The organism is Arthrobacter sp. 001422645, from assembly GCF_059816125.1.
Window position 1 is genome coordinate 53758 of the sequence record NZ_JCBANT010000010.1, and the last position, 92066, is coordinate 145823.

General features: G+C 68.0%; 82 protein-coding genes, 1 tRNA gene and 2 riboswitches (1 of these 85 running past the window's edge). Of the genes, 39 read left to right on the top strand and 44 right to left on the bottom strand.

Annotated features, from left to right (window positions below):
• Nucleotides 1-565: the 5' portion of an APC family permease gene (locus tag AC6EUH_RS11760; protein WP_499738742.1), read on the bottom strand. Its footprint begins 905 nt before the window's first position; the window shows 565 of its 1470 coding nt (coding positions 1-565); its start codon is at nt 563-565; its stop codon lies beyond the left edge, outside the window.
• A 289-nt stretch (nt 566-854) separates the two neighbouring features.
• On the opposite strand from AC6EUH_RS11760, the gene AC6EUH_RS11765 reads away from it, so the two are divergent.
• Nucleotides 855-2264, top strand: a complete 1410-nt coding sequence (locus AC6EUH_RS11765; protein ID WP_499738743.1) for an aldehyde dehydrogenase family protein — start codon at nt 855-857, stop codon at nt 2262-2264.
• A gap of 161 nt (nt 2265-2425) precedes the next feature.
• On the opposite strand, the gene AC6EUH_RS11770 is transcribed toward AC6EUH_RS11765, so the two are convergent.
• A complete protein-coding gene (locus tag AC6EUH_RS11770) occupies nt 2426-4354 on the bottom strand; it encodes an FAD-binding monooxygenase (protein ID WP_499738744.1) in 1929 nt (642 codons plus the stop codon).
• A 223-nt stretch (nt 4355-4577) separates the two neighbouring features.
• Between AC6EUH_RS11770 and AC6EUH_RS11775 the strand changes: the two genes are divergently transcribed.
• From AC6EUH_RS11775 to AC6EUH_RS11805, 7 genes are all read left to right on the top strand, one after another.
• Nucleotides 4578-6074 (top strand): fumarylacetoacetate hydrolase family protein, encoded by a 1497-nt coding sequence (locus AC6EUH_RS11775; protein ID WP_499738745.1) that lies wholly within the window; start codon nt 4578-4580, stop codon nt 6072-6074.
• Entirely contained in the window at nt 6067-6747 is a 681-nt protein-coding gene (locus AC6EUH_RS11780; protein ID WP_056430764.1) for a GntR family transcriptional regulator, read from the top strand. Before AC6EUH_RS11775 ends, AC6EUH_RS11780 begins: the two co-directional genes overlap by 8 nt.
• Nucleotides 6748-6757: 10 nt before the next feature.
• Complete coding sequence (gene hpaE, locus AC6EUH_RS11785; RefSeq protein ID WP_499738746.1) at nt 6758-8272, top strand: 5-carboxymethyl-2-hydroxymuconate semialdehyde dehydrogenase; 1515 nt, start codon at nt 6758-6760, stop codon at nt 8270-8272.
• 38 nt (nt 8273-8310) lie between these two features.
• On the top strand, nt 8311-9417 hold the full coding sequence (gene hpaD, locus AC6EUH_RS11790; RefSeq protein ID WP_056430770.1) for a 3,4-dihydroxyphenylacetate 2,3-dioxygenase: 1107 nt from the start codon (nt 8311-8313) through the stop codon (nt 9415-9417).
• A 2-nt stretch (nt 9418-9419) separates the two neighbouring features.
• A complete protein-coding gene (gene hpaH, locus AC6EUH_RS11795) occupies nt 9420-10205 on the top strand; it encodes a 2-oxo-hept-4-ene-1,7-dioate hydratase (RefSeq protein ID WP_499738747.1) in 786 nt (261 codons plus the stop codon).
• Nucleotides 10190-11011 carry an HpcH/HpaI aldolase family protein gene (locus AC6EUH_RS11800; protein ID WP_499738748.1) on the top strand — a complete coding sequence of 274 codons (822 nt, stop codon included), beginning with the start codon at nt 10190-10192 and terminating at the stop codon, nt 11009-11011. Before hpaH ends, AC6EUH_RS11800 begins: the two co-directional genes overlap by 16 nt.
• Before the next feature lie 216 nt (nt 11012-11227).
• Entirely contained in the window at nt 11228-12781 is a 1554-nt protein-coding gene (locus tag AC6EUH_RS11805; protein WP_499738749.1) for an FG-GAP repeat domain-containing protein, read from the top strand.
• A gap of 54 nt (nt 12782-12835) precedes the next feature.
• Here the strand turns inward: AC6EUH_RS11805 and AC6EUH_RS11810 are convergent, their stop codons facing one another.
• The gene (locus AC6EUH_RS11810; RefSeq protein ID WP_056430779.1) at nt 12836-13234 is read right to left on the bottom strand and encodes a hypothetical protein; all 399 of its coding nucleotides are present in this window, start codon (nt 13232-13234) and stop codon (nt 12836-12838) included.
• 540 nt (nt 13235-13774) lie between these two features.
• On the opposite strand from AC6EUH_RS11810, the gene AC6EUH_RS11815 reads away from it, so the two are divergent.
• The 4 genes from AC6EUH_RS11815 (at nt 13775) to AC6EUH_RS11830 (ending at nt 16953) form a co-directional block, all read left to right on the top strand.
• Complete coding sequence (locus tag AC6EUH_RS11815) at nt 13775-14227, top strand: hypothetical protein (RefSeq protein ID WP_056430782.1); 453 nt, start codon at nt 13775-13777, stop codon at nt 14225-14227.
• A 122-nt stretch (nt 14228-14349) separates the two neighbouring features.
• A complete protein-coding gene (locus tag AC6EUH_RS11820; RefSeq protein WP_056430785.1) occupies nt 14350-15183 on the top strand; it encodes a COG1470 family protein in 834 nt (277 codons plus the stop codon).
• A gap of 1 nt (nt 15184) precedes the next feature.
• Nucleotides 15185-15694 carry a hypothetical protein gene (locus AC6EUH_RS11825; RefSeq protein WP_056430788.1) on the top strand — a complete coding sequence of 170 codons (510 nt, stop codon included), beginning with the start codon at nt 15185-15187 and terminating at the stop codon, nt 15692-15694.
• Nucleotides 15691-16953, top strand: a complete 1263-nt coding sequence (locus tag AC6EUH_RS11830; RefSeq protein WP_499738750.1) for a hypothetical protein — start codon at nt 15691-15693, stop codon at nt 16951-16953. Before AC6EUH_RS11825 ends, AC6EUH_RS11830 begins: the two co-directional genes overlap by 4 nt.
• 46 nt (nt 16954-16999) lie before the next feature.
• Here AC6EUH_RS11830 and AC6EUH_RS11835 read toward each other — a convergent pair whose 3' ends face one another.
• From AC6EUH_RS11835 to AC6EUH_RS11860, 6 genes are all read right to left on the bottom strand, one after another.
• Entirely contained in the window at nt 17000-17422 is a 423-nt protein-coding gene (locus AC6EUH_RS11835; protein WP_056430792.1) for a heat shock protein transcriptional repressor HspR, read from the bottom strand.
• 15 nt (nt 17423-17437) lie between these two features.
• Nucleotides 17438-18424, bottom strand: a complete 987-nt coding sequence (locus AC6EUH_RS11840) for a DnaJ C-terminal domain-containing protein (RefSeq protein ID WP_499738751.1) — start codon at nt 18422-18424, stop codon at nt 17438-17440.
• Between the two features lie 94 nt (nt 18425-18518).
• Nucleotides 18519-19190: a nucleotide exchange factor GrpE gene (locus tag AC6EUH_RS11845; RefSeq protein WP_056430801.1), complete on the bottom strand. Its 672-nt coding sequence runs from the start codon at nt 19188-19190 to the stop codon at nt 18519-18521.
• A 2-nt stretch (nt 19191-19192) separates the two neighbouring features.
• Nucleotides 19193-21055 (bottom strand): molecular chaperone DnaK, encoded by a 1863-nt coding sequence (gene dnaK / locus AC6EUH_RS11850; RefSeq protein WP_499738752.1) that lies wholly within the window; start codon nt 21053-21055, stop codon nt 19193-19195.
• Between the two features lie 256 nt (nt 21056-21311).
• A complete protein-coding gene (locus AC6EUH_RS11855; protein WP_499738753.1) occupies nt 21312-21635 on the bottom strand; it encodes a hypothetical protein in 324 nt (107 codons plus the stop codon).
• Between the two features lie 144 nt (nt 21636-21779).
• A complete protein-coding gene (locus AC6EUH_RS11860) occupies nt 21780-22541 on the bottom strand; it encodes a TetR/AcrR family transcriptional regulator (protein WP_499738754.1) in 762 nt (253 codons plus the stop codon).
• Nucleotides 22542-22771: 230 nt separating this feature from the next.
• Between AC6EUH_RS11860 and AC6EUH_RS11865 the strand changes: the two genes are divergently transcribed.
• Nucleotides 22772-23695 (top strand): NAD-dependent epimerase/dehydratase family protein, encoded by a 924-nt coding sequence (locus AC6EUH_RS11865; protein WP_499738785.1) that lies wholly within the window; start codon nt 22772-22774, stop codon nt 23693-23695.
• A 39-nt stretch (nt 23696-23734) separates the two neighbouring features.
• On the opposite strand, the gene AC6EUH_RS11870 is transcribed toward AC6EUH_RS11865, so the two are convergent.
• Entirely contained in the window at nt 23735-25951 is a 2217-nt protein-coding gene (locus AC6EUH_RS11870) for an MMPL family transporter (protein WP_499738755.1), read from the bottom strand.
• A gap of 249 nt (nt 25952-26200) precedes the next feature.
• Between AC6EUH_RS11870 and AC6EUH_RS11875 the strand changes: the two genes are divergently transcribed.
• The gene (locus AC6EUH_RS11875; RefSeq protein ID WP_056430814.1) at nt 26201-26716 is read left to right on the top strand and encodes a MarR family winged helix-turn-helix transcriptional regulator; all 516 of its coding nucleotides are present in this window, start codon (nt 26201-26203) and stop codon (nt 26714-26716) included.
• Here AC6EUH_RS11875 and AC6EUH_RS11880 read toward each other — a convergent pair.
• Entirely contained in the window at nt 26658-28040 is a 1383-nt protein-coding gene (locus AC6EUH_RS11880) for an APC family permease (RefSeq protein ID WP_499738756.1), read from the bottom strand. The two genes, AC6EUH_RS11875 and AC6EUH_RS11880, sit on opposite strands and share 59 nt — an antisense overlap.
• A 135-nt stretch (nt 28041-28175) precedes the next feature.
• Between AC6EUH_RS11880 and AC6EUH_RS11885 the strand changes: the two genes are divergently transcribed.
• From AC6EUH_RS11885 to pabB, 4 genes are all read left to right on the top strand, one after another.
• Nucleotides 28176-28991 carry a methyltransferase domain-containing protein gene (locus tag AC6EUH_RS11885; RefSeq protein ID WP_499738757.1) on the top strand — a complete coding sequence of 272 codons (816 nt, stop codon included), beginning with the start codon at nt 28176-28178 and terminating at the stop codon, nt 28989-28991.
• A 95-nt stretch (nt 28992-29086) separates the two neighbouring features.
• On the top strand, nt 29087-29710 hold the full coding sequence (locus AC6EUH_RS11890) for a LysE family transporter (protein WP_056430820.1): 624 nt from the start codon (nt 29087-29089) through the stop codon (nt 29708-29710).
• A 112-nt stretch (nt 29711-29822) separates the two neighbouring features.
• Nucleotides 29823-30422, top strand: coding sequence for a low molecular weight protein-tyrosine-phosphatase (locus tag AC6EUH_RS11895; protein ID WP_056430821.1), 600 nt, complete (start codon nt 29823-29825; stop codon nt 30420-30422).
• Nucleotides 30419-32461: an aminodeoxychorismate synthase component I gene (gene pabB, locus AC6EUH_RS11900; RefSeq protein WP_499738758.1), complete on the top strand. Its 2043-nt coding sequence runs from the start codon at nt 30419-30421 to the stop codon at nt 32459-32461. Before AC6EUH_RS11895 ends, pabB begins: the two co-directional genes overlap by 4 nt.
• Before the next feature lie 37 nt (nt 32462-32498).
• Here the strand turns inward: pabB and cls are convergent, their stop codons facing one another.
• A complete protein-coding gene (gene cls, locus AC6EUH_RS11905; protein WP_200913055.1) occupies nt 32499-33926 on the bottom strand; it encodes a cardiolipin synthase in 1428 nt (475 codons plus the stop codon).
• Between the two features lie 141 nt (nt 33927-34067).
• On the opposite strand from cls, the gene AC6EUH_RS11910 reads away from it, so the two are divergent.
• On the top strand, nt 34068-35024 hold the full coding sequence (locus AC6EUH_RS11910; RefSeq protein ID WP_056430826.1) for an aminodeoxychorismate lyase: 957 nt from the start codon (nt 34068-34070) through the stop codon (nt 35022-35024).
• 81 nt (nt 35025-35105) lie between these two features.
• Here AC6EUH_RS11910 and AC6EUH_RS11915 read toward each other — a convergent pair whose 3' ends face one another.
• The 8 genes from AC6EUH_RS11915 to AC6EUH_RS11950 all read right to left on the bottom strand — a co-directional run bounded on the left by AC6EUH_RS11915 (nt 35106) and on the right by AC6EUH_RS11950 (nt 44553).
• Nucleotides 35106-35846, bottom strand: a complete 741-nt coding sequence (locus AC6EUH_RS11915) for a hypothetical protein (RefSeq protein WP_499738759.1) — start codon at nt 35844-35846, stop codon at nt 35106-35108.
• 126 nt (nt 35847-35972) lie between these two features.
• Nucleotides 35973-37058: a hypothetical protein gene (locus AC6EUH_RS11920; RefSeq protein WP_499738760.1), complete on the bottom strand. Its 1086-nt coding sequence runs from the start codon at nt 37056-37058 to the stop codon at nt 35973-35975.
• Nucleotides 37055-38350: a glycosyltransferase family 2 protein gene (locus AC6EUH_RS11925; RefSeq protein WP_499738761.1), complete on the bottom strand. Its 1296-nt coding sequence runs from the start codon at nt 38348-38350 to the stop codon at nt 37055-37057. Before AC6EUH_RS11925 ends, AC6EUH_RS11920 begins: the two co-directional genes overlap by 4 nt.
• Nucleotides 38337-39281 carry an ATP-grasp domain-containing protein gene (locus AC6EUH_RS11930; protein WP_499738762.1) on the bottom strand — a complete coding sequence of 315 codons (945 nt, stop codon included), beginning with the start codon at nt 39279-39281 and terminating at the stop codon, nt 38337-38339. Before AC6EUH_RS11930 ends, AC6EUH_RS11925 begins: the two co-directional genes overlap by 14 nt.
• On the bottom strand, nt 39278-40183 hold the full coding sequence (locus AC6EUH_RS11935) for a PIG-L deacetylase family protein (RefSeq protein ID WP_162238827.1): 906 nt from the start codon (nt 40181-40183) through the stop codon (nt 39278-39280). Before AC6EUH_RS11935 ends, AC6EUH_RS11930 begins: the two co-directional genes overlap by 4 nt.
• Nucleotides 40184-40624: 441 nt before the next feature.
• The gene (locus tag AC6EUH_RS11940; protein WP_499738763.1) at nt 40625-41647 is read right to left on the bottom strand and encodes a PLP-dependent cysteine synthase family protein; all 1023 of its coding nucleotides are present in this window, start codon (nt 41645-41647) and stop codon (nt 40625-40627) included.
• On the bottom strand, nt 41607-43256 hold the full coding sequence (locus tag AC6EUH_RS11945) for an aromatic amino acid ammonia-lyase (protein ID WP_056430843.1): 1650 nt from the start codon (nt 43254-43256) through the stop codon (nt 41607-41609). Before AC6EUH_RS11945 ends, AC6EUH_RS11940 begins: the two co-directional genes overlap by 41 nt.
• 4 nt (nt 43257-43260) lie before the next feature.
• Nucleotides 43261-44553 carry an NtaA/DmoA family FMN-dependent monooxygenase gene (locus AC6EUH_RS11950; protein ID WP_499738764.1) on the bottom strand — a complete coding sequence of 431 codons (1293 nt, stop codon included), beginning with the start codon at nt 44551-44553 and terminating at the stop codon, nt 43261-43263.
• Nucleotides 44554-44740: 187 nt separating this feature from the next.
• A riboswitch (SAM riboswitch) is annotated at nt 44741-44855 on the top strand.
• A 94-nt stretch (nt 44856-44949) separates the two neighbouring features.
• Here AC6EUH_RS11950 and AC6EUH_RS11955 point away from each other — a divergent pair.
• From AC6EUH_RS11955 to AC6EUH_RS11965, 3 genes are read left to right on the top strand one after another with little or no spacing between them, the layout of a single operon-like run.
• Nucleotides 44950-45177, top strand: coding sequence for a DUF1737 domain-containing protein (locus tag AC6EUH_RS11955; RefSeq protein WP_499738786.1), 228 nt, complete (start codon nt 44950-44952; stop codon nt 45175-45177).
• On the top strand, nt 45174-45593 hold the full coding sequence (locus tag AC6EUH_RS11960; protein ID WP_499738765.1) for a rhodanese-like domain-containing protein: 420 nt from the start codon (nt 45174-45176) through the stop codon (nt 45591-45593). Before AC6EUH_RS11955 ends, AC6EUH_RS11960 begins: the two co-directional genes overlap by 4 nt.
• The gene (locus AC6EUH_RS11965; RefSeq protein WP_056430849.1) at nt 45594-46802 is read left to right on the top strand and encodes an O-succinylhomoserine sulfhydrylase; all 1209 of its coding nucleotides are present in this window, start codon (nt 45594-45596) and stop codon (nt 46800-46802) included.
• Here AC6EUH_RS11965 and AC6EUH_RS11970 read toward each other — a convergent pair.
• From AC6EUH_RS11970 to AC6EUH_RS11990, 5 genes are all read right to left on the bottom strand, one after another.
• Nucleotides 46799-47983, bottom strand: a complete 1185-nt coding sequence (locus AC6EUH_RS11970; RefSeq protein ID WP_056430850.1) for a glutamate--cysteine ligase — start codon at nt 47981-47983, stop codon at nt 46799-46801. The two genes, AC6EUH_RS11965 and AC6EUH_RS11970, sit on opposite strands and share 4 nt — an antisense overlap.
• Before the next feature lie 99 nt (nt 47984-48082).
• Complete coding sequence (locus AC6EUH_RS11975) at nt 48083-49606, bottom strand: UDP-N-acetylglucosamine 1-carboxyvinyltransferase (protein ID WP_056430853.1); 1524 nt, start codon at nt 49604-49606, stop codon at nt 48083-48085.
• 96 nt (nt 49607-49702) lie between these two features.
• Entirely contained in the window at nt 49703-50506 is an 804-nt protein-coding gene (locus tag AC6EUH_RS11980; protein WP_056430856.1) for an energy-coupling factor transporter transmembrane component T family protein, read from the bottom strand.
• Nucleotides 50503-52134, bottom strand: coding sequence for an ABC transporter ATP-binding protein (locus AC6EUH_RS11985; protein ID WP_499738766.1), 1632 nt, complete (start codon nt 52132-52134; stop codon nt 50503-50505). Before AC6EUH_RS11985 ends, AC6EUH_RS11980 begins: the two co-directional genes overlap by 4 nt.
• A complete protein-coding gene (locus AC6EUH_RS11990; RefSeq protein ID WP_499738767.1) occupies nt 52134-52778 on the bottom strand; it encodes an ECF transporter S component in 645 nt (214 codons plus the stop codon). Before AC6EUH_RS11990 ends, AC6EUH_RS11985 begins: the two co-directional genes overlap by 1 nt.
• A gap of 65 nt (nt 52779-52843) precedes the next feature.
• A riboswitch (TPP riboswitch) is annotated at nt 52844-52987 on the bottom strand.
• 196 nt (nt 52988-53183) lie between these two features.
• Here AC6EUH_RS11990 and AC6EUH_RS11995 point away from each other — a divergent pair.
• Nucleotides 53184-53750 (top strand): heme-degrading domain-containing protein, encoded by a 567-nt coding sequence (locus AC6EUH_RS11995; RefSeq protein ID WP_056430865.1) that lies wholly within the window; start codon nt 53184-53186, stop codon nt 53748-53750.
• Nucleotides 53751-53791: 41 nt separating this feature from the next.
• Nucleotides 53792-54055 carry a DUF4235 domain-containing protein gene (locus AC6EUH_RS12000; protein ID WP_056430868.1) on the top strand — a complete coding sequence of 88 codons (264 nt, stop codon included), beginning with the start codon at nt 53792-53794 and terminating at the stop codon, nt 54053-54055.
• A gap of 70 nt (nt 54056-54125) precedes the next feature.
• On the opposite strand, the gene mnhG is transcribed toward AC6EUH_RS12000, so the two are convergent.
• The 6 genes from mnhG to AC6EUH_RS12030 are packed head-to-tail and all read right to left on the bottom strand — an operon-like array spanning nt 54126 to nt 60584.
• Entirely contained in the window at nt 54126-54542 is a 417-nt protein-coding gene (mnhG, locus tag AC6EUH_RS12005; protein ID WP_082492721.1) for a monovalent cation/H(+) antiporter subunit G, read from the bottom strand.
• A complete protein-coding gene (locus tag AC6EUH_RS12010; protein WP_056430870.1) occupies nt 54532-54810 on the bottom strand; it encodes an MrpF/PhaF family protein in 279 nt (92 codons plus the stop codon). Before AC6EUH_RS12010 ends, mnhG begins: the two co-directional genes overlap by 11 nt.
• Entirely contained in the window at nt 54807-55352 is a 546-nt protein-coding gene (locus AC6EUH_RS12015; protein ID WP_499738768.1) for a Na+/H+ antiporter subunit E, read from the bottom strand. Before AC6EUH_RS12015 ends, AC6EUH_RS12010 begins: the two co-directional genes overlap by 4 nt.
• The gene (locus AC6EUH_RS12020; RefSeq protein WP_056430876.1) at nt 55349-56995 is read right to left on the bottom strand and encodes a Na+/H+ antiporter subunit D; all 1647 of its coding nucleotides are present in this window, start codon (nt 56993-56995) and stop codon (nt 55349-55351) included. Before AC6EUH_RS12020 ends, AC6EUH_RS12015 begins: the two co-directional genes overlap by 4 nt.
• A complete protein-coding gene (locus tag AC6EUH_RS12025; RefSeq protein ID WP_056430879.1) occupies nt 56992-57570 on the bottom strand; it encodes a Na(+)/H(+) antiporter subunit C in 579 nt (192 codons plus the stop codon). Before AC6EUH_RS12025 ends, AC6EUH_RS12020 begins: the two co-directional genes overlap by 4 nt.
• Complete coding sequence (locus tag AC6EUH_RS12030) at nt 57567-60584, bottom strand: Na+/H+ antiporter subunit A (protein ID WP_499738769.1); 3018 nt, start codon at nt 60582-60584, stop codon at nt 57567-57569. Before AC6EUH_RS12030 ends, AC6EUH_RS12025 begins: the two co-directional genes overlap by 4 nt.
• A gap of 167 nt (nt 60585-60751) precedes the next feature.
• Between AC6EUH_RS12030 and AC6EUH_RS12035 the strand changes: the two genes are divergently transcribed.
• The 3 genes from AC6EUH_RS12035 to AC6EUH_RS12045 are packed head-to-tail and all read left to right on the top strand — an operon-like array spanning nt 60752 to nt 63878.
• The gene (locus AC6EUH_RS12035) at nt 60752-62155 is read left to right on the top strand and encodes an MFS transporter (protein WP_499738770.1); all 1404 of its coding nucleotides are present in this window, start codon (nt 60752-60754) and stop codon (nt 62153-62155) included.
• 39 nt (nt 62156-62194) lie between these two features.
• Nucleotides 62195-62677, top strand: a complete 483-nt coding sequence (locus AC6EUH_RS12040; RefSeq protein WP_056430888.1) for a cation:proton antiporter regulatory subunit — start codon at nt 62195-62197, stop codon at nt 62675-62677.
• Between the two features lie 4 nt (nt 62678-62681).
• Nucleotides 62682-63878, top strand: coding sequence for a cation:proton antiporter (locus AC6EUH_RS12045; protein WP_056430891.1), 1197 nt, complete (start codon nt 62682-62684; stop codon nt 63876-63878).
• 43 nt (nt 63879-63921) lie between these two features.
• Here AC6EUH_RS12045 and dcd read toward each other — a convergent pair whose 3' ends face one another.
• From dcd to AC6EUH_RS12065, 4 genes are all read right to left on the bottom strand, one after another.
• A complete protein-coding gene (gene dcd / locus AC6EUH_RS12050) occupies nt 63922-64497 on the bottom strand; it encodes a dCTP deaminase (protein WP_056430894.1) in 576 nt (191 codons plus the stop codon).
• Nucleotides 64498-64547: 50 nt separating this feature from the next.
• Nucleotides 64548-64991 carry an SRPBCC family protein gene (locus AC6EUH_RS12055; RefSeq protein ID WP_056430897.1) on the bottom strand — a complete coding sequence of 148 codons (444 nt, stop codon included), beginning with the start codon at nt 64989-64991 and terminating at the stop codon, nt 64548-64550.
• A 173-nt stretch (nt 64992-65164) separates the two neighbouring features.
• Entirely contained in the window at nt 65165-66475 is a 1311-nt protein-coding gene (locus tag AC6EUH_RS12060; protein WP_499738771.1) for an MFS transporter, read from the bottom strand.
• A gap of 138 nt (nt 66476-66613) precedes the next feature.
• Nucleotides 66614-68362, bottom strand: a complete 1749-nt coding sequence (locus tag AC6EUH_RS12065) for a thiamine pyrophosphate-binding protein (RefSeq protein ID WP_499738772.1) — start codon at nt 68360-68362, stop codon at nt 66614-66616.
• A gap of 106 nt (nt 68363-68468) precedes the next feature.
• On the opposite strand from AC6EUH_RS12065, the gene AC6EUH_RS12070 reads away from it, so the two are divergent.
• Nucleotides 68469-68918 carry an acyl-CoA thioesterase gene (locus AC6EUH_RS12070; RefSeq protein WP_499738773.1) on the top strand — a complete coding sequence of 150 codons (450 nt, stop codon included), beginning with the start codon at nt 68469-68471 and terminating at the stop codon, nt 68916-68918.
• A gap of 75 nt (nt 68919-68993) precedes the next feature.
• Here the strand turns inward: AC6EUH_RS12070 and AC6EUH_RS12075 are convergent, their stop codons facing one another.
• The 5 genes from AC6EUH_RS12075 to AC6EUH_RS12095 all read right to left on the bottom strand — a co-directional run bounded on the left by AC6EUH_RS12075 (nt 68994) and on the right by AC6EUH_RS12095 (nt 75347).
• Nucleotides 68994-71375: a bifunctional salicylyl-CoA 5-hydroxylase/oxidoreductase gene (locus AC6EUH_RS12075; RefSeq protein ID WP_499738774.1), complete on the bottom strand. Its 2382-nt coding sequence runs from the start codon at nt 71373-71375 to the stop codon at nt 68994-68996.
• Nucleotides 71376-71385: 10 nt separating this feature from the next.
• A complete protein-coding gene (locus AC6EUH_RS12080; RefSeq protein ID WP_499738775.1) occupies nt 71386-73035 on the bottom strand; it encodes an AMP-binding protein in 1650 nt (549 codons plus the stop codon).
• A gap of 86 nt (nt 73036-73121) precedes the next feature.
• On the bottom strand, nt 73122-73994 hold the full coding sequence (locus tag AC6EUH_RS12085; RefSeq protein WP_499738776.1) for an acyl-CoA thioesterase: 873 nt from the start codon (nt 73992-73994) through the stop codon (nt 73122-73124).
• Entirely contained in the window at nt 73991-74428 is a 438-nt protein-coding gene (locus AC6EUH_RS12090) for a cupin domain-containing protein (protein WP_056430914.1), read from the bottom strand. Before AC6EUH_RS12090 ends, AC6EUH_RS12085 begins: the two co-directional genes overlap by 4 nt.
• 46 nt (nt 74429-74474) lie before the next feature.
• Complete coding sequence (locus tag AC6EUH_RS12095; RefSeq protein ID WP_499738777.1) at nt 74475-75347, bottom strand: fumarylacetoacetate hydrolase family protein; 873 nt, start codon at nt 75345-75347, stop codon at nt 74475-74477.
• Nucleotides 75348-75576: 229 nt separating this feature from the next.
• On the opposite strand from AC6EUH_RS12095, the gene AC6EUH_RS12100 reads away from it, so the two are divergent.
• Complete coding sequence (locus AC6EUH_RS12100) at nt 75577-75978, top strand: RidA family protein (protein WP_144671750.1); 402 nt, start codon at nt 75577-75579, stop codon at nt 75976-75978.
• A gap of 15 nt (nt 75979-75993) precedes the next feature.
• Here AC6EUH_RS12100 and AC6EUH_RS12105 read toward each other — a convergent pair whose 3' ends face one another.
• Nucleotides 75994-76950, bottom strand: coding sequence for a PaaX family transcriptional regulator (locus AC6EUH_RS12105; protein WP_499738778.1), 957 nt, complete (start codon nt 76948-76950; stop codon nt 75994-75996).
• A gap of 326 nt (nt 76951-77276) precedes the next feature.
• Between AC6EUH_RS12105 and AC6EUH_RS12110 the strand changes: the two genes are divergently transcribed.
• The 3 genes from AC6EUH_RS12110 to AC6EUH_RS12120 all read left to right on the top strand — a co-directional run bounded on the left by AC6EUH_RS12110 (nt 77277) and on the right by AC6EUH_RS12120 (nt 78790).
• Nucleotides 77277-77350: transfer RNA gene (locus AC6EUH_RS12110), tRNA-Gly, on the top strand.
• A gap of 133 nt (nt 77351-77483) precedes the next feature.
• Nucleotides 77484-77633, top strand: a complete 150-nt coding sequence (locus AC6EUH_RS12115) for a hypothetical protein (protein ID WP_200913051.1) — start codon at nt 77484-77486, stop codon at nt 77631-77633.
• 8 nt (nt 77634-77641) lie between these two features.
• Nucleotides 77642-78790, top strand: coding sequence for a N(5)-(carboxyethyl)ornithine synthase (locus AC6EUH_RS12120; protein ID WP_499738779.1), 1149 nt, complete (start codon nt 77642-77644; stop codon nt 78788-78790).
• Between the two features lie 126 nt (nt 78791-78916).
• On the opposite strand, the gene AC6EUH_RS12125 is transcribed toward AC6EUH_RS12120, so the two are convergent.
• Nucleotides 78917-80290 carry an MFS transporter gene (locus AC6EUH_RS12125; protein WP_499738780.1) on the bottom strand — a complete coding sequence of 458 codons (1374 nt, stop codon included), beginning with the start codon at nt 80288-80290 and terminating at the stop codon, nt 78917-78919.
• A 139-nt stretch (nt 80291-80429) separates the two neighbouring features.
• Here AC6EUH_RS12125 and AC6EUH_RS12130 point away from each other — a divergent pair, with 139 nt between their 5' ends.
• Both AC6EUH_RS12130 and AC6EUH_RS12135 read left to right on the top strand, forming a co-directional pair.
• Nucleotides 80430-81284 (top strand): LysR substrate-binding domain-containing protein, encoded by an 855-nt coding sequence (locus tag AC6EUH_RS12130; RefSeq protein WP_499738781.1) that lies wholly within the window; start codon nt 80430-80432, stop codon nt 81282-81284.
• Nucleotides 81285-81581: 297 nt separating this feature from the next.
• Nucleotides 81582-81878, top strand: a complete 297-nt coding sequence (locus tag AC6EUH_RS12135; RefSeq protein ID WP_082492723.1) for a hypothetical protein — start codon at nt 81582-81584, stop codon at nt 81876-81878.
• Between the two features lie 127 nt (nt 81879-82005).
• Here the strand turns inward: AC6EUH_RS12135 and AC6EUH_RS12140 are convergent, their stop codons facing one another.
• Nucleotides 82006-85521: a bifunctional proline dehydrogenase/L-glutamate gamma-semialdehyde dehydrogenase gene (locus AC6EUH_RS12140; RefSeq protein WP_499738782.1), complete on the bottom strand. Its 3516-nt coding sequence runs from the start codon at nt 85519-85521 to the stop codon at nt 82006-82008.
• Between the two features lie 225 nt (nt 85522-85746).
• A complete protein-coding gene (locus AC6EUH_RS12145; RefSeq protein ID WP_056430941.1) occupies nt 85747-87210 on the bottom strand; it encodes an amino acid permease in 1464 nt (487 codons plus the stop codon).
• 144 nt (nt 87211-87354) lie between these two features.
• Between AC6EUH_RS12145 and AC6EUH_RS12150 the strand changes: the two genes are divergently transcribed.
• The 5 genes from AC6EUH_RS12150 (at nt 87355) to AC6EUH_RS12170 (ending at nt 92058) form a co-directional block, all read left to right on the top strand.
• Nucleotides 87355-88263 carry a LysR family transcriptional regulator gene (locus AC6EUH_RS12150; RefSeq protein ID WP_056430944.1) on the top strand — a complete coding sequence of 303 codons (909 nt, stop codon included), beginning with the start codon at nt 87355-87357 and terminating at the stop codon, nt 88261-88263.
• Between the two features lie 60 nt (nt 88264-88323).
• Nucleotides 88324-88752: an aspartate 1-decarboxylase gene (gene panD, locus AC6EUH_RS12155; RefSeq protein ID WP_186329117.1), complete on the top strand. Its 429-nt coding sequence runs from the start codon at nt 88324-88326 to the stop codon at nt 88750-88752.
• A gap of 167 nt (nt 88753-88919) precedes the next feature.
• Nucleotides 88920-89846: an AEC family transporter gene (locus tag AC6EUH_RS12160; protein WP_056430947.1), complete on the top strand. Its 927-nt coding sequence runs from the start codon at nt 88920-88922 to the stop codon at nt 89844-89846.
• Between the two features lie 54 nt (nt 89847-89900).
• Entirely contained in the window at nt 89901-91034 is a 1134-nt protein-coding gene (locus AC6EUH_RS12165) for an FAD-dependent oxidoreductase (RefSeq protein WP_499738783.1), read from the top strand.
• A gap of 115 nt (nt 91035-91149) precedes the next feature.
• A complete protein-coding gene (locus tag AC6EUH_RS12170) occupies nt 91150-92058 on the top strand; it encodes an HNH endonuclease family protein (RefSeq protein ID WP_499738784.1) in 909 nt (302 codons plus the stop codon).
• The last annotated feature ends 8 nt before the right edge of the window (nt 92059-92066 follow it).

Here is a 92066-nt window from a genome sequence, read left to right on the forward strand (position 1 = left end):
TCAACCCAAACATGAGCAGAATCGCGACCTCCAGGCCCACGAGCAACGCCAGGACCCGCGCCCCGAGCTCGATGTTAAGGGATCCCAGCACCTGCACGCCCGCCATGGTGACCACGGCCAGCAGCCACCAGGGAACCGTGATCCCGGCTGATCCGAGGAGCCCCGAGAATGCCGCGCCGTACAGCCCGTACATCGCCGCCTGGACCGTGCTGTACGCGAGGAGCGCGAGCCACGCCGCTCCGGCCCCGATCTTCCGCCCGAAGGCGGCCGTCACGTAGGCGTAAAAGGCGCCGTTGGCCTGGACCTTCCGGCTCATCGCGACGAACCCGACGGCGAAGATCACGATGACAATGCCCACCACCAGGTACGCCCCGGGCGCTCCGGGCCCGTTGCCGAGGGCCGCGGCCAGCGGTGATGCGCCCACGATTCCGGTCAACGGCGCCTGGGCAGACAAGACAAAGAAGAGAATGCCCATGACGCCGACGCTGCCGGCGCGCAGCGCGGTGGAGTGCTCCGTGCGGGGACTGGACTCTGCGGTCCGGGAATCGGAATTTGAAATACTCATCGGATCCTTCTTTAACTGTCATGAGTGCTGGGGAATGTAAAGAGCTTGGGAAAGGTGCCCGGGTGATGGTGCACCGATATATCCAGCATTGCAGGTGATGCCCGTCACTTTTTTGTCGATCAGTGATCGGTTGTTGTTCCCCAGCGCATCGGCCTCCAAGGCCCTGGCAATCATTCGCACCGGGTCAACTCCAGTTCGCGCAAAGACAAGACGGCACGTCCGGCACCGGAGGACACTCGGACATGAGTCCCAACGACTCAGAGCCTCAACTACTCGATGTGGAGTACCCATGGAAACCTACGACGCCCTTCTCGCCGCGATCACCCCGGACGCCGGCGAAACCCGGACCATCCTTGACCCCGCCACCGGAACGGTCGTCGGCGAAGCGCCCGTCCACACCGTCCAGGACCTCGAGCAGGCAATTGCCGCCGCCGAAGCCGCCCAGCCGGCCTGGGCGGCGCTGGGCCACGACGCCCGGAGCGCCGCCCTGCTGAGGGCCGCCGACGCCGTCGAACGCTCCGCCGAGGAACTGGCCCGGCTGCTCTCACGCGAGCAGGGCAAGCCGCTCAACGGCCCGAACGCCCGGTTCGAAGTCGGCGCCTGCGCCGCCTGGCTGCGCGCCGCCGCCGGCATCCCGCTGGAGCCGGAAACCGTCGTGGACGACGGCGAAACCCGCGCCGAACTGCACTACCGGCCCATCGGCGTCGTCGGTGCGATCGGGCCGTGGAACTGGCCCATGATGATCACCGTCTGGCAGCTCGCCCCCGCCCTGCGGATGGGCAACGCCGTAGTGGTCAAACCGTCCGAATACACCCCGCTGTCCGTCCTGGCCCTGGCGAAGGTCATCAACGAGGAACTCCCCGACGGGCTGCTGAGCGTCGTCTCCGGCGGCCGCGACGTCGGCGAGGCCTTGGCCGGGCACCCGGCGATCGGCAAGATCATGTTCACCGGTTCCACCACCACCGGCAAGGCCATCATCAAATCCTCCGCGGACACGGTCAAACGCCTCACCCTGGAACTCGGCGGCAACGACGCCGGCATCGTCCTGCCCGACGCCGACCCCAAGACCATCGCCGAAGGCCTGTTCTGGGGCGCGTTCATCAACACCGGCCAGACCTGCGCGGCGCTCAAGCGACTCTACGTCCACACCGATATCTACGACGCCGTCTGCGAAGAGGTCACCGCCGTGGCCGCCACGATGCCCATGGGTGTCGGCCTGGACGAGAACAACGTCCTCGGCCCGTTGCAGAACAAGCAGCAGTACGACATCGTGGCCCGGCTGGTGGAAGCGGCACGCGATTCGGGGGCCAGGATCCTCCTGGGTGGCAACCCGGACGCCGAGCAGCCCGGGCACTTCTACCCCGCCACCCTGGTCGCCGACATCAACAACACCAACCCGCTGGTCGCGGAGGAGCAGTTCGGACCCGCCCTCCCGATCGTCCGGTACAGCACCGTGGACGAGGCCGTCACGATGGCGAACGCGCTCGACGTCGGGCTCGGCGCCTCCGTCTGGTCCTCCGACGCCGCGGCAGCCCGCAACGTCGCTGCCCGGCTCGAGGCTGGCACTGTCTGGATCAACAAACACGGCGCCGTGGACCCGCGCATCCCCTTCGGCGGTGCCAAGCAGTCCGGCTACGGACTCGAGTTCGGCGTCGAAGGCCTCAAAGCCCTGGGCGTTCCGCAGGTGATCAACGGCTGACCGGACCTGGAACCACCCGCCGTCGAACACCTCGTTCGACACGGGCACCGGGCTCGTGACACAGCAACGGCCCAGCGCTGCGGTGTTCCCGCAGCGCTGGGCCGTTGCCGTGCTACGGGACGCGACGCTCCCGCCCTCGGCGGGGGTGCCTGTGCCGGAGCTCAGCCCGCGTGATCCTGCAATTCGGGGGCACGGTGGCCGCCCTGCAGCAGGGGCGAGAAGAACGCGGCCAGCTCCGCCGTCGCCGTCAGCGGCAGGATGTTCGCCACGTACTGGTCCGGCCGCACTACCACCACCGCGCCGCCCCGGTCGATGCCGCGCAGCTCGAAGATGTCCGCCGCCGGATCGGTGCCGTAGACCTTCTCAAGGTAGGTGAGCTTGAACGGCCCCACCTCCGGCTTGAACACCGCAGGCACGGCGCCGATGTCGATGCCCGTGTGGTCCTGCTGGTAGACCACCTTCACGTCGAACCAGGCGTCGCTGTGGGCACCTTCGGGGGTGGCCGCGAGCGGTGAGTCCGGTGCGGTGGCCAGCCATGCGGCGAGATCGGTGGTCGGCGACGGGGCCGCCGCCGACTGACCTGGCGCTGCCGCGTCCGCGAAGACATAGATGCGCCAGCGGCCGTCCGCCGCGGCCTGGTGGCCGAGCTGGACCGGGTTGGTGTCGCACACCCGCACCACCGGCGCGGATTTGAAGCGCTTGCCGACAGGGAAGCCGGTGGCCAGGTTCTGATGCGTCGCCTCGGCGACGATCATCGACGGCGAGTACTCGGTCATAAAGCCCGCGGGGAACTCGGCGGTGCGCACGTAGAAGTCCTCGAGCTCGGAGGGGTTCTCGAATTCCTCGGGCTTCTTCGCCATGAGCGTCGACCACACCTTGTCGAAGTCGATGAGGTTCTTCGCGACGACCTGCCGCTCGGCCGAGTAGGTGGAGAGCAGGCTCTCCGGGCTGCGGCCTTCCAGCACGTGGCCTAGCTTCCAGCCGATGTTAAAGCCGTCCTGCATGGAGACGTTCATGCCCTGCCCGGCTTTGGCGCTGTGCGTGTGGCAGGCGTCGCCGGTGATAAAAACGCGCGGCGTGCGGGTGCCGAGGTCCTCCGGGATGACGTCGTCGAACCGGTCGGTGAGGCGGTGGCCCACCTCGTACACGCTGTGCCAGGCCACGTTGCGCACGTCGAGCGTGTAGGGGTGGATGATCGCATTGGCCTTGGCGATGATCTGCTCGATGGTGGTCTTGCGGACGGCCCCGTTATCGTCTGCGGGCACTTCGCCGAGGTCGACGTACATGCGGAAGAGATGCCCGCCCTCGCGCGGGATCAGCAGGATGCTGCCGCCGTCGTGGGACTGGATGGCGCACTTGAGGCGGATGTCGGGGAAATCCGTGTTCGCGAGCACGTCCATAACGCCCCACGCGTGGTTGGCCTGGTCGCCGGCCATGGTGCAGCCGATCGAAGCGCGGACCTTGCTGCGCGCGCCGTCCGCACCGACGACGTACTTGGCCCGCACGATGCGCGTCTGGCCCTCGTCGGGGCCTGCGGTGTGGAGGAGGGTCACGGCGACGGGGTACTCGCCCTCGCCGACCTCGAGCCCAACGAACTCGTAGCCGTAGTCGGGCGCCATGCGGGAGGGCGAGTTGGCCATGAATTCGCCGAAGTAGTCCAGCACGCGGGCCTGGTTGACGATGAGGTGCGGGAATTCGCTGATCCCACCCGGGTCGTCGAGGGTGCGGGCGCTGCGGACGATCTTCGAGGGGTTCCGGGGGTCCGGCTTCCAGAATGCCATCTCGGTGATGCGGTAGGCCTCGGCGATGATCCGCTCGGCGAAGCCGAAGGCCTGGAAGGTCTCGACGCTCCGGGCCTGGATGCCGTCGGCTTGGCCGATGGCGAGCCGCCCTGCGCGGCGCTCCACAATGCGGGTGGTGACGCCCGGGAACTGGGACAGCTGGGCGGCCGCGAGCATACCTGCGGGGCCGGTGCCCACAATGAGCACGTCCACCTCGTCAGGAAGCTGGGCGGAGCGGTCGATGCCGATGCCGGCAGCCGGCTGGACGCGCGGGTCACCGGATACGTATCCGTGATGGTGGAAATGCACGGGCTTTCCTCACTTCGTTGTGTGGCGGCCTGTCGCCGTCTTTCGTGTTCGATAATTGAACTTCGTGTTCTATTATCGAAATTTAGTCTGTGATCCAGAACTGTACGGCAGATATGACGTGGGTTACAAGTGCCTCGAAAACCTCCCGAATTAGGGGTTGACGATCCGCCATCCCTGGGTCATAGTCATCGTATACGATTTCGTACTCGATGAGGAGATATTCTTGGAACAGGTCACCGACCACATCCTGGCCGCGGCCCGCAAGGTCATCGCGGTGCATATCAACTACCCCAGCCGTGCCGCCCAGCGCGGGCGGACGCCGGAACAGCCGTCCTACTTCCTGAAGCCATCGTCCTCCCTGGCACTCGGTTCGGCAGCAGCCCCTTCGACGGTGGAGCGCCCGGCCGGCTGCGAACTCCTCGGCTACGAGGGCGAAATCGCTTTGATCATCGGCAAGCCCGCCCGGCGCGTGGGCCTCGAGGACGCCTGGAGCCACGTCGAGTGGGTCACGGCCAGCAACGACCTCGGCGTGTACGACCTCCGCTATGCGGACAAAGGCTCCAACCTCCGCTCCAAGGGCGGCGACGGCTTCACACCCGTGGGCCCGGGCCTGATCGCGGCCGACGCCGTGGACCCCGCCGCGCTGCGGATCCGCACCTGGCACAACGGCGACCTCGTCCAGGACGACACCACCAACGACCTGCTCTTCCCCTTCGCCCGGCTCGTGGCCGATCTCTCCCAACTGCTCACCCTCGAAGAAGGGGACATCATCCTCACCGGCACCCCGGCCGGGGCCTCGGTCGCCACGCCGGGCGACGTCGTCGAGGTGGAGGTCAGCAGCGCTGACCTGACCACCGGCCGGTTGGTCACCCGGGTGGAGGAAGGTACGACGCCGTTCGCGGACTTCGGCGCCCGGCCGAAGACGGACGACCTGCAGCGGGAGGAAGCCTACGGTTCCCGCGAAGCGGCGGGGCTTGCCGCTCTGGCACCGGAGGCGCCGGCTCCCGTCCTGTCCCCGGAGCTGAAGGCGAAGCTGGAAAGCGTCTGCACCGCCACCCTGTCCTCCCAGCTGCGCAAGCGCGGACTGAACAACGTCAGCATCGACGGCCTCACCTCCACCCGCCCCGACAAGCGCATTGTGGGCCTGGCCCGGACCCTGCGCTACGTGCCCAACCGCGAGGACCTTTTCAAGGCCCACGGCGGCGGTTTCAACGCCCAGAAGAAGGCGATCGACTCCGTCAACGAGGGTGAAATCCTCGTCATGGAGGCCCGCGGCGAAAAGGGCACCGGCACCATCGGCGACATCCTGGCCCTCCGCGCCCAGGTCCGCGGAGCCGCCGCCATCATCACCGACGGCGGCGTCCGCGACTTCTCCGCCGTCGCCGCCATGGACATGCCCACCTACTACGCCAACCCGCACCCCGCGGTCCTGGGCCGCCGGCATATCCCGTGGGACACGGACATCACCATCGCCTGCGGCGGCACCACCGTGCAGCCCGGGGACATCATCGTGGCGGATTCCGACGGCATCCTGGTGATCCCGCCGGCCCTCGCCGAAGAGCTCGCGGACGATTCCATCGCACAGGAGCGTGAGGAAACGTTCATCGCCGAGATGGTGCAGCAGGGCCACAGCGTGGACGGCCTTTACCCGCTGAACGCCGCATGGCGCATCAAGTATCACGAATGGGAAGCGATGGGAGGCGGTAAAACCAATGGCTGACACAGTGACAGCCGCTGCCACAAGCACAAACGCTGCCAGCAAATCCGAGCGGGCCTACGCCTCCGTCAAGACCCGCATCGTCGACGGCACCTACTCCCCCGGCTACCGGCTGGTGCTCGCCAAGATCGCCGAGGACCTGGGCGTCAGCGTGGTGCCGGTGCGGGAGGCCATCCGCCGGCTCGAGGCGGAAGGCCTGGTGAAGTTCGAGCGGAACGTCGGCGCCACCGTGGCCGGTATTGACCCCACCGAATACCTGTACACGATGCAGACGCTGAGCATCATCGAGGGCGCCGCGACGGCCCTTTCGGCTCCGCTCATCGGGCCTGCGGACGTGGCACGCGCCCGGTCCGTGAACGCCGAGATGCGCGACTGCCTGACGCACTTCGACCCGGTCCGGTTCACGCAGCTGAACCAGGACTTCCACAGCGTCCTGTTCGAGCACTGCCCCAACCCGCACATCCTGGACTTGGTCCACCGGGGCTGGAACAGGCTCGCGTCGCTGCGGTCCTCCACATTCCGGTTCGTCCCCGGCCGCGCCCACGAGTCCGTGGACGAACACGAGGAGCTCCTGCAGCTTATCGAGTCCGGTGCCGGCGCGGATGAGATCGAACGGGCCGCCCGCCTGCACCGCTCCGCCACCCTGGACGCGTACCTCGCCCAAAGCAACAGTTAGGAAGACAACAATGACGTTCACTGCTCCTGTTACCACCACCCACTACATTCCGCAGGACCTGCCCACCCACATCCAGCACTACATCAACGGAGAATTCGTTGACTCCGTGGGCGGCAAGACCTTCGACGTCCTGGATCCGGTGTCCAACACCAACTACGCCACCGCGGCCGCCGGGCAGAAGGAAGACATCGACCTCGCCGTCGCCGCCGCCCGCGACGCGTTCACCAACGGCCCGTGGCCGAAGATGAAGCCCCGCGAACGCGCCCGCGTCCTGAACCGGATCGCCGACGCCGTCGAAGCCCAGGAGGCCCGGCTCGCTGAGCTGGAGACCTTCGACACCGGCCTGCCCATCACTCAGGCCAAGGGCCAGGCGCTCCGCGCGGCCGAGAACTTCCGCTTCTTCGCGGACCTGATCGTGGCCCAGTTCGACGACGCCATGAAGGTTCCCGGCGCCCAGATCAACTACGTCAACCGCAAGCCGATCGGCGTCGCCGGCCTCATCACGCCATGGAACACCCCGTTCATGCTGGAGTCCTGGAAGCTCGCCCCCGCACTGGCCACCGGCAACACCGTGGTGCTCAAGCCGGCCGAGTTCACCCCGCTCTCGGCCTCGCTGTGGGCGCAGATCTTCAAGGATGCCGGGCTTCCCGACGGCGTGTTCAACCTTGTCAATGGCCTGGGCGAGGAAGCCGGCGACGCGCTGGTCAAGCACCCGGACGTTCCGCTGATCTCCTTCACCGGCGAGACCACCACGGGGCAGACGATTTTCCGCAACGCCGCGGCCAACCTCAAGGGCCTGTCCATGGAGCTCGGCGGCAAGTCCCCGTGCGTTGTGTTCGCCGACGCCGACCTCGACGCCGCGATCGATTCCGCTCTCTTCGGGGTCTTCTCGCTCAACGGCGAACGCTGCACCGCGGGCTCCCGGATCCTGGTGGAGCGCGCCGTGTACGAGGAATTCTGCGACAAGTACGCCGCCCGTGCAAAGAACATCGTGGTCGGGGACCCGCACGACCCAAAGACCGAGGTCGGGGCCCTGGTCCACCCGGAGCACTACGCCAAGGTGGCCTCCTACGTGGAGATCGGCAAGTCCGAAGGCCGGCTCCTGGCCGGCGGCGGCCGCCCGCACCACCTTCCCGAGGGCAACTACATCGCCCCGACGGTGTTCGCCGACGTCGCCCCGGACGCGCGGATCTTCCAGGAGGAAATCTTCGGCCCCGTCGTTGCCATCACCCCCTTCGACTCGGACGAGGAAGCCCTCGCCCTGGCGAACAACACCCGTTACGGCCTCGCCGCCTACATCTGGACCCAGAACCTCACCCGCGCCCACAACTTCTCGCAGAACGTCGAGGCCGGCATGGTCTGGCTCAACAGCCACAACGTCCGCGACCTCCGCACACCGTTCGGCGGCGTCAAAGCCTCCGGCCTGGGCCACGAAGGCGGCTACCGCTCCATCGACTTCTACACCGACCAGCAGGCCGTGCACATCACCCTCGGCACCGTCCACACCCCCAAGTTCGGCGCCTAGCAGCGCTCACCGGCCACCCTCAACGAAGAGAGAATCCCATGACCAGCCAAGCTTCACAGCACAACTTCGTCCCCACCCCCACCGTCCCCGCGCCGGACATCGTCCGCTGCGCCTACATGGAGATTGTGGTCACCGACCTCGCCAAGTCCCGCGAGTTCTACGTGGGCCTCCTGGGCCTGCACGTCACCGAAGAGGACGAAAACGCCATCTACCTGCGCTCCTTCGAGGAGTTCATCCACCACAACCTGGTGCTCCGCAAAGGCCCCATCGCCGCCGTCGCGGCCTTCGCGTACCGGGTGAAGTCCCCCGCCGAAGTGGACGCCGCCGAGGCGTACTACAAGGAGCTGGGCTGCCGCACCGAACGCCGCAAGGACGGCTTCACCAAGGGAGTCGGCGACTCCGTCCGGGTAGAGGACCCGCTGGGCTTCCCCTACGAGTTCTTCTACGAGGTGGAGCACGTGGAACGCCTCACCCAGCGCTACGACCTCTACTCCGCCGGCGAGCTGGTCCGGCTGGACCACTTCAACCAGGTGACCCCGGACGTTCCCCGCGGCCGAAAGTACCTGGAGGACCTGGGCTTCCGTGTCTCCGAGGACATCCAGGACTCCGACGGCGTCACCTACGCCGCCTGGATGCACCGCAAGCAGACCGTGCACGACACCGCCCTGACCGGCGGCAACGGCCCGCGCATGCACCACGTCGCGTTCGCCACCCACGAGAAGCACAACATCATCCAGATCTGCGACAAGATGGGCGCCCTGCGCATCAGCGACCGGATCGAACGCGGGCCCGGCCGGCACGGCGTCTCCAACGCCTTCTACCTGTACATCCTGGACCCGGACGGGCACCGCGTGGAGATCTACACGCAGGACTACTACACCGGCGACCCGGACAACCCCACCATCACCTGGGACGTCCACGACAACCAGCGCCGCGACTGGTGGGGCAACCCCGTGGTCCCGTCCTGGTACACCGAGGCTTCCCTGGTGCTGGACCTCGACGGCAACCCGCAGCCCGTCGTCGTCCGTGAGGAAAAGAGCGAAATGGCCGTAACCGTGGGTGCCGACGGCTTCTCCTACACCCGCAAGGAAGAGGACGGCCACGCCGGGGAAAAGACCGGCTTCAAGCTCGGCGCGCAGCTGTAGCCATGCTGGATGCCAAGACGATCGAGGCCATCGCCGACGAACTGCTGGAAGCGGGCCGCAGCCGGACACCGGTCCCCCGCCTGACTGCCCGCTACCCGGACATGACAGTGGAGGACTCCTACGCCGTGCAACAGCTGTGGCGCCGGCGCAACGAGGACGCCGGGCGGAAGCTGGTGGGCCGGAAGATCGGCCTCACCTCCAAGGCCATGCAGGCGGCCACCGGCATCACCGAACCGGACTACGGCGCCATCTTCGATGACATGGTGCTTGAGACCGGCTGCGCGGTCCGGTGGGACCGGTATACCCACCCCCGCGTGGAAGTGGAGCTGGCGTTTGTGCTGAAGAAGGACCTGTCCGGACCCGGCTGCACCATCTTCGACGTCCTGAACGCCACCGACTACGTGGTGCCGGCCCTCGAGATCCTGGATTCCAGGATCGAGATGGAGGGCCGGACCATCGTGGACACCATCGCGGACAACGCGGCGATGGGCGCCATGGTGGTGGGCGGCAACCCCGTCCGTCCCGACGCCGTGGACCTGCGCTGGGTCTCCGCCATCCTCTACAAGAACCAGACCGTGGAGGAAACCGGCGTGGCGGCAGGGGTCCTGGACCATCCCGCCGCCGGGGTCCACTGGCTGGCGAACAAGATCGCCGCCCACGGTGACGCCATGAAAGCCGGGGACATCATCCTGGCCGGCTCGTTCACCCGGCCGCTCTGGGTGTACCAGGGCGATACCGTCCACGCCGACTACGGACCCCTGGGGAGCATCACATGCCGCTTCGAGTAGAACCCGATCCCACCTTCCGGGATGCCCTGCGCAACCAAACGGGCGCTTCCGGCCGTCCTTTGGCCGGAATGTGGGTGTGCTCTGGCAGCCCCCTGGTGGCGGAGATCTGCGCAGGTTCCGGACTGGACTGGCTCCTGATCGACGCCGAACACAGCCCCAACGGCCTCGAGTCCATCCTTGCCCAGCTCCAAGCCGTGAACGGCTATCCGGTCCAGGTGATGGTCCGGCCGCCGGTCAACGACACCGTGCTGATCAAGCAGTACCTCGACCTGGGCGCCCAGAACCTGCTGATCCCCATGGTGAACTCGGCGGCCGAGGCGGAAGCCGCCGTCGCCGCCACCCGGTACCCGCCGCACGGCGTGCGCGGCGTGGGCTCCGCACTGGCCCGCGCATCCCGCTGGAACCGGGTCCCCGATTATCTGGCCGGGGCCTCCGGCACTGTCAGCGTCACCGTCCAGATTGAATCTGCCGCGGCCGTCGAGGCCGTCGAGGAGATCCTGGCGGTCGACGGCGTGGACGCCATTTTCCTGGGGCCCTCGGACCTCGCCGCGTCCATGGGCGTGCTGGGGCAGCAGGAACACCCGGACGTGCGTGCCGCCGTCGAACACTGCCTTGCTGCTGCCGCGGCGGCCGGCAAACCCGCCGGCGTGAACGCGTTCAATCCGGGCACCGCGCACCAGTATCTGGCCGCCGGCGCAGCCTTTATTCTGGTGGGCGCCGATGTGGCGCTGCTGGCCCGGGGCAGCGAAGCCCTCGCTGCGGGATTCGTGACACCGGCCTCCGGCGCCACCCCCACCAGTTACTGACCCCAAGGACCTATGCCGAGTTCCTGCGCCGGTTCGCCGAGGAAACCGACCCTGGCCTGCCCTCCGTTCGGCCCTACCGGTCCCGCCCGGACGGGTGTCCAATGGTCCGTAACGGTAGGAGCGCGGGCGAAGGAGCTGGCCATGGCTGCGCGGATCGGGTTCAGGGGCGCTTCGGGGCGCCGGCGGCGGCGGTTTTCAGCAAGGCTGGGGTCGGTCTTGTCCGTCTTGGCGCTCCTGGCCGGGCTGCTGCCCGCGGCCGCTCCGCCGGCCCAGGCGGCCACCCTCTACGGCCACGATATTTCCTGGCCCCAATGTCCGACGGCGGTCGGCGGGCTGGGGCTCCCGCTGCCGCCGGCGACGACGCAGTTCGTCGTGGTCGGGCTGACCCGGGGGCTTCCCTTCACCGAGAATCCCTGCCTGGCCAGCCAGGTGGGCTGGGTAGGCAGCAATAACAAACGGGCCCACGCCTACACTATGGCCGCCTTCCCCACTGCGGCCCAGCTGACCACGTACCGCGCGCAGGGACCCTGGTCCGTGGCGACCCGGGCCGGGCAGCTTTCGAATGTCGGTTACGCCGAGGCCCGGTACGCCGTCGCGAGCCTGCAGCGCGCCGGGTTCCGGCCCCCGGTCGTCTGGATCGATGTGGAGCCGCGGCCGGCCCAGCCCTGGCCGACCGCCACCGCCGTGCAGCAGCGGGAGAACCGGTACATCGTCGAGGGCCTCATGCGGGGCCTGCGGGACGCCGGCTTTTCCTACGGCCTGTACTCCTTCGCCTCTGGCTGGCAGTCCATCACCGGCTCCTGGCGGCTGCCGGGCGTCCCGGTCTGGGCCACCGCAGGGCGCCTGGACTACCCGGCCGAGGCGCTCGACCGGTGCCGGCAGCCGAGCTTCTCCGGCGGACGCGTCTACCTCGCGCAGTGGTACGACGACATCCGCGACTATGACCTCACCTGCGACCCGTACGCGTTCACACCGCTGCCCATGCCGGCTTCCGCGCTCTCCGGGGCCACGGCGGACTTCAACGGCGACTGGAACAATGACGTGCTGGCCCGGGTGGCGGCCACCGGGGAGATGCGGCTGTACGCAGGGACCGGGCGGGGCGGGCTTTCCCCGGGCCTCAAGATCGGCACCGGCTGGGCCGGCTTCAACGCCCTCGAAACCCCCGGGGATTTCAGCGGTGACGGGGCGCTGGACGTGCTCGCCCGGGAGTCGTCCACCGGCCGGCTGTGGCTCTACCGGGGTACCGGCTTTGGCGGTTGGCTGCCCCGCATCCTGATAGGCAGCGGCTGGCAAGCGATGAGTGCCATCGTCGGGCCGGGAGACTTCAACGGCGACCAACGCGTCGACGTGCTGGCCCGCGAGGCGGCAACCGGCATCATGTGGCTCTATCCCGGCACCGGCACCGGCGGCTGGCAGCCCCGAGTGCGGGTGGGCAGCGGCTGGAACGCCTTCAACGCCTTGGTCGCCCCGGGGGATTTTGACGGCGACGGAGCGGCCGACGTGCTGGCACGGGAAACGGCCAACGGCCGGCTGTGGCTGTACCGCGGAACTGGCACCGGCAGCTGGCGGCCCCGCGTGCTGCTCGGCACCGGCTGGAATGCCCTGACCGCGGTGATGAGCCCCGGCGACCTGAACGGCGACCGAACCCCGGACGTCCTGGCCCGCGACAGCGCCGGGGTGCTGTGGCTCTATCCGGGCAACGGAGCCGGCAAGTGGTTGCCCAGGGTCCGTGCCGGGACCGGCTGGAACATCATGAACGCGATCTTCTAGACGGCGCCGCCAGGAGCGGGTCCAGCCGGAGCGGGAGTCTTCGGGAACGGCGGCTCAGGCAGCCGCCGGAGCGGCCGCGGTCCGGGTGGCCGTCTGGTGACGGAACCAGGCGGCGAGCTTTTTGCCCTTGCCCTTCCACCAGCTGTCCTCGTCGCCTCCATGGCGCCACCGGAAGATCACCATGACCATCACGAAGACTCCGCCGGCGACGTTCTGCCACGTTCCGCTGGCGGCGTCGATCAGCACACTCACCGCACTGATGAGGATGGACGGCCAGGCCAGGGTTGTGAAGACGGTGTTAGCCACGTAGCGGCGGTGGGACCGCGGCACCGACAGTGCACGGACCATGTCGAAGCAGACACACACCACCACCACCGTCTGGCCAATGGACAGCAGGATTGAGCCCGGCAGGGTCCCGGCGAAGAGGGCCAGGGAACTGAGCCCGGAGTTCATGGCCTGCCCGCGATCAGTGCGGGTCCAGGCGCCGACTTACCCGGCCACATGGGATCAAACGTGCGGTGCTTCAACATGCGGTGCCCCCCGGCATCTACCACTGTTCGACTCGCCAGCTCGACTGGCCGGCAACCCCAATTGAACAGCGTGGTCGGCTGCCGGGTCCCGCGAGGAAGGTACTCGACTTTCGCCTGCACGGCTACGTGGCTCACCCGAAGGTGTACTCATTTTCGTGCGCCCGAACACTTGGTGGTCGAGCCCAGGGGCCACGTCTCAGCCCGGGACGCCGTTTACTGCGGCGGCCCGGGCCGGGATTCCGGGTACGCTTTTCGCGACCATCCGGTGTCCTGAATTCGTTGGATGATGCGTGGGGGCAGGTAGTCGGAGCCACAAAGACAGGTACCACTACCTGTTGTGAAGCCCGGATTTCGCGGCAACGATGAGGCCATTCGATTCAGCGATGGCAACCGCAGGATTGGGGGATGCGGCTCTTGCCTGTTGACTCCTCTGTCCGGGTGCCCCACAGAAGGAGTCTCACAAATGCGCAAGCTCACCAAGAAGAGCAAGGTCATCGCCGTTGCAGCCTCGGTTGCCCTCGTGGCCGTCGGCGGCGGCACGGCCTACGCCTACTGGACCACCACCGGCAGCGGCACCGGTACCGCCGCCAACTCCGCCGGCGGCGGCACTGTGACCCTGCATGCCAGCTTCGACGCCGGCCTGGCCCCGGGGAACTCCGTGCCCGTCGTGTACACGGCAGACAACAGCACCAACACCGGCACCGTCGTCGGCGCCCTCACCGCAAGCGTGACCACGAGCGTGGCGGAGTGCCTGCCGGCATGGTTCACGGTCAGCGCCAATACCTCGAACTCCCCCGTCGCAGCCAACAGCACCGGCACCCAGGTGGGGTCGGGAACACTGGCATTCCTCAATGACGCCGCCAACCAGGATGCCTGCAAGTCGGCCATCGTCACTGTCACAGTCGGCAGCCTGTAGCTGGTGACCCGGCGGGGCCGGACACCCGGCCCCGCCGGGGCCCTCGGGCCTCCGCCCAGCAACCATCAGCCACCGCCGACACCCACAATCCGCGCAACGCGCCGGTCGAAGGAGGATAGGTAATGCAGCATCCAGTGCGGTTCTTCCGGCTCGCGGGGGATCATGCGGGCCTCGCTGGCCGTGCCCTCATGATTGGCTTGCTGGCCATCTTCCTGCCCGCGGGCGCACTCTACGCCGCAGGGCAGCAATTGGCCCCGCCAAAGCCCGGAATCCAGCTGCAGGTCACGCCGGCCAGCCGGAACGTGGACCAGGGACAGGCCACAAGCTATTCCGCAAGCGTCAGCTCCACGGGAGGATTTGCCGGCACAGTTTCGCTGGCTGTCACCGGCCTCCCCGCTGGGGCAACGGCCACTTTCTCGCCGTCGTCCGTCAAACTGACGGCCGGGAGCACGGCCCAGCTCAGCATCAACGTATCCACGGCACCCTCCACAGCGGCCGGAGACTACGATCTGGCGCTGACGGGCCGGAGCGGCTCCGTCCAGTCGGCTGCCGTCAAGACCCAATTGCGTGTCAAGGCGCCCTTGCGCGTCTTCGGCCTCACCGGCGATGTGTCGGGCCTCCTCGCACCCGGGACCAGCCGGTCCCTGGATCTTGGAGTCAACAGCCCGAATAAGAGCATCGACGTCGGGAATCTGACCGTCTCGATCTCGGGTGTCGTCCGCACGGCGAAGGCAGTCGCGGCCAACCTGCCCTGCACGGCACAGGACTATGCCGTGGCGCAGTACAGCGGGCGCTATCCCCTGACGGTCCCGTCCGGCAGCAGCTCGCTCTCACAGCTTGGCATTCCACCGGCCCAATGGCCCCGGATCGCCATGCTCGACACTCCACGTCTCCAGGACGGCTGCAAAGGTGCAGTCCTCCAACTGGCGTACTCGGGATCAGGGCAGGGAAACTGACATGCGATCCACACGATCCTTGGTGCGCGGCACCAGACTCGCCGGAACCGCCTCGGCCAGTGCCGTCGCGCTCTGCCTGCTGGCCGGCGGGGGCACGGCCTACGCTTACTGGGCCAGCACGGGTGCGGGAACCGGGGCCGCAGCGGCCGCCACGATGCAGAAGGTCACCGTCGACGCGATGGTGGCAGGCGACTCGAGCAGCACCAGCCTGGTGCCGGGCGGCACGGCGGACGTCATCCTCCGGACCAGCAACCCCAACGGCTTCGCGGTCCAGCTGTACTCGGTCGCCGCCAGCGGGGCGGTCACGGCCGACGCCGCCCATGCCGGATGCGCCACCACGGGAGTTTCCTTCACGGCCCCGGCCGCCCCGCTCGCACCTGCCGTCACCATCCCGGCGAACTCTTCCCGGCTGGTCACCCTGCCCGGTGCGGCGAGCATGTCCGCGCTGTCACAGTCCGCCTGTCAGGGCGCGACCTTCAAAATTCCCGTCACCGTGGAGGCACGACGATGAGCCGTCACAACAGGCGCGAGGCCCGCCCGCGCGCCCGGGGCCGCGTTGCCGTCATCCTTGCCGGCGCGGCCCTCCTCTCGTGGGCCGGTCCAGGAGCCAACGCCTTCTGGACAACCGTTTCAAACGGAGGTTCCGCCTCCACCACCGCAGACGCGGTGGGCGCTGGCGCAACGCCGACGGCCTCCGTGTCTGCCGGAAATGTCACGCTGGCATGGACAGCCACCGCCACCCGCGCCGGGCGCCCGGTCAGCGGATACACGGTGGCCCGCTATGCCTCGGCATCGGGCGGCACCAAGGTACCCGCCGGCGGCAGTTGCGTAGGAACGGTCACCGCCGGACTCGGCTGCACCGACCAGGGTGTCCCCACCGGCGCCTGGTACTACACCGTGACCCCGGTGCTCGCGCAGTGGCAGGGAGCCGAGAGCGTCCGTAGCAGCGGTGCCGCCGTGGATACCACGCCTCCAGCCGCCCCTGCGGTGGCTGCCCCCGCTTATGTCAACATCGACAACGTCTCCTCCGTGCCGGTCAGCGGCACCACCGAGCCCGGGGCATCGATTGCCCTGGCCGTCACGGACGCCGGCGCGGCGCACACCGTGAACGCCACCGTCACCGCGAACGGCTCCGGGGCCTGGAGCGCCACGGTCAACCTGACGTCGCTTAACGCCGGAACCGTCAACTACCGCGCGGTCGCCACCGACACCGCGGGCAACCAAGGCAATCCCGCGACGCCGGGCACAGCGACCTCGGTCAAGGACGTCACCGCGCCGACAGTCACAGGAGTTCTACTGGCAGACGGCGGGGGCAGGAACGGCAAGCTCGATTCGAATGACAAGGCCACCATCACATTCTCCGAACGCCTGGACGCGTCCACGATCTGCAGTGGCTGGGCTGCCGATCCCAGCGAAACGCTGACACTGACCCCGGACCAAGCCACGGTTACCATCAGCTCCGGCTCCAGCAATACCCTCAGCGTCGCCGTGGATCCCTCGGTCTGCGCGACGTCGAGAATCGGCACCGTGGCATTGGGGGCCAACTACTATGGCTCGGGAACGCTCAGCTACAAGGGAATCATCAGCTGGGATCCGGCCACGAAGACGATCACCATCACCCTGGGGGCCCTGATCACGGGCGGCGCGGGTAACGGAACGGAACAGGCCGCTGTACCGTCCTATACGCCGGTATCCGGGATGCGGGACCTCGCAGGCAACACCTTCGCCACCACGTCCCCGGTCTCCGGCAGCACCAAGTCCCGGTTCTAACGACAACAGCGCCCGGGCCCCTAAGGTCCCGGGCACTGTTTTGTCTTCACTCGGGGTTGCGTGGCCGCCACACGACCAACGCCTGGGAGCGGGCCCGGGGGCGCTTGCCGCGGGCCAGGCTGACGACGTCGCCCGCGGCTCCAGCCGCGAAGATGCGGGAGTCGAGGGCGCGCGGGCGCCGTTCGAGTTCCTCGCTCAGTTCGGTGACGCGCCGCTGCAGGGCCGCCACCTGGTTTTCCAGCTGCAGGATCCGTTTGATGCCTTCAAGCGAAACGCCCTCCTGGGAGAGCCGCTGCACCTCGCGGAGCATGGTGATGTCCCGCTGCGAGTACCGCCGGGACTTGCCGGGGGCGCGGCTGGGCGAGACGATGCCCAGCCGGTCGTACTGCCGCAGCGTCTGCGGGTGCATGTCGGCCAGCTCCGCGGCGACGGAGATGACGAAAATCGGCTGCTCGTAGTCGAAGGCCATGGCGAGCGCCCGTTCCTAGAGCCGGGCCTTGGCTGCCAGTTCGGCGCGGACGTCCTCGCCGGCGGTGGCCTCGGAGAAAGCCTTGACGGCTGCTTCGGCGTCCTTGTTCAGCTTCCGCGGGACGGCGACGTCGATGGTCACCAGCAGGTCCCCGGTGGCCTTGGCGTGCTTGACGCCGCGTCCCTTGACCCGCAGGGTACGGCCCGACGGCGTGCCGGCCGGGACCCGTACTTTGACCTTGTCGCCGTCGATGGTGGGAACCTCGATGTCGGCGCCCAGGGCCGCCTCCGGGAAGGTCACCGGCACGTGGATGCGGAGGTTGTCGCCGTCGCGGACGTAGAAGTCATGCGGCTTCACCGAGACCGTGACCATCAGGTCCCCGTTGCCGGCCGGACCGTACTGGCCCTTGCCGCGCACCCGGACCTTCTGGCCGTCCTTGATGCCGGCCGGGATGCGCACGTCGATGACTTCGCCGTCCGGTTCACGCAGGCCGATGGTGGTGCCGCGGATGGAGCCGGCGAAGGAAATGGAGGTGGACGCGGTCCGGTCCGCGCCCTTCTGCGGGGCCCGCTGGAACGACTGACCGCCGCCGAAGCCGCCGGCGCCTCCGCCAAAGAGGTCCGCGAACTCCGGCGGAATGCCGCCGGCCGTGCTGTAGCCACCGGAGTGGCGCCCGCTGCCGCCGGTGAACAGGCCGCCAAAGAGGTCTTCGAAGCCAGCCCCGCCGCTGGCGCCGCCGCCGCCTCCGCCGGGGGCGAACCGTGCGCCGCCCATGGCCCGGATGGCGTCGTACTGCTGGCGCTCGTCGGGATCGGAGAGCACGGAGTAGGCCTCGGAGATGTCCTTGAACTTCTTCTCCGAAGCGGCGTTCCCCGCGTTGGTGTCCGGGTGGTGCTGCCGCGCGAGCTTCCGGTAGGCCTTCTTGATGTCGGCGTCGGAAGCGTCCTTGGCGACTCCAAGGATCTTGTAAAAGTCCTTGTCCACCCAGTCCTGGCTAGCCAATGGCGTTTCCTTTCAAATCTGTGTGCCGAAGTGACAGTTCGCGCCGATGTTTTGTCGAAACACCGGCGCGAACTGTCACCTCGATGGGGTACTGCTACGCCGGCACAGCCACGATGACCTGTGCTGCGCGGAGCACGCGGTCTCCGGACTTGTAGCCCGAGCGCAGGACCTGGCTGACGGTGTCGATCTCGACGTCCGGGCCGGGCTGCTGGATGAGGGCCTCGTGGATCGTGGGGTCGAACTCCACGCCGGTCTCATCGATGCGCACCAGGCCGTACGTCTTCAGCGCGTTCTCCAGCTTCGCGGCGATCGCGGCGAACGGTCCGTCCGTGAGGTCACCATGCTGGCGGGCGGCGTCGACGTCGTCCAGGACCGGGAGCAGGGAGTTCAGGACGCCGATGACGGCCATCTCCCCTGCCACGGCGCGGTCGCGTTCGACGCGCTTGCGGTAGTTGACGTACTCGGCCTGCAGGCGGCGGAGATCATTCCTGAGCTCTTCCGCCTCCGCGCCGTCGACACCCTGGGCCACGGATTCCGCGGCCGGCACCTCAACACTGTTGAGGATGTCCTCCGCCTGGGACAGTGCGTCCCTGGAATCCGCTTCCCCGGCAGCGCGCTCCTGGTCGGGGTGGCGGGCCTGGCCGGTCTTCGGGTCAACCTTGCGGTTGTCGTGGATGATCGGCTTCTGCGGCTCGCCTTCCTGATTGGCGGCGTCGCGACGGCTCTCGGAAGAACCGTGCTCTTCTTCGTTACCGTGGTGCGGCATGATTACTTCTTCTCGTCTTCGTCAACGATCTCGGCGTCGACGATGTCCTCGTCGGTGCCGGCCGCCGGCTCACCGGCGGGTGCACCCTGGGCGCCGGTGGCGCCGTCCGGGGAACCTGCCTGGGCGTAGATGGCCTCGCCGAGCTTGGTCTGGGAAGCCTGGAGCTTCTCAAACGCGGTCTTCACAGCGGCGTCGTCGGTGCCCTCGAGGGCGGCCTTGAGCGCGTCGACGTCGGCCTGGACCTCGGTCTTGACCTCTTCCGGCAGCTTGTCGGCGTTGTCGGCGATCAGCTTGTCCACCGAGTAGGCCAGCTGCTCAGCGGTGTTGCGCGTGTCGGCGGCCTCGCGGCGGGCCTTGTCCTCTGCTGCGTGCTCCTCGGCGTCCTTGACCATGCGGTCAATGTCTTCCTTGGAGAGGCTGGACCCGCCCGTGATGGTCATGGACTGTTCCTTGCCGGTGCCCTTGTCCTTCGCGGAGACGTGGACGATGCCGTTGGCGTCGATGTCGAAGGTGACCTCGACCTGCGGCACGCCGCGCGGGGCCGGAGCGATGCCGGTCAGCTCGAAGGTGCCCAGCGGCTTGTTGTCGCGGGTGAACTCGCGTTCGCCCTGGAAGACCTGGATGGCCACGGACGGCTGGTTGTCGTCCGCCGTGGTGAAGGTCTCGGACCGCTTCGTCGGAATGGCCGTGTTGCGCTCGATCAGGTGCGTCATGATGCCGCCCTTGGTTTCGATGCCGAGGGACAGCGGCGTGACGTCGATCAGGAGGACGTCCTTGCGCTCACCCTTCAGGACACCGGCCTGCAGGGCGGCGCCGACGGCGACGACCTCATCCGGGTTAACGCCCTTGTTCGGTTCCTTGCCGCCTGCGAGTTCCTTGACCAGGTCGTAGACGGCCGGCATACGGGTGGACCCGCCGACGAGCACGATGTGGTCGATCTGGGAAAGCTGGATGCCGGCTTCCTTGATGACGTCGTGGAACGGCTTCTTGGTGCGCTCGAGCAGGTCCTTGGTGAGGTCCTGGAACTTGGCGCGGGTCAGCTGCTCGTCCAGGTGCACCGGGCCGTCAGGGGTGACGGAGAGGTACTGGAGGGAGACGTTGGTGCTGGTGGAGGAGGAGAGTTCCTTCTTCGCCTGCTCGGCTGCCTCGCGGAGGCGCTGCAGGGCGATCTTGTCCTTGGAGAGGTCGATGCCCTTGACCTTGAGCTGGTTCAGCAGGTAGTCGACAACGCGCTGGTCCCAGTCGTCGCCGCCGAGGCGGTTGTCGCCTGCGGTGGAGCGGACCTGGATGGTGGAGAAATCGTCCTCGTCCTTGCCCACCTCGAGGAGGGAGACGTCGAAGGTTCCGCCGCCGAGGTCGAAGACGAGGATGAGTTCGTCTTCCTTGCCCTTGTCCAGGCCGTAGGCCAAGGCAGCCGCGGTGGGCTCGTTGACGATGCGCAGGACCTTGAGGCCCGCGATTTCGCCGGCTTCCTTGGTGGCCTGGCGCTCGGCGTCGTTGAAGTACGCGGGGACGGTGATCACGGCGTCCGTGACCTTTTCACCCAGGTAGGACTCGGCGTCGTTCTTGAGCTTCATGAGGATACGGGCGGAGATTTCCTGCGCCGTGTACTTCTTGTCGTCGACGGCGACGCTCCAGTCGGTGCCCATGTGGCGCTTGACGGAAGCGATGGTGCGGTCGATGTTGTTGACGGCCTGGCGCTTTGCGATCTCGCCGACCAGCACTTCGCCGGACTTGGAGAAGGCAACAACCGACGGCGTGGTGCGGCCACCCTCGGCGTTGGCAATGACGGTGGGCTCGCCGCCTTCGAGAACGGAGACGACGGAGTTGGTGGTTCCGAGGTCGATACCTACTGCACGAGACATGTGTTGCTTCCTTCTTTCCTTGGAAACTTGCTGAGATGGCTGCGGACCGCGGGAGGTCCGGCCGATATTGAGTGATCTGCACTCAACTTTACTCAGGGCCGTTTCAAAGTCAATTCAAAGTTGAGCGAAGTGGACTCAACTTTGAATTTCGGGCTCCACGGAGCGCTCTCGCAGAGCTATTCTTGCCCGGATTTCCGGGCATGCGAGGGCGGCAACGCCTGGGACGCCGCCCTGTTCGCTGTGCGCGAAGCCGCCGCTAGCGGTCGGTTCCGGCGGCCCCGGCAGTTCCGTAGTCGCCTTCGGGGTACTCCCCTTCTTCTGCGGCAGCCGGCGGTGCGCCGGTGCCGCCCGCCGCGCCGTAGTCACCCTCGGGGTAGTCGCCCTCTTCTGCGCCGACGGCGGTTGTGCCGGCGGTGCCCGCCGCGCCATAGTCGCCGGTGGGGTATTCGCCTTCCACGGCTTCTGCCGGATTCTCCCCGGCCGTGCCCGCCGTGCCGTAGTCTCCCTCGACATACTGGCCCTCGGCGGCGTCGACGTCGGCATCCGCCGCCTTGCGATCAAACTCGTTGTTTTCGGACATGTTTGGATCCTTCCTGGAAGCCTCGGCGCGCCCAGGCAGGCGCAGTGGCAGTCTATCGAGCACCGGCGGGAGGCAACAGGGGGTGAGGAAAGCCCACCCTGGGCCACTTGGGGGCGGCTATTCCGGGGCGGCTATTCCGTGCGGCTATTCCGTGCGGCCTCCGGCCGGGTCCGCCGAGGGGCCAAGGCCTGCGAGGTCCGCCAGCGCGGCCAGATGGTGCGCGAAGAGCTCATCCGGAGCGGCGAAGGTGTCTGCGCCGTACTGACCGAACACCTCAAAGCTGATGGCACCGAACAGGGAAGTCCACACGAGTGCGCCGCGCGCCAGCAGAATGTCGGGCACGGCCAGTCGCATATCGCGGCGGATGCGCCCCAGGTCAGCGGCGAGCGGCGGCACGACGGCGGCCTGCCCGCCGCGCGCAGCCAGCCGGCCCGCGCGGTAGGCGCCGTCGAGGAGCGCCATCAATGCGTAAATGACCCGCGTGCCCGGTCCGGTGGTCCGCTCGGCCGGCGCACGGTATCCGGGCACAGGGCTGCCGAAGAGGAGTCCGTAGCGGGCCGGTTCGCGCAGCGCCCAGCGCCTCACTGCAGAGCCGAGTGCGCTGAACCGGCCGGAAAAATCAGCCTCGGGAAGGGCTGCCACCGCGGCGTCCACTTCGTCGCCCAGCTCGTTGTAGGCATCAATGAGCAGCAGGGTCAGCAACTCTTCCCGGTTTTCCACGTAGCGGTAAACCGCCGAAGAGACGACGCCGAGGTCCCTGGCCACAGCCCGGAGCGACAGCGCGGCAGCCCCGTGCAGGGCCAGATGCTCCCGGCCGAGGCGGACAATGTCCTCGATGGTCCGGGCCCGGGCCCGTTCGCGGGGCGTGGGCGGCTTCGGGGACGGGGCGCTGGGGTTCTGTGGCACTGACCCAGCCTTTCACAAAACAGAGCAGTGTCAACAAATGTGAGCACTGCTCTTGACTTTCGCCAGCGGCGGTCGCATCCTGTAATCAGAGAGCACTGCTCTCAAGTCGCCCGAGGGCATCCGGGGAGGGCGAAGTCTGCCCGGACAGCCACTGCCGACGCCCCCAGCTGACCAGCGAAAGAGAGAACCCCGTGTCCCAGTTCGAATCCCCGGAAGCCCGGCCCTTGGGCCTGTTTGTTGTCACCGGAGCGGGGCCGGTGGGCTGGACGGTTGCCGAACAGCTCGCTGCGGCGGGCCGCCGGGTGCGGGTACTGACACGATCCGGCAAGGGGCCCGATCACCCGCTGATCGAGAAGCAGGCCGTGGACGTGTCGGACCCGGCACGGCTTGGCGGGCTATTCCGCGGCGCCACGGCCGTTTTCCACTGCATCCATGGCTCGCAGTACAGCGCGAAGGTGTGGGCGGCGGAACTGCCCGGCGCCGAGCAGGCCGTCCTGGCCGCGGCCGGCGAGGCGGGCGCCGTCGTCGTCTTCCCGGAGAGCCTGTATTCGTACAGCGAGCCCGACCGGCCGATGACCGAAGAGGGTCCGCGCGAGGCACGGGGAGGAAAGCGCGGTGTCCGCACCGCACTCTTGAAGGCCCGGGCGGCGTCCGCAACGGACACTGTGAGCGTGGCCGCAGGCGATTTCTTCGGCCCCAGGGTCCGCAATGCGCATGCCGGCGAGCGCATGGTGAAACCGGTGCTGGCGGGCAAGTCCCTGATGGTGATCGGCAATGCGGGACTGCCGCACTCCTTCACGTACGTGCCGGATCTGGCCGCCGCCATGATCGTGGCCGCGCAGGACCGCACCCTGTGGAACACGGTGTGGCACGCGCCGACCGGCCCCGCGCTGAGCCAGCGGGAGATCGCCGCGGCGTTCGCTGCCGCTGCCGGCGCCCGGGCGCCGCGTGTGTCCGCCGTCCCGGGCTGGGCGCTGCGTGCGATGGGCATGTTCTCCCCCGCAACGCGGGAACTGGCGGAGACCCTTTACCAGTTCGAGCGCCCGTTTGTGATGGATTCGCGGGCGAGCGAAGCCGCCCTGGGGTTGCAGCCCACCCCGCTCACGGAGGCAGCCGCCGCCACGGTTGCCTGGTGGGGGGACCAGGAACAATGACGGCGGCTGCGGACTGAGTTCCGGCGAGCGGCGTTCCGGCTAGCGGATGCCTGCCTCCGCGGTTTCCGGCGCGGCAGGCAGGGTGCGGGCGGCAGCATCCGCCTCGGGGCGTCCCAGCTTGCTGGGCCACCAGATCCGGGGGCCGATGTCGTAGGCCAGGGCCGGGACCAGCAGGGACCGGACCACAATGGTGTCCAGCAGGACCCCGAAGGCCACGATGAAGGCCAGCTGCACCAGGAACATGATGGGGATGACGCCCAGGGCCGCGAAGGTGGCCGCGAGCACCACACCGGCGGACGTGATCACCCCGCCCGTGACGCCCAGGCCGCGCAGGATGCCGGGCCTGGTGCCGTGCTTCAGGGATTCCTCCCGGACCCGGCTCATCAGGAAGATGTTGTAGTCCACCCCCAGCGCGACCAGGAAGACGAACCCGAAGAGGGGCACGGTGGCATCGGCGCCCGGGAACCCGAAAACGTTGTTGAACACGTAGGCGGAAACCCCCAGTGCGGCGCCGTAGGACAGGACCACCGAGGCGACCAGCAGGACCGGTGCCAGCAAGGAACGCAGCAGGATCATAAGGATCACGAGGATGACCGCGAGGACCACCGGGATGATGGTGACGAGGTCACGCTGGGCGGTGGTGTTCGTGTCCAGGGCAGTGGCGGTCACGCCGCCCACCAGCGCGCCGTCGTCGATCTTCTTGAGGCCCTCGCGGAGGGCCACCACGACGTTTTCCGCCTCGTTGGAGTCCGCGGCGAAGTTCAGCGTGGCGTTGATCAGGACCTTGCCGTCCCGCACCGCCGGTTCCGTGGGGGCCGCGGGAGCGCCGGGAGCAGCCGGCGCGCCGGTGATCGGCACGCCGCCGTCGGCCAGCAGGTAGGCGTCCCCGACGCCGTCGGTCGCCTTGGTCTGTTCCAGCACTTCCTGCGCCTTCGCTTCGTCGGCTACGATCACGGCGGGGCTGCCGGTGCCGGCGTCGAAGTGCCGGGCCAGGGCGTCCTGGCCGTCGACGGCGTTGGAGGCGGTGAGGATGACATCGGTCTGCGGGACGCCGTTGGCCTTGAGCTGCAGGACGCCGGCCGAGGCCACGAGGAGCAGCAGCACGGAGGCGATCCAGACGGTCCGGGGCCGGCGGGACACGAGGGAGCCGGTGGCGCGCCACAGGCCCTTCTGCCCCTCAAGGCCGGTGACAATTGCAGGCTCGCGTTCAGTCTCCGGGAGCAGTCTGGGGAGGAAGGGCCAGAACGCGGCGCGGCCCAAAAGTGCCAGCAGCGCCGGCAGCAGGGTGAGGGCGGCGAAGAGCGAGCAGAGGATGCCCGCGGCGGCTACCGGGCCGAGGGCCTTGTTGGAGTTGAGATCGGAGAACAGCAGGCAGAGGAGCGCGATGATGACCGTCGCGCCGGAAGCAACGATGGGTTCCCACGAATTTTTCCACGCCGTCAGTGCGGCGGCCGTGCGGTTGGTGCTGTGCGTCAGCGCCTCACGGAACCGGGACACGTAGAGCAGCGCGTAGTCCGTGGCGGCACCGATCACCAGGATGGACAGGATGCCCTGGCTCTGGCCGTTGAGCTGGATCCAGCCCAGTTTCGCCATGCCGAAGACGAGCAGGATGGCGGCGCACAGGGCGAAGACCGAGGTGAAGAGGACGACAATCGGCAGCAGCAACGAGCGGTAGACAATCAGCAGGATCACGAACACCGCACTGAGGGCCGCGAGCAACAGGATGCCGTCAATGCCGGCGAAGGCGCTGACGAGGTCCGCGGTCAGCCCGGCCGGGCCGGTCACGAAGGTCTGCATGCCCTCCGGGGCGGACGCCTGCACCTCGTCGCGGAGTTCCGCGACAACTTCCTTCACTTCGCCGGCCGCATCGATCGGGACGACGAACTGCACGGCTTTGCCGTCCTCGGACGGGATGGGGCCGATGACAGTGCTGCCGGCATCCAACGCCTCAAGATTTCCCTTGAGGGCTGCCACCTCACCGAGCTGGGCCGGGGTGAAAGCGGCGTCGCTCTCGATGACAATGACGGCGGGGATCTCGTTGGTGTCCCGGAACTTGGCCTGCCAGTCCTGGGCCGCCGTGGCTTCGGCCCCTGCCGGGAGGAAGGACGCCTGGTCGTTTGAGGAGACCTCTTCCAGCCGGCCGAAGGTGGGTCCGCCGATCCCGGCGATCGCAAGCCAGGTGATGACGAGCAGGACGGGAACCAGCCAGCGCAGCCAGAAGGGGACGCGGGCACCGGATCGTGGGGTCGTGTTCATGGTTCCTTCTGGTGATTGCCTGGGAGGAGTAGAATTGAGTCCATCATAGACTATCTCCACAATGGAGAGATATAGAGGCGGCGATATAGATGCCGTGGTAAAGACGTGGAGGTAATCCTGCGTATCCGATCTCTAGATCATCCCGGGACGCCTCGGGGCCGACGCCGGGCGCCCCTGAAGTAAACTCCGGATGGCGCCGCCAACCGCGGAGCAAGGCGACACAGGCGACAGGATAGAGGGAGGTGCACCGTGACAGTTGATTCCTCGGGCCGCCCCGACGCGTCCGGGCCGCCTCCGCTGGTCCGGCTGCTGCAGGAGTTCAGCCTCGAAGCCAACCGCTACGTGGACTCCGCCGGCGGCCGCAACGACATGCACCGCACGGACCTCAACGCCCTGGCCGTGATCATGCAGCACACCGCGCGGAACCAGATCGTCACACCCGGGGTGCTCCGCAAGGAACTCCACCTCAGCTCCCCCGCCACGACGGCGCTGATCGACCGGCTGTATAAGTCCGGACACGTGGTCCGGGAACGGCTTGGCACGGACCGCCGCCAGGTCCAGCTACGGATGACCCCCAAGGCCTACCGCGACGGCGGCGCCATGTTCCTGCCGCTGGCCCGCCACATGGACGCCGCGATGGCCGAATTCACCCCGGAGGAGCTGGAGATTGCCACCCGGTTCATGGCGTCGATGATCGAGGCGACGGTCAGGGCCGGGCAGGAGGCGGCGCAGCAGACGGCACCGTCTCCAGCTGACCTGCCGTAACTGCCGTCTTCGGGTGCCCCGCCCGCATTCCTCTCCGGCCCGCCCAGACCGCCGGCAGCCCCCTCAGGCCCGCCCAACCCGCCGGCCGGCCCACCCAGACAGCGGCCGCGGCCAGGCCCAGGGGGACCACGAGCGCCCAGCCGCTGAAGAGCAGCACGGCCAGCATCACAACGGAGGCCACAATAACGCCGTACCAGGCCGGCGTCCGGGCGGGCAGCAAACGGATCCCGGCCACCAGGCCAAACGCCGTCACGGCGGTGAAGCAGGCCGATGCCGCCCCGATCTGAAACTGCATGTTGCTCAGCCCGGCCGCGGCCGCCCCGAAGGACAGGAACGTCATCGCGGCCAGCAGCCCCAGGCTGGCTGCGGGCACCCGGCCCGGGCCAGTGCCCCGCGCGAGGGACCGCGGCAGCACGCCGTCGGACGCCAGGCTCGCCCCCAGCCGGCTGGCGCCGGCGACGAAGGTGTTGATCGGGCCGAAGGTCAGCACCGCGGCGGCGACGGCGGTCAGCGGGGCGGCGAGTCCGCCGAGTCCCTTTTCGAGCAGTTGCGCGATGGGCACGTCGCTGCCGGGGAGGGCCGGGCCCAGTACGGCGACCGAGGCTGCGACGACGCCGATGTACACCACGCCGACCACAACCAGAGTGAGCCAGGTGGCCCGTTTGAGGTCCCGTTCCGGATTGCGAAATTCCCCGGCAAGGTGTGTGACCGCCTCCCAGCCGGCGAAGCAGAAGAAGAGCAGGCTGGCCACCCCGCCCACGGCCCAATAGCCGTGCGGCGCGAACGGCGTGAAGTTCTCGGCCCTGGCGAACGGCGCGGCGAGGGCGACCGCCAGCGCCAGCAGCCCGACCAGCAGCACCATCAGCACCAGTTGGATGCCGCTGGACATCCGGATCCCGACAGCGTTGCATCCGAACGCGGCGGCCAGCAGCAGCGCCGCGGCCAGCAACGCCGTCCCGCGCCCGCCGCCCAGGGCGTGGGCGATGTAGTTGCCGCCGATGACGGCTGTCGCGGGAGCGCCGAACGGAATGGCGAAGTAGAAAAGGTAGCCGGCCACGGCCGAGGCGCGGCGCCCGTAGGCACGGGTCACAAAGTGGGCGATTCCGCCGGCGTCGGGCTGCTGGCGGCTCATCTCCGCGAAGCTGAAGGCCACGGGGGTGCAGAACACGAGCAGCAGGGTCCAGGCCAGGAGCGACGCCGGGCCGGCTTCCTTGGCGGCGATCGCCGGGAGGACCAGGATGCCGGAGCCCAGGATCGCCCCGACGTAGATACCGGTCGCCCGGAACAGGCCGAGCCCTGCCTGCTTGCTGCTGTTGATGTTCACTCCTCTAATCATCCGCACCACGGCCGCGGGCAGAAGCGGCAAAACAGACGGGCACGCATAAAATCCTGCCGTCTTCCGCCCGGCCGCTTCCCCCGCTTCCGCTGATTTGCCGGCGCGTGGCGGTAGCGTTTCATTATGAGTGCGCAGCAGCCTGAAGATGTGTACAGCCACGGCCACCACGAGTCGGTGGTCCGCGCCCACGCCTCGCGGACGGCGGAGAACTCCGCGGCCTTCGTGATCCCGCACCTCACGCCCGGAGTCTCGGTGCTCGACGTCGGCTGTGGGCCGGGCAGCATCACGTGCGACTTCGCCGGACTCGTCTCCCCCGGGAAAGTCACCGGGCTGGACCGCTCGCCCGAGGTGATCAGCCACGCTGCCGCCCTCGCAGCCGAGCGCGGCGTGCAGAACGTCGAGTTTGTCGCCGGCAACATCTACGACCTCGATTTCGACGACGAAACGTTCGACGTCGTGCACGCCCACCAGGTGCTGCAGCACCTCACGGACCCGGTCGCCGCCCTCCGGGAAATGCGCCGCGTCGCCAAACCCGGCGGGATCGTGGCGGTGCGCGACGCCGATTTCCACGGCATGAGCTGGTACCCGGCCGTCCCCGAGCTGGATGAATGGATGGAGCTCTACCAGCGGATTGCCCGCCGCAACGGGGCCGAGCCCGACGCCGGCCGCCGCCTGGTTTCCTGGGCGCAGTCCGCCGGGTTCACCGACGTCGCACCCTCCAGCAGCAACTGGCTGTACGCCACCGGCCAGCAGCGCCGCTGGCAGGCCCGGGTGTGGGGCGAACGGGTGCTGCACTCGGCCTTCGCGGACCAGGCGCTCGAGTACGGCTTCGCCAACGCCGCCGACCTGGCCCGGATTTCGGCCGGCTGGCACCGCTGGGGCTCCACGGACGACGGCTGGTTCCTGATCCCCAACGGCGAAGTCATCGCCCGGGCCTGAACTGCACCCCCACCAAGCCGGTGCCGCGCGGAATGTGACACGACTATGTCCCTCCTGCCGGAACCTCCTCCCGCCCGCGGCCGTAAACTGGCTCCGTGCAACCCTCCCTTTGGCTGGCCCTGGCGGGCGCCGGCGTCTTGATCAGCTTCACGCCCGGCGCGGGCGCCATCAACACCATGAGCAACTCGCTGAACTCCGGTTTCCGGCGCGCCATCTGGGGAATCCTGGGGCAGCAGGCGGCACTGATCGTGCACGTTGTGATCGTGGCCCTGGGTGTCGGCGTCCTGGTGGCCAGCTCGCCGGTCGCCTTCAACGCGATCCGCTACGCGGGCGCGGCCTACCTTGTCTACCTGGGCATCCAGCAGTTCCGGCACAAACCCGATCTGGACCAGGAGAAGGCGGCCGCGCTGCGCAATGAGCCAGGCCTCTCCATGTTCCGCCGCGGTCTGTGGGTCAACCTGCTGAACCCCAAGGCGATCGTGTTCTTCCTGGCCTTTATGCCCCAGTTCATCCGCCCGGAGGATCCGCTGCTGCCGCAGTACCTGGTCCTGTCAGCCACCGTGGTGGTCATCGACATCCTGGTGATGTGGTTCTTCTTCGCGGCCGCGGCCAAGTCCTTCCAGCGCTTCACGCACGATGCCCGCGGACAGCGGATCCTCAACAGGACATTCGGCGTGCTGTTTATGGCCGTCGGTGTGATGCTGGCCCTGATCCACTGACGCCCCGGCCACAGCCCCCGCGTGACAGGTGCAGAATACAAGTGTGACAAGCTTGTAATGTTTACGGTCCGGAAACTAGCCAAGGGGAAACCGCATGATTCATGATTGCACTATGACATCACCGCCGAGGACCCCACCGCCGAGGACCTCACCGCCGGACCAGTACCGGATCATCGCGGTCTGCACCGGCAACATCTGCCGGTCGCCGATGGCTGAACTGATGCTGGCGGAGGCAATGGCCGCCGCGGGCCTGGCCGGCGCCGTCGTGGATTCAGCCGGAACCACGGCTTACGAGGTGGGCCGGCCGATTGACCCGCGGGCCGCCCGCAAGCTCACCGCCCACAGCATCCCCTCGGACCAGCATGTGGCGCGCGAATGGCGGACGGATTGGTTCCACAGCCGCGACCTCATCCTCGCCCTGGACGTGGACCACTTCGGCTGGCTGCAGCAGGCGGCGCCGGACCGCGAGTCCCTGGCCAAGATCAGGATGTTGCGCAGCTTCGATCCCGCCGTCGCGGGCAAGGACCCCCTCGACCAGGGCATCGAAGACCCCTGGTACGGCGGCCACGCGGACTTCGACGTCACCTGGAACCTGATCCACGCGGCACTTCCCGGGATCGTGGCGCACGTCCAGGCCGAGCTCGCCGTGCTCCGGCGACCGGGCGGCAGTGATCAACCCAATGCAGGGCAGCCGGTACGCTCTATTTCATGAGTCCTGCACCCGTCATCATCGCCATCGACGGACGATCCGGCGCAGGCAAGACCACCCTGGCGATCGAACTGGCGGCACGGCTCCGCGAGCACCACAAGGTGTCCCTCTTTCACCTCGAGGACATCTACCCCGGCTGGAACGGGCTCGCGGCCGGCGTCGAACGCTACGCCTCGACGGTCCTGGCCCCGCTGCACCGCGGCGAGCCCGCCGAATGGGTCAGCTGGGACTGGAACGCGCACTACGACGGCGAGACCCGCACCACCCGGCCCGCCGAGATCGTCCTGGTGGAAGGCGTGGGTGCGGCCGCTGCGGCAGCCCGCCCCTACCTGTCCGCGGTCATCTGGGCCGATTCGCCCGAACACGACCGGCGCAGCAGGGCCCTGGCCCGGGACGGCGACAGCTACGCACCGTACTGGGATGAGTGGGCCGCCCAGGAAGAGGAGTGGCTGGCCGTGGACGACGTTCCGGCCCAGGCCGATGTCCGCGTGCTCAACCTGGCCGACGGCGCCGCGCCGGCCGAAGTACTCCAGTCCCTCCAGTACCTCCCGGCCTTGTCCACGGTGATGCTCCCGGAACTCGCCGCCCGCCGCGGCCTGGAGCTCCGCGCCGAACGGATCACAGCCGCGCCGGACCCTGCCCGGCTGTTCGAGTCCCTCTACGGCCGCTCAGCCAACGCCGTCTGGCTCGACTCGTCCCTGCCGCCGGACGAAGGCGCCGCGGCGGAACGGAGCCGGTTCAGCATCCTGGCCGACGACGGCGGCCCGTTCGGCCAGTCGGTCCGGCACACTGCGGGCAGCACCCAGGTGACGGTCGGCAACGCCGCTGTCACGACGGAGGAGCCGTTCTTCCGGTGGCTCGACGGCGTCTGGGGCGACCGCGTCCTCCGCGGCCCCGAGGGCTACCCCTGCGAGTTCACCCTGGGCTGGCTCGGCTACCTCGGCTACGAACTCAAACGCGAGACCGGCGGCAGCGACGTCACGGCCGAGTCCCCCGATGCCTGCCTGCTGTTCGCCGGGCGCGCCGTGGTGCTGGACCATGTGGAGCAGGCGGTCTGGCTGCTGGAGCTGGACACCCCCGACGCCGGGGACTGGCTCGGGGCCGCCCGGACCGCCGTCACCGGGGCATGCGGCGGCCTCGAACCGTCCGCCCCGCGCGCGGGCGCTGGCACTGGCACTGCCCCGGCCTTCACCGCACGGGACTCGGAGGTCGCCTACAAGTCCAAAATCACTGAGGCCCAGTACCAGATCGCCGAAGGCAACACCTACGAGGCCTGCCTGACCACCGCCCTGACAGCAGAACTTCCGGCTTCCGCCCTGGACCCCCGGCAGGCCTACCTGGCGCTGCGCCGGAGGAATCCGGCCCCGTTCGCCAGCTATCTGCGCTTCGGGGACCTCACGGTGGCGAGCACCTCGCCCGAGCGGTTCCTGCGGATCGCGGCCGACGGCCGGATGCGCGCCGAGCCGATCAAGGGCACCCGGCACCGGGACGCGGACCCGGCGCGGGACGCGCTGCTGCGGCAGGAACTCGAATCCTCCCCGAAGGACCGGGCCGAGAACATCATGATCGTTGACCTGCTGCGCAATGACCTCAGCCATTTCGCGGTGCCCGGCACGGTGTCGGTCAGCCGGCTCTGCGCGATCGAAAGTTACGCCACGGTCCACCAGATGGTGAGCACCATCGATGCCAGGCTCAGGCCCGGGATGCCGCGGGCCGAGGCCGTCGCGGCGTGCTTCCCCGCCGGCTCCATGACCGGCGCCCCCAAGGTCAGCACCATGGCCATCCTGGACCGGCTGGAGGGCGCGCCGCGGGGGGTCTACTCCGGCGCGATCGGCTATTTTTCGCTGAACGGCGCCACCGACCTGGCCGTGGCGATCCGCACCCTGGTGCTCGCGGAGCGGCCCGGCGGTGGCACCGGGCTCAGCCTCGGTGTGGGCGGGGCGATTACGGCCGATTCCTCGCCGCAGGACGAGTACGAGGAAATCCGGACCAAGGCCTTCGGGGTCCTCTCGGCGCTCGGCGCGGAGTTCCCGCCAGGCTGACGCCAACCCCGTCACCCGGCTGGCCAGTGCAGCGCGGCTACTGCAAGGTGGCCGTCAGCCGGGCCACGTTGTCCACGTATTTGACCCCCATGGGCCGCTTCATCCAGTCCTCGAGGGTCAGTTCCCGCGAAATGCCCCGGTAGGTGTCCTCCACGGCGCTGATCCGGCGCACGATGTCCTCGCCCAGGAGCATCACTGAGACCTCAAGGTTCAGCGAGAAGGAGCGCATGTCCATGTTGCTGGACCCCAGCACCGCCACGTCGTTATCGATGGTGAAGTGCTTGGCGTGCAGCACGAAAGGGGCCTTGTACAGGTAGATCCGCACGCCGGCTTCCAGGAGCGCCTCGTAGTACGACTGCTGGGCGTGGTGGACCAGGAACTGGTCACCTTTTTCCGAGACGAAGAGTTCGACGTCGACGCCGCGCTGCGCCGCCGTCGTCACCGCGTACAGCAGCGAATCATCCGGGACGAAGTAGGGGCTGCAGATCGAGATCTTGTGCTGCGCCGAGTAGATCAGCGTGTTGAAAAGACGCAGGTTGTTTTCCGTGATGAAGCCGGGGCCGCTGGGCACCACCTGGGCCGTGATGTTGCCGGCGTGCAGTTCGGGACGATGCGCCAGCTGATCCTCGAGCGACTCGTCGGTCTCGCTGAGCCAGTCCGTGGCGAACACGACGTTGAGCGTGGTGACGATCGGCCCCCGCAAGCAGGCCATCAGCTCGACCCATTCGCGGCCCACCTTGCGGTGCCGCGGGTTGTTGTACGAGGGTTCGATCAGGTTCTGCGAACCGGTGAAGGCCACCTCGCCGTCGATCACCATGATCTTGCGGTGGTTGCGCAGGTCCGGCCGGCGCCACTGCCCGTGCACGGGCCGCAGCGGCAGCATGGGACGCCAGCGAATCTTGCCGGCCTTGAGCCGGGCGATCAGCTTGCTGTAGCCCTGGATGCGCAGGGTCCCCAGGTGGTCGAACAGGAGACGGACCTCGACGCCGCGTTCTGCGGCCTCTTCCATCGCCGTCAGCAGATCGTCCGTGACGTGGTCCGAGCTCAGGATGTAGAACTCGGCGTTGACGAAGGACTCGGCCTTACGGACTGCCGCCGCCATCGCCTTGATCGAGTCCGGGTACCCGGGGAGGAGCTCCACGTGATTGCCGTCCACCATCGGCAGCGAGCCAAGGGTCTTGTTCAGTTCCGCCGCGGAGGCCACCCATTCCGGGCCGTCGTAGCGGCTTTCCAACATGGCCAGGTCGGCCGTGCCGGCGCGCACGCGGGTGTTCACTGCATCCTGCTGCGCCCGGCGCTTGCGGGAGAGGCGGAAATTGCCGAAGAGCAGGAACAGGACCAGGCCGAGGGCCGGGACGAAGAAGATGATCAGCAGCCAGGCCATGGCCGTGGTGGGGCGTCGGTTTCCCGGGATGATGCCGAGGGCCAGCACCCGGATGGCGAGGTCCACCACGGTCAGGATCATGATCACCCAGGACGGCAGCGTTTCCGCCAGCGAAAATGGCCACAGCACAGGCGAACCCCTCAAGCTCCAGACCCGCGGAACAGTTCCGGAACGGGCAACCGTCAAATCCTAACCCGTTGCCCGCCGCACTAAGCTGAAGCCATGACTTCTCCTGCCGCCGCTCCCTCCCCCGCCACGGTGCTGGTCTTCCTCGACCCCGCGTTCGAGGACGGCCGGCTGGCCGATGCGTCCAAGCCGCAGCTCATGGCGACGGACCAGGGCGCCACCCGCGGCGATGGTGTTTTCGAGTCGCTGCTGGCGGTGGGCGGGCACCCCCGCAAGCTCCAGGCACACCTGAACCGCCTGGCCGGGTCCGCCCGGCTCCTGGAGCTGGACATCCCGGCGGAGGAGCCCTGGCGCCGCGCCATCACAACGGCCATCCGCGAATACCGCAGCCAGCACGTGCCGGGGTCCGTTGCTGACGACGAACTCGTGGTGAAGCTGCTGGTGACCCGCGGCGTCGAAGGATCCGCCATGCCCACCTGCTGGGTCCAGGCGTCCGCACCCGGCCCCGCCGGGCGTCGCCAGCGCGAGACCGGCGTCGACGTCATCCTGCTGGACCGCGGCTACGACAGCGAAGTGGGCGAGCGGGCGCCGTGGCTGCTCCTGGGTGCTAAGACCCTTTCCTATGCGGTCAATATGGCGGCCCTGCGGTACGCGCATGCCCAGGGTGCGGACGATGTCATCTTCACGTCCGCGGACGGCCGGGTCCTGGAGGGTCCGACGTCGACCGTGCTGCTCGCGCACCTGGAGACCGTCGACGACGGCGCCGGCGGGGTCCGCACCATCCGGCGCCTCATCACCCCCCAGCTCGACAGCGGGATCCTGCCCGGCACCTCGCAGGGCGCCCTGTTCACCGCGGCCAAGGCCGCCGGCTGGGAGCTGGGCTACGGCCCGCTGGAACCCCACGACCTCTACGACGCCGACGCCGTCTGGCTGATCTCCAGCATCCGGCTGCTGGCGCCCGTCAACCACATTGACGGCAAGGAAATCGGCACCCCGGAGCTGCGCCGGCAGCTCACGGCAGAGCTCAACGCGCTCTACGCCACGATCCAGTAGCCCAGCGGCATGCAGCGCGGGGTCAGCTGCGGCCCACCCGGGCGCCCCGGATGGGCGCGTGGTGACCCCGCGTTCCGCGTGTCAGCCCTTGGCGAGGGCTTCGTCGACGAGACGGGCCAAGTCGACTGACGCATCCGCGGTGAGCCCGATCCCCGTTACGACGGCCGTAGCCGACAGCGTTCCCTTCAATCCCATGACCATGACTGTCGTCACGGCCTGCCCGGAGGGCAGCGTCTGAGTGGAGAGGGAGCTGAACGAGTTGTCCCCGGTTGTTTTCACGTCCAGGACTTTCGTCGTGTTCGTGATTTTCTGGCCCTGGAACTCCAGCGTGAAGTTTGCACACTTCGTGCTGTTCGCCTCGGAGGCTTCGACATTGCTGCTTAGGAGCTCCGGGTCCGTGACCGCCACGAGGGTGAGCACCGTGATGGTTTCCTCCTTGGCCGATTCGGCGCCGCCGGCGGCGTAGGTGCTGCCCTCGGGAATCTGCGCGCTGCTGTCCGCAAGGGCGCCGCATTCCGCGGGAGTGATCTTGGCGGCGTCCATCATCTCGCCGGCCGATTCGATGCCCTGGTCCAGTTCGCTTGCCGGAACGGCAGTCAGCGGCCGGCCTGCGGCGTCTTTCAGCCCGGCGATGATCGCGGCCAGCTCCTTCTCCGCGTACGCCTTCGGTGTGGGAGTCGGCGTGGCGGACGGCGATGCCGCCAGCGATTCTCCCGAAGCCGGAGAAGACGAGCCCCCGGCGGCTGAGGACGTGCCGCAGCCGGCGAGCGCCAGCGTCGTCGCGAGAAGGAGCGCGGCCGGTGTGATGCTTCTTAGATTCATGGAGGTCCCCAGTTCCTGTGTGATGTGGTCATGCACCGCTCCCAGACGCGATAGCCGAGAGCCTACGACATCCGTTGCACGAAGGGAAAGACAAACGCCACGGCAACGACACGCCTGTCGGGCCGGCTAGGCCCACGCCGTCCGGAGCGCCTCCCAGGCGTCGTCGTCGAGCATGCTGGACGGCGTGACGGCGACGGCGGTCGCCCCGCCCGAGATGGACGCCGCCAGCGCGGCTGCCAGGTCCGCCGCGGAGATGCTGCCACCCGTCGCCCACATCCCCACCGAAATGACGAACTTGGGAGAGCGCTTCGCCATGGCCCGGGCCAGTTCGGCGGAGTATTCGGGCTCCTTGCCGTTGAGCCCGAAGTAGTTCCACACCACCAGCCGGTCCGCGGCCGAGGCCAGGAGGCCGTAGTCGTGACCGCTCTCCGTGCGGTCGCCCGCCGGATCGTCCCACGGAGCCCTGACGTCCATGTCCAGGGTGGCCCCGTTTTGGTGTGCGGCCGCCGCCGCCTTCGCCACCACGGAGGCCAGCGCCGCGGAACGCCACGTCGCGATGCTTGGATGCCCGACGTCGATGTCCCCGCTCGCCTGCCTCGGCCAGTCGGTGGCGCCGCTGGCCAGCATGTAGGAATCGCGGTCATCGCCCCCGTAGGTGTTGTTGTCGAACATCAGTTCGGTCAGGGCCACCGCGTCCGGCTGGTAGCGTTTGGTCACCTCGGCCACGAACTCCACCAGCCGCTCCCCGGCCGGACCGGTGGTGAGGGCGGTAACGCTGGCGAAGTCCGTGGACCGGGTGCCGTCGAAGTTGATGCCCGCCAGGCCGGGATTCGTGCTGATCCAGCCCGGGATCAGCAGGTCGACGGTTAAGGTGACCTTCCGCTTCCTGCCGTCGCTGCCGGTTCCGAGGGCCTTGATCGCCTCGGCGACGTGGTCCCGGCCCGGGACGGCTTCCAATTCCGGGTAGGCGGCCCAGGGGAAAGCCGTCCAGTCCAGCCGTCCGACGCTGATGGTCACGCTGTTGGCGTTGACCTCGTCGAGCCTCTTGGCCAGGGCCGGCAGGGTGTGGGCGGCATCGACGACGGTTTCGTAACCGACGCCGACGGTCCGTTCCTCGGCTGGCGCCGCGACCGCACTCGACCCCTCCTGCGGCCCGGAACACGAGGTCACGGCGAGGGCCAGCACGGACAGGAGGCCCACAGCCCGTCTCAAGCCCGCGCTTCCGCGCGTGGCGCCGGGACAGTCACGCTGACGATTCCGGTCCGGGTGAGCTTGTTCCAGCGGGCTTCCTTCCTGCGCAGCTCCTGGTTGAGGGCGGCGACCATGGTCAGGCTGGTGAACACGGAATACAACGGGATCAGCGGCAGCACCCAGATGTGCCGCAGGTCTTTCCATGCCCGGTTCATGCCCAGGGCGCACACCGTCAGAACGAGCGTCACGATGATGCCGAGCCAGCCCAGGAACGCCCAGGCGTCGCCGCCGAGCGGGCTGTAGCCCAGAGCGAGGAGGAACGCCAGGTCAAGGAGGACCAGGATCTGGACCACTGGCAGGACCACCATGGTGATGGCGTTGAACAACAGGTAGGCGCCGAACCTGCCGTGCCGGAGATTGCCGATCATGCCCCTGTGGACGGCCATGGTCTGCAGCAGGCCGCGGGCCCACCGGACCCGCTGCCGCCACAGGGCCCGGATGGTCGACGGGGATTCGGCGTAGACCAGCGCCCGCGGCGTGAAGATAACGCGGTAGCCCGCCTTGTGTACCCGCCAGGTCAGCTCCAGGTCCTCGCCCACGGTGTCTTCGCGGAACAGCCCGATTTCCTCCACAACCTTGCGCGGGAAAGCGCCAATGTTGCCGGAGACGATAGGCAGGCATCCGATTACGGTCAGTGCGCGCCGGACCATACCGGTGCCGATGTGGCTGATGAAGGCCAGCATCCGGGTCTGGGCCCGGTTCAGGTTCACCGGCCGGTCATCGCCGCAGACGGCCCCGGTGCGCCCGTCCTCGAAGCCCTGGAGCATTTTCTCGACGGTGTACCGGGAAAAGATACCGTCCGCGTCAACGAACATCAGGACGTCGCCGGTCGCGTTGCGGATTCCCAGATTCAGGGCGGCTCCCTTGCCTGCGTTGGCCTGTGTCAGGACCCTGATCCGCGCATCCCCGGCGGCGAGACCTGCCATCAGCTCTGCCGTGTTGTCGGTTGAGCCGTCGTCCACCAGGATCACCTCGTACCGGTCATACCGGGTGAGCTGGATCGATCGGACGCAGTTCTCGATGACGGTTGCCTCGTTGTAGGCGGGCACGATGATTGACACGCTGGGCCATTCGTCGTGCAGCGTAGGGGCTTCCCGCCGCCGCCGCCTGGCAGCGCGGATTTCAAACCAGACGGAGAGCGGCAGCACCAGAAGTTTGACGAGCCCGAAGACCAGGACGGGCAGGCCCAGCACGAGGAGCAGGAGCTGCGCTCCGGGGAGGGCTGCCGCGAAGGATGATTCAAACCAGGACATTGGCGTACGCTCCTGTGCTTTGCCGGAAGGATGCCGGATTGAAGGATGGGAGGGCGAAGGACGCCAGCACGGCGTCGAGCAGTTCCGGGGCCCGTGCGCTGTTCGCGCCGAACCGGGCGTTCACCTCCAGGACCACGGGGGTCCCGTCCGCGCGGCGGCGGACATCCACGTCCACCGGGCCGGTGAGGCCCAGTGCGCGGACGGCGGCAAGCGCCACATTGCCGACGTCGATCGCTTCGCCCGCGTCGGTCCGGCGGGTGGTGACGGCGTTCCCGATGTTGCCCTGCGCCAACTCCGTTTTCTCCACCACGACGACGAACGGTGCGGCGACGTTGTGCGCGGGCGTGCCGAACACCATGGGACCGTACTCGACGCCCGGGATGAACTCCTGGACGATCTGCCCGGCCGGGAGACGGTGCCAGTCCACCTCCGTGCTGCCGTCGATGACCGTCACGCCGCGCCCGCCTCGCGAGACGCGGGGCTTGACGACGATGGGTCCCCCCAGCGCGGCCATGGCCGCGTTTGCGTCGGCATAGTCGCCGGGCACCCCGAAGCGCGGCGCCGGGACTCCGGCCGAGTGCAGCTGCCAGGCGGTGAAGAGCTTGTCGTCGGCGAGCGCCACCGGCCCGGGATCCCCAATAATCACGCGGACCTCCGCCCCGAACGCCGCCCGGTACGCCGCAAGCTGCGGGAGTTCCTCGCTGACGGTGGGGATGATCACGTTGATGCCCTCCTGCACCACAATCCTGCGAAGCGCGGAAACCAGGTCCGGGTCTGAGGCGGGCGGGACGGGAACCACCGTGAGGCCCGCCCCGGCGGGAAGCTCGCGGATGTCGGTGCCGAGGACGGGAATGCCGCGGTCTTTCAGTTGGGCGGCGACGGCACGGCCCGCGGGCCCTCCCGCGCCGGTGACCAGGACGCGGGGCTTCACAGCTTCTCCAGTTCCGTGTTCAGGAGGCGGATGGGCTCATAGGCTTCGGCGACCCTGCGCCGGGCCTGCCCGCCGCGGAAGGAAGCAATGCCGCGGACACGCTCGGGGGTCATATACGGCTTGGTGAGCTGGTCGCTGTGCATCTTGACCGCCTGGACCTTGGCATCCATGTAGTCGTCAATATCGACGAATACGCTCGGATTGAATTCGCGCGTTGCCGAGGGGCTCTCGTAGCAGAGGATGGAGTGGTGCTGGCGGGCTGCCCGCAGCGTGGCCTGGTGGACGGCCTGGTGGTCCTGGTGCTGGTCATGGTTGGAGTGCGTCAGGATGATGTCGGGGTTGTAGCGGGCGATCGCGGCCTCGATGACACCGACCATCTCCTGGCTGTGCCGGTTGAGTTCCGTGTCGGTGAAATTGTGGTGGGCCATCCCGGTGAGGCCCATGAACGCCGCGCCGCGCTGCGCATCCAGCGAACGTTCCAGGGCGTCCCCGCCGCGCTTGCCGTCGCTCATGACGAGCCCCTGGACCTCGTGTCCGGAGTCCACGAATTTGGCCAGGGTCCCCCCGCAGGCCAGTTCAAGGTCATCCGGATGGGCGCCGATTGCCAGGACACGGCGGGGCTGGCGGGCCGGAACTCCCCCGGTGCGCAGGGCCGTCATGACCACACCCAGTGCCGCGAGGCCGCCGACGGTTGCGGTGAAGTTCGCGGTCCGCCAGAACGGCGTTGCCTCGAGGAGGAAGCATGCCAGATTCGTCACGAGCAGTGTGCCGCCCACACCGAGGGAAACCTGTCGCAGCAACTCGGGCCGGCGCAGCCGGCGATGGAACCAGGAGCGGCCGACGGCGGCAGCAACCAAGAATGTGATCAGGAAAACAATCATCAAGACATATATCGAGACCATGAAATTCAATTCCTTCGTAGAAGTACCGGCAGCCCTCAGCGCTGGACCGGGAATAGAGCGTCAGAACGTCAGATAAGGCCGCGCGAAAGAGCCGGGCCTGGGTGCGGAAGGTGGACCATTCGTGGAGCAAGTCCAGGGCATCTCCGGCAGGACGCAGGACGGCAAACAGCGCAGCCGCAAATCGGCGGCACTTGCACGTCTGAGTGTTGACCAGCGCTTATGTTGCACAGCGCGATTACCCCCCCCGGCATGTTGCGTGGCATGTGAGACTTTCTGGAGACCTTGGACTTGCTCTTCAGTAAAGTCGAGTCGCCTATCAGTAGGCCCGAGTAGGCGTTACTCGAAACTTTCTGGTTCTGAATTCAATACGTGGGCGGGTAGTACTCGCATTGATTAATTCGACTACCCGGAGCGCGCTATTCCTGCCGCAATTCCCTGCGATTACTCGTCGCGGGCTGCTCCGGAGAGATGGATGTGGTTTTCGGCCAGCCAGACAGGATTGAAGGCCTTGCTCACGTAGTTGCTTCCGGCGTCGGGGGCTATGGCCACCACCACCGAGCCGCGCGGTGCTGCGAGTGCCACGCGGAGTGCGGCGGCCACCGCGAGTCCGGAGGACGGGCCCAGGGACAGGCCCTCCGCGTCCAGCAGCCGGTGTGCGGTGGTGTACACCTCGTCGTTGGGGATGCGCAGGAAACGGTCCACCGCGGCGCGGTCAAAGACCTTGGGCCAGTCGGCTTCGGGCCAGGTGTTCCCCACCCCGTCCACCAGGATCGGTCCCGCATGCCCGCCGCTGTACACCGAACCGAAGGGATCGGCCGCGATGACTTCCACCTGTCCGGCCGATCGTTCCTTGAGGAAGCGGCCGGTGCCGCTGATGGTCCCGCCGGTGCCGACTCCGGCCACGAAGTGCGTGACCGTGCCGCCGGTCTGCGCCCAGATCTCCGGCGCCGTGGCGTCGTAGTGGGCCTGCGGGTTGGCCGGGTTGTCGAACTGCAGCGGCCGCCACGCACCGGGCGTCTCCGCGGTAATCCGCGCCGCCACCGACCTCGCGTTTTCCGGCGATCCGGACGGCGCATCCCAGTCCGTCACCACCACGCGGGCGCCGTAGCGGTGCAGGGCCGCGAGCTTCTCGGCGGAAATCGAGTCGCCCGTCACCACCACCACCGGGTGCCCGGTCAGCGCCCCGATCAGGGCCAGCCCGATTCCGGTGTTCCCGGAGGTGCTCTCCACGATTGTGGCGCCGGGCTGCAGTGCGCCGCTGCGCTCGGCGGCCCGGATCATACTCAGGGCCGTCCGGTCCTTGATCGACCCGCCCGGGTTGTCCGATTCGAGTTTGACGTAGACCGCGCTGGCCAGGCCGCCGGCGACGGCCCTCAGCCGCACCAACGGGGTGTTCCCCACCTGGGCCAGGACGGCGTCCGCATCATTGGGCAGCAGTTCCGCTACCGTGTGCTTCCCCGTCATGGCGTCTCTCCTCCCCGGCAGCTGGTTCCGCGAGCGCCGAACGCAGAGCGCCGCGCGCCGCGTCCAGCAGTTCCGACGCCGGCAGGCCGCTGTCCGCGCCGTGGGCCAGGACCCTGGCCAGGCGAGCCTGGACCGCACCGGTCCCAGCCCCGAGCGGACGCGTCGCCGGCTCCACCGCGCCGTCACCCGCGGCGCCGCCGCCCCCCGCACCCGCCCGGGACAGCAGGTAGGCCGCGGTCAGCGCCTCGATGGTGAAGAGCTTCTCGGCCGCCTCCGCCGAGCGTTCCAGCTGCTGCAGGGCCAACGGCGCCAGGGTGGAATGGTCCTCCACGTCGGCGGACAGGGTGGGCGCCCCCAGCGTGGCCGGCGCCGCGAGGGTCTTCAGCTCGGCCAGCAGCCCGGCGGCCGAGTACCACAGCAGACCCGGCAGTTGCTCGCGTTCCAGGGCCGTTCCGTCCCTCGCCGCGGCAAGGTGCTGCTGACGGATCCGGCGCTGCGGCGGATAGAGCTTGGCGATCCGGCGTTCGCTGCTGATGCCGAGGTGGGCCAGGCCCACCCGGAGGGCCTCAAAAGCCAGGGCCAGCTGCATGGGCTGGAAGTTCCCGCCGGACACCATCCGCCCGGAGGCCAGGTCGGTCAACGGATTGTCGCCTTGTCCGTTGAGTTCCACTTCGAGGGCTTCCTCGAGCGCGCTGAGCTGCCAGCGGTAGGCGCCATGGGTCTGCGGCGCGGCCCGGAAGGACAGGGCGTCCTGCACCGAGACGTCACGGCCGTCCTGCTCCAGCCATCCGCCGCGAACCAGCCGGCGGACGTTGCCGGCGGACACGGCCTGGCCGTCGACGGCCTTGGCCGCCTGCACGGCCGCGGAGAAGGGGCTGAGGTTCCCGCCGCCGTCGTACCGCGCGGTGGCCTCCAGGGAGAGCGCCAGCGCGGTGTCTGCCAGGTCCGCCAGGCCCAGGAGACGCCCCAGCAGGAGCGCACCCACGCCGATCGAGTAGGAGTTGGCGCTGACGAGCGCCAGGGCCTCCCCCGGCGCCAGGGTCAGCGGCTCCAGTCCGGCGGCGGCGAGCGCCTGGCCGCCGGGGACGGGCGGCCCGTCCGGAGAGAGAACCCGCCCCTCGCCGATGGCGACGGCGGCGACGGCGGCGAGCTGGGTCAGGTCCGAGGATCCCACGGAGCCGTCGCGCGGAATGGCGGGAAGCACGCCGCGATTGAGCAGCCGGGCGTAGAAGCGGGCCGTCTCGGGGCGCACCCCCGAGCCTCCGCGGCTGAAGCCGATCAGCCGGGCGAGGACTGTGGCGCGCGCTTCGGCGGCGTCCAGCATCCCTCCGACGCCGCTGTCGTGGTAGCGGACCACCTGGACCTGGTAGGCGAGGATCGATTCCTCGGCCACGGCAGTGTCGCGGCCGGACCCCAGCAACGTATTGAGGCCATACACCTTGTGGCCGGACTCGATGGCCCGCTGGACCACTTCCCGCGAGCGGCCCAGCACTTCGAGGGCCTGTTCGCTCAGGACCACAAGGACCGAAGGGTCCGCGGCAGCCGCTGCGACCTCCCGGGCGTGCAGCCGGGCCGTGCCGATGAGGAAGGTTGCTGCCGCGGCGTGCATGGCGCTAGAAATCCAGCAGGTTCCGCCGGAACCCGTCGCCGTAGCTGGTCCGCAACAGCCCGCGGCGGCGCAGCACGGGGGTCAGCCGGTCCAGGACGCCGTGGACGGTCACGGGATCCACGAACCCGGAGAAGAGGAAGCCGTCGCCGCCCACCTGCGAACCGGTGCCCTCGAGGTAATCCGCGATCTCCTCGGCGGTGCCGATGATGCTGTCCCCGGCGCCGCCGCTGCGGGCCTGGAGGAGCTGGCGCAGTGTGGAGCCCGGCGGCCCGGCCTTGGTGAAGTGGTCGAGGGTGCCCTGGTTGCTGTTGGTGTGGAGTTCCGGCAGCGGGGCGTCCAGGTCGAACTGCTTGAAGTCGATGACGGAGAGATAGGAGATGGAGTTGAGCTGGCTGTCGATGTCCCGCTGTGTGAGTTCCCTGCGCCGGGCCCTCAGGTCCTCCGCTTCCGCCTGCGTGCCCACCACCGTGGGTTTGAGGACAAACAGCACCTTAACGTCGTCGGGGTTCCGGCCTGCGGCGGCGGCTTCCGCCCGGATGGAGTTCCGGTACGCCCTCATCCCGTCCGCTCCCCGTGCCAGCGCAATCGCGACGTCGGCGTTGCCCCCGGCGAAGGCCTTGCCCCGCGGGGAGGCGCCCGCCTGCACCAGCACGGGTTCCTCCGGCAGCGGTGCGGTGTTCAGCGGCCCGCGGACCTTGAAGAACTCGCCGTCGTAGTTGATCGGGTGGACCTTAGTGTGGTCCGCGAAAACGCCGTCTTCGGTGTCCTCACGGATCGCGTCCGGTTCCCAGCTGCGCCAGAGCCGCCGCACCACGTCCACGAATTCCTCGGCCTTCTCATAGCGCCGGTCGTGTTCGATTTGCTGGTCAAGGCCGTAGTTCTGCGCGGCGAGGTCGCTGCCGGAGGTCACCACGTTCCAACCCAGCTGCTGGTGGGAGAAGTGCTGCAGCGTGGCAAGCAGCCGCGCCGCGGTGAACGGCGGGTAGAAGGAGGCGCTGATGGTCGGCACGATGCCCAGATGCCTCGTGGCGCAGAACAGGTACGGCACGAGGGCCAGCGGATCGTGTTTCGGCGCGAAGGACGCCTGGGCCAGGGAAACTTCCGCGCTCCCGCCGTAGGTGTCCGGGACGGTGAGGGAATCCTCGATGATGAACAGGTCCAGCCCGGAGCGTTCAAAGGCCCGCACCGCGTCCTGGTACAGCGCCGGCTTCCTCCAGTCGTAGCCGATCCCGTAACCGGGGGTACCCCAGCCCTGCACACCGAAGCCGTGGCCCACGAACCAGCCGAAATGCAGCATGGGGCTGGCTGTAGGGGCATCCGACGCGTTCACGGCCACCTGATTTCATCCGGGGTTAAGGGACTGCATCTCCCGTCATTATCCTCCCGGGAGCGCCGATTGGGTCCCTGCGGTCCGGCGGATTCCGTTACTTAACATGACGTGCGCGGCGGTGCCTGCCGGCGTCGCGGGTGTTACGTTTTTGGTGAGTAATGAGAACCGGCGCCAAGCCCTGACTGGCCGGTCGGCAACCCTCCCTTTCGCGGCGGGGTGCCTCAGGTGAATACTCGGCACATCGAAAATTCGAGCTGCAAGCGTGAAAGAAGGAGATCCGTCGTGCCTGACGCGTCCGCCCCCGCTGTCCCCGATACAGCACCCACCACAGCCCCCGCCGTCCCCGGCGCCGCCGAAGAGAAACTGGCCTACCGCCTGTTTACCGGCCCCGATGACCGGGCCTTCTGCGAGCGGGTCTCGGCCGCCCTCGCCGAGGGTTATGTGCTGCACGGGAACCCGTCCGCCACGTACAACGGCATCAACGTCATCGTGGCCCAAGCCGTGGTGCTGCCGGCCGCGGTTGCCAGCGCCGATGCCGCCGTCGCCAATGCCGTGGATGACCTTGAGTTCGACGGCGAGGGCCACGCGTGAGCTACGCCGGGGACCTCAACCCGCAGGAAGCCTGGGCCAAGCTGGAGGACGGCGCCATCCTGGTGGACGTCCGCACCGAAGGCGAATGGGCCCACATCGGCATCCCGGACACCGCAGCTGCCGGCACCAGGCCGAACGCTCCGCTCTTCATCCAGTGGAACCTTGCCGGCGGCCTCCCCAATGCGCGGTTCATCGAGCAGCTGAAACAGCAGACCCCCGACGGCGAAGGCACCGAGCTGGTTTTCCTGTGCCGTTCCGGCGCCCGGTCCATCGCCGCCGCGATCGCCGCGACGGACGCCGGCTTCACGTCCTACAACGTCCTGGAGGGCTTCGAGGGCGAGCCGGACCGCCACGGTGACCGCACTGTCAACGGCTGGAAGAACCGCGGCCTGCCCACCAACCCCGGAAGGCACTAAGTGACCTTCAACCCTGATGCCGCCGGCTGGAGCGCCGACACCCAGGCCGTCCGCGGCGGACTCGACCGCACCGGCTTCCAGGAAACGTCCGAGCCGGTCTTCCTGAACTCCGGCTTCGTCTACGAATCCGCAGCCGCCGCGGAGCGCGCCTTCACCGGCGAGGACGAGCGCTTCGTTTACTCCCGCTACGGCAACCCCTCGGTGGCCACGTTCCAGGAACGGCTCCGGCTGCTCGAAGGCACGGAGGCCTGCTTCGCCACCGCCTCGGGCATGTCCGCCGTCTTCACCGCCCTCGGCGCCCTCCTGGCCGCCGGCGACCGTGTTGTCGCGGCCCGCTCGCTGTTCGGCTCGTGCTTCGTGATCCTCAACGAGATCCTTCCCCGCTGGGGCGTGGAGACGGTGTTTGTGGACGGCCCGGACCTGGAGCAGTGGCGCTCTGCGCTGTCGGAACCCACGACGGCGGTGTTCTTCGAGTCGCCGTCGAACCCGATGCAGGAAATCGTGGACATCGCCGCCGTCAGCGAACTGGCGCACGCCGCCGGGGCAACGGTCGTCGTCGACAACGTCTTTGCCACCCCACTGCTGCAGCGCTGCGGGGAGCTCGGCGCGGACGTGGTGGTCTACTCCGGCACCAAGCACATCGACGGCCAAGGCCGTGTGCTCGGCGGCGCGATCCTGGGCACCAAGGAATTCATCGACGGCCCGGTCAAGCAGCTCATGCGCCACACCGGCCCGGCACTCTCAGCGTTCAACGCGTGGGTGCTGACCAAGGGCCTGGAGACGATGGCCCTGCGCGTCAACCATTCCTCCGCCTCCGCGCTGCGGCTGGCGGAATGGCTCGAGGAGCAGCCCGCGATCGGCTGGGTCAAGTACCCGCTGCTGCCGTCCCATCCGCAGTACGGACTGGCCGCACGGCAGATGAAGGCCGGCGGGACCGTGCTGACCTTCGAGCTCGCCCCGTCAGCCGGACGTTCGGCGAAGGAGGCCGCGTTCGCGCTGCTGGATGACCTGCGGATCATCGATATCTCCAACAACCTGGGCGATTCGAAGTCCCTCATCACCCATCCCGCCACCACAACACACCGCGCCATGGGGCCCGAGGGCCGCGCGGCGATCGGGCTCAGCGACGGTGTAGTGCGACTCTCCGTGGGACTCGAGGACATCGAGGACCTGATCCGCGACCTGGGCCAGGCGCTCAAGCAGGTCTAGCCCCGGCTGGCCCCGCCCAGCGACGAATCCTGGTCAGCCTCCACGGCCGCGCTTCCCTCCGTGGTCACCTCGACGGCGCGTTCGACGACGGCGGCCAACCCACCTGCGTGGAACGGCTCCCGCTGCAGCTGCGAACCCGTTCCTTCCGCCAGGATCCGGCTGACGCCCTCGCGGACCAGGTCCAGCTCGCCCTGCTCCGCCAGCACGGGGGCCACGAAGTCCACCAGGGCATGGACCACGTCGGCGGCCGGGGCCGGGGTAAAGGTGCCGAAGTCCAGCAGTTCCCCGCGCAGACCGCAGTTGCTGGCCTGCCAGGCGGCCATCCGCAGCAGCAGCGTCGGCACGGGGGCGGGATCGACGCCGTCGTTCCATTCGCGGGACGCCGACTCGACGAGCGCGCGGACCAGCACGGCGATCAGCGCCGCGTCCTCCGCCCGCAGGCAGACGTCGGCGACGCGGATCTCCACGGTGGGATGGTGCCGGGCCAGCCGGGCGTCGAAGTAGACCATCCCCTCGTCCATCAGGACGCCGCTTTCCACGAGCCGGGTCACCAGCCGCCGGTAGACGGGCAGGCTGCCAAAGATCATGGTGGGACCGGACCCGGGCCAGCGGTTCCAGGCCTGCGTCCGGTAGCTTTCAAATCCTGTCTCGGCACCGTTCCAGTACGGGGAGTTCGCGCTGAGGGCTATCAGCACGGCCAGCTTGTCCCGGATCCGGTCCATGACGGCCACGCCTTCCTCCGGGGACTCCACCAGGGTGTGGACGTGGAGGCCGCAGGTCAGCTGGTTCCGGACCGTGAGCCCGAAGCGCTGCTGCATGGTCATGTATCGCTTGTTCGGCGTCAGGTGTGTGGCGGCGCCCTGGGGAGAAGTGGCCAGGGCCGCGACGCGGCCGCCGTGTGCGCGGGCGGCGCGGTCCGCCCGCGCCCGGCCCTGCCTGAGCTGTCGGAGAAGTTCAGGGTAGTCCAGGCATGGCCGCGTCTGGGTTTCAATTTGCTCGAGCTTGAGCTCGTAACTGAAGTCGGCGCCGCCGTCGTGGACGGGTTGCTGCCCTGGGACAACAAGGGCAGCGTCCTGCTTCGGCGGCACCAGGCCGGGCAGCATGACGTCGGCGAGGGCAAGCAGCATCCCTGTTTCGGGATCCACTATGAGCAGTTCTTCTTCCACGCCGAAGGTGCGCATGACTCTATTGTGCGGCAGGATCCGCCGAAACGCCCGGGGTCATTTGGCCCGGGCGGGTGCGGACTGGCGCCTGGCTGTTATCCAGCGCACTCAGCGCATTCAGTCTTGGAAATACTCGATCTTCGCGCCGATGGTGTTGAGCCGCTCGGCCAGGTCCTCGTAGCCGCGCTCGATCACGTAAATATTGCGCAGTTCCGACACGCCCCGGGCGGCGAGCATCGCCAGCAGCAGGCAAGCGGCGGGGCGAAGGGCCGGCGGGCAGCCGACCTCGGCCGCACGCCATTTTGTGGGTCCGTTTACGTAGATCCGATGCGGGTCCAGCAGCTGCACCCGGGCGCCGAGTTTGTTCAGCTCGGTGAGATAGATCGCGCGGTTGTCGTAGACCCAGTCGTGGATCATGGTCTGGCCCTCGGCATTGGCGGCGATGACGGCGAAGAAGGGCAGATTGTCGATGTTCAGCCCGGGGAAGGGCATGGGGTGGATCTTGTCCTCCGGGGCGCGCAGCGCGGAGGGCTTGGTGGTGACGTCCACCAGCCGGGTGCGCCCGTTGCGGGCCAAGTACTCGCCGGACACTTCGAGCCGCTGGCCCATCTGTTCCAGCGTCGCAAGTTCGATCTCCATGAATTCGATCGGGACGCGGCGGATGGTGACTTCCGAGTCCGTGACGATCCCGGCGGTGATCAGGCTCATCGCCTCGATCGGGTCCTCGGACGGGAAGTACTCGATGTCGGCGTCGACCGCGGGGCGGCCGGTGATCTTCAGGGTGGTGGTTCCCACGCCCTGGATCTCGACGCCGAGCATCTGCAGGTAGAAGCAGAGGTCCTGCACCATGTAGTTGGGGCTGGCGTTGCGGATGATCGTGGTGCCGCTGCGGTGGGCGGCGGCCATGATGGCGTTTTCGGTGACGGTGTCGCCACGTTCGCTGAGCACGAAGGAGCGGTCGTGCCCGTCCGACGGCGGTGCCTTCACAGCGTAGTAGCCGGACTTCGCGTCGACGCTGAGGCCGAACTGGCGCAGCGCCTGCATGTGCGGCTGCACGGTGCGGGTGCCGAGGTCGCAGCCACCGGCGTAGGGCAGCCGGTACTCGCTGGATTCGTCCAGGAGCGGGCCCAGCAGCATGATGACGCTGCGGGTCCTGCGGGCGGCCTCGACATCCATCGAGTCCAGGTCCAGCACGGCGGGGCGGCGGATCTGCAGGTCGTTGGCGTTGAGCCAGGTGCACTCGACGCCGATGCTGGTCAGCACCTCGACGATCCTGTTGACTTCTTCGATCCGGGCGAGCCGCCGCAGGGTGGTGGTGCCGCGGTTGATCAGGCTGGCGCACAGCAGGGCGACGCCGGCGTTCTTGCTGCTGTTCACGTCGACGGCGCCGGAGAGGGTGCGGCCGCCCTCGACCCGGAGGTGCGTCATGGCGGGCCGTCCCACATTGACGATGCTCCGGCCGAAAATGGACTCCAGCCGCTGGATCATTTTCAGGCTCAGGTTCTGCTTGCCTTGTTCCATGCGGGCGATGGCGCTTTGGCTGGTTCCCAGCTCGGCAGCGAGCTGCCCCTGGGTCCAGCCTTTCTGGCCGCGGGCGTCGCGGAGCAGGGCGCCGACGTGTTCAGCAGTCTCTTGAGTCATCCCAAGAAAATATCACGCATGATTTATTAACCCCCCGCATTTCCGCCGGAATGCCGTTAATCTCACAGCCATACCCGCACCGTGCGATAACGATCGCTACTGCCGCGAGAGGAAGACCATGTTCCAGGTCCCCGCCGCCAGGGCAGCGGCGACCGCGGCACCGGCTATCAGCAGCCCGCCCAGGAACACCCACACGTCCAGGCCGCTGAAGACCGACTTCCGGGCCCACGTGCGGGCATCCCCGCCGAAGCCGCGAGCTTCCATGGTGACTGCCAGCCGGGAAGCGCGCCGTACGGCCTGCACCAGCAGCCCGAAGCTCTGCCCCAGGGTGGCCCGCAGCCGCTGCAGCGGGTTCCCGTGGGAACCCACGCCGCGGGCGCGCCGGGCCATGCCGATGGTCTGCCACTCCTCGGCCATCAGTCCCACCAGCCGCATCGCGGCCAGCGTCCCCAGGACAAAGCGGTGCGGAAGCTTCGCCTTCTGCGCGAGGGCGTCGGCCAAGTCCGTGGGATCCGTGCAGCTCATCAGCAGCACGGCCGGCAGCGCGATGGCCAGGCCGCGGAGCATAAAGCCGAGCCCGAGTTCCAGGGAACCCTCGCTGATGGACCAGATCCTGGCGTCGAACAGGATGGCCCCGCCGTCCGGGGCCAGGATCGTCGTGCTCCAGCCGCCCAGCGCCGCGGCCAGGATCAGTGGCCAGCCGCGCTGCCAGAGCAGTCTGACTGTCAGTCCGGCCAGCGGAAGAAGCGCCAGCTCGAAGGCGAGCGCCACGGAGGCGGACACCCAGTCGATGGACAACGCCAGCACCATCGTGATGAGCATAACGGCGGCGAATTTCGCCAGCGGGTTGGCGCGGGTCAGGACGGCAGTGTTGCCGCGGAGCGTCAGTTCCTGCCTCATGGTGCTTTGACCTTGCCACGTTCCGGGAGTTCCCGGCCCCGGTGTCCCGGGGCGCGGAGGCTCAGCTCGGTGCCGCCCAGGACCTCGCTGAATTCGGCGTCGTGCGTCACCGACACGACGGCGGTGCCGTCGTCGAGGAGTTCCGAGAGGAAGGAGGCAAGCTCTGCCCAGGTGTTGGCGTCCTGGCCGAACGTGGGTTCGTCCAGGACCAGCACCCGGGGATGGGCGGCGAGGACGGTGGCCACGGACAGCCGCCGCTTTTCCCCGCCGGAAAGGGTATAGGGATTGGCATCGACCAGCTCCGTCAGCCGGAGCCGCTCCAGCAGTTCGTCGACGCGATCCCCGCCGCGGCCCAGATGCCGGGGGCCGAACATCAGCTCGTCCAGCACGCGTCCGGTGACGAACTGGTGCTCGGGTTCCTGGAAGACGGTGCCGATCCTGGCGATCAGCTGCTGCGCCTTCCACCGGTACGGATCGATTCCGGCGCCCGCACTCAGTTCCAGGGTGGCGGACACCCTGCCGGAGACCGGCGCGAGCAGGCCGGCGAGGGTCAACGCGAAGGTGGACTTCCCCGAACCGTTGGGGCCCGTGATGGTCAGCGCCTCTCCGGCGCGGACCCGGGCCGTGATGCCGGCCTGGACGGGCTCCGGCGGCACGGGACGGAAGCCTCCGCGGAGACCGGCCCGCCGCGGCCGTTCCCGCGAGACGGCCAGACCCTCCGCGGCGAGCAGCAGCTGCCCGGCGGGGCCTGCAGCGGAAGCAGGGCCGGCGGACCGGGCGCCGCGCGCCCGGGTGGCCGGCACGTAGCCGGGCACCCAGACGCCGGCCGCGGTGAGCATGTCCCGTGCCTGCGCCAGGACCTGGTCCGGCGGCCCGTCGATCAGCACGGCGGAGTCCGTGGCGGATCCCGGCTGCAGCACCACGATCCGGTCCACAAGGTCTTTCCAGACCGCGACCCGGTGCTCCACCACCACCAGGGTGGCCCCGGTCTTCTCCAGGCAGCGGCCGACGGCGTCCCGGACCTCCAGGACGCCGGCGGGGTCCAGGTTGGCCGTGGGCTCGTCGAGCAGAATCAGCCCGGGCCGCATCGCGAGGATGCCGGCGAGGGCCAGCCGCTGCTTCTGGCCGCCGGAGAGCGCCGACGTCGGGTGGTCCAGCGGCAGCTGTCCCAGCCCGACGTCGTCGAGCGCTTCGGCCACGCGGGACCAGATCTCCGCCGGGGGAACGGACAGGTTTTCCGCGCCGAACGCGACGTCGTCGCCCAGGCGCGAGAGCACCACCTGGGTCTCCGGGTCCTGCTGCACCAGCCCGGAACGTCCGCGCCGGGACCGGGGCGGGGCGCCGTCGATCAGCAGGCTGCCGGTCTCGTCCGCGTCCTCGGCACTGCCGCCGGGAGCAAGGTCACCGCCGCCCGCGGAGCTGTCACCGAGCACCCCGGCCAGGGCGTGGAGGAGCGTGGACTTGCCGGCGCCCGAAGGTCCCAGCAGCAGCACACGCTCCCCGGGCCGGATGTCCAGGTCCAGTCCGCTCACGGCGGGCCGGGGCCGGCCGGCGTGCCGCCAGCCCCAGCCGCGTGCGGTGACCGCGGCCGGGCGGACGCTGCTGGCGGACGTGTTGAAGGCAGGCATCAGGAGAAGACGGGCTCCGAGGCCGCCTTGCGGGAGGCGAAGGAACTCAGCACGCCGGTCCTGGCCAGGCCCCGGGTGGCGAGCCAGGACAGCCCGCCGGCGATCACGGCGCCGGAGATCGCAGTGAAGATGATGTACGCCAGCTTGTCGCCGCCGGCGTAGGCGATGTTCCAGCCCCAGGGCATAAACGAATCGTTCAAGCCGCAGAACAGGCCCGCGCCGGCTCCGGCCAACAGGGATACGGGCAGGTTGAACTTCTTGTACAGGAACGCGGCGAAGACCAGTTCGGCGCCCAGGCCCTGCAGAATGCCGGAGATGAGCACCGTGGTGCCGTACTGCGAGCCCATGATCAGCTCGCCGGTGGCCGCTACGGCTTCGCAGAAGAGCGCGGCACCCGGCTTGCGGATGATGAGCATGCCCAGCACCGCCGGGATCATCCAGCCGCCGGCGTACAGCCCGGTGAGCGGCGGGTAGAGCGCATTGACGGGAGCGGAAATCAGGTTGGCGCCCTGGGACCAGGCCCAGAAGATCACGCCGCCGGCCACCGCGATCAACGCGGCCACCACAATGTCCACCACACGCCAGTTGTAGCTGCGTTGGGTGCGGGCCTGCCGGGCAGCAGATGCAGCAGATGTATCAGTCATGTCGTCCTCCTGAGGAACAGGAGGGGAGAGTGCCCGCCGGCCGCGGCTTCCGCCGCCGCTCCGGGCACTCTGAGAACTCGACTCCCTTGCGCCGGTACTAACCGGATCAGGTTCGAGGGTCTGCGGCTGTCCGCACTCTCAGCGCCCACCTGTGGTTCCCCCGGATTTCTCCGGTGATGCCCGACGGCGGCGCTCCCCTGTCGTATCTAAATGTCGCCCTTATGGGCGTGGCCCAGTTTACACCCGTGGGACCGTGATCTCCGGGGCCCGGCCGTCACAATCCGGCGGTGCCGGCGCCGGTGACCTCCGGAGGCCTTGCTTGGTAGAGTCGGCAACGCAGGGAAAACGCCGGAGGCCGCCGCGTGCCGGCCGCCCGGCGGCGGCCACTAACGGAAGCTGAATGACTTGACCACTTCACCGGCGTCTTCCCCGGACTTCGATCCGGACTCCCCCGAACCGCAGCCGCACGGATCCCTGGCGGCGCTGATCGGCCGCATCCTGGCCGAAATGGACGAGCTGCAGTTCCTGTCGTTCAGTAAGGACGACGCCCTGGATCTGGGGCTCCGCCTGGTTGAACTCGGCAGGCAGCGCTCCCACCCGATCGCCATCGACATCACCAAGGGTGAACAGGTGCTCTTCCACGCGGCGCTGGAGGGCGCCACACCGGACAATGAACGCTGGATCAGGGCCAAGCAGCGCACGGCCGTGCGGTACGAGGTCCCGTCCCTGCTGGTGGGACTCCGGGCCCGGGCCGCCGGACGGCGGATAGAGGACAACGCCTGGTTCGACGAGAAGGAGTTTGCCGCCCACGGCGGCGCCTTCCCCATCTACGTGCGCGGAACCGGGATGGTCGCCACCGTCACGGTGTCGGGGCTGCCGCAGAAAGCCGACCATGAGCTGGTGGTCGAGGCTCTGTCGGACATTCTCGGTGGTCCCGCGTCCCTGGCTGGACCGCCGGTCAAGGACCGCTAGGCTAGGGGAAGCCCTGTTTCCGCCCGCAAGGAGTCCGAAGAATGAACCTCTTCATCAAACTGTTCGGCGCCGGCATCAGCCTGCTTGCCGGCTACGTCGGCACCAAGCTCGTTGACACCATCTGGGAGAAGTCCACGGGCAGCAAGCCGCCCAAGGGCGACGACGAGGACGTTCCCACCACGCTGCACTCGGCCCTGACCTTCGCGCTGATCTCAGCGTCCGTCAGCGCCATCATCCAGGTCCTCGCGAACCGCGGCACCCAGCGCGCGATCACGCGTTACGCCAAAACCCAGGATTTGGTTTAGGCGCATCGTTTAAGGCGTTTGGTTTAGGCGCATCGTTTAAGGCGTTTGGTTTAGGCGCATCGTTTAGCTACTACCGCCCGTCGGTGGTGGCGCCGCCGTCGTCATCGCTGAATCCGCTTTTGCCCGCCGCTTGCTGCACCACGGCTTCCAGTTCGTCGGCGCTGAGCAGTTCCGGGTGCAGGTGCTTGGTGCGGTAACCGGCCCGGCCCACCATGTGCGCCGATACGGGCACTGTCAGCAACTGGAAGATCCAGGCCACCACCAGCACAGGCCAGACCCACCAGGTGCGCATTTGAAGGCCCAGCGCGAAGAGCAGCAGGAACAGACCCAGCACCTGCGGTTTGGTGGCTGCGTGCATGCGTGTCATGAGGTCCGGAAAGCGCAGCAGCCCCACGGCCGCGGCGAGGGACATCAGCGCCCCGACCACCATAAAGACCGCCGAGACGGCGTCGATCACGGTATCGCCGGAGAACGTCTCAGGATCCACGGGGCTTCTCCCTTCGGTCGGCGACGAACCGGGCCACCGTCACGGAGCCGACAAATCCGATCAGGGACACCGCCACCAACAGCATGAGATTGTTCAGGTGCCGGTTCACGGCCATGTCGATGCACAACGCCGCGCCCACGATCGCCAGCAGCACGTCCGACGCGAGCACCCGGTCCAACAGTGAGGGGCCCCTCGCGATCCGGATAATCGCTCCTCCGGCGGCCAGGGACAGCACCACGGCGGTCACGGTCAGGACAAGCTGCATCATGAGTCCAGCTCCTGGTTGAGTGCGGACAGTTCGGCTTTGGTACCCATGATCCTGATCAACCCGGCCTCCGTGTTGCGGACGTCTTTTCGCAGTTGCGCGGCGTCCTCGGCGTTGCGGACATTGATGCCGTGAATGTAAAGCGTGGACGTGGAGCGGTCCACCTCCACCACCAGCGACCCGGGGATCAGCGCGGTCACGTGTCCCGTGGCGGTGACCAGGAGGTCGGAGTGGCTCCGCAACGGGACGGCGACGACGGCGCTGATCACCTTAGGGCCTTTGGCCACCGCCAGGAACAGGACCTGGAAGCTCGCTGCCACGACTTTGGCCAGGAAATGCAGGCCGAAAGGGACGGCGCGCAGCAGGTTGAAGCGCCCGCCGAGTTCCACCGGGGGGAGGTAGAACAGACGGGCCACCAGCACCGCGATGAGCGCACCGAAGAGCAGGTTACCCGGACTGAAGTTCTGCCACAGGGCGGCCCACACAATCACGAGCCACACCAGCAACGGAAGTTCCTGGCGCAGGGATATGCGTTTCCGGCTCATTTGCGCTCCTGCCCGCCGGCCGGCTGGTCACCGGCGGGGTCCGGCCCCGGTCCCGGCTGGGACAGCGCCGGAACCGGCGCGTCATCACCGAGGACGGCGTGGATATACGAGGTGCGGTCCAGCATAACGAGGGCGGACTGGTCCGCCACCCGGAACAGCGGCCCGGCAAAGACCGTCAGCCCGACGCCGAAGATGACCAGGCCCAGGGTGGAACCCACCATGGTCCGCGGCAGGAGGGTGACGTTGGCCTTTCCAGCCCTGTCGCCCGTGGCCGACTCCGCGGGATCGGCCAGCAGCACCGGGTCGGGGTGTTCGGCGTCCTCGGGCTTGCGCCAGAAGGCACGGTTCCAAACCCTCGCGATCGCCAGCAGGGTCAGCAGGCTGGTCAGCACACCGCCGATCACCAGGGCATAGGCCAGCGGGGTGCCCAGCTGGACGCCGGCCTGCAGCAGGCCGAGTTTACCCAGGAAGCCGGAGAACGGCGGGATCCCGGCCAGATTCATGGCCGGGACGAAGAACAGCACAGCCAGCACCGGTGACAGCTTGGCAAGACCCGCGACACGGTCCATGGAGGAACTGCCGCCGCGTCGTTCGATCAGGCCCGTCACCAGGAACAGGCTGGTCTGGATGGTGATGTGGTGGGCCACGTAGAACACCGCGGCGCCCAGCCCGGCCACTGAGGACATCGCCAGGCCGAACACCATGTAGCCGATGTGGCTGACCAGGGTAAAGGACAGGAGACGCTTGATGTCGCTCTGGGCCAAGGCACCCAGGATCCCCACCACCATGGTCAGCAGGGCCGCGACCATCAGCGGCGTATTGAAGGTGTCACCCGGGAACAACAGCGTTTCGGTCCGGACCATGGCGTACACGCCCACCTTGGTCAGCAGACCGGCGAACACGGCCGTGACCGGGGCCGGCGCCGTCGGGTAGGAGTCCGGCAGCCAGAAGGACAGCGGGAACACGGCGGCCTTGATCCCAAAAGCCACGAGCAGCATGACGTGCAGCAGGTTCCGCGTGCCCGGGTCCAGCTCGGCGAGCTTGAGGGCGAGGTCGGCCATGTTGATCGTTCCGGTGGCCCCGTAGACCATGGCGATCGCAATCAGGAAAAGCACGGAGGACACCACCGAGACCACCACGTAAGTCACACCGGCGCGGATCCGCGGACCCGTCCCGCCGAGTGTCATCAGCACGTAGCTCGCCGTCAGGAGGATTTCGAAGCCCACATAAAGGTTGAACAGGTCCCCGGAGAGGAAGGCGTTGGACACGCCGGCCACCAGGATCAGGTAAGTGGGGTGGAAGATCGAGACCGGTGCGTCCTGGTCGCCGTCGGCCATGCCCTGCCCGGTGGCGTAGATCAGCACGGCGAGGCTCACCGAGGAGGACACCACCAGCATCAGTGAGGAGAACTGGTCCACCACCATGACGATGCCCCAGGGCGGGAGCCAGCCGCCGATGTTGACCGCGGAAGTGCCGCCGTCCCAGACGGAGGCCAGCAGCCAGCATTCGAGCAGCAGCGTCAGGGACAGGACCACGATGCTCACGGTCCGTTGTGCCTTCGAGTGCCTGATCAGCAGGAAAGTCAGGGCGGCGCCGAGGATGGGAAGGAGGACGGCGAGCGGGGCGAAACTGGCAATGTTCATTGTCCGCCTCCTTCCTTGTTCGGTGGTGTGATGTTGAGGGAACCGGGTTGCTCTTCCGAGGCGGCTTTCTTGGCGTCGAGCTTGCGGTCGGCAACCTTGACCGTGGCGTCGGCGCCGTCGGGGGCGTCGGAGACCGACTGGCCGTCCGAACCGATCATCGTCAACGGGAATTCGGAAGTTTCCACGGGGATCACGGAGTCGTCCTCGACGTCGAAGCTGGGGGTCTTGGCGACGCGCCGGTCCTCGGCGTCATCCTGGATCTCATCCTCGCGGGCCAGCACCCAGGTGCGGTAGATAATGCCGAGCATAAACGCCGTGACGGCGAACGAGATCACGATCGACGTGAGGATCAGGGCCTGCGGCAGCGGATCGTTGTATTCGCCCGGAGCGGTGTCCTTGCTGAACAGCGGCGCCAGGCCCGCGTAGCCGCCCGTGGTGAGGATCAGCAGGTTGGTGGCGTTGGTCAGCATCATCAGGCCCAGCAGGACCCGGGTGAGGCTGCGTTCCAGGATGAGGTAGATGCCGCAGGCATACAGAGCCCCCATGACCGTCAGCAAGGTCAGGTTGACGCTCATGCTTTCCCCTTGGCTGTGGTTTCGGCCGGGATTTCGCCGGCTTCCTGGTCTTCGGACGGTTCTGCCGGGTGTTCCTCGAAGTGCTCGTCGATCTCGGCGCCCAGGCTGCGCAGCACATCCAGTGCCAGCCCGACGACGACGATGTACACGCCGATGTCGAAGATGGTGGAGGTGACGAACTTGACGTCGCCAAAGACCGGCAGCCAGAACTCAAGGATCGCGGACTGGAACACCTGGCCGCCCAGCAGCAGCGGCGCGACGCCGGAGGCCGCCGCGGTGGCGAGGCCGATGCCCAGCAGCGCGCCGGCACTGACCGGGGTGGCTTCGCGCAGCTCGAAGCGGCCGCCGGCCAGGTAGCGGATGGTGAGGGCCAGACCGGCGGTGAGACCGCCGGCAAAGCCTCCGCCGGGGAGATTGTGGCCGGCCAGGAGGAGGTAGATCGAGAAGACGATCAGCGAGTGGAAGATCAGCCGGGTGACCACCTCGAAGATGATCGACCGGCGTTCCGGCGCCAGGGTCCGTCCCGCGACTAGCCACGCATCGCGGGTGGAGGCGGCGAACCGGCGGCTCATGGCCAGCGCGGCGTCGTCGCGGGTGTTGCCGCGGCCGGGGCCGCGGGGCTTCCGGCGCCCGACAGTACCCTCGGCGACGCTCGACGACGCCGGGCTCCGGTCACCCCGGCCCCGGACGAAGATGAGGCTGGCCACGCCGGTGGCCGCCAGGGCCAGGACGGCGATCTCGCCGAAGGTGTCCCAGGCCCGGATGTCGACGAGGGTGACGTTGACGATGTTCAGTCCGCCGCCGCCCTCGTACGCCAGCTGCGGGAATTCGAGCGAGACGGGCGCGGCCACGCGGGCGCCCAGGGCGTAGATGGCGGCGAACACCATCGTGATGCCGAAGGCCGCCCCGATGATGACGCGGACCACCCGGTAGCGTCCGCCCGTGCGGTCGCGCAGCTCTGCGGGAAGGCTGCGCATGGCCAGGACGAACGCCACCAGGATGATCGTTTCCACCAGCATCTGGGTCAGCGCGAGGTCCGGGGCGCCCTGCAGCGCGAACATCAACGCGATCCCGTACCCGGTGACGGACACCATGAGGACAGCCAGGAAGCGCTTGTTGGCCCGCACGGCGGCGAGCGCGCCGATCACGATTCCGGCGCCCACGACGATCTGCAGCGGGGCGTTGGGGTCGATGAAGTAGAGGTCTCCGGGCAGCGGCTTGTTGGCCAGCAGCAGGGCGGTGAGCGGCAGGGCGAACGCCACGGTCAGGATCACGGACAGGTAGAAGTACAGTGAACCGCGCTGGGTCCGCCCGGTGATCCAAACTGCCACGTCGTCGAGGGCGCCGATGGTCAGCTGGTAGGTGCGGTCGCCGTCGATCCATCCCGGAACCAGGCCCTGCAGCCGGGCGACGGAGTCGCGGCCGTAGAACATGACCAGGCCGAGCGCGAAGGTGATGGCGGTCAGCCCCAGGGCGGGGGTCACGCCGTGCCACAGCGCCAGGTGTCCGGCGGCGGCCGCCGGGTCCTCGCCCTCCGGCACGAACAGTGCCGCGTACGGCTGGATCCAGCCGTCCACCGGGGCCGGCCAGAGGCCGTAGACGATGGTCAGCAGGCTCAGGATGGCGGGGGCGGCCAGGAAGGCGGGCTTGATCGGCTTGAAAGGGGTCGGCTCGACGCCGGGCTTGACCGCGAAGGCGCCCCACATGAACCGTGCGCTGTAGGCGAACGTCAGGATGGACCCCAGGACCACGCCGATCAGGATGACCGGCCCCCACAGGCCGGCTGCGGGGTCGGAGGCGTAGTGGACAAAGGCTTCGAAGACCGATTCCTTCGCGACGAAGCCGGCCAAGGGCGGGATGCCGGCCATCGAGGCGGCGCCGATCGCGGCCACGATCGCGAGGGCGCGAGAGGACCTGAACACGCCGGAGAGCTTGCGGATGTCGCGGGTTCCGGCCTGGTGGTCAATGATGCCCACCACCAGGAAGAGGGTGGCCTTGAAGAGCCCGTGCGCCAGGAGCAGGGCGAGGCCGGCGAGGGCGGCGTCAGGAGTGCCGAGGCCCACCACCATGGTCAGGAAGCCGAGCTGGCTGACCGTGCCATACGCCAGGATGAGCTTGATATCCGTCTGCCGCAGCGCCCGGTAGCCGCCGACCAGCATCGTGGCGAGGCCAAGGCCGAGCACCACCGGCAGCCAGTACGGCGTTTCCGCGAATCCGGGGGCCAGCCGCGCCACAAGGTAGATGCCGGCTTTCACCATGGCCGCAGCGTGCAGGTAGGCGCTCACCGGGGTGGGGGCGGCCATGGCACCGGGCAGCCAGAAATGGAAGGGGACCAGCGCCGATTTGGTGATCGCGCCCACCAGGATGAGAACGACGGCGGCGGCCACGGCCCCGGCGGCGGGCCCGGCGACGAGGGCGGGCGCCTGTTCGAGGATGGCGGAGAGCCGGTAGGTCCCGGCGTTGAAGCCCAGGACGATCAGGCCCACCAGCATGGTCAGGCCGCCGGCGGTGGTCACGATGAGGGCCTGCAGCGCGGAGCGGCGTGCCGAGAGCCTGGTCCGGGCGTAGCCGATCAGCAGGTAGGACAGGACCGTGGTCAGTTCCCAGAAGATGAACATCAGGAGCAGGTCATCGGCCGTCACCAGGCCGAACATGGCCCCCGCGAAGGCCAGCAGCTGGGCACCAAATCCGCCGAGGTAGTCGTCCTTGTCCTTGAAATACCGGGCGCAGTAGACGAGGACCAGCGCACCCACGCCGAGGACCAGCAAGGACATGACCCAAGCCAGGGGGTCCATCCGGAAGGCGAGCTCAATCTTCAGCTCGGGGATCCACGGCAGGACTTCGGACACGCCGGTTGCAGCGCCGGAATAGACCGCGCCGTGCTGGAGGAGCAGCCAGACGAACGAACCGGCGGGCACCGCGGCGAGGGCGAAAAACGAATTCCGGCCGAATTTCCGAAAGAGAAACGGCGCCACAGCAGCCACCGCAAAGTGCACGGCAAGGACTGTGATCACTGGTATCTCCGCAACGTCAGGAATTCGATTGTCAAAAAGTTGGAGCAGGCGGGGCATTCGTTAGGTTCAGTCCGGACAGTTTACCAAGCGTGGACAAATTCTTTTCGCACGGTTTCTTTTCGCACGGTGCGCCGGGCAGTGCGCCCGCTGCGGATAATATTCGAGCTATGAACTCAGCCGCTGCCCCCGAGGCCACGCATCCCGCCTCGGAACTGGAGTCCGGGAGCCAGGCCTCCCATAAGGGCCGCATCCTCGCCTGGGCGGCCTGGGACTGGGGCTCGGCGGCCTTCAACGCGGTCATGACCACCTTCGTCTTCACCGTGTACCTCACCTCCAATGCCTTCGGCGGTGAGGACCAGGCCTCCGCCGTGCTGGGCGGCGCACTCGCCATCGCGGGAGCCGCCGTCGCCCTGCTGGCACCCGTCACCGGGCAGCGTTCCGATACCGGCGGGCACCGGAAGCTCTGGTTGGGAGTCAACACCGCGGCCGTCGCGCTCCTGACCGCGCTGTGTTTCTTCGTGTTCCCGCGGCCGGAGTTCCTGCTGCTCGGGGTGACGCTGATTGCGCTGGCGAATGTGTTCTTCGAGTTTGCCGGCGTGAATTACAACGCCATGCTCACCCAGATCTCCACCCCGCAGAACATCGGCAAAGTCAGCGGCTTCGGCTGGGGCATGGGCTACCTCGGCGGCATCGTGGCGCTGCTGGCCGTGCTCCAGCTCTTTGTCCAGCCCAGCTTCGAGTGGTTCGGCGCCTCGACGGCGGACGGCCTGAACATCCGGCTCGTCGCGGTGTTCTCGGCCCTGTGGTTCTTTATCTTCGCGTTGCCCGTCATGTTCGCCGTTCCGGAGCTTCCCAGGTCCAAGCAGGGCGCCGGTCTGGGGTTCCTGGCCTCCTACGGCCTGCTGGTGCGGCGGATCAAGGCGATCTACCGGACCAGCCCGCACACCATCTACTTCCTGCTCGCCAGTGCCGTCTTCCGGGACGGGCTGGCGGCGGTATTCACGTTCGGCGGCATCATCGCCGCGGGTACGTTCGGCTTTGAACTCAAGGACGTTATCTTCTTCGCGATCTTCGGGAACGTCGTGGCAGCGGCGGGCGCCGTCCTGGGCGGCTTCCTCGACGACCGGATCGGGCCGAAGGCGGTGATCACCGGTTCGCTGATCGGTCTGCTGGTCGCCGGCACCGCGATCCTGGTCCTCGGCAACGACGACCATTCCTTCTTGGGCATGGAGTGGGCCGGCACCACCACTTTCTGGATCTTCGGTTTGTTCCTGTGCCTCTTCGTGGGGCCCGCGCAGTCCTCCTCGCGGGCTTACCTGGCCCGGCTAGCGCCGGCAGGCGAGTCCGGCGAGCTGTTTGGTCTCTATGCCACCACCGGCCGGGCCGTCAGCTTCCTCGCCCCGGCCCTCTTTACGCTGTGCATCGCCATTGCCGCCCCTCTGGTGGAACCCGGCGAGGCGCAGCGCTGGGGCATCCTGGGCATCATGGCGGTACTGCTCGTCGGACTGCTGCTGCTCCTCCCGGTGAAGGCTCCGGACAAGACGGAAATCGCCGTCGTCCCCGCTGTCTGAGGCCGCCCGAAAAGTCGCGCGGCGCACTAGGCTGGGGGAATGAACGTGGATGAAACAGACCTCCCGGGACTGGGCCGGCGCAAGGACTTCATGACCGCCTCCGGGCGGCGGATCGGCGTCGTGGAATACCGCGAAGGCCAAACCGAACTGATCGTCTCCGCCTGGGACGACCCGGACACCTGCCAGGCGTCCATCCCGCTGACCGCCGATGAGGCCGCCGCGCTGGGAAACCTGCTGGGCGGCCAGCGGCTGGCCATGCAGCTCTCCGAAGCCCACCGCGAGGTACCCGGGATCGTCACCCGGCAGTTCTCCATCGCCGCCGGCTCTCCGTTCCAGAACCAACCGATGGGCAAGGCCGCTATCCGGACCCGCAGCGGCGCCTCGATCGTCGCCATCATGCGTGAGGGCGAGGTGCTCCCCTCCCCGGGACCCGATGTCGTCCTCCACCCCGGTGATCTCCTCGTTGCGGTAGGAACGCAAGAAGGTCTCGATACGGCGGCCGGCATCCTGCGCAACGGCTGACGGCATGGATCCGCTCGCACTGACCCTGATTGAACTCGGGGCCGTCGTCTTTTGCCTCGGCATGCTGGCGAGGCTGGCCGGGCGGATCGGCATGTCCCCCATCCCGCTGTACCTCCTCGGTGGCCTGTTTTTCGGAGCCGGCGGCGTCATCAAGCTCGAAGGTATGCACGAGTTTGCACATCTCTCCAGCGAAATCGGCGTCATCCTCCTCCTACTTATGCTCGGATTGGAATATACGGCCGCCGAGCTGGTCACGGGGCTCCGGCGCTCGTGGCAGGCGGGTGTCTTGGACCTCGTCCTCAACTTCCTGCCGGGGGCCATCCTCGCGGTGCTGCTGGGCTGGGGCGTCGTGGGGGCAATGGTGATGGGCGGCGTCACGTATATATCGTCGTCGGGCATCGCGGCCAAGGTCATCACGGACCTGGGCCGGATCGGCAACCGCGAGACACCCGTGGTGCTCTCGATCCTCGTGTTCGAGGACCTGGCCATGGCCATTTACCTGCCGATCCTGACGGCCACCCTGGCCGGGGTCAGCTTCGCCGTGGGGCTGCAGACCGTGGGGATCTCACTCGCGGTGGTCACCGTTGTCCTGCTGGTGGCGCTGCGGCACGGGCACCACGTGTCCAAGGCCGTCCACAGTGAGAACTCAGAGGTGTTCCTCCTCAACCTGCTGGGAGCCGCGCTGCTGGTGGCCGGTTTGGCCGCCGCCATGCAGGTGTCCGCCGCAGTGGGCGCGTTTATGCTCGGAATCGCCATTTCGGGGGCCACCGCGCATAACGCCACAAGGATCCTGGAGCCGCTGCGGGACCTCTTCGCTGCAATCTTTTTTGTGGTCTTCGGACTCAACACGGACCCCTCCACCATCCCGCCCGTGCTCGGCTGGGCCGTCCTGCTGGCCCTCGCAACGGCGACCACCAAGATGCTCACCGGGATCTGGGCGGCTAAGCGCGCCGGGATCGGTGTGCCGGGCCGCTTCCGCGCCGGCGCCGCACTCATCGCCCGCGGCGAGTTCTCGATCGTCATTGCCGGACTCGCCGTGGCCTCCGGCGTGGTGCCCGCGGAACTCGCGGCCATGGCGACCGCCTATGTGCTGATTATGGCCGTGACAGGCCCGCTCGCCGCCAAGTACGTGGAGCCGATTGTGGCGATGCTGCGCCGCCCGGCGAAGCCGCCTGCGGTGCGGACTGCGGACGGGATCTGACCCCGCCGTCAGGCCGCACCGGCGCGGCGCGGCAGCGCGTGGGTCAGATGTCCGTGCGGTGGAAGTTCAAGTGGCTGCGGCTGGCCGTCGGACCGCGCTGGCCCTGGTAGCGGTTGCCGTATTCGCCCGAGCCGTAGGGGTGTTCGGCGGCCGAGGTAAGCCGGAAGAAGCACAGCTGGCCGATTTTCATACCCGGCCACAGTTTGATCGGCAGCGTGGCCATGTTGGACAGCTCCAGGGTGACATGGCCGGAGAAGCCCGGATCGATGAATCCCGCGGTGGAGTGCGTGAGCAGGCCCAGCCGGCCCAGCGAAGACTTACCTTCGAGCCGGGCAGCGATATCGTCCGGGAGTGTCACGGTCTCGTAGGTGGAGCCCAGGACGAACTCCCCGGGGTGGAGGATAAAAGGTTCGCCGGCCTCGACTTCCACCAGGCGCGTCAGCTCGGGCTGGTCCTCGGCCGGGTCGATGTGGGCGTACTTGTGGTTGTCGAAGAGACGGAAGAACTTGTCGATCCGGACGTCCACCGACGATGGCTGAACCATGGCGGGGTCGAACGGCTCCAGAACGATCCGTTGGGAGTCTATTTCGGCACGAATGTCGCGGTCGGAGATCAGCACAGTCTCAAAATTACCGTACGCACTGGGAAGAGATGTGCGCGGCACCAGTGTTACGGCGCTGCCTGTTCTTCCAGCACCGACTTGAGCTGTTCCAACTGGCAGACTTCGGCCTTCATCCGCCGGCGGAAGGGGGACTTCAGCCGGGCCAGGATTCCCCGGGGCTCGCATTCGAGGGCAAAGCGGACGCGGGTGTTGCCGCCTTCCGTGCTCAGGTAGTAGCCGCCGTGGGTGCGCTCCGGCCCGGTCAGGGCCCGGTACTGGATTTCCGCCCCGGGTCGCGCCTCGGTGATCTGGAATTCTCCGCAGACGGCGCGTCCGCCGGGGCCCGCGATAGTCTGCCGGTAGACGGCGCCCTTGGTTCCGGCAGCGCCGGCTTCAAGTTCAATGCTGCGGACACCGGCACGCCAGCTGGGCAGGTTGCGGGCGTCGAGCAGGAAGTCATACACGCTCATGGCATCCCGTTGGATGACGACGTCGTACTCTGCAATTGCCACGAAAATCCTTGTTCGGCGGACAGCTGATGGGCGTAGCCCGCTTCCCCTGAACTGCAGCTAACCCCTTCAGGATAGACAGCAAGGCCCGCCCCACGCGGCTGCGGGGACGGGCCTTTATCGAAGAGTTATGGGACTCCCCGGACTGTGTACGGTTCCGGAACTAGGTCGGGCGGCTATTTGTCGGTGAGCTTCGGCACCGAGAACACCACAATGGCGCCGATGACAGCGAAGGCCGCGAACATGTAGAAGTTCAGCTGCCAGCCGAAGGCCATGCCGGCGATCAGCCCGCCGATCAGCGGTCCGCAGATGGCGCCGATGCGTCCAATGCCAAGGGACCAGCTCAGGGCTGTGGCGCTCAGGGACTGCGGGTAGTGGGTGGCGCAGTAGCCGCCCACCAGGATCTGGGTTCCCACGGAGCCGAGGCCGGCGAAGGCGACGATCACGAGCAGCATGGCCAGCGGCAGCTGGAGGCTGAGCATGAGGATGGCCACGAAGGCCAGCAGGAAGGATGCCGTCACCACCTTGCGGATGCCGATCTTGTCCGCCAGCACGGAGGCGCTGATGGAGCCGACGATCGCGCCCGCGTTGAGGACCAGCAGGAACGTCAGGGCATCCCCGAGCTGGAAACCGGCCTGGCGCATGATCTGCGGGAGCCAGGTGTTCAGCCCGTAGACCAGCAGCAGCCCGCAGAAGTTTGCGAGTGCGAACAGGATCGTGGAACGGACCCACTTGCGAGTGAACAGGGTCTTCATGGCGGATTTGGGCGCTTCGGCGCCGGTCTTGACGTCCTCGGCGGTGACGATGTCCGAGTAGACCAGGCCGTAGCGGTCCGCGGTGGCTTTGGCTTCTTCAATGCGCTGCTTGCGGGCCAGGTATGCCACCGACTCGGGGAGGAGCTTCCAGGCGATAGGGAGCAGGGTGACCAGCGGCAGGGCGCCGATGGCGTACATCCAGCGGAAGTCGATGTGCTGCAGGAGGTTGATGGCGAGCAGCGACGCGCCGACGCCGCCCACCGAGTACCCGCTGAACATCACGGCGTTGGCGATCTGGCGGCGCTCCTTGCGGGCGTATTCGACCGTCAGCGCAATGCAGGTCGGCACGATGCCGCCCAGACCGAGGCCGGTCAGGAAGCGCAGGAAGCCGAAGACCTCGGCGGACGGCGCGAAGGCCGTGAGCAGCATGCACGTGGAGAACCACGCGATGCAGGCAAGCATGATGCGGCGGCGGCCCAGTTTGTCGGTCAGGATGCCGACGGAGAGCGTGCCGATCAGCATCCCGACCAGGGCGAGGCTGCCGATCAGGCCTGCCTGCCCGGGGGTGACGCCCCAGTCCTGGAACTTCAGGATGGTGGGGACGGTGGAGCCGTAAACCACCAGGTCGTAGCCATCAAAAACTATGGCCACGAAGCACAGGATGAGGACCGCGTGGCCCTTCCAGCGAGGTGCGGCTTCGCTGCGCAACTCAGTCGACATTGACTGCGTCATGGATGTACCTCTCGTTGAGATGTCATGGGAATGTGTGGTAGCTCACATGCTGTGCCCACTGCGTCACGCTTTGATTCCGACAGTAAACAAATCAGCATATATCGTTTGTGTAACGATCGTCAGCCAGTAATGGGACCGTCAGTGGCCCTTGAACGCCTCGGCGAGCCACCAGGCGCCGCCGTCGGAGGCGATCTTGGCATCGATGACCAGCGGACGGGAGGGACGCGCTCCCACCCAGGCACGGACGTCCTCAAGATCGGCCACGCCGCGCACCGTCACGGCGTCCGCACCGAAGCCCCGGGCGATCGCGGCGATGTCCGTGTCCGGGAACGTGACAGTGCCGAGATCAACGGCGGAGCCGCCGTCGTGCGCGGCGCCGAAGTGGTGGACTTCCGCGCCGTAGCCGGCGTCGTTGTAGATGATGCAGACAAGTGGCAGGCCCAGCCGGACCGCGGTCTCCAGTTCGCTGATGCCCATCAGGAATCCGCCGTCCCCGGCGCCCAGCACCGGCAAGCGGTCCGGCCGGGCCAGCGCGGCCCCGATCGCTGTGGACAGCCCCAGCCCGATCGACTGGAAGGCCTGAGTGAAACAGAAGCCGAACTCATCCGGGACCTTCAGATAGGTGCTGGGATAGCCCATGAAGTTGCCGGAGTCGATCGAGACGATCCGTTCCGCAGGCAGGATCGCGTCCAGTTCGCGGCTCAGCACCCGGGGGTCGATCCGTCCACCGCCGGAGAGGTCCGGCGTTTCAACGTCGTTCCAGCGCGAGCGTTCCGCGATGGCCGCGGCGTTCCGCGGGGTGCGGTACCGCTCGGCCGGGTCGGGCTGCAGCGTCCGCAGCTCCGCGAGGACATCCGCGGCGGTCAGCGCGGCATCCCCGACCACCCCCAGGTCGACGTGCCGGTTGGCGCCGAGAGCGGAATCCTCGACGTCGACCTGCACCACGGCCGTCCCGTCCGAGATGAGGTGGCCGTGCCGCATGGTCCACATATTCAAGGCACAGCCCCAACCAACAATCAGGTCGGCGCCCTGGATCAGCTCGGCGCTGAGCGGTGAGGAGAATCCGCCGGAGATTCCGAGGTTGAACTCCTCGTCGTGGAACAGCCCGTTGGCCACTGCGGACGTGGCCACCAGCGCACCGGAGTGGGCGGCAAGGCCCAGCAGTTCCTCCCGCGCGTTCCGGGCCCCCCGGCCTGCCACAAAGACCGGGCGTTCCGCGGCGTAGATCAGGTGCGCCAGGCGCCGGACGCTGGTGGCCGCGGGGCGGACCGGCTGGGCGTCGGCGACTGCTGCGGGGTGCGCGGCCAGCGCCTGCCCCGGTGCCGGCGCGGACTGGACGTCGAGGGGCAGGTTGAGCACCACGGTGCGGCGTTCGTTCCGCGCCGTGCGGAACGAACGGAGGGTGTCCGCGACGGCGGTGGCCGGGGAGTGGATGCGTTCGCTCACGGCTCCGACGCTCCGGGCGAGGGCGTCCTGGTCGATTTTGAAGTTGGAACGGACCGCGGAGGCCTGGGTGTCGGCGGTCAGCACGATCAGCGGCGTGCGGCTCTTGGCGGCTTCCCCGATCCCGGTAACGGCGTTGCTCAGCCCGCAGCCCTGGTGGGTGCTGACCACCCCCACCCGGCCCGACATCCGGGCGTAGGCGTCGGCCATTGTGGCGGCGCCGCCTTCGTGCCGGGCTGCGGTGAACGGCACCCCGGCCTCGCGGAGGGCGTTGGTGACCTCGAAGTTGCCGCTGCCGACCACGCCGAAGACATGCCCGACGCCGAGCCCCGCCAGGGTCCGGCCAACGAGCTGGGCGACGGTCCCGGCCACCTGCTGGACCGTGCCGGAGGACTCCCGGGGCGCCTCCACGGCGCCGGGGGAAACGTATGAAGCTACTACCATGGACTTACCTTCCATTGAGTAATGCACCGGTTGAGTACTGCGCTGTTGACTGCCGTGTTGCTCTGCTCTGTTGCTGAATTGCTCTTCGAACTTCCAGGCGGCATCCATGAACTCCACCCAGTCCCTCCCCCGCGCTGCCGCGACGGCAACTCTGGTCCGGACCATTGAATGGGTGGATACGGATGCCGCGGGGCACCAGCACAACTCGGCGGTGCTCCGCTTTGTCGAGGCCTGCGAGGCCAAGCTGTTCCGGGACCTGGAGCTGCCGGAGTATTTCCCGTTGGCGCCGCGGGTTCGCCACGAGCTCAACTACCGGGCGAAGTTGTACTTCGGCCAGCAGGTCACCACCACCGTAGTGGTGGAGAAAATCGGCCGCACGTCCATGACGTTCAGCTTTGAAGTGTGGGGCGAGGAGTTCCGGGGCGAACCCCGCGTCCTCGCCGCCCACGGATCGTTCGTCACGGCCCATGTGGCCCAGGGCGGCACGGCGGCCACCCCGTGGCCGGCGGAAATTGCGGCCAAAGTCACCGCCCGCGGGGGTTCCAGCCAGGACTGAGCCGCCGGGGACGCTGCCCGGCACCGCACCGTTGAGGCGCCGGACAGCGGTTCTCCAGCCGGTTCTCCCGGCCGCCTATACCGACGCCGGCACTTTCGCCGGCGTCCAGCGCAGGTGGGTGGGCAGCTCGGCGGTCTCCGGCTCCCGCACGAGCGCCAGCCGGGGCCGGACCGCGTCGGTGCGGGCCGCCGGCGGCTTCCGGCTGCCGGCCCGGAACTGCTGCGGCCAGTCGGCGCCTGGCCCGCGGTAGTCCTGCTCGATCGCCGCATGCAGGGTCCACTGCGGATCAAACAGGTGCGTGCGGCCTAGGGCGCAGAGGTCCGCGCGGCCCGCCAGCAGGATCGAGTTGACGTCGTCGTAGGAGGACACGGCCCCGACGGCGATCACCGCCACGCCTGCCTTGTGGGCCACCTCCTGCCGGATGCGGTCCGCGAACGGGGTCTGGTAGCTGCGGCCGTAGGCGGGTTTCTCCTCCTTGACCACCTGGCCGGAGGAGACGTCCACGCCGTCGGCGCCGTGCTCCACGAACGCCCGGGCGATCGCGACGGCGTCGTGCTCGTCGTTGCCGCCGGGGGCCCAGTCCGTCGCCGAAAGCCTGACGGTGAGCGGCCTGTCAGCGGGCCACGCGGCGCGGACGGCGTCGAACACCTCCAGCGGGTAACGCAGCCGGTTCTCGAGCGATCCGCCGTATTCGTCGCCGCGCCGGTTGGCCAGCGGCGAGAGGAATGAGGAGAGCAGGTAGCCGTGTGCGCAGTGCAGCTCCAGCAGGTCGAAGCCCGCGGCGGCCGCACGCACGGTCGCGGCTACGAACTCGTCCCGGACCTGGTCCATTTCGGCGCGGCTGATTTCGCGCGGCGCCGGGCTGTCCGGGCCGTAGGGGACGGCCGAGGGGCCCACCGGCTCCCAGCCGCCCTCGGGGAGCGGCTCGTCGATGCCTTCCCACATGAGTTTGGTGGAGCCTTTCCGGCCGGAGTGCCCCAGCTGGGCGCCGATCGCCGCCGTCGAACGGCTGTGCACGAAGTCGACGATCTCTCGCCAGCTCTCCTGCTGGGCCTCGGTGTAGAGGCCGCTACAGCCCGGCGTGATGCGCCCGGTCTCCGATACGCAGACCATTTCGGTCATCACCAGGCCGGCGCCGCCAAGGGCCTTGCTCCCCAGGTGGACCAGGTGGAAGTTGCCCGGGACGCCGTCGGTGGCGGAGTACATGTCCATCGGTGAGACGACGATCCGGTTCTTCAGTTCCAGCCCGCCGATCCGGTACGGCTGGAACATGGCCGGGGCGCTGCCCACAATGCCCTGCGTGCGGGCGAATTCCTCATCCACCCGGGCGGCGAACTCGGGGTCGCGCAGTTTGAGGTTGTCGTACGTGATCCGGCGGCTCCGGGTGAGCAGGTTGAAGCAGAACTGCACCGGGTTCTGGTCCTTGTACATGCCGATGTTCTCGAACCATTCCAGCGAGGCCTGCGCGGCGCGCTGGGTGGATTCGACCACCGGCCGGCGCTCCGTTTCGTACGCCTCCAGGGCGGCCTCAAGCTCGGAGTGCTCGTGCAGGCAGGCCGCCAGCGCGAGGGAGTCCTCCATGGCCAGCTTGGTGCCGGACCCGATGGAGAAGTGCGCCGTGTGGGCGGCGTCGCCGAGGAGCACGATGTTGCCGTGCCGCCAGGACTCGTTGCGGACCGTGGTGAAGTTGATCCACTTGGAGTTGTTGACCAGGACCTCGTGGCCCTCGAGCTCCTCGGCGAAAATTGTGCGGATGGCGTCCACGGCCGCCTCGTCGCTTTCTCCGGGCCGGAACGGCTGGTGCTCGGTAGCGTCGAAGCCGGCGTTGCGCCAGACGTCCTCGTGCATTTCGACGATGAAGGTGCTGCCCTCGTCCGAGTAAGGGTAGCCGTGGATCTGCATCACGCCGTGCTCGGTGTCCTTGACGAAGAACTTGAATGCCTCGAAGACGAGGTCGGTGCCGAGCCACATGTACTTGGACTTGCGGACGTCCAGGCTGGGCCGGAAGACCTCGGCGAAGCGGGAGCGGACGGCGGAGTTCAGGCCGTCCGCAGCGAGCACCAGGTCGTAGTCCCGGCTGAGTTCCTCGACGTCGGGCGCCAGCGTGCTGAACCGCAGGTCGACACCGAGTTCGGCGCAGCGCCGCTGCAGCAGCTCGAGCAGCTCCTTGCGGCTCATGGCGGCGAAGCCCTGGCCGCCGACGGTGTGCTGCTGACCCTGGAAGTGGATGTCGATGTCGGTCCAGCGGGCGAAGCGCTCGGACATGTACTCGGCGATCACGGTGTCCGCGTTGCCGATTCCGCCGAGGGTCTCGTCGCTGAAGACGACGCCGAAGCCGAAGGTGTCGCTCGCGGCGTTGCGTTCCCAGACCGTGACGTCGTGGTTCGGGTCCAGCTGCTTCATGAGTGCGGCGAAGTACAGTCCGCCCGGACCGCCGCCGATGATTGCAATTTTCATGTGGTGCCTCTCAAACGTTCTGGTGTTCGGGGGCGGCGGTGTCAGCGGCCAGCTGTTCACGCAGCCGGAAGTGCTGGAGTTTGCCGCTGGGGTTGCGGGGCAGGCCGTCAACAAAGTTCACCTGGCGCGGGTACTTGTACGGGGCGATGGCCTGCTTGACGAAGTCCTGGATTTCCTTGCGCTTCGCGTCATCGGCCTCGACGCCCTCGCGCAGCACGATGAAGGCGCAGACTACGCTGCCGCGCTCCGGGTCGGGCCGGCCCACCACGGCGTTCTCCATCACGTCCGGGTGCTGGTCAATGGCCGCTTCGACCTCCGGGGCGCCGATGTTGTAGCCGGAGGACACGATCATGTTGTCGGAGCGTGCCTGGTAGTAGAAGTAGCCGTCGTCGTCCCGGCTGAAGGTGTCTCCGGTGACGTTCCAGCCGTTGACGACGTAGTCCTCCTGGCGGGAGTCGTTGAGATAGCGGCAGCCGGTGGGGCCGATGACTGCGAGGCGTCCGACGGCGTTCGGGCCGAGTTCCCGGCCGACCTCGTCCAGGATGGTGGCCCGGTAACCGGGGACGGCCGTTCCGGTGGCACCGGCGCGGATATCGTCCCCTGCCGCGGAGATGAAGACGTGCAGCATTTCGGTGGCGCCGATGCCGTTGACCAGCTTCAGCCCGGTGCGTTCATGGACGGCGCGCCAGGTTTCGGCCGGCAGGTGCTCGCCGGCCGAGACGGCGGTGCGGAGGCTGGCGAGGAGCCCCTCGGCGCCTTCCTTGAGGATGGCCTTGTAGGCGGTCGGGGCGGTGAACAGGATGGTGGCCTGCGCCGCGTGCACGGCCTGCGCCAGCTCCAGCGGGGTGGCGCGTTCGGTCAGCAGCGCGGCGGCGCCGAAGCGCAGCGGGAAAACCACCAGGCCGCCCAGTCCGAAGGTGAAGGCCAGCGGCGGGGAGCCCGCGAAGACGTCGTCCGGCGTCGGCGCCAGGACGTGCCGGGCGAAGGTGTCCGCGTTGGCGAGGATGTCCCGGTGGAAGTGCATGGTGATCTTCGGCGTCCCGGTGGTGCCCGACGTCGGGCCCAGCAGCGCGACGTCGTCCGCCGCCGTCGCGACGTCGGTGAATTCGCCGCTCTTGGCGGCGCAGCGGGCGTCGAGGTCCGTGCCGGTGCTGCCCCCCATGGCCAGCACCGGCACGTCGTTTCCGGCGGCCTCGGCCAGATCATCGAGGAACCTGCTGTCGCACAGGGCGGCGGCCGGCCGGGTCAGTTCCAGCAGGGTCCGGATCTCGTTGCCGCGCAGGGCCGGCATGATGGTGACCGCCACCGCGCCGGCCTTGAGCACCCCGAGCCAGGCCGCGACGAGCCACGGGTTGTTCGGCGAGCGCAGCATGACGCGGTTCCCGGGGACGATCCCGAAGTCCTCGACAAGGACCTGGGCCACCTGGTTGGCGCGGCGCTGCAGTTCCCCGTAGCTCCAGGAACCGCCGTCGGGGGTGAGCAGGGCCGGGCGGTCGGCACCGAAACTGCGGACGGCGTCGTCAATCAGCGCGGTGGCGGCGTTGAGCTGCTGCGGGTACTGCAGTTCCGGGAGGGTGAACTCCAGCGCGGGCCACTGCTCCGCCGGGGGCAGATTGTCACGTGCAAAGGTGTCCCGGTGCGCCGAGGGCGTCAGTTCCATTGCAGACCTTTCATATCGTCATTGATAAGAGGGGAAGAGCTCATCGATTGCTCCGAAACGGCCGTTTTGGCGGCCCAAAAGGGCAGCTACGGAGCAGTCGACATCCGGATCATGCCTTCCTGCACCACGGTGGCGAGGAGCCGGCCCTGCCGGTCGTAGAAGTGTCCTTGCGCCAGGCCGCGGCTGGCCTGGGCGGAAACGGCTTCCTGCACGTAGAGCAGCCAGTCGTCCACCCGGCCTTCACGGTGGAACCACATGGCGTGGTCCAGGCTGGCCGTAACCAGGCCCGGATCGCCCCAGGCGTAGCCGTGCACCCGGAGCACCGGTTCCAGGATGGTGTAGTCACAGACGTAGGCCAGGGCGGCTCGCTGCAGGTCCGGGTCATCCGGCAGCCGGTCGAACGCCTTCACCCAGACGGCCTGGTGCGGCACCTGCTCCCCCTCGACGCTGAGGTAGACAGCCCCCGGAACGTGCCGCATGTCGAAGCTGCGGCCGCCGGACCAGTAGGCCGCGGCGTCGCCTTCGACGCCGTCGAGCACGTCGGCCGAGGACGGCAGCGACTCCGGATCCGGGATCCCGGCCGGCATGGCACGGGCGAATTCCTCGCCTGCCTCCTCCGCGTGGAAGGAGGCCATGGCCACGTAGACGGTCCTGCCGCCCTGGTAGGCGCGGACCTGCCGAGTGGAGTAGCCACGTCCGTCGCGGAGGCGTTCCACCTCGTAGCGGACCTCCGCGCCGATATCCGCGGGCCGCATGAAGTAACTGTGCATCGAGTGCAGCGAGCGGTCGTCCCCCACCGAGCGCATCGCCGCGGCGGCGGCCTGGGCCACCATGTCCCCGCCGTACGCCTTGGGCCACGGCACGTACTGTGTGGTGGCGGTGTAGGCCTCGTCGAGGAAGTCCGGCTCCACCGGCGTCAGTTCGAGGGCGGACAGGAGGATTTCCGAAGTGGGATTCATACCCGGCGGTACCCTTCGAGGGTGGAGTCGTCGACGTCGTCGAGGTTCACCACGATGTTCTCCGGGGTGCGTGCGGTGAGCCAGACGAGTTCCTCAGTGACGCTCATGTTCGCTTCGACGTGCGGCATATACGGCGGGACGAAGACCCAGTCGCCCTCGGTCATGTCGATGAATTCCTTGTAGTCCTCGCCGAAGTAGATCCGGCCGTGGCCGCGGAGCACGTAACCGCCGGTCTCGGCTTCGCCGTGGTGGTGCGGGAAGGAGCGGTAGCCGGGTTCGTTGCTGACCTGGCCGTACCAAATCTTTGTAGCAGGGGTGTGCTGCGTGCTGACGCCGGAGATCCGGACGGCCCCGCCGGACTGGCCGGTGTCGCGGTGCTCGGCGCCCTTGCGGGTCACGACGGGGACAACATGTTCGGTGATCTGTTCTGTCATGGTGATACCTCTCTGTATGGCGGGTCTGCTTGGTGGCTTGCTGGGATTAGAGACGGACCGTGTTGGTGAGGGTGCCGATGCCCTCGACTTCGGTGGTGACGACGTCGCCGTCGTGCAGGAAGCGCGGCGGGTTGGCCCCCATGCCCACGCCGCCGGGGGTGCCGGTGAGGACCACGTCGCCGGGGCTCAGCCGGGTGAAGGTGGAGATGTAGGACAGTAGCGCGGCCGCGGTAAAGACGAGGGTCTTGGTGTTGCCGTTCTGGACCTCTTCGCCGTTGACCAGGCAGCGGACCCGGACGCCGGCTTCGGGGTCGCATTCGTCCGGGGTCACCAGCACGGGACCCAGCGGGGTGGTGCGGTCGAAGGCCTTGCCCTGGAACCACTGCAGGGTGCGGCTCTGCCAGTCGCGCAGGGAGATGTCGTTCGCCACGGTGTAGCCGGCGATCGCGGCGGCGGCCTCCTCCGGCGACGCATTCTTGAGCGGGGCTCCGACGACGACCGCCAGTTCGGCTTCCCAGTCAACCTTGGCGCCGTGCCCGGCGGCGTCGATGACCTCGCCGTCGCCGATCAGCGTGTCCGCGTACTTGGCGAACAGGGTGGGATATTCCGGCATCTCCCGGCCCATTTCCGCAATGTGGTCCGCGTAGTTCAGGCCGCAGCAGATGACCTTGGACGGGCGCGGCAGCACGGTGGCGAACCGGGCGTCATGTGCGGGAATGGAGCCGCCCGGGACGCCGTCGGAATTTTCCGCGGCGGCAACGGCCGCAGCTGCCTGCTCCCGCCAGCCTGCGCTTCCCAGCAGTTCACTGAGGTCGCGTGCGGGCAGGAGCACAAAACGCTCCCCGGACTGGACGGCGGCGCGGGTGGCGGGGCCACCGCTGGCGTCGCGGGCTGCCGTAATGACGGTCGCAAGGCGCATGATTCTTCACTTCCGGTTCGACTGCGGAACAGGCCCCATTGCCGATTCCGGTGACGTGCAAACTATGCCATCCCCCGAGAGGGTATGTCGACATTTTTACGGTCGTCACATATGCTCAAGTTAACACGGATTCACCAGTTTGGGTAGACCGGCAGATGTGCCGGATCCGCCCGTTCGCAGTTCCAACCCTTGGATTTCCACAGCACCGCCGACTCAATGAGGAGCCACCATGAACCACAAGGTCATCAACCCCGCAGCGCTGGCCAAACCCTCCGGCTTCGCCCACGGCATCCTGGCCGGCAACACCGTGTACCTGGGCGGCCAGACGGCCATGGACAGCAACGGGGACATTGTTCCCGGCGGCATCGTGGAGCAGTTCCGCCAGTGTTTCTCCAACGTCCTCACCACCCTGGCCGAAGCCGGAGGCATGCCCTCTGACCTGGTCAACGTCACCATCTATCTCACCGACGTCGAGGACTACCAGAAAAACGGCCGCGAAATCGGGCGGATCTGGCGCGAGATGGCAGGCACCGACTATCCCGCGATGGCCGGCGTCGGCGTGACGCGGCTATGGCAGGCCGAGGCGCTGATCGAGATCCAGGCCATCGCCGTCGTGTCTGGCCAGGGCTAAGCGGGAGGGTTAACGCTACGCAGTTCCGGAACTGCCCGTGGCCCCCAGCAGCCGCTCGGCATGCTGGCGGGCCGGGCCGTTCAGGAGACGGTGGAGTTCCGCGAAAATCCGCTCCGCGGTCAGCCCGTGCCAGCCCTGCGGCAGGAACTCCTCCGGCAGGCCCGGGTCCAGATACGGCAGCCGGCGCCACTGGGTGAGCAACTGGACGTAGTCCGCGAAGGCGGACCGGTCGGCGTCGGGCCCCGGCGCCGGTGCGCCCGGTGATTCCCAGCGGTCCAGGACGGGAGCGAAGCGTTCGATGAATTCCGCGTAGAGGGATTCCAAAGCCGGCAGGTCCCACCAGCGGGAAACCTTGTCCTTGACGTCCCCGGCGGTCAGGTGCTCGGCCTTGAAGAACTCCACGTATTCCGTCAGTCCTGCCCGCTCGAGCTGGTGGCTGATGTCCTCGTAGGTGTTGCCCGGGGCAATCCAGAGCCCGGGCGTCACGGAGCCGAAGCCCATCCGCGTCAGCGTGCTGCGCAGCTGGTGGCGGAGGTGGCGCTGGGATTCCGGGACGGAGAAGGCGATGAGGAGCCACCGGTCGGCCGCCGTCGCCCGACGCGGCGAAAAGATGCGGCGGTCGCCCTCCTGGAAGACATCCTCCAGGTTGGGGGCCAGCCGGTAGGCGGCCACGCCGCCCTGCCTCACACTTTCCAGCACACCGCGGCGCTTGAGCCGGGACACGGAGGACCGCACTCCGGAAGACTCGACGCCGAGATCGTCCAGCATGGAAATCAGCGCCGAGACGGGCAGTGCGCCGCCGTTGGGCCGCCCGTAGAGGCCGTAGATCGTAACGATGAGCTGCTGGTGCCGAGGGGTCGGCCGAGGAACGGCGGATTCGCCTGCGGGGTCGGCGGCCAATCCGGCATCCGTTTCGGCGTCCAGCGGCAGCACGGGGTCGGCGTCCAGCGGTAGCACGGGGTCTTTTACCACCGTCGGCCTTCCCTCGGGAGAACAGTCATGGATCTAGGCTATAGAGGTCCGGGCGCCGCGACGGCCATGACGCTCCGCTGGTGACGCATGCAGGGTCCGGCGAAGCCGCGGCCAGCTCGTACGGCCAGGGCCCCGCTGCGGGCCGCCCCGCCCGTTCGCCACATATGGCCGCTCAGCCGGGCGGCTTAACGGCCATATGTGGCAAACCGTGCAGTGCGCGGCCCACGATTCCCGCCGCGCGACCTGTTCGGAGAACGCCCGCGGCTGGGGTAAGGTAAATCTCGTTGTTCCAAGGGACCAGGCCCAGCATTCTGGCTAGTCCCACTGCGGCTGTAGCTCAATGGTAGAGCGCTAGCTTCCCAAGCTTGATACGCGGGTTCGATTCCCGTCAGCCGCTCCAACTCCCCTGCAAAACCTCGCCGTGCAGATCCCACCCTGCAGAACGCCGTCCGGCGGACGTCCCCGAAGCCGTTAGGTCGCTACCTGTATCGTTCGAAGTCAGGAACCTCTTCGGTTCCGCTACAGGAGCGATCATGGCTGACAAGTCCCCCCGTCAAGCAGCATCCAAGAAATCCGGCAAGTCCATCAAGGAAAAGCGCGCCGATAAGAGGAGCGCCGCAGCGCCGCCCAGCTCCCTGGAAAAGGCCACCAGCTCCAAGCCTGCGAGTCCCAAAAAGAAGTGAGCGGCACCTTGAACCTTCTCACCCTGGGAGTCCTTGCCAGCACGCGGAAGCCTGACGAGCGGCGCCTCCCGATCCACCCCCTCCACCTTGACCGCATCGCCCCGGAACTCCGGCAGCAGATGCTCCTGGAGGAGGGCTACGGCGAGCGTTTCGGCGTCTCGGACGCCCAACTGGCACCGCTCGTGGGGCGCATCGTCCCCCGCACGCAGCTGCTGGCCGAGGCCGACGTCGTTCTCCTGCCCAAACCGCAACCCGAAGACCTCGCCGAACTGCGGGACGGGCAGGTCCTCTGGGGTTGGCCGCACTGCGTCCAGGACCGGGCCATCACCCAGCTGGCGATCGACAAGAAGCTCACCCTCATCGCCTTCGAAGCGATGAACCACTGGGCCAGCGACGGCGGCTTCGGCCTGCACGTGTTCCACAAGAACAACGAGCTGGCCGGCTACTGCTCGGTCCTGCACGCCCTGGCGTTGACCGGTTCCAGTGGCGACTACGGCCGACGCCTGAGCGCCGTAGTGATCGGCTTCGGGGCAACGGCCCGCGGCGCGGTGACCGCCCTCAACGCCCACGGCATCCACGACGTCCAGGTGCTGACCAATCGCGGCGTCGCCGCGGTGGGCTCCCCCATCCACTCGGTACGCATCGCGCAGTTCGACCACGCCGACAAAGCGCCGTTCCTCAGCGAGGTCATCACCGAGCGCGGCCGTGTGCCGCTCGCGCCGTTCCTCGCCGAGCGCGACATCGTGGTCAATTGCACCCTGCAGGACCCGAACGCGCCGCTGACGTACCTGCGCACCGATGACCTGGACGCGTTCCGTCCCGGCAGCCTGATTGTGGATGTCTCCTGCGACGAGGGCATGGGCTTCAGCTGGGCGAAAACCACCACATTCGCGGAGCCGATGTTCAAGGTCGGGGACCACATCGATTACTACGCAGTGGACCACAGCCCGTCCTACCTGTGGAACTCGTCCAGCTGGGAGATCAGCGAGGCGCTGCTGCCGTTCCTGGAAACCGTAATCACCGGCCCCGAGGCCTGGACCGCGAACGAGACCATCCGCCGCGCGATCGAAATCCGCGACGGCGTGGTCCTCAACCCGGATGTGCTGCAGTTCCAGCAGCGGGGAGCGGAGTACCCGCACCTGACGCTGACGGACTAACGCCCGGTTTCCGGGTTGCGGCACCTCTGTGGGTTTCCGCGACGAGTGAGGACAGCCGCGGCGTGGATCCACGCAGCGGCTGTCCTATTTCGGTGCAGAATTCGGTGCGGAAACCGGCGCAGAAGGCTATGGCGTGGCAGCCGCCCCCGGCCGGCCCTGGTTCCGGACAATCTTCAGCAGCCTGCGCCGGTCTTTCAGGTCCACCTTGAGCATCAGCTGGTCCTTGCGTGCCAGCACGACGGCGACCGTCGCCGCTGCAAGCGCCGGCACCCCGCCGGAGACCAGGATGGCCGTGTGCGGATCAACGTGCTCGGCCAGCCAGCCGATCATCGGCCCGCCGATGGCCTGCCCGCCGATCAGCACCATGATGTACAGGCTCATAACGCGTCCGCGGATGGCCATATTGGAGCTGATCTGCACCAGCTGGTTGGCCGCGGTCAGGAACATGAGGCACCAGAACCCGGCCAGCACCATCGCCACCCCGAACCACAGCATGGAGTGCGCCAGCGAGGCCAGGCACAGCATGAGCCCGTACATGCCGGCCCCCAGCATCACCGAGCGCAAGCGCAGTTCGCGCCGTCGGGCGGACGTGATCGCCCCGGCCAGCGCCCCGAGTGCCACGAGGGCGTTCAGCAGGCCGTAGCCGCCGGCGCCGGCGTCGTACACGCGGTCCGCGAAGGCGGCCAGCAGCACCGGCAGGCTCATCGCGAATACTGCGACAAAACCGGCCATCAGCCAGGGCCAGTAGATGGTGGGCTTGCTCAGGGCGTAATTCAGCCCTTCCCGCAGCATGCCCTTGCGTTTGGGCACCGGGGCGCTGATATGCAGCTGGTCCTTCCGCAGCGTGAGCAGCATCGCGACGGTGGAGCAGCAGGCGACGGCGTTGGCTGCGAATGCCCAGCCGGCGCCCACAGCCGTGAGCAGCAGCCCGGCGAGCGCCGGACCGATCAGGCCGCCAAGCTGGAACGTTGTGGAGTTCACGCTGATGGCGTTCCGGAGGTAGGCCGGCCCCACGAGCTCGTTGACGAAGACCTGGCGGGCGGGTTGGTCCAGCACCGTGACCAGGCCCAGGGTCAGGGCGATCACGTAGACGTGCCAGACCTCGATCCGCTGGGTGAGCGCCAGCACCGCGAGGATGGCCGCCAGCACCGCGGCCGCTGACTGGCACAGCAGCAGGATCTTGCGCTTCGCAAAACGGTCCGCCATCATGCCTCCCCACGGGCCAAGGATCAGCGAGGGTAGGAACTGCAGTGCCACCGTAATCCCGACGGCGGTGACGGAACCGGAGAGCTGGAGCACCAGCCAGTCCTGGGCAATCCGCTGCATCCAGAGGGCGATGACGGCAATGAAGTGCCCGATCGCGAAGATTCGGAAATTGCGGACTTTCAGCGAAATGAAGGTGTGCCGCCACGGCAGCGGCTCATTAACGACGGCGAGTGGGGCGGTGCTGGTGTCTGGCAGCGCAATGACGTTGGCCTCTAAGGGCGGAGGGGGTGCCACGGGAAAGTCCTCAAGGGGGCGGGTGAGTGGGATGCCTTAACGCTAGGCTGGCCGCAGCGGATTATGGAAGATTATTCACCGCATAACTAGCATTACGGAACGCAATGCGGCGAGAGTTCGCCGCAGGTCAGGAGCCCGCATGTTCGAACCGGCACAGCTGCGATCCTTCCTGGCAGTGGCCGAAACGCTGAGCTTCACCAAGGCCGCCGAACGCCTTGGCCTCGCGCAGCCGACGGTCAGCCAGCATGTGCGCAAGCTCGAGACCGCCGCGAAACGGGTCCTGGTGACCCGGGACACCCGGGATGTGCGCCTGACCGACAATGGGGACGCCATGGCCGGCTTCGCCCGCAGCATCCTGTCCGCCCACGATGCCGCCTCCCGCTACTTCTCCGGTTCGGCCATGCGCGGCCGGTTGCGCTTCGGCACGGCGGACGACCTTGCGATCACGGGCCTGCCGAGGATCCTGCGGGAGTTCCGGCAGGTCTACCCGCAGATCAACCTGGAACTGACCGTGGGCCAGAGCGACCAGCTCTACAAACGGCTCAACGCCGGCCAGCTGGACCTTGTTTTCGTCAAGTGGGTGGCCGGGGCCAAAGACGGCACGGTGGTGCAGCAGGACTCCTTCGCCTGGGTGGGCCTGGAGCAAACCTCGCTGGACCCGGCCGAGCCCGTGCCGCTGATCGCGTACCCCTCCCCCAGCCTGAGCCGGAAGCTGGCCATCGACGCCCTTGAATCCGCTGGCCGGACCTGGCGCATCACCTGCACCACGCGGCAGATCAGCGGCGTGCTGGCCGCGGTCCGGGCCGGCATCGGAGTGGCGGTTATGCCGTCCTCACTGGTGCCGGAGGACCTGAAGATCATCACCCGGCGTTTCGAGCTGCCGCCAGTGGGCGACGTCGATTTCACCCTGATCCGCAACCCGCTGGCCAATACCGAGGTGATCGAGGCCTTGACCCAGACGATCGCGGGCCGGACCCTCAAACGCCCCGCGTGAAGGGCCGCGGACGTCGCTTCAGCGGGACGGCGGTCCCCCGGGACCTGCGTACCCGGCGATGTACCTACTCGGATTGCGTACTTACGCATACCATTGATCCACTCGGATTCCTGACATATCCTTGAGGGTGTTGAAGGTCAAGCAGAGGCCTATGACAACGATTCGAGTAACGAACGCTGTCCTGTGTGCCTGCCGTGCGGCGGCCCTCCGGAAGGCGTTCGGGATAGGCCGACAATGACGCCAGCCATAAACCGACCCCACACTCCCCCAACATCGACAGCCCGCAGCCTCAAGCCCGTGGGCACGTTCACCCAGGCCGTACACCGCGGCACTGCCGCTAAACACCCCAGCCTCGGACGCCTTGACCCGCATCCCACCACCCTGGTTGAGGCCGAGTATGTCGGCAGCCCGTATTGCGAGCGCTGCGGGACCGACGAGTTCATCTACCTTGAGACTTTTGTCCCTGCGACCCATCACAGGGACGGTTCCATCAACAAACTGGGCGAAGTCACGTACTTCTGCTCCGGTTGCGACGACTTCTCCGCGCACGCGGTGCCCGCTTCGTGGGTTCCGCCCGGCTGGTATTTCGGCTGAGCCGCGGGCGGCGAGCTCCCGCAGGCGACGAGCTCCCAAAGACAACGAGCCGGGCGGCCACCATTGGAGGGTGGCCGCCCGGCTCGTTTGTGTCTCCCCGTGAGGAGTCAGAACAGCGGGGCGTGTCCTAGATCAGGCCTTCCGAGATGAAGTTGGGCGTCCCAAAGCGGTGCGCCGTGATGCTGATGGCCTGCTCATGCAGGAACGGCAGCAGCTCAACGCGTCCGGCTTCGGTGACCGGGTGGGAGTAGATCGCCAGGTCGGGACGTCCGCCGGTCGCCTCGGCCAGTGCCTTGGCGTTGCCGCCGATGAGCCGGATCCGTGAAGTGGCGAGCCTGGCCGCGCCGGCCAGCCTGCCCGCGGAGGCCAGCCAGTCGGCGTCGTTCTCCACGGTGGCATCGATGCCGAGGCCGGAGAGTACGGTGCGCAGCCGGGCGGGGAGCTCGACGGCGGTGGACACGGTCAGCGCGGAGCCTGCCAGGACACCGGCGGAGACCGTGCGGACCAAACGGGCGAGGGGCTCGCCCTCGGAAAGCCGCACCGTGACGGGAAGCGCGCGGTAGCGGAAGACGTTCCGTTCGGCGCTCAGCCCGGAGACGTCTTTGGCCGTGCCGAATTCCTCACCCCAGGCGAGGGCGTCGGACGCCAGGGCACGCTCCAGCGATTCCAGCTCGACGGCGTCCAGGAAGTCCCGGGCCGCCTGTTCGATCCGGCGGACACCCGCGTGCGCCGGGGCCCCGGCCGCGGTGCTGGGAGCGCTGACCCATTCGCCGAGCCCGACGAGGTAGTTGGGTCCGCCGGCCTTGGTGCCGGCCCCGACGGCGGATTTCTTCCAGCCGCCGAAGGGCTGGCGCTGCACGATGGCGCCGGTGATGCCGCGGTTGACGTACAGGTTGCCGGCCTGGACGGTGTCCAGCCAGAGGCCCACTTCCTCCGGGTTCAGCGAGTGCAGCCCGGAGGTGAGTCCGTACTCGATCTGGTTCTGGATGGCGATGGCCTCCTCAAGGGTTTCCGCGGTCATCACACCCAGGACGGGGCCGAAGAACTCGGTGAGGTGGAAGTAGGAACCGCGGCGGACGCCGGAGCGGACGCCCGGGCTCCAGAGCTTGCCCGTGCCGTCCAGCTTCCGGGGCTCGACGGCCCAGCTTTCGCCTTCGCCCAGGGTGGTGAGTGCGTTGAGGAGTTTGCCGTTGGCGGGTTCGATGATCGGACCCATCTGGCTCGCGGGATCCTCGGGGTAGCCCACCTTGAGCGAGGTGACGGCATCGATCAGCTGGTTGTGGAAGCGCCTGGACGTGGCGACTGATCCCACCAGGATCACCAGGGAGGCCGCGGAGCACTTCTGCCCGGCGTGGCCGAACGCGGAGTACGCCACGTCCTTGGCTGCGAGGTCAAGGTCGGCGCTCGGGGTGACGATGATGGCGTTCTTGCCGCTGGTCTCGGCCAGCAATGGCAGGTCCTGGCGGAAGGAACGGAACAGTTCCGCGGTCTCGTAGCCTCCGGTGAGGATGACGCGGTCCACCGCGGGGTGGGAGATCAGCTGCCGGCCCAGCTCACGCTCGCCCAGCTGGACCATGGTGAGCACGTCGCGCGGGACGCCGGCTTCCCAGAGCGCTTCGATCATCACGGCACCGCTGCGCCGCGCCTGCTTGGCGGGCTTGATGACGACGGCGGACCCGGCGGCGAGGGCCGCGAGCGTGGAGCCGGCGGGGATGGCCACCGGGAAGTTCCACGGCGGCGTCACCACGGTGAGCTTCGCGGGGACGAACGTGGCGCCGTCGACGTCGTCGAGCTTGCGGGCCGCTTCGGCGTAGTAGTGCGCGAAGTCGACTGCCTCGCTGACTTCCGGGTCGCCCTGGTCGATGGTCTTGCCGGTTTCGCTGGCCATGACCTCGAGGAGGTCGGCGCGGCGGGCCTCCAGGACGTCGCCGGCGCGGTGCAGGATCGCCGCACGCTCGTCACCGGAGAGTGCGCCCCAGGCCTTGCCCTCCTCGAGGGCCGTGTCGATGACCGCGTTGAGGGTCGCCTCGTCGTTGATCGTGGCGGCCTCGACGGCGGCGTTGCCGAGGGTGGAGGAGGGGACCCGCTCCAGGATGGCACGTCCCCAGTCGCGGTTGGCCGGCAGCGAGGGGTCGGTGTCCGGTGTGTTCTCGAAGGAATCGTGCGGCATCGGCTCGGCCGGAAGGCTGCGGTTCTGCCGGCGGTTGGGCGGCGGGACCTCGTCGTCGAGCTTGGCGAGCGAGGCGAGGAAGCGCTGCTTCTCACGGTCGAAGAGGGCTTCGTTTTCGCTGAGCTCGAAAACCGCGGACATGAAGTTGTCCTGGCTGGCGCCTTCCTCGAGCCGGCGGATCAGGTAGGCGATCGCGACGTCGAACTCGGCAGGGTGGACCACCGGGGTGTAGAGCAGCAGCGAGCCGACATCCTTCTTGACGGCTTCGGCCTGGCCCTGGGCCATGCCGAGCAGCATCTCGAATTCGATGCCGGATTCGATGCCGCGCTGTTTCGCGAGCAGCCAGGCGAAGGCGATGTCGAAGAGGTTGTGGCCGGCGACGCCGATGCGGATGTTGCGGATCCGGTCCGGGTGCAGGGAGTAGTTGATGACGCGCTTGTAGTTGGTGTCGGAGTCCTGCTTGGTGTTCCAGGTGGCCAGCGGCCAGTCGTGCAGGGACGCCTCGACCTGTTCCATCGGCAGGTTGGCGCCCTTAACGACGCGGACCTTGATGGCCGCGCCGCCGTCGGCGCGGCGGGCGGCGGCCCAGTCCTGCAGTCGGATCATGGCGGCGAGCGCGTCCGGGAGGTAGGCCTGCAGCACGATGCCGGCCTCGAGGTCCTTGAATTCGGGCTTGTCCAGGATCCGGGTGAAGACCGCGATGGTCATGTCCAGGTCCTTGTACTCCTCCATGTCCAGGTTGATGAACTTGGCCTGGCCGCCGCTGGCGAAGGAGGCTGCGCGGCTGAAGAGCGGGGTGAGCTTCTCCACCACGTGCTCCACGGCCTCATCGAAGGCCCAAGGAGAGTGGGGGGCAACGGTGGAGGAGACCTTGATGGAGACGTAGTCGACGTCGGGGCGGGACAGGAGCTTGTGGGTTCCCTCGAGGCGGCGGGAGGCCTCATGTTCGCCCAGCACGGCCTCGCCGAGGAGATTGACGTTGAGCTTGATGCCGTCCTTGCGGATCTTCGCGATGGCGGGGCCCAGCTTGGCGTCGGTGGCGTCGACGATGAGGTGGCCCACCATTTCACGGAGCACACGGCGGGCAATCGGGATGACCACCTGGGGCAGGACCGGCGCCACGGTGCCGCCGAGGCGGACGGCGCTGCGCATGTACCAGGGCAGGAAGGCCGGGACTTTCGGGGCCAGTGCGGCGAGGTTCCGGGCGGCGACCTGCAGGTCCTCGGGGCGGACGACGCCGTCGACGAACCCGACGGTGAAGTCAAGTCCGTTGGGATCCTTCAGGACACCGGCGAGCTGCTCGGCGGAGGCATCGACCGGGACCTTCGCTGCCTCGGTGAGCCAGTGGCGTACCAGCCCGATGGTCTCCTCGGCCAGTGCTGCGGCCTCAAGGACCGGCGAGCCTTCCGAAACGGGTGCGCGCCCGGCTTCGCTGCCAGTGTGCACGCCGGACTCCGTTGAAATGTTCGTCATGGCTGGTACTCGTTCTTTCTCAAAGTATGGACCGTTCAAGATTCAGTATGCGACCCGATTTTCATAAGATAAAGCGATGTTTTCTGAGCAATACTGGTTAGGAAAATCGAACGGTCCCGGCCCGGACGCAACCCACCCCAAACACGCGGATGCGCTATCACTTTTTGGCTCCCAAACGGCGTGAATGGGAGCCCAAAGTGATAGCGCATCTCGGGTGGGGCGCGGCTAGCTGAGGGGGCGGTGCATCTCCACGAGTTCCTCGTGCCGCGGGCTGTCCGGGTTCATCAGCGAATGCTTGCGGCCGTAGCCGAAGTAGATGATCAGGCCGATGATCAGCCAGACGCCGAAGCGGACCCAGGTCTCCCAGTGCAGCTGGAGCATCAGGAACGCAGAGGCCAGGACACCGAAGGCCGGAACCAGCGGCATCAGGGGAAGCCGGAAGGTCCGCGGGGCATCGGGCTTCTTATAGCGGAACACGATGACCGCGGTGCAGACGACGACGAACGCGGCCAGGATGCCGATGTTGGTCAGGTCGGCGACGGCCTTGATCGGGAATACGCCGGCCAGCAGAGCGGAGGCGACGCCTGCGATCCAGGTGACGCGCTGCGGCGTGCCGTGGCGGTCCGTCTTGGAGAACCAGCCGGGAAGCAGCCCGTCGCGGCTCATCGAGAACCAGACGCGGGTGACACCGAGCAGGAAGGTGAGCATCACGGTCAGGATGGACAGCACGGCGAAGACCGAGATGATGGTGGCGATGACCGGCAAACCCACGCTGTTGAATGCGGAGGCGAAGCCGGCCTTGGGGTCGATCTCCTGGTAGTTCTGCATGCCGGTGAGCACCAGGGTTGCGGCGACGTACAGAAGCATCGCGATGATGAGGGACATGATGATGGCCTTCGGCATGTGCTTCTTGCCGTCCTGCGCCTCTTCCGCGGCGGTACTCATCGCGTCGTACCCGAACACGGCGAAGAACACCGTGGCAGCTCCCGCCACGACCGGACCGAAGCCGCTGGGCATAAACGGGTTGTAGTTTCCGGTATCGATGTAGAAGATGCCGAGACCAATGATGAACAGGATCAGGATGACCTTGATCGCGACCGCGATGAGCTCGAACCGTCCGAAGGTCTTGGTGCCGCGGGACAGGATCCAGGTCACGAGAAGGCAGACGGCGATCGCCGGGATGTTGACGATGCCCCCGGTGCCCTCATCCGGCGTCGCGGTCATCCAGACGGGCATGTGGATGCCGATGCCGGAGAGGAAAGCATCGAAGTAGCCGGAAATGCCGATGGCCACGACGGCCACGATCGCGATGTACTCCAGCAGCAGGTCCCAGCCGATGAACCAGCCGATGATTTCGCCGAGCGCCACGTAGCCATAGGTATAGGCCGAACCCGCCCGCGGGATCATGCCGGCGAATTCCGCGTAGGACAGGGCGGCCGCCGCGGAGGCGAGCCCCGCGATCAGGAAGGAAAAAAGCACTGCCGGGCCGACGCCGGGTTCGGACTCGCTTCCGTGGGCGACGAGGCCCGCCAAGGAGAAAATGCCGACGCCGATGATCCCGCCGACGCCGATGGCCGTCAGCTGCCAGAACCCCAGGCTCTTCATCAAGCCGCTGTGAAGGCTCTCTTCCTCGATGTCGTCGATCGGCTTGCGCCGCATGATCGACCTGTCTATGTCTTTCGTAGCCATCTGGGTCTCCCGCTTTTAGGTGTGGCGCCCATCAATCCACCCTGTGATGGGGGTTACTTAACGACAACAGTATGCAACCGGGATTGCATTAGATAAAGTGAATTCTCCTAATCAATAACCATTAGAATTCAAAAAGGAATAGCGATGCTGGATGTCCGGCGGTTGCGCCTTCTGCGCGAACTGAAGATCCGGGGCACCCTGGCCGAGGTCGCCGAGGCGCTGCAGTACAGCCCTTCCTCGGTATCGCAGCAGCTGGCCCTCCTGGAAAAGGAGGCCGGCGTCGAACTTCTTCGCAAGACCGGCCGCCGCGTCCAGCTGACCCCGCAGGCCGAAGTCCTGGTGGCCCATACGGCCCAGCTCCTGGAAACGCTGGAACAGGCCGAGGCTGATCTGGCAGCCTCCTTGACCACAGTGACGGGCACAGTCCGTATCGCCGTCTTCCAGTCCGCGGCGCTGGCCCTGATGCCGGATGCCCTCACCCGGATGGCGTCCAGCTACCCCGAGGTGCGGATCGAAATGACCCAGCGGGAACCCGAGACGGCACTTCATGAGACCTGGGCACGCGACTTCGATCTGGTGATTGCCGAGCAGTACCCTGGACACGCGGCTCCGCGGTATGCCGAACTGGACCGCCTCCGGCTCACGAGCGATGCGATCCGCCTCGCCGTTCCGCCGCGTGGCCCCGGCCGCCCGGTGATCACCTCCCTCACGGATACCGCCGAGCTGGCCTGGGTCATGGAGCCGCGCGGGGCGGCGTCACGGCATTGGGCCGAGCAGGCCTGCCGCAGCGCCGGGTTCGAGCCCGACGTCCGCTTCGAGACGGCTGACCTCCAGGCCCAGATCCGGCTGATCGAGTCCGGGAACGCCGTAGCCCTCATGCCGGACCTCGTCTGGACTGGGAGGGGCACGACGTCGCAGCTGATTACCTTGCCGGGCGATCCGCACCGGACCATTTTCACGTCGGTGCGGCGCTCCAGCGCCACCCGCCCGGCAATCCTGGCGGCCCGGGAGATCCTGGCCGAGACTGCGGCGTCCATCCCGCCCGCCGGCTGAGCTGGCGGTGTTCGCTGGCTCACAGCGCTGCCGGCGCGCCGGCGCTAGACTGGTCCCGTTATGAATCGCACAATATTCAAGTCCAAAATCCACCGCGCCACGGTCACGCACGCGGACCTCCACTATGTCGGTTCGGTCACCGTGGACCTGGACCTGCTGGAAGCGGCCGACATCCTCCCCGGCGAGCTGGTCTCCATTGTCGACGTCACCAACGGCGCCCGGCTGGAGACCTACACGATTGCCGGCGAGCGCGGTTCAGGCGTGATCGGGATCAACGGTGCCGCCGCCCATCTCATGCACGAGAACGACATCATCATCCTGATCACCTACGCCCAGATGACCACGGATGAGGCCAGGGCCTACAGCCCCAAGGTGGTCCATGTGGACAAGGACAACAGGATTGTCCAGATCGGCAACGACCCGGCGGAGGGCCACACCCCCGGAATCATGCGCCCGCCGTTTGCCCTGAACAACGCCACGCTGAACTAACGGCTCTGCGCACGCCGCCATTACGGACGCCGGAGTGACAGGCGCGGCCGTAACAAGCATGCGGGACCAGACGCCGCCGTAACAGGCGCGCCGGGAACCAATAAAGCTGATTACTCTGGAGGGGTGAGTCCCACCCTTCCCCCGCTGCCTGCGCCGCGGACCGCCGCGTGCTAGGCGTTCTCGCCGGATTCTTCGTGGTCTGGTGCATCATCCTGGTGGGCATGTTCGTCGGCCGGCGCGGCATCCTGGGCGAGAACGCCCGCTCCGTGCTCAGCGCGCTCACCTTCTTCGTCGCCAGCCCGGCCCTGCTGTTCGAGACGCTCAGCAAAGCCAAAGTCCAAGACGTCTTCGCCGCCCCGCTGCTGGTAGCGGCCGTCGGCGCCGTTGCGACGGCAGGCCTCTTCTTCGTCGTCGTCCGCTTCCTGCTCAAGCGCTCCCTGCCGGAGTCCCTGACGTCGTCCATGAGCGCCTCGCTGGCCAACTCCGCGAACCTCGGCATCCCCATTGCCGTATACGTTTTGGGGGATGCCAGTTACGTGGCGCCACTGCTGATCTTCCAATTGGCCTTCTTCACTCCCCTGTTCCTGATGGCCCTCGACGCCACCACCAGCACGCACCGGACTACCCCGCTGAGCTTCGTCCTGATGATCCTGCGGAATCCCATGATTGTGGGCTCCGGCCTGGGCCTGGCAGTGGCCGCAAGCGGATGGCAGGTGCCTCCGCTGGTGATGGAGCCCATCCACCTGATTGGCGGGGCCGCCATTCCGGCCATGCTGCTCGCCTTCGGGATGAGCCTGAACGGTTCCCGGCCGCTGCAGGCCTCGGCCGGGCGCCGGGCCGACACGCTCCTGGCCTGTGGTTTCAAGCTGGTGGTGCATCCGCTGGTGGCCTACACCTTCGCCCGCTTCGTCCTGCACCTCGAAGACCAGGCCCTTTTCGCCGTAGTGGTGGCCGCCGCCCTGCCCACCGCGCAGAACGTATTTGTGATCGCCAGCCGCTACCGGACCGGCCTCACCGTCGCCCGGGACACCGTGCTGATCACCACCGTAGTGGCTGTGCCTGCCATGATCGTCGTGGCCCTGCTCCTCACCTGACCCCGGCCCCGCCGCGCGCTCGCTTCCCGCAACCCGAACGATCCGGAGGACCTCTTGAAGACCCACCACCTTGACACCGTCGTCATCGGAGGCGGAGCCATGGGCTCGGCAGCCGCCTGGGCACTGGCCAGCCGCGGCCGGGACGTGACCCTGCTGGAGCAGTTCAGCCCGGGGCACCGCAACGGCGCTTCCCACGGCACTACGCGGAACTTCAACCCGGGCTACGCCGGTCCGGACTACGTGGCGATGCTGGCCGAGGCGGTCCGCCTGTGGGACGAGCTCGAAGCTGACGGCGGCGAGCGACTCCTGGCGCGCACCGGCGTCGTGAACCACGGGACCGATCCGCAGCTGGGCGACATCCGGAACGCCCTGCGGGGGGCCGGCCTGCGGGCCGAGTTCCTGACTGCTGCCGACGCCGCCGAACGCTGGCGCGGCATCCGCTTCGACCAGGAGGTGCTGTACATGCCCGACGGCGGGCAGCTGAATCCCGACGCCGCGCTTCCGGTGCTGCAGCGTCTCGCCGCGGGCCGCGGGGCGGACATCCGGCACCGGGTCACCGTGCTGGATGTCGCTGTGGCGGACGACGGCGTCCGGCTCACCGTGGACGCCGGCGGCCGGACCGAGGTGCTGACCGCCCGGCAGGCCGTGGTTACGGCCGGCGCGTGGACCGCGAAACTGCTGGGCGGGCTGGCGTCCCTTCCCCGGCTCACCGTCACACAGGAACAGCCAGCACACTTCGCCGTCAGGGACGAGGGCGCGCTCTGGCCCGGGTTCAACCATGTCCCGGGCCAGGGCCCGGAGTTCGCGGACTGGTACTCGCCGGTCTACGGAATGCAGACGCCGGGCGAGGGAATCAAGGCCGGCTGGCACGGCGTGGGTCCGGTGGTGGACCCGGACCGGAGGTCGTTCACGCCGGAGCCTGCGCAAATGGCGGCGCTGCAACGCTACGCCCGGACCTGGCTCCCGGGCGTCGACGCCGACTCCCTGACCGACGTCAGCTGCACCTACACCACTACCGTGGACGAAAACTTCGTCCTCGACCGCATCGGACCGCTCGTGATCGGCGCGGGATTCTCCGGCCACGGGTTCAAATTCACCCCCGTCGTCGGGCGGATCCTCGCCGACCTCGCCACCGGCGGAGGCGCCGCGCCGGCAATCTTCTCCGCGTCCCGCCCAGGGGTCCGCTGACGCAGAATTGTCGCCCGGCGCCGGTAGGCTGGGACCGGTCTTAAGCCGTCCCGCAGCCAACGGGGCCACTGCACGAAACGGGGAAGAATTGCACAGGGACACCAAGCGCAGCGGCATGACGGGCAGGGACGATCAGCCCGCGGCCAAAACGCGCGGCACCGCCAAACCAGGTGCCGTTGACTGGATCGCGGCCGGACTGGCGGGGCTGTTCCTGATCTCCGCCACGGCCTGCGCCAGCCCCGGGACGGCCCCGGCCGCCGCCCCCACCACGTCCCCGACCACCATCGGGAGCACGGCCCCCTCGCCGGCGCCTACGGTCGGGGAATCCCCGCAGAACCCCGGGCCTTCCCCCACTGCCAGTGCGGGCTCCAGCGTGCCGCATCAGCAGCCGGCCTTCGCCGGCAAGGCCCTGGACCTGCTGGCGACGATTCCGGTCAAGGGACGGGCGCCCAAGACGGGCTACTCGCGCGATCAGTTCGGCCAGGCCTGGGCTGACGTCGACCGCAACGGCTGCGACACCCGGAACGACATGCTCCGCCGGGACCTGAGTGATCTCGCCCTCAAGCCCGGCACCGGGGACTGCGTTGTCCTCTCCGGCATCCTGAACGACCCCTACACGGCAGCCCTGATCAGCTTCCTCCGCGGCAGCAGCACCAGCAGTGCGGTCCAGATCGACCACGTGGTGGCCCTCAGTGATGCCTGGCAGAAAGGTGCCCAGGAGCTCACCGTGGCCCAGCGGGCCTCCTTCGCCAACGATCCGCTGAACCTGCTGGCGGTAGACGGCCCCGCCAACCAGCAAAAGAGCGACGGCGACGCCGCCACTTGGCTGCCGCCGAACAAGTCCTACCGCTGCGATTACGTGGCCCGCCAGATCTCGGTCAAGGCCAGCTACGGGCTGTGGGTCACCCGGGCCGAGCACGATGCGATGGCCCGGGTCCTGGCCGACTGCCGGAACACCGCGGCCCCCACCAGCCAAGCATCACCGGCCACCCCGGCGGCACGGGCGGCGGCGCAGTTCGCGTAGTACTCGGT

What these genes read in the sequence shown, in the direction of transcription:
- AC6EUH_RS11820 (WP_056430785.1), top strand. Translation starts at nt 14,350, where the DNA reads ATGCAGCATCCAGTGCGGTTCTTCCGGCTCGCGGGGGATCATGCGGGC.
- AC6EUH_RS11825 (WP_056430788.1), top strand. Translation starts at nt 15,185, where the DNA reads ATGCGATCCACACGATCCTTGGTGCGCGGCACCAGACTCGCCGGAACC.
- panD (WP_186329117.1), top strand. Translation starts at nt 88,324, where the DNA reads ATGAATCGCACAATATTCAAGTCCAAAATCCACCGCGCCACGGTCACG.
- hpaH (WP_499738747.1), top strand. Translation starts at nt 9,420, where the DNA reads ATGCTGGATGCCAAGACGATCGAGGCCATCGCCGACGAACTGCTGGAA.
- AC6EUH_RS11815 (WP_056430782.1), top strand. Translation starts at nt 13,775, where the DNA reads ATGCGCAAGCTCACCAAGAAGAGCAAGGTCATCGCCGTTGCAGCCTCG.
- AC6EUH_RS12090 (WP_056430914.1), bottom strand. Translation starts at nt 74,428, where the DNA reads ATGACAGAACAGATCACCGAACATGTTGTCCCCGTCGTGACCCGCAAG.
- AC6EUH_RS11950 (WP_499738764.1), bottom strand. Translation starts at nt 44,553, where the DNA reads ATGCTGCATTTCGGCTGGTTCGTGGGCCACGGCTTCGGTGTGCAGGGC.
- AC6EUH_RS12040 (WP_056430888.1), top strand. Translation starts at nt 62,195, where the DNA reads ATGAACGTGGATGAAACAGACCTCCCGGGACTGGGCCGGCGCAAGGAC.
- hpaE (WP_499738746.1), top strand. Translation starts at nt 6,758, where the DNA reads ATGACGTTCACTGCTCCTGTTACCACCACCCACTACATTCCGCAGGAC.
- AC6EUH_RS12130 (WP_499738781.1), top strand. Translation starts at nt 80,430, where the DNA reads ATGTTCGAACCGGCACAGCTGCGATCCTTCCTGGCAGTGGCCGAAACG.
- AC6EUH_RS12140 (WP_499738782.1), bottom strand. Translation starts at nt 85,521, where the DNA reads ATGACGAACATTTCAACGGAGTCCGGCGTGCACACTGGCAGCGAAGCC.
- AC6EUH_RS11855 (WP_499738753.1), bottom strand. Translation starts at nt 21,635, where the DNA reads ATGTCCGAAAACAACGAGTTTGATCGCAAGGCGGCGGATGCCGACGTC.
- AC6EUH_RS11970 (WP_056430850.1), bottom strand. Translation starts at nt 47,983, where the DNA reads ATGCGCACCTTCGGCGTGGAAGAAGAACTGCTCATAGTGGATCCCGAA.
- AC6EUH_RS12115 (WP_200913051.1), top strand. Translation starts at nt 77,484, where the DNA reads ATGGCTGACAAGTCCCCCCGTCAAGCAGCATCCAAGAAATCCGGCAAG.
- AC6EUH_RS11845 (WP_056430801.1), bottom strand. Translation starts at nt 19,190, where the DNA reads ATGCCGCACCACGGTAACGAAGAAGAGCACGGTTCTTCCGAGAGCCGT.
- AC6EUH_RS11915 (WP_499738759.1), bottom strand. Translation starts at nt 35,846, where the DNA reads ATGAATCTAAGAAGCATCACACCGGCCGCGCTCCTTCTCGCGACGACG.
- AC6EUH_RS12025 (WP_056430879.1), bottom strand. Translation starts at nt 57,570, where the DNA reads ATGAGCGTCAACCTGACCTTGCTGACGGTCATGGGGGCTCTGTATGCC.
- AC6EUH_RS11810 (WP_056430779.1), bottom strand. Translation starts at nt 13,234, where the DNA reads ATGAACTCCGGGCTCAGTTCCCTGGCCCTCTTCGCCGGGACCCTGCCG.
- cls (WP_200913055.1), bottom strand. Translation starts at nt 33,926, where the DNA reads ATGATCCTGACCGTGGTGGACCTCGCCATCCGGGTGCTGGCCCTCGGC.
- AC6EUH_RS11940 (WP_499738763.1), bottom strand. Translation starts at nt 41,647, where the DNA reads ATGACGGGGAAGCACACGGTAGCGGAACTGCTGCCCAATGATGCGGAC.
- AC6EUH_RS12000 (WP_056430868.1), top strand. Translation starts at nt 53,792, where the DNA reads ATGAACCTCTTCATCAAACTGTTCGGCGCCGGCATCAGCCTGCTTGCC.
- AC6EUH_RS11830 (WP_499738750.1), top strand. Translation starts at nt 15,691, where the DNA reads ATGAGCCGTCACAACAGGCGCGAGGCCCGCCCGCGCGCCCGGGGCCGC.
- AC6EUH_RS12060 (WP_499738771.1), bottom strand. Translation starts at nt 66,475, where the DNA reads ATGACGCAGTCAATGTCGACTGAGTTGCGCAGCGAAGCCGCACCTCGC.
- AC6EUH_RS12035 (WP_499738770.1), top strand. Translation starts at nt 60,752, where the DNA reads ATGAACTCAGCCGCTGCCCCCGAGGCCACGCATCCCGCCTCGGAACTG.
- AC6EUH_RS11985 (WP_499738766.1), bottom strand. Translation starts at nt 52,134, where the DNA reads ATGCCTGCCTTCAACACGTCCGCCAGCAGCGTCCGCCCGGCCGCGGTC.
- hpaD (WP_056430770.1), top strand. Translation starts at nt 8,311, where the DNA reads ATGACCAGCCAAGCTTCACAGCACAACTTCGTCCCCACCCCCACCGTC.
- AC6EUH_RS12085 (WP_499738776.1), bottom strand. Translation starts at nt 73,994, where the DNA reads ATGAATCCCACTTCGGAAATCCTCCTGTCCGCCCTCGAACTGACGCCG.
- AC6EUH_RS11835 (WP_056430792.1), bottom strand. Translation starts at nt 17,422, where the DNA reads ATGGCCTTCGACTACGAGCAGCCGATTTTCGTCATCTCCGTCGCCGCG.
- AC6EUH_RS11765 (WP_499738743.1), top strand. Translation starts at nt 855, where the DNA reads ATGGAAACCTACGACGCCCTTCTCGCCGCGATCACCCCGGACGCCGGC.
- AC6EUH_RS11885 (WP_499738757.1), top strand. Translation starts at nt 28,176, where the DNA reads ATGAGTGCGCAGCAGCCTGAAGATGTGTACAGCCACGGCCACCACGAG.
- AC6EUH_RS12070 (WP_499738773.1), top strand. Translation starts at nt 68,469, where the DNA reads ATGAACTCCACCCAGTCCCTCCCCCGCGCTGCCGCGACGGCAACTCTG.
- AC6EUH_RS11895 (WP_056430821.1), top strand. Translation starts at nt 29,823, where the DNA reads ATGACATCACCGCCGAGGACCCCACCGCCGAGGACCTCACCGCCGGAC.
- AC6EUH_RS12100 (WP_144671750.1), top strand. Translation starts at nt 75,577, where the DNA reads ATGAACCACAAGGTCATCAACCCCGCAGCGCTGGCCAAACCCTCCGGC.
- AC6EUH_RS12015 (WP_499738768.1), bottom strand. Translation starts at nt 55,352, where the DNA reads ATGAGCCGGAAACGCATATCCCTGCGCCAGGAACTTCCGTTGCTGGTG.
- AC6EUH_RS11980 (WP_056430856.1), bottom strand. Translation starts at nt 50,506, where the DNA reads ATGAGGCAGGAACTGACGCTCCGCGGCAACACTGCCGTCCTGACCCGC.
- AC6EUH_RS12095 (WP_499738777.1), bottom strand. Translation starts at nt 75,347, where the DNA reads ATGCGCCTTGCGACCGTCATTACGGCAGCCCGCGACGCCAGCGGTGGC.
- AC6EUH_RS11780 (WP_056430764.1), top strand. Translation starts at nt 6,067, where the DNA reads ATGGCTGACACAGTGACAGCCGCTGCCACAAGCACAAACGCTGCCAGC.
- AC6EUH_RS11870 (WP_499738755.1), bottom strand. Translation starts at nt 25,951, where the DNA reads ATGAACACGACCCCACGATCCGGTGCCCGCGTCCCCTTCTGGCTGCGC.
- pabB (WP_499738758.1), top strand. Translation starts at nt 30,419, where the DNA reads ATGAGTCCTGCACCCGTCATCATCGCCATCGACGGACGATCCGGCGCA.
- AC6EUH_RS11910 (WP_056430826.1), top strand. Translation starts at nt 34,068, where the DNA reads ATGACTTCTCCTGCCGCCGCTCCCTCCCCCGCCACGGTGCTGGTCTTC.
- AC6EUH_RS12020 (WP_056430876.1), bottom strand. Translation starts at nt 56,995, where the DNA reads ATGAACATTGCCAGTTTCGCCCCGCTCGCCGTCCTCCTTCCCATCCTC.
- AC6EUH_RS12170 (WP_499738784.1), top strand. Translation starts at nt 91,150, where the DNA reads ATGACGGGCAGGGACGATCAGCCCGCGGCCAAAACGCGCGGCACCGCC.
- AC6EUH_RS12065 (WP_499738772.1), bottom strand. Translation starts at nt 68,362, where the DNA reads ATGGTAGTAGCTTCATACGTTTCCCCCGGCGCCGTGGAGGCGCCCCGG.
- AC6EUH_RS12150 (WP_056430944.1), top strand. Translation starts at nt 87,355, where the DNA reads ATGCTGGATGTCCGGCGGTTGCGCCTTCTGCGCGAACTGAAGATCCGG.
- AC6EUH_RS11990 (WP_499738767.1), bottom strand. Translation starts at nt 52,778, where the DNA reads ATGACTGATACATCTGCTGCATCTGCTGCCCGGCAGGCCCGCACCCAA.
- AC6EUH_RS11800 (WP_499738748.1), top strand. Translation starts at nt 10,190, where the DNA reads ATGCCGCTTCGAGTAGAACCCGATCCCACCTTCCGGGATGCCCTGCGC.
- AC6EUH_RS12010 (WP_056430870.1), bottom strand. Translation starts at nt 54,810, where the DNA reads ATGATGCAGCTTGTCCTGACCGTGACCGCCGTGGTGCTGTCCCTGGCC.
- AC6EUH_RS11975 (WP_056430853.1), bottom strand. Translation starts at nt 49,606, where the DNA reads ATGACTCAAGAGACTGCTGAACACGTCGGCGCCCTGCTCCGCGACGCC.
- AC6EUH_RS12075 (WP_499738774.1), bottom strand. Translation starts at nt 71,375, where the DNA reads ATGAAAATTGCAATCATCGGCGGCGGTCCGGGCGGACTGTACTTCGCC.
- AC6EUH_RS12080 (WP_499738775.1), bottom strand. Translation starts at nt 73,035, where the DNA reads ATGGAACTGACGCCCTCGGCGCACCGGGACACCTTTGCACGTGACAAT.
- AC6EUH_RS11935 (WP_162238827.1), bottom strand. Translation starts at nt 40,183, where the DNA reads ATGGTCTCGATATATGTCTTGATGATTGTTTTCCTGATCACATTCTTG.
- dnaK (WP_499738752.1), bottom strand. Translation starts at nt 21,055, where the DNA reads ATGTCTCGTGCAGTAGGTATCGACCTCGGAACCACCAACTCCGTCGTC.
- AC6EUH_RS11945 (WP_056430843.1), bottom strand. Translation starts at nt 43,256, where the DNA reads ATGCACGCCGCGGCAGCAACCTTCCTCATCGGCACGGCCCGGCTGCAC.
- AC6EUH_RS12145 (WP_056430941.1), bottom strand. Translation starts at nt 87,210, where the DNA reads ATGGCTACGAAAGACATAGACAGGTCGATCATGCGGCGCAAGCCGATC.
- AC6EUH_RS12045 (WP_056430891.1), top strand. Translation starts at nt 62,682, where the DNA reads ATGGATCCGCTCGCACTGACCCTGATTGAACTCGGGGCCGTCGTCTTT.
- AC6EUH_RS11925 (WP_499738761.1), bottom strand. Translation starts at nt 38,350, where the DNA reads ATGTCCTGGTTTGAATCATCCTTCGCGGCAGCCCTCCCCGGAGCGCAG.